Here is a 95,000-nt window from a genome sequence, read left to right on the forward strand (position 1 = left end):
TCTTGCAAGTAAAAAGCCTCATTCTTGTCGGAACACTTGAAAAATATCAGTTTTTGATCCTTATGATCCCAAAAGCCTTCTTAATTTGTGGGTAACGTTATGGCTCCCTACAGGTCGCTCGGGAAACTCAACGTCTCGCTTCTATTGGCGCTCGACGGGATTTAGGACACACTTGTAAGTATATTTTCGAATCTCAAACACAAAATTCGCGTTATTCTTTGCTTCAAACTTATTTCAAAAAATGCCAAGAAAACCACCAAAAAGAGAAACAATTGTTGCAATTGTTGTTTAAAAAAGCATTCATTGTCGATCTATGTCTTGGAAGAAATTAGCCCAATGTTTGCTTATTCTCCTGCTATGTCACAACGTGAATGCATATCAAGAAGACGGACATTTTTATACCGTCCAAACCATTTTAAATAACTTTCAGTCTTCTTCTCCTTTAACCAAAGAGGAAATCGCCCTTATCGCTTTTTGCACTCAACTTCCGGACGAAGTCCCCGAATTGGATGCGATTTCGGTGTACCAAAAGCTGGCTTTTAAATATCCTTCCGATTACATACTTTGGGTTCTTAAAAGCCAAGGTTCGCCGAAAGTTCTGGGGAGAATGGCCGAGATACAACAGTTGTTACACGGTTTAACCGGTGGAAACAGCGAACATCTTCGTAACGTAGCCGTCACAACCTTGGATCGACTGCGCACAAAACTTGCTTCCAAAAAGGAAAGACTTCCGGAAAGATTATGCGCGTTGGGTTTCGCTTTTCATTTGTTAGGAGATTCATTCGCACATCGTAAATTGTTAAATCCTAAAAAAATGTACCCTACGGGAAGAGGACACGCTTCCGATATGACCTTGCCCGACCACCCGGTTTACAACGATGATCGTGTTGTCGAATGGGAAAATTATGCGAAGAATATTCCGAATTTATTTCGTTCCGATCTGAAGGAAGTTGTAATCAAGGAAGATTTTAGAAAGATAAGAGAACTTACCGGAAATAACTATCCTTGGCATTGTATTTTTGGAACAAAATGCGAGGACAGACTTAGAAAAATCCTATTACATCGATTGAAAGAATCTGACTCTTTTCCAAAATACAATCCCTTACAGAAAGAACGTTATCCCGCTTCTAATTGTCAAGAATACGTTCAAAGGGTAGTCGAACAAAAGGACATTCCACACGTTCCGGATTGTGGTAAGTCTTGGAAAATTTACAAACAAGTTTCCCTGGAAGTTTGGAAAGATCTCGGTTATTTCCAAGATCAAAAATCTCGTAAACAAATCGAACTCTATGACGGAGACGACTTATGGCAGAATCCTTAAGGGAAGAACATCCTCGAAAAAAAAGAAAAAGAAAAGTTAAGAAGAAATCGATTTGGGGGAAATCCTTATCGTATTCGCGGGTTTTCCAATTTTAATCACCTGGATTTTTTTTCGCACATTCATATGTTGGGGCAATTTAAGTTATACTGGAGAAGTTTTTTGCACCATTTCCGGAGGAATCAATCCTCTTCTTTTGATTTTAACCTCGATTCTGATCGTATTGACTTTCGTGGATCTTCACAAATTGGGTGACGAACTTGAAGAACTGCCAAAATGGTCTTCGAAACGGATTTATAAGGGATTTCGTTCCTTGGAAAAAGGGGATAAGTTACATTTCCTGTTCTCGTTTGTTTCTTTTTTGGGAGCCCTGCTCATCGGCATCTATCTCTTAAATCGTCTTGAATTTAGTTTATTTTAATACACGAATATACTATTTGGGGTTGTAATGAAAAAATACGAAGCGGTTGTGATTGGTACCGGATTCGGTGGGGCCGTAAACGGATGCAGACTGAGCAAAAAGTGGCCGGGCCGGGTTTTGATTTTGGAACGTGGAAAACGTTATCCCAAAGGTTCCTTTCCCCGCTCTCCCCACGATATGTCTAAAAATTTTTGGAACGTTCCCGAAGAGGATAGTTCCAAAACTCGTCCAAAAAAACTTTCCAAATTGAATCAAACTGGTTTATTCGACATTCGAAACTACAAAAACATGGACGTAGTTATTTCCGCAGGACTCGGCGGCGGATCTTTGATTTACGCGAACGTTTTTCTGGAACCCCCGGATCACATCTTCGACGAACGCTGGCCTGCGAATGTGAAAAAGAAAAGCCTAATTTCATATTATAAAATCGTTAAAGAGATTTTGGGCTCCAGGCCAATTCCGACAAATAACGATCCTCGAAGAAAAATCGTTCGAACCGAACTCTATCAAAAATTTGCGAAGTCCGTCGGCCGAGAATCCAAACTCGCGGATATCAATGTGTTTTTCGGAAACGATTTTAAGAAACCGATACCGATAGGGCTTCAGGAAAAAAATCGTTACGGAGCCGTCCAAACCTCCTGTACGTATTGTGCGGAATGTGATATCGGATGTAATACACATTCCAAAAACACTTTGGATTTAAATTACCTTTTTGTGGCGGAAAATAAATACAAGGCGGACGTAAGAACCGAACATCTAGTTCAAAAGATCGTTCCTCTCGGACCGGATGGAAGCGACAATTCTTCTTATCACGGTGAAAACGGTTATCGAATTTATTTTAGGGATCTTTCCGCACATTCCAGGGATTTGATTTCCATCATCACAAAACGAGTCGTAGTTTCCGCGGGAACGTTAGGAAGTACTGAACTTCTTTTAAGATGTAAGGAGGAATTCAAAACCCTTCCCGATATATCAAATCACCTGGGAAAACAATTCTCTGGCAACGGCGACTTTTTATCCTTTGCCATTAAAGGGAAAGAACCTGCAAATCCGAACTATGGCCCGGTAATTACACAATATACGGACTATAACTTGTTCAAAAGTTATGATCCTAAAAAAGCTTTTATTCTTCAAGACGCCAGTTATCCCGTCTTTGCTTCTTACTTTGCCGAGGCGTCCGTTCCCTGGTTTTTAAGAATCGGGTTTTTCTTTCATATGCTCGGAGAGCTTTTCAAAAAATTTTTAAACGGCAAAATTTTGGGAAAGGTCGGTTACCTAATGAGCGAATTAATGAAAGGCGACCTTTCTTATACTTCGGCGGTATTGTTGTGTATGGGAATCGATCGCGCGGATGGTGAAATGATTTTGGATCGTAAAAGAGGTTTTGAGATTCAATGGCCTCAAAAGAACAGTATGTCGCTTTATGAAGCGATTCTCGGCGTGATGAAAGCCTTTGCTTCGTTTATCAAAACGGATTTTTACTTTCCGCTCCCGACCTGGTCTTGGCCGGTTCGCAATAACGTCTCCGTACATCCGTTAGGCGGCTGTATCCTCGGAAATTCGATAACTCACGCGGTAACTTCTGCGGATTCAAAAACTTTCGGGCAGGTTTTTTCCTACCAAGGGCTTTATGTGGCCGATGGAAGTCTTTCCCCGACCGCAATCGGCGCAAATCCATCTATGACGATCGCCGCTCTTGCCGAAAAAGTCGCGGAAGGAATTACGGGAATAAAACCGACGGCGAATCTCTGATAAAAAATACGTTATTGCAAGTATGAAGACGAGTTCAGTCAAAAATCTCTATCTAAACAAGCTTGCAGAATTAAACACAGGAAAATAATATTCGTTTTTAGGATTATTATGAATAGCGCAACGGAATCCATCAAAGACACATTGGAATTGATCAGACCTTATCTGCCTTCCGCAATCGTTCGGAGATTGGCAGATGCAAACGAATCCAAACTGCAAAGATCACAGTCTTTCGAGGGAGCCGTCTTATTTTTCGACGTTGTCGGATTTACTCCCACCACTTTGACGTTAGCGGCCAAAGGAACGAGAGGAATCGACGCGTTACAAATCGTTCTCTCCAATTACTATACTAGATTGCTCAAACATCTCAGCCAATGGGGGGGAGCAGTTTATCAATTTGCGGGAGATTCCGTTTTAGTCAGTTTCGAAAAACAAAAAGACGAAACCGATGCGGAAGCCGCACTTCGTGTCGTGAATTGTGCATTAGGAATTTTTAATTCGATTTCCGAATATAGCTCGAACGAACTTCTGGGTGAAACCGTAAATCTCCCGGCCCGAGTGGGATTAGCTTACGGTGTATATCAGGAATTTATACTAGGAGAACAGGATCGATTTTTAAGAGCGGTAATCGCAGGAACGCCTGTGGATCACTCCATTTCCGCTGAAAAACTCGCTTCGAGCGGAGACATCATTCTCAGTTCGGAACTCTGGAATCTACTTCCAACGTCCAAAACCGGCGAGAATATCAACTCCGATTTCCATCGTTTGATCGATTGTGAAAAATGCGAAAATATCATTCCGCTTCCTTCCCGTTCCGCGTCGGAAGAAAGAATCTCGGATGAACGTTTTTTCAAACGTTGTAAACGTTTTATAGTTCCGGAACTATATCAAAGAGTGACGAATATTCACAAAGCTTTTTCCGGAGATTACCGCGAGGTAGCTTCCGTTTTCGTTCGAATTGATTCGCCTCTGGAATCGAATGCGGATTCGAAAAACTTTAACAACTTCTTCACATACGTCCAAAGTGTTGCAACTTCCTGTTCCGGCACATTCGTGCTCACGGATTTATCTGACAAAGGTGGAGTATTCAGTGTTCTATTTGGTGCTCCTGCGGCGCTTGAAAATAAGGAAGCGTTGGCGGGTCGATTTGCAATTCGGCTCTTAGAAGGAGCTTCCAATTATCCTGCGGCAAAAAATCTACAAATCGGAATCTCGACGGGAATGGCGTATTGCGGGGATTTAGGGGCACCCTTCCGAAAGGACTTTACGGCTATCGGAGAAATGATGAATATCGCAGCGAGACTTGCGACTCTTTCCGGGTATAGCGGAGTCCTCATCGATTTCCAAACTAAAAGTAAGTTAGCGAAGAGTTTCTCCTTTCATGAAGTGGGGGACGTCGAACTCAAAGGTGTTTCAGGAGCTAAGAAGATATTTCAGCTAACGTCTGAACAGAAGAATATTCCCGGGCTTCTGATCCAATACAGAGATAAGATGATCGGAAGAAAAGAAGAGCTAGATCGCCTTCATAAGATGTTGGACACTTCCAGCGAAAAAGGCGGGGTGGTTTGTAGAATCATCGCGGATGCCGGAATCGGAAAATCCAGATTGACCAATACTTTTATCGATCAGGCTTATGATCGAAACGTCGAGATTCTCATCGGTTATTGTTATCCTTACGAAAAATTCACTCCATTCTATCCTTGGAAAGAATTGTTGAGTCTTTTTCTAGGAATTTTTGAAGACGATTCCTTGGAAACAAGAGTCTCGAAAGCGGAAAAAGCACTCTATAATTTGAATTCCTTCGACATCGCTTGGGCTAAGGCGCTCGTCGCGTTAATGGGAGTTCCCGTGCAAGAAGATCCATTGACTAGAGAAATCGACCGAAAACAAAAAAACGAAAGACTTTTCGAAATCATCCTCTGCTTGTTACAGGAACGTGCAAACGAGAAACCATTGGCGTTGGTCTTCGAAGACGTTCATTGGATCGACGAACTTTCTAGCCGCCTTTTGGAAAAACTCGCGTTCCGATTGTCTACGATGAAAGTAATGCTCATTCTCGTATCTAGACCGGAAGGACAGTTTGCAGAAGACTTCGTTTCTCCGAACGAAGAACTCATTCGTTTGAAAGAATTCAAACCGGAAGAAGCAAGGGATTTTCTCATTCACAAATTTAAATTGGACACAAGCCAAGAAGAATTTTTAGATCAAATTCTTAACAGATCCGGCGGAAATCCGTTTTTTCTCGAATCCATCGTGCATAACTTAATCGAAGAAGGAACTCTCAAAAAACTGGAAAACGGAACGTTTTCCCCATCCGACAAAAGCCGAGATATCCAGATTCCTAATACGTTAAACGACGTTCTGCTCGCTCGCGTGGATCGTCTTCAAGAAAGCGAAAAAATCGTTTTGAAAACGGCTTCCGTAATCGGTCGCTTAATCAACGTAGATACCCTCAATCATCTATTGCCGGTCGAATTTCGCTCCGAGATCCAGAATATCCTGCAAAGTTTGGAAGGTTTGGATCTAACCCCTCTTGAGGTTACGGATCCTCTTACATATATCTTCAAACATATCGTGATTCGGGATATTGTCTACAACACCCTTTTACACTCCACAAGAGAAGACCTCCACAAGAAAATCGCATCGTTTATCGAACAAGAAAACGAGGACAACGTGACAGAGATGGCGGATATTCTTGCGTTTCACTATCAGCAATGTTCGGACTTTGAAAAGGCGTATAAGTATTCTTTGATGGCCGCTCGTAAAGCCAGAAGTAAATACGCGAACAGGGACGCGATCTATCACTACAATAAGGCATTGGAGATGATCTCTCAGTTTGAAACGACAAAAGGAGAAGTCTATTACGAAATCAAACAGGAGCTCGCACATGCCCACCGTCTACTTGGAGAGTATTCGATCGCAGAAGTTCTTTTCAAGGAATGTTTGGAAAACAAATCCACGCTCAATTTGATTCGTTCTTATACGGGATTGGGTCAGGTCTATCAAGAACAGGACGATATTTCCCGTGCGATGGAAACCTTGGAAAAAGCCCTTCGTATTACGGGCATTCGTCCACCGGGCAGCAGACCGGATACGATATTCAAAATCGTATTACAACTTTCTTTTGTTCTTCGCTTTTCCATATTCGGCTCTTCTTATACGTCTTCGTACAATGCAGAACGATTGAAACTTAGATGTATCATTTTGACTACTTTAGCCAAATTATACATCATGAAAGACGTTAAAAAATTCGGTTGGTCGGTGTTTACGCAATACAACGCGACACAAAGATTCGAAGACCCGGTACGCCAATCTCTTGCGGAATGCGCGCTCGGTCAGGTTTTTGTCGGAATGAATCTTTTCGGACCCTCAAAACATTTTCTAACCAGAGGAAGAGAACTCGCCGAAAAAACGGGAGATCCTTACGCAAAAGCGATCAGCATTTTAGTACAAAGCGCTTATTACATGATGATCAACCGTTCGGATTTAGGACTTCCTTTTCTTCACGATTCGATTTCGATCTACCGCCAAGTTGGTGAAAAATGGGATCTGCTTTCGGCACTTTCTTCGGGCGGTTTTCTTTATTATCTTCAATCCGATTTTAGAACCGCAAAAAAATATTTCGACGATATCGGGGAACTCGCGAGCGATTTAGGCGCTCAGTTACAACTCCGGTGGACCCGAATCTGGTCTCCATACCTCGGATATCTTCTCGGTGAAATGGAACCTCTCGAATTAGAAAAAAAATTGTTAATCGAAGCCGAAAGAGCGGCTTTAGAAAACGACGTAATGAACGAACTTTCCACTATCAATAAATTGTTGAAACTCACAATGCTCGAAGGTTGGCCTGAAAAAGCCGCATACTGGTCTAGAAGAAGTTATGCGGGATTTTTAAAATGCGAAGTGAAATTCCCTCAACTTCAAATCGGAAACGTTTATCTCGCGGAAGCCGCTCTTTACGCAAAAAGAGAACTAGGCGATAAAAGTTTGGATAAAATCATCAATTACGGTTTAAAACACAGTTTAAAACTCGGGAAATATCTTCCTTATCTTTACGGCCCTGCTTTGATGCTTAAAGGAAAGTTGAAGTTACACGGAGGAAATCGAAAAAGTGCGGAAGCCATCTTTAAAAAAGCTGAATCCTTTTTGTCCAACACATTGAATCAATGGGAATACGCGACTGCATTGTATGAGGCCGGGCTGCTTCTGGAAGATAAAAATCGTATTTCGGTCGCAAAAGGAATTCTACAACAACTCGAAGCTAAGGCGGATTTAAAACGTTTGGAAGAAAATTCGATCGTTTGAATTTTCGCTTCAAAATCCGTTCCAAAACCTTAAAGTAAATCTGCTTCAATCATTCGTTCGCAACAATAGGTAGTAGTTTCCACGGATTATGAGATAATTTATGAGCTTTTAAACGTCTTTTTCGTTTTTAAACTTCTGCATTAGATGCTTTTGCGGCAAGTTCCAAATTCAAAAGACGATTATATAAGAATCCGTCGAGCGCCAATAGAAGCGAAACACTTTAGTTATCAGCTTGATTTTTCTGATAAAGTAGAAAACTAAAGCGCCGCTCTGAGGATCGCTTCCGCAAGTTTTGGGACGCGTTGTAAAGATGTAGTGGGTCATAAGATCTTATTTGAAATGACCTACTACATCCACAAATCAGTTACAGTGAAAAGGGCCAGCCTCCAAGTTTACGATAAATTAGATCTTTACTCCAATCTCTTTCAGGTGAGGTATTTAGTTTAACGTTAAAGAATGAATTAGGTTGGGCATTTTCATACCAAAGATAGATATAGTCTTTCCAACTTCCTCTGTCCCAAACCACAAGAAAATAATAATATTTCCCGTAAGTATCAAAATCTTTGAATACGACCGAATCGCCATCATCCAAACATCCCTGATTCGTTACTATCATTTCAAGTAGTTTAGAACCATTATTGAAGTTGGGATAGTAGGCATAGTTACCGCCTCCCCCTTGAAGCCACCAAGTCCAAAAATAATTTAAATACTGAGAGGACTCGATTCTAACACGTCCGCTTAACATACAAAAGGTATCCGAATCCGGATCGTATTCTTGCAATAAATTGAACTTTGTAAATTCCGTTCCTTTTTCTTCCACAGGTCCATCCGCTTTCAACCATCCATCCGGCCTATTATGATCCGTTTGAACCGCCTTTCCCGTATACTTGGCTATTAAGGAAACTTGATCGTATTTTCTCCTGTGGCCGGACTTTGTAGGAGTAGAAGGATCAGCATAAACAAAACCGTAAACTGGAAAATGATCGGAAAATTCGTAACTTGTATATCCATCCGCTCTTTTCCAAGTAGTCGACGAAATAGGATCATACGCTAAATTTTGCCAAACCGGGAATTGAAAATGGTCTTTGGAAACAAGTATATATTCCCCGTAGTTCGGGGTCCAGTTCCAGGAATAATAGCTATTATTATAAGCGGCGATTTTGTTCTTCTTAGGGTCCCATGTAAAAGGAATTCCAGCATAACTTGGCTCATTTGCTTCTAGTATAGTAAGCATTTTTTGATAATAAGATTTATCATTCTTATCCACATTCAAACTTCCTACGATCAACACGGTCTCCTTCTTCGGTATTTGTTTCGAACCGATAAATTTTCTGATTTCAGCAATCTGATCGGTTCTTGCGCCTACTCCCAAATCGGAACATGCAGAATCCTGCGATTGAGTATCCACTCCTAGGATATGAATTATTCGATCTTTTTTTTTAATTTTTACGTAAGCAAATCCTTTATCATAGAGTGCGTCATTACCACATCCATGATTCTTGAAGATATATTGTATTTTTTCTTGAATAGGCCATTTGCTTAAAACGACAACTCCTCCGTTGTTGACGTTTTGTCTAAAATCTCCAAGAGTTTGGTTCCAACCGTCTCGGGTTCTTCCGATTACGTCGGTTTGATCAGGATATTCCAAAGCAAGATTGTTTAGGAGTATATTTCGTGCATTCGTATCGAACGCTTCTTCAAGCACGATAACGTCCTGATTTTTCATAAATTTTGATTTTGCAAGAAGTTCCGCCCTTTCTTCCTCTTCCCAATATCCGAAATATGCGTCTTCTTTCGAATATAAGAAAAGATTGTAGCTGAGAACATTTAAATCTTCGTCAGAATCGGATATTCTCGTTGAACTGGTATTTGTAAATTCTATGTTTTGATCTTTCAGAGTGAAGAAGAAAGAAGTTAACAAACTGTTATAAGTCGGTCGCTCATCGGGAATACAGTTTAAAAAAAACAAGAAAAGGAAATAACTTACAGCGCGTCCCAAAACCCGCGGAGCAACCTTAGGAAGCGAACGCGCTAAGTTTTTCCGCTTTGTCAGAAAGACCAAGTTGCAAGAACCTGTCCAGCCCCAGTCTCTTCCGTAAGAAAAAACTGGGGCTGGACAGGTTCTTATAAAAAATCTTCCATTTTTAAATTCATTCAGCTTCTTATACATATTTTGAAAAAACTTTCGCTTTAATTTCATCAAACACCCTCTATTTACAAATTGCTTTCGATATTACTATGCACAAATTGAAAAAGACAATATTTTATGAAAAGTATTTCAAGAAGGACAAATTCAGAACACTACTCAAGCGACACATTTTGAAAATATTTTCCATTCCTCGATTTTTCAAAAATAAAAACATTAAATTATTAAAATATTCGGTTTGTCCATCGGAACCGTTATAAGGTTCGGCATCTGGAATTAAAATTAGAACTGTTGAAAAATCAATCCTTCATCCGTTTCTATCTCATGGAAACGGTCGATTAAAGCAGTTCCATTACTTTGAATTATGGAATTTCTCAACAACTCTAATTTAGAGCCGGTCTCAAAACCTGAAGAAAAATATCTCTAAACGATCCGGCAAGTTTTTAAAAAACGTGGGAGTTTCCACAGAAACCGTCGCATTGGCGGTTTTCTCCCTTCGTTTAAAATTGTAATAGTTCTTTCATTCCTAAGGTTTTGAGACGGGTTCTTATTCCAAAACCTCAGATGTCAAAACTTCTACAAAAACGAGAATTTCCACGCTCTATTACGAACTTATAAAATGATTATGCTGATTTCTTTTAAGACTTCAGGAAAAATTCTATATTTTTTTAGAGATAAATTCAAAACATAATATATAATTATATTTTCATTATAAAAACTACTTAAGACAGCCTTTCGCTATCGAAAGATAAACCATCTATAAAGCGCCCGCCGTACTTAAAAGTTTCCATACGGTCTAACATCGGCGCAAAATGAATTTCGCAAAACGCCCATTCTTACCAAATGCAAATTTGACGTAAGCAATTCCCTTCATATGTTTATTTTTCTGTAAAACAAAACGTGGAAAACCACGTTTCAAGGTCAAGACAACACTACAATTGAATATCATTGATCGCTTGAAGTGCAGTAGCTTCCACAGATTACTTCACATTACGTTCTTTTTGCATTTGAAACGATTTTCTTTGCAACGAAAATCATCATACAGTAATTAATAAACAGTGGCTCTGATTTCGTGAGAACTCCCGAACTCTTGGGACGACTTTGATTTTCTTACGCAAAACTCACGTTAGCTACTTAGCTTTTTTACCGATAAAAAACGCAATCGCACCAATCACGTAGAGTTCATACTCTTTGAAATTCTCCTTGAGAGCCGCTTCCAAATCGGGAAGAGTGTCTTCGGTATTATGAAAAACTCCTTTTCGATTTAATTTTTTCATTCCGATTTTGGATAAGAAATGAGTCTGACCTAAATCGTGTAAGCCGGTGGATCCGAAGATGACCCCGTCCGGTTTGCGGATTTTTAAAAGATTCTCGAATGCGATTGAGGCTTTTTTTCGAATGGGCCCGGGAACACAGTGAAACAAGAAATTCAATCCGATCGAATCGAATTTTTCCTTCGTATGGATCGGTTCCAATATATTGGCCCTATAAGCGTTGAACTGCCCCGCTATTTTAGAAAGCCTTCTTCTAGATTCTATCAGAGTATTTGGATTTAAATCCATTACCGAAATGATGGGTTTTTCTATCGGAAATTTCGCCTTTTGCAGAAGATAACCCGTTCCCACCCCTATATCCAGATGGTTGCCGCTTAGATTTCGACTGTATAAATCAATCATATTTTGCGGAACACAACGCCAAAACCATCTACTGATGATATGTAAAACGAAGAGGTCGTAAAGCCTTAGAAAACTAGGAGTATAAACCTGTTGTCCTTCTATAACTTCTTGGCTATACTGACTTTCAGACATACCGAGATCGACATACAGTTGATTTTGTTGCATTTTGAATCCTTTTTATATTCCGGAATTTACCGTATAAGAAACGATTTATTTTTCCTCAAATCCTTCAAGTACATTCCCAAATCACATTATTTTATTATTGTATTCAAAAAATATGGAGTTTATTTCGAATACAAGGCCCTCCGCATCGGGTCACAGTCCGGCACAAATCGAAGCTGCCGTATGTTCGGCCACCGCAGAAATCGTCATCACCGGGTGAAATCCGATCGAAGATGGGATTGTCGATCCATCGGCGATGAATAAATTTTTATAACCGAATACTTCTCCAGTTTCAGATACGACCCCTTTATCCGGATTAGAAGCTAGAATACAACCCCCAAGAGAATGTACTGAAATGATCCGATTAAACAATAAAAAGGTCGCCAACGGTCCGAATTGTCCTCCGTATGCGTCTCCAACTTGTTGCATAGAAGTGGTCATATTTTGGATAAGGGTTTTATTTTCTTTGGAATACTTCCACTTGACATCTATATTCTTACCTCGACGAACGATTTTTCCGTTCGCGTTATCCCTTCCAATCGCAAATAAGTTGGTCATATAAGTAGGATCACCCGCCCCCGGAAGTCCCGGGGACAACGGTTTTGAAAGCAGTCCCTTTTTGAATACGAGGGGAAGAATCCACTCCAAACTTTTCCAAAAAAGAGGACCGATCATTCTTAACAACCAATTCGGTTTAGAAATTCCTAATGAAGCGAGTACCGTCATCACGGGTTGGTTGAATGTGGGCGCCGCCATCGTAAATTGAAATCCTTTCGGAAAATAATTGATTACTGTCGTAACATCCGGCCCATCCCAAGGTTTAAGTTCGGTCTTACTAGATTCGATCCCTCCCAGAAAATCCCCGTTCCCGGAATATCCTTTTCCAAGTTGTTTACTAAGATTCGGTAAGGTTTTGTATTTGTCCCGACTGTTGAAAAGAATTCGATTCGTTCCCAACGTTCCCGCAGAAAGAACAACTCTTTTGGAATGTACGGATTGTTTTTCTCCGGTTTCCGTATTTTCGTAGTAAACCACATAGCCGTTTTTCGGGTCGGGAGCGATATGAGATACCAGAGAATTGATTTGAAACACGGCCCCGTTTTTTTGAGCGTCAGAAATATAATTAAAATCTAATGTGTTTTTAGCTCCGTGATTACATCCGAACTCACATTCCGCACAACGTAGACATATGGATTGCCCCGGTCTGGAAGGTTTTAGCCAGCTAGCTGCCTCATCCGGATCGAAATAAGTGTGCTGATTCAATTCCGCGGCGGCTCGAAATTTATTCCTTTTCGGAAGATCCCACTCCGGTGGAACCGGTTTTACGTCGAACTTGGTCGCGACTTTATCATAATAAGGATCCAGATAACTTCGATTAAACGGAGCGGGCCAGCGAGGATCTTCAAATACTTTATGGTCAGGACGAATATGAACGTTGGCATAAATCAGCGAGCCCCCTCCCAAACCGGAAGCCGTTACGGTTCCAAGCCCGCTGAAAAAATTAAGTTCATAGAGTCCCAAGGATTTTCTTTTTTTAGGATAACGCCAGAGGAGATTATCAGTTTGGCGCACATCCCGCGGAAAATCCCCCGGAGAGTATTTTTTTCCCCTTTCTAAAACGAGAACCTTTTGACCTTTTTCGGAAAGTCTTAAGGCACTGATAGAACCTCCGAAGCCGGAGCCGATTACGACTGCATCGTAGTATATATTGTCTCTTGACATACTTTTTTCCGCGAAATTATATTAGTAACTTATAAAATTAAAACTCTTCAATACAAATTTAAGGACTGAAGAATCAAAGGATACACGTCCTTGTGAGCGCCTTTGCCGAATATACAATCGATATGTCCGTAATCGGGAATCACATGACGTTTATATTGATTCGGATCGAATCGATCGATCAGTTTTTTGTAGGTCAACTCCGTACTCTCCGGAAGATAACAACGATTCTCTGCTCCATGAATGAAGGTGATCGGCAGATTCAGTCGATCCCAATTCGGAACATACACATCTTTTCCTTCCGAGTTCACCACCTTGTGTGCACGGATCATTTTGGACAAATGTTCAAACGCTTTTATGTTGGACACTCCGAACATCTCTCCCAAACCGTATCGATAAGTTTCTTCATTCAAATTTTCTAATCTATAAAGACTTCCATAAAGAAAAGAAATTCTTCTACTGACCGGATTTACATCGTGAGAGAAAAGAGACTGCGGCTGTAGCGCCAAAACACTATTGAAAAATTTATCCAACCATCCGTCTTTATCGCTCGTATACGCCGTCATATCTTCGATTCCAAGCGTATCCAAAATTTCCGCTGTATGAAGTCCGACCTTGATATCCATAGAAGTAGGAACTTCTACATCCGCTGAAATTTGAGAAAGGACCACGGAACGAACTCCTTCCAGACCCGCAAGCAACGCCATCGTAAACGTAGTTGCACCGAAACAATGAGCAACTACTTGGATTTTATCTACTTTGGTCAGCTCTCGAATCTTATTTACTGCGGCGGGGTAATCTTTCGTTGCGATCGCATCTCCGGTGTTAGGTAGAGGAGCCGAAGGAAGAGCGATCGAGGTTCTATAATCGAAAAGCCAAACGTCGTATCGATTTTCAAAAAGATATTCCAAAAGATTGGTATCGATCGTATCGATGCTGAAAATCAAGCTGGAAACCCCGAGACCCGGTGATAAAAGAACCGGCCCTTTGTTACCACCCCTATATCTTAAAAGTCTTAAGTCCATTCCATCCGAGGCTTTGAAAAAATGAACTTCAGGAGAAGAGACTCGAAGAGATCTTTTCGTTCTTGGCCTTGCGTCCTTGTCCCAAGGAACAATCGAACTCGCGACTCCTCCGTAAACGTCGTATAACACACCTGCAAAAAAAGAACCGAACTTCGCCAATCCTTTAACTTCGTCTATAATTGATTTCGAATTGATGACCTTCATCGTCGTCATCTGTTTTGCAAAATCTTCCGGAAGTATATGTAGAATTCCTTTTCCAAATACGGGAGAACTTTCGGTTTCACCGTCATAAATAGTCGTGTAAAGGGTGCTCGTATCCCTCCAGATGTTCGTAAGTCCGTCGTCCTGAATCAACTTAACTCCCGCAAAAAGATATTTCTTACCTTCTTCCGTGTTGAGAATCATACGATAGACCATGTTTCTGGTCTCAACCCGGTCCTCTTTGGAAATGAATAGTAAAAATTCTCCTCCTGTGACTGTGATTACATCTTTGGAAATAAAAGGCGCTTTTACGGTTCCGAATAACGTAGCTTTATGATCCGGATTGCCAACCATCTCTTCCAAATTCTCGCTTCGGATCGTAAGCAGAAATTCGATGGAAGAACCCTCGTCCTTTCCGATCTGATAACCTCGTTCCGTGTCTTCTTTAGATTGGGTGGAAAAAAAACCCTTCATACATTCCGTGAACTCGATTCCTAAGTGCGAAACACCTCCGTTTTTAGGATAAGAGGGAAGGTCGTAATTGATCTTAAGCCCCTTTTGAGCCGTGAGTTTCTCGCACGCTCTTTCCGAAATCGCGCAAATCGTAAGCAGAGGATTAACTCCCAAAGATCGAGGAATCACGGAGCCATCCATGATATACAATCCGTCATGGGCTTCGATCCCGCTTTTGCCGGAATAGACCTGACAGTTTTCATTCACTACGGAAAAAGAAGCATCCTCTCCCATCGGGCATCCTCCGAGAGGGTGCACCGAAATCAAGTCCTGATCAGTGAGACGGTTCCATACAGGATTCTTAATATATGTTCCTTGAAGAGGAATCGTAGCTTCCTTCAAAACGGTGCTGATTTTTTCAAAAATCGGTTTTTTTCCCACGTTTGGCCAGGAAATTCTCAAACGATCGTTTTGTAGAAACATCTTCCCATCGTTTCCGTCGTGAGCCATAACGAGATAAGTCTGAGTATTTCGAACCGCACCTCTATACGGCCCTAGAATAAAACTTAAGAAAATTCTAATTTTCTCAACAACCCATTGAAAGAATCCCTTTTTGGTTTTGATCCCGGTGAATTTAGAACCCAGCGCAAAAATTGCGGGTAATTGACCGGCGATCGCGCCCGGAATGGAACCTTCTTCGATGATCATTCCTTCGTTCAAAGGAACACCTTTACGAGTATCAATTACCCCGGTGATACAAGGGCCCACATTTGCGTTTCCATTCGTTTTTTTCTTTCCAAAGCCGATTCCGTTGATTTTGGTATTTCCATTATAAGAAAAACCTAACATATCTCCGTTCCCGCTGAACCGAACTCCGACTGCATCAGAAACGCTTAATCCTTTTTCTTTGGAACGAAGCAAAATCTCCGTAGAACCTAAAGAACCTGCGGCAAGAACGACCGTTTTAGCACGGATGAACAATTCGTCCTTGCTGAATTTTTCCCGGTCCACTCCAAGCGGAATAAAATGAACCAGCCAAGAATCTTCTTTTTTTTCGATATAAGTTACTTTTATTTCCGTAAAAATCTGTGCTCCAAAGTTAACCGCGTCCGGAAGATAATTCATCAGAGTCGTGTTTTTGGAAGAAACGTTACAACCCGTGACACAATCTCCGCAGTTTGTACAAGCCTCTTGGTTGACTCCGACATGATTGATTTTGGATTCGAATGTCACGTTAATCGGGGTCGGATAGAATTCCTTTTTTAAAAAAGAAGCGGAAGTTTTAAGAGCTTCGTACTTTGCAAGACTTCTATATTCGTTCGGAAGAATATTCGGTCTTAACATTTCTTCCGCGCGGGAATAATAAGGATCCATTCCGTGCTGACTTGCTTCTCTGCGGATGATTTGCGGCCAAGTCGGGTCTTGAAACACTTCGGGAACCGCCCTTAAACTTACGTTTGCATTGATAAGAGAAGTGCCCCCCAAACCGCAACCAACTAAAACGTTGATGTCTTTGTTAAAATGGAAGTCGAATAAGCCGCTTTTAGAACCGATATGTTTGTCTTCATAGTTGGCTTGAACTTCTTCAAAAGCCGAGATTTCCTTATTCGGAAATTCTCCGGGCCTAATTTCCCTGCCTCTTTCCAAAAGACAGACTTCGATTCCGGCTCTGGAAAGTCGAGATGCCGCGATTCCACCGCCGTAACCGGATCCGATCACAACTGCTTCGTATTGACTTTTTATTTTTTCGATGGGTTGAGAAATTTTCTGAATCAATGTTTTTGCCTGGGTTAAATTGGCAGAACATTTTCAAAAAAGTAAAATATTGCAAGAAAAATAACGATACAAGATGGACTTCCCCGGATATTTTGTCCGTTCTTTAGTTAACTTCGGACTTTAAGTTAGTCAGGTTTGAATCAAAATTACGCATATGATCGTTTGATTCTATTCTAAAAATTGGGACGTCCGTATCTTGATTTGAAATCGGAAGGAATCGTATGTCACAATTAAATTCAATTCTCACCTCTTATGGATGGAAACCGGAAGCGTTTCTTACAGAACCCATCGAACATTTAAAGCCTGGACGGGTTGTATCCGTCTACAGAGAATATTCAAAAATTCTAACGGAATTCGGAGAACGAAAAGGAATCCCCTCGGGAGCTTTGACGTCCTCGGGAGAATTTATCACGACAGGAGATTGGGTTTTGGTTCGAGAAATCAATGGAGAAGATCTTTGTATCGTAGAAAAAATCCTTCCTCGAAAAACGTTTTTAAGAAGAAAAAATCCCGGAAAACGAAATAACTTTCAAGTAATCGCTTCGAACATCGACCTTTTGCTCGTGATCATGGGTTTAGACGGAGACTATAGTCCGAGAAGGATAGAACGTTATTTATTCTTGGCTAAGATTAGTGGCGCGGAAACGGCGATCATTTTGAATAAAAAAGACCTTTGCGAACGATCTGAACGAAGATTTTCAGAAATTAAAACGATCGCCGGAGAAATTCCGGTCGAAATGATTTCCGCGTTGGACCCGACAAATATCCCGAAACTTCTCCGCTTTATAAAACCCGGGAAGACGATCGCGTTTTTAGGATCCTCGGGTGCGGGTAAATCCACGATCATCAATTCACTATTAGGCGTTCAAATTCAAAAAACGAACAAAGTCAAATCCTCGGATGGAACCGGAAAACATACCACAACTCACAGAGAATTATTTCTTCTCCCCTCAGGCGGAATTCTCATGGATAATCCCGGAATTAGAGAAGTTGGTCTTTTTTCAGCAAGTGGCGAAGAGGATATGGAAGAAATCTTTCCCGAAATTGCAATCGCCTCACAAGAGTGCCGTTTTAAAGATTGTTCGCATTGCGGAGAGCCGGATTGTGGAGTCGCGGCCGCTTTAGAAGCCGGTAAAATCGATGAAATACGATATTCTTCTTACTTAAAGTTAACCAAAGAATTACTGGCCTATAAAGTTTCAATCGATCCCCGAGAAACAAGGAAAAAGAAACAAAAAGACAAACAACTGTCCAAAGCATTACGCAAACGATTGAAAGACAAAGGAAAATAGTTTCCTCTATTAGATTTTTCTTGTTTTTCAAAGGGTTTCCGTAAATCCAAAAAGAACCTTCTTTGTCTACAATAGACTCCGGAGGGATAAAAAATCAATCCCCTCATCCTTGATGCTCCCTAAAAAAACGAGATCGAAAAAAACCTTTTCATTCTTGAAGTAAATGTTATAAACTAATCAAAATATCCGAGTTATTCATTTTTATGATTCGATTATTCTTAACGATCTATTTCTCGCTTAGTTTCGCAGTTCCTTTGTTCGGCGAATCTTTGCCTTTGCTTCCCGGAAAAATTTCCGGGCTCCAAAATAACTCTCCCTTTCGTTCTTTCATCCATTACTTCACCGACTCCAAAGACAAAAATTTTCGGGAAAGAATTTTCGCAAAAGATACTTCCCTCTCATTTCGAAACATTCCGGCAGAAATGTTCTCATTAGGTTTTACTGAAGATACCGCTTGGTTTTACATTCCCTTAAAGAACGATACTTCAAACGATTACCATGGAAAGTTCGAAATCTACAATCCTTATCTCGAAAAAGTGGACATCCATTATCGATACGGACATAAGGATCGGATTTATGAAATTCTTGCAGGGGCAAATCGCGCCTACGAGGCAAACTTTCCCGTTCTCGATTTTTATCTTCGCCCTGGAGAAGAAATTCAGATCGTTTGTGCGATTAAAAGCGGCACTCCTCTTCGTATTCCTTTTGTGTTGGAATCGGAAAAAAAATACAATTTTACGGAACAATTTCGTTCAATCGCAGTCGGCCTAACCCTCGGATTCGGAATTGCGATGGGTTTATACAATCTATCCCTGTATTTCTCCTTCAGAGCAAGATCCTACCTATATTATTTTATTATGATTTTATTTTCCACAGTCTATCTTACGTCTTGGGACGGCTTGACCTTACCTCTATTTAAACCGACACACGGACGACATTATCTCCCTCTCACTTTAGTTCTTATTTATACTTCCACCTTGTTCTTGTTTTTATTTTCTCTGGAATTTTTGTACCCGGAAAAAAAGGATAAGGGGGCCGAAATTATAACGGCCATCTACGTCGTCTCCAATCTTATTTTGATTCCGCTTTCAATTTTTTATCCGATCCAATTGAATCAGTTTTCATATTATCTGGGACTGATTAACAACTTAATCATCGTATATTTTTGTATCGTGAAAATCAGGGACGGTTTTAAGCCCGCGAAAAATTTTCTATTGATCCATATGGTATTTCCCATCGCCGGAGTTCTTGCAAATTTAAGCACCACGGGCACGATTTCGATCAATTATTTTTCTCTTCATCTCTTAAAGTTGGCCTTCGTTTCCCAGTCCATTCTTTTTTCCGTCATGCTCGTTCAAAGAATTAAGGAATTGGAATTCAAACTAAAGGAAGGTTTACAATCCGAGATTCATAAGAACATTATCCTTCTCAAAAAAGAAATCCAACAAAGAAGAGAAACCGAATGGGAATTGATTCAAGCGAAAGAAATCGCGGAAAAGGCCTCCAAAGTAAAAAGTAGTTTTCTTGCAAATATGAGTCACGAGATCAGGACTCCTATGAACGGAGTATTGGGAATGGTTCAGCTTTTAGGAACTACAAAACTCAACGACGAACAGAAGGAATACATTCAAATTCTTTCCATTTCCGCCAAATCATTGTTACAAATTATCAACGATATTCTCGACTTTTCCAAAATCGAAGCCGGAAAAATTTCCCTGGATAAGGAAGTGTTTTCGATTCATTCCGTTTTGGACGAGATACACGATCTTTTGTATCCTCTTGCAAAACAAAAACGAATAGGTCTTCGCCTGGAAGATAAATCTGAAATTCAAGAATATGTCTATGGAGATCAACTCAGACTTCGACAAATTTTATGGAACCTTACTGGCAACGGAATTAAATTCACCAATCACGGAGAAGTAGTTCTTAACGTGTCTCAAAAAAATATTTCGAAAGACAAGATTTCGATAAAGTTCACGGTTTCAGATTCCGGTATCGGTATTCCTTTGGAAAAACAAAAACAAGTATTCGACGCATTTTCGCAAAGCGACACATCCACTGCGAGAAAATTCGGAGGTTCCGGTTTGGGTCTCAGTATCACGAAACAACTTGTGGAACTCCAAGGTGGAACTTTGAACCTGGAGAGTAAAGAAAGTTATGGTTCCAAATTTACGTTCACAATTACTTATGATATACCTTCCGAATCGGAAATCGAAAAGATTTTGGAAGCAGAAAAAACAAAGGACTTGGAAAGCGCTTATTCAAATGCGACTTCTAAAAGTATGAAAATTTTAGTAGCAGAGGACAACGAAACCAATTGCCTTTTAATCGAAAGAGCGCTTAAAAAATTAGGTTACGATCCGGTTGTCGTTCATAACGGCAGAGAAGTGATCGAAAAAATGCAGTTGGATTTTTTCGATATGATCCTTATGGATATTCATATGCCCGAGGTGGACGGAATTGAAGCTACAAAATGGATTCGTTCACAAAAACAAAACACGGAATTTCCAATTATCATCGCCCTAACCGCAGACGTAATCGAAAGTAACAAGGAAGTGTATATTTCTAAAGGTATGAACGACTACCTAACCAAACCTTTAGATTTGCCACTTTTCAAAAAGACCTTGGATTTCTGGTCCGATCATGTAAAAATCTCTCATTGGAAACAATAAAGTTTTTGAAAAATTCCATAATTCAGATTAACAAAACTGCTTTAATCGACCGTTTTCATGAAACGGAAACAGATGAAGAATTAATTTTTCAACAACTTTAATAAAGTTTTTGAAAAAGTTCAGATTACCGAAGCTGCTTTGATCAACCGTTTTCATGAAACAGAAACGGATGGAGAATTAATTTTTCAATAATTCTAATAAAAATCTTTCTGCAAACCATAAACTATCGAGCGATTCATAAAGAGCGAGGTTGAGTTATTCGAAGACTCTTAACGTAGCTAAGACGAGCGATTTATGAGGATTTCAATATCTTTGCAAAATCGCCTATTCATTTTTGGTACCATTTTCATACGTTCGAGTAATAAACGGAAATTGAAGTACTACTTAATATGGGATCAGTAATTCGGAGTTTGTCTTAAAATCCTAAGAAATACCGCATCATAATCGTCGGGTCACTATAGCTTGTCTCAAAGATATTATAAAGATTATAATAGTCTCATAAAAAAATTATATAATGCTCTGCAAAACTTCCGCAATCAGAGATGGCACAAACATCGATGAATAACATCGATCATTTCGAGTTGGAAACCGGAAAATTTGTCATTTTGGAAAAATCGATTTTGTTTTCTTCCAAAAAAGATTCAGAATTTAATTTCCACATACTCCGAAAATCGTTGAACCGAATTCCATAACGTTTCATCGCGGAAAGGACGTAAAATGCGACCCATTGTCTAAGATAAAACGGTTGATTTACGACAAAGTGATGGATTCCATGAGTCGCTCCAAAATTAAAGCAAAAAAGATGGAACGGAAAAACCAGCCAAGAATTTAAAACTTGGGTTTGGTGATAAACATTCGGAACGTTTCCGTAGTAGTGCATATTTGAAGAAACGACTTGGAGCGAAGTTTGACGAATCCAATTCGGGATCAGATAAACGACGGCGGCCGAGTTCAAAATCGATCTGTTCGTTTCCAAAAACGAAGGCTCCGAAATCGGATTTCCGAATACCACATTCAAAATATAGAATGCGTTTATAGATAAAAAAGAATACCAGAGTAGAAAGAAAATTTCCCGATACAGTCCTACGGTTCTCGGCACCTTGATTTTTCTAAGCTGAAGATACGCGTCTTTCGCAACTTTCCTTCCCTGTAAAATCAATGCCAAGTTTCCGTCAATCATGATTAAAACTCTTTTTAAACCGAAAGGTACTCCATTACCGATCATCCTTTCTTCCACGTCCTCTTTATTTCCAGACAGTTTATGATGTAGAAGGTGAATTTCTCTTCGAAACCAAGGATTAACCGTGTTGGCTCTAAAAAGCCAAACCACCCAGAGCATAAAATTCTGAACTTTTACTCTTCCCTTGTAGTAAAGATTATGAATGAGATCGTGTTCTATCTCGTGCAAAAAAGATGCAAAAATCGTGTTGAGTACAATACAAAACCAAAAAGGAATTAGATTCGTTATATAAAGTACAGCGAAAAGAATCATACCGGATGCGGAACCGATCATGATACCGAAGCCGATTTGATCCTGATATTTTGATAAGTATGGAAATCGATTCCGAATTCGATCATCCCAAAATCGAATCCACTGAATGATTTTTCTCGTTTTTTCCTTTTCCGAAAAAACTTTGTAGGGTTTGTTTCGAGTTTTCCATTGTGAATTCATGAGTTAGTTTACATCATTCTATAATTTCGGGTTTACCTTGACTTGCCTCAAAGTCAACCGCTTCGGTTTAAAGATCGGGTTCTTCCTAAGTAAAATTCTATCCTAGTTTCCAAAAATCAGAAACCTTTTTCCATATCATACCAGTGAGATCCGATCCACTAACTCATTAATATTCGAACCAAAACAACGCTATATTTCTTTTTAAAACCGGATTCTGAACAGTTTTACAAATTCCTGATAACACGCTCCGAAAAAGGAAAAACAATCAGTAACAAATTGAATCTCTCCGTTTTAATACGAACTCGGACTCAGTTCGGAATTCGTATTATACAAAGGCAAAAACTGATTTAAATCTTGCAGATCGATTTTTCCGCCGGAAAGGGTACAAATCCCGTCTAAGCCGGAAAAAACTTTTTCAAAAATTTCGTAACGGAATTTTTCCAAAAGTATCCAATCCTGGCTTGTGGAAGCGTATAATTTTTTCTCATCGAGTAACTTTTCGAAAAGCCTCACTCCGACCAAGGATCTTATTCCGCATTTTTCTAATATTCTCAAAGCCTCATTTAAGGAAACTATATTTCCTTCGGAAATGGAAACACCTTTCAGAAAATTCAGAATGCGAGTAACGATAAAAAGGGAGTAAATATCCTCTCTTTCAAAATGTTCGGAAAGAATCGCCATCGAAGTTAATCTGGAAAGAAAAATGTCGGATTCGCTTCTTTCCGGGAAATCCGAAGCAATCGGAGAATTCGGAGTAAGATAAAAAAGCGAGGCGCCCATCAAAACGGGTTGGGCCGCGTTAAATCGAAGCGTTTGAATCATAGACTCCAAAGTTTCCATCGGAAGTCCGAGGATTTGATACGAAGTGATTTGAAACCCGAGTTCGAAACCCTCCCGAACGATTTGAAGGTATTTTTCGATCGTATGCGGTCTTTTCGTTGTTTCTCTGACGAGTTTATCGGAACTAACCAAAGCAAGGTTCAGATTCGTAAATCCCGCATCCCTCATCAAACGAAGAAGCTCACTATCCAAACTGATATAAGAGATTCCGTTCATTGCGACAAATCGAACGTCTTTTTTAGGAAAGGCTTGGATCAATTCTTCACAGAGTTTTTTCATTTCGGGACGGAAGAAAGTCAAATTGTCGTCCTCAAAATCGAATACCCGATAACCAAGTTCATAAGATTCTTTGATTTCGCTTAACACATTCGCAACCGTATTTCTTCTATACTTAGTTCCGAAGGTAGTGTGAACTGAACAAAAACTGCAACGATGAGGACAACTTCTCGAGGTGATAACAAAACGCATCGGCTTTCCTTCGAAAAGATAGTGTTCCTTCGATAAGGAAGATACGTCGGGAGCCGGAAGTTCTTGAATCGGAAAATTATCTCCGATCGGATTTAAACGAAGACTTCCATTTTCTTTCCATCCGAGAGAATCAACGATCGCATAACGTTTACGTGTTTGAAATTCCGTCAAAAAATCGCAGATCGGTTTCTCACCTTCTCCTCGAATGATAAAATCCACATTCGGATTCGAGAGTATGAGTTCCGGACAAGCGGATACATGAGAGCCTCCCATTAAAACGGGAACGTCTAATACTTTTTTTACGGTTTCCGCCGTTTTCAAAGCCTCTCTGTAATAAGGAGAAAACAAAGAGGAAATGCCCACAAGATCGGGGGCCAGAGATTTTACTTCGTTTGCTATATCTTCGTAAGGCGCTCCGAAATGAAAGTATTCAAAAAACGTGGAGAATGGACTTTTATCAGGAACCGGATAGTATTCCTTTAAGTATTTGAGCTCGCTCGGAATCGGAACCGTTCTTCTTCCAGCAAGTTTGTCTCCCATCCCTCTATGAAAATCGCGGATGATGACTTCTATGTTTGGCAAAAATTTTTGCACAGCTCCTTTGAGATAACAAAGCCCGATCGGTTGCAATCGAATATCGGTATCGTAAAAATCCTGCACCGGCGGTTGAATGAGCAGAAGACGCATGTCACCATAGAAACAAAAAGAATCACAAGATCAAGCCTCTTCGATCCTATCGAAAACGGACGAATCGAATTTTATCCGTTGACCCTAAAAGATTTCCGAGTTATACTTCGCAGGCAATAAAAGGAGTCGTTTCAGCATGCCTTATAAACCCACACAACCGGGTTTGGATTTGAGTAAATCTCTAGTTCAGTTCGCAAAAGATACTTCGGTAGGGACTTTAGAAAGCGTTCGTTCGATACTTACCCAATCCTTCGATTGGTCATCCAAACAGTTGTCTCAACTTTCCGGAATTCCTTTGGTTCAGAATACGAGTCTTTCGGAATTTTTTTCCAAATCCGGGGAATCTCTCAAAAACGCAAGTGAAAAAACGGAACAAGGACTGACACGGGCTTTAAGTTCCACGGCAAAAGCGATGCATGAAACGTTAGACGCTCTTGAAAAAGCGGACCTAGTCGTTAAACGAATTTTTTTCGAAAACATTCCCGTTTCCAGTATAGTAGGAGAATCCTTCGCGGGACTCGTGACCACTTCCCATATTCAGGCATCTTTTCGGCTTGAGGGAAAGGACGTGGAAATTCAAGAAATCCTAATGGATTGGAAAAAGTCGAAACTCCCGCGTTTGATCCTTTGTATTCCCGGACTTTTTTGCGACGAAGGACTTTGGAACGCAAAAGGGGAACTCCCTCTTTCCGATACGATGAAAGAATGCGGTTATTACCCGATCTATCTTCGTTTCAATCCAGGGATTCATCTTTCCACGAACGCAAAACTCATGTTAAATCTTATCGAGGCGCTTTTGAATTCCCCCGAAATAAAAGGAGGAACGTTAGACGTTATATCTTACAGTCAGGGCGGTTTGATTTTCAGAAGCGCCTTGTATCAAGCTAAACAAAAAAATTCACCCTTTTCAGACAGGATTCGCCATGCGCTCGTGATCAATTCTCCTGACGGAGGATCATATATCGAAAAAATCGGCTTTTGGCTCGGGCTTGGAGCGGAGTCGTTACCGATTCTTCCGATTAATATCCTAGGTTTTATCGGAAATCAAAGAAGTGATGCAATCAAAGATCTTTCTCACGGAATTATTCGAGAAGAGGATTGGATCCAAAATGATCAAATCAAGAGGTACGTGAACGATTTGTATTTCAAAGAGTTGGACGAAGTGAATGCGACTCAGATATACAGTTTAGTAACAAAAGAAGAATCCAAATGGTCCTCATGGATCGGCGACGGAATCGTTGAAAAGCCGAGTCTTACTTTGTTAAGCGACAGGGTATATCGAAAAAAATCCGATCCTGAATCCCGGGTTAATTGTCTGCTCGAGACTTCCCATTATCAGGTGATAACACATCCGGAAACTCACAAAATTCTCCGTAGAGTTTTGACCAGCCCATTTTAAATTAAAATAGGAAGAGATGCGGTTTTAGCTCGGGAAGCATTTTACCTGAGTTCATTTAACGCGCTTTTACTTCTATTCTTACTGAAATTATATTTGGATAAAAAGGAAAAAACACGGAGGACAAAATACTTTCCGGCCGCGTTTTGCTCTTACTCGGAGTTTTTGTCGAAGCGATCACTTCTTTTTCCGGTTTAGGCTCGTCCTCATTTCAATTTATTAAAATTGAATATTAAAAAAGGCGCATTTATTTTCATGGGAGTCGTTCCTTTTTTGGCGGTCAGCGTTTGTATCGGCTATATACTCGAAACACCAGCACTTCCGTATTCGAGTGCGTTTCAAATCGGTTATGTGGGTTTCTTGTTTTCGATTTCTCTCTTTATTGGAACCTACATGCGATCCTTCGTCGGAGTCAAGGCGGCACAAAAAGTCGAAGCGAAAACGATCCGTTATACATTAGAGTTGTTGAAAAATTAATTCTTCATCTGTTTCCGTTTCATGAAAACGATCGATTAAAGCAGTTTTGTTAATCTGAATTATGGAATTTTTCAACAACTCTATTTATTACGATCCTTCTGATTTTATTTGCAAAAATGACTTACGAACTCGAACCTTCCGGACCGGATTCGGTAAAATTGACGGTAAAACGACTACTTTTTTCGGAGTTTCACAAGGATGGCCTAGACATCTCAGCAACTTGAAAACATATCTCGAAACCGGAAAAGGTATGAACCTACCTTCAATGCATTGATATAAAAAAATGAACTGGGAGAAAAGTTATGATCCATTATGGAAAAATCAATGTGATAGCGGGCTTCACTGCAATGTTACTCGCCGCGATGGGAGGATTTGCGCTCGGAGCCACGTTCGACACGAACGTTGTCAAAGATGGACAATACATTCTGAGTATCGTGCGTTTTTATCTGAGAGAAGGGCATTCCCATGAAATGCCGATTGCGATGTACAATATGATCGTAGGCCTTTGGATCGATAAGGTCGCACTTTCGAATCGTTCAAAACTGATCGCTTCTTGGGCAGCTGTCTGCGGACTTCTATTACCTGCCGGACTCGCGTTAAAAGGAGCCGCGGGCGCACCTGCAAACTTTCCTCCGGTAGGACTTCCAGGAATCTTAGGAATGTTCACTTCGATCATTCTTCTTTTGATCGGAGCGATTCGCATTCAAAGAAACGCATAAAAGAATTCTTCCTAATGTGCGCATAAGAAATTTTGCGCGCGTTCGTTTCGGCTCACTGTCGTTTTAAAAAATTTTTCGAATAGAACGGGAACCTCGGAAGGTTTTCTTTATCAGAAATACTTTTTGCAAGTAAAAAGCCTCATTCTTGTCGGAACACTTGAAAAAACGTGCGCTGGGATCCTTATTCAACGTGAGTTCGGCATAACAAATGCCAAAGTGATATTATGTTGCGATCCGTAGAAAGCAGCACTTTAGTTTCAGCTCGCGAGTCATTTTTGCTATAAAATTTGCGAACACTCGATTGAACTTTCTTATATCGAATTCACATTATTTATCGCAGTATTCTTTTTAACTTGTGGATAAAAGTACGGCAAAGACTTTTAAAAATAGTTCTATTCAGAAAATCGAAAATACAAATTAGAGAAGCTTCCATTCAAGACTTGCAGGAGACCGCAAAATTGTTTGACAAATATCATCTCTTTTATTGGTTATAGAATCCATTTAAATTTCTGAATGTATGTCTGAGGCAAAAACTTTAAAATCCGGAATCGTTCAAAAGACCTGTCAGCGTTGCGGAAAAATCTTTGATTGCGGGGCAACGGTAAATTCCTGCGAATGTTTCTCGGTGAACTTACCTCCCGAAATCGTAAAACAACTCCAAACAAATTACGGCGATTGTCTTTGTGTTTCCTGTTTAAAAGATTTGAATGGAAAACGAAGACCGAAAAATTTTCGACGGAAATCAAATCGTTTCCGAAGAACGGATTTTCCGCCCGTCCTCCGAAACGTCTAACTTGAATTAAGCAAGAACGGCTTGTTTGGAAGCCCTTTCCAACTTGATCAAATTGGCACTTGCAGTTGCGACGCTATCCAAATGGTAGGCTTGCGTGACCGCTTTTCGTTTTTGAAGTTCCTTTCCGCTCAATACCTTGAGTGACCTTTCCAGAAGCATTCCACAAAGAAAACGAGCGGCGATTTCCACCACCTCAAATGCCAAAGAATCTTTCACATTTCCGTCATGAATCGATTTATAAAGTCCTACACTCGTATTGAGGTCGCTCCAAACTTTTTTGAGATCTTCGGAAGGGGAGAATTTAGAAAGTTCCTCCTCCGCGTATTGTCTGAGTTGTCCGGTTGGAGACATCCCCGATACTACGCCGCCGATCGCAGCCACGATCTGCAATTGGGTTGTTCCTTCGTAAATCGTAGTGATTCTACTATCTCTATAGATTCGAGCTACGTCGTAGTCTTCGGTGTAACCACTTCCTCCGTGAATCTGCAACGCGTCCGATGCAATTGCCACACACCCTTCGGATGCGTAATACTTACTAAGCGGTGTGAATAAATCCGCAAGTTTTTCCCAACGACGAATCGTTTCGTCCTGACTCACATCTCTTTCAGATTTGCCTTCGGCTTTGATAAGGTGCTCTTTCGGCCAATGGTAAAGATCAATCGCCTTTCCGGTTTCAACGATAAGAACTCTGGTAGCTAAAATTTCTCTTTCCATACGATCCAAAATTTTTCTGACCGCAGGAATTTGTTCGATCGGTTTGCCGAATTGAATTCTTTCCGAAGCGTACTTTTTTCCTTCGTAATAAGCGGCAGTCGCAATCCCTAAAGATTGAGTCGCAATCGTAAGTCTCGCAGCGTTCATCATTCCCATAGAATACTTCACAAGACCGTATCCGGTTTTTCCAATCAATTCTCCGGGAGAATTATCGAAAACAACTTCACAAGTCGGAGAACAATGAAGCCCCATCTTATGTTCTACTCCGGCGATATGAACATCGTTCCCTTTTACGAGAAAGAAAGATAATCCTCTCGCGCCGCTTTCAGGTGATCCGGTTCTCGCCAACGTAAGAATTACGGAAGGTGCATCGATGTAACCGCAGGCGTGTGTGATAAAACGTTTTGCTCCATTCACTCTCCAGACTCCATTCGTATCTTGAGTCGCTCTTGTTTGAACGTTCGGGAGATCCGATCCGTAGTTCGGTTCGGTAAGCGCCATTGCCGCACTGTATTTTCCTGCGGAAATTTCAGGAAGCCATTTCTCGCACATTTCGGAAGAAGCGTATCTTTCCATAATCTCCACAATGTTTATATTTCCGTATGCAAGACAAAACGCCGCATCAGCCCTCGCCGCAATTTCCATCATCAAAGACTGAACAGTTGCAGGTAGTCCCATTCCGCCGTATTTCCTGCTGATCGAAATCGGCATGAGTCCTGCGTCTCGGAGAGTATTGTAACATTCTTCCTGAGCCGTCGGAAACGTTACCTTTCCATTCGCATACTTGAGCCCGATTTGATCCATTTCCTTACTTCGGGGAGCCACAAATTCCCCCATAATTTCACCTAAAGATTCCAATACGGATTTATAGTATTCTTTAGCCTCCTCCACATTTGAAGGAGCATAAGCCAATCTTTCATTACCGGTCTTTTTATATTCTTCCGCATCTTCGAAAGCATGTTCGTAAGCGTGAATAATCTTTTCCCAATCGATCAACTCGTCGAAAACGAGTTTAAGATCCTCGTTATCCTGAAAATAATTACTGATAATCATGAGATTTCGTACCTCTCAACTATGCCCAATAGTTAAAACCATCTCGAAGATATGTCAAGCACACAAAGAAAACTAATCCTTAACCTTATCTTCTTCTTTCAATTTTTTTAATTTTGGTAGTTCCCCAGTTGCAACGGAATACCAAATCGTATTCAAAGAATGTTGATAAAACACCTTTCTATACGCGATTTCAGAATCCAGAAAAGAAATTTCCGATGTAAGAAGTTCGAGGCGGGAAACTGTTTTGAAACTAAAACCCCTTCTTTGACTACTCAGATTGGATTCTACGGAATTAAGAGCTTTTAAATATAAGGACAATAATCGAGCAGAATTCCGGGAACTTTCGTATGCTTTTCGAATTTCATCCGTTGCGATCCGTTTTGCTTGCGATAATTGTAATTCCGCCTGTCTAACGGCTGATTCCGCTTGTTTGACTCCCGCCGTGATCGTTCCGGCGGACAACAAAGGAACGTTAATCGATAGCTGCATCGTTATATCCTTGTTCGGCGTCGTATTATGTTCGGGGATCGTATAATAGTTGTTTAACGTTACGGAAGGTAAATGTCCGCCCCAAGCCTTTTTCAGATTGAGCTCCGCCATCTTAAGATTTTCTTTTGCCGCAATCACATCGTATCGTTTTGCTATCTTTTCTTCGGGCAATAGGTTTTGAGGAATGGAAATCACTCCCTTAGGAATCGACAATCGAAGTCCCCCTTCTCCCACTCCTACGAGACTCTCCAAGGCCATTTCGGCCTGTTTTAATTGGTATTTAAAATCCTCGAGATTCGCTTCGGATCTGGAAAAGTCCGCTTCGGCCCCGCTCAAGTCGGCTCTGGTGATTTTTCCTAAAGAAAAAAGCCTTCGTCTTTCCAAAATCATTTTACGAACAAGATCTATTTTCTTCTCCTCCAACAAAATGACCTCTTTTAACTGTAGAACATTATAATATGCTTGTGCAATTTCCAGATAGAGGCGTCCTGACTCGTATTTAGCTTCGTTCATTCTCACGTTGGTGAGAGCGCCTGCGGCTTTATAAGTCGTATATTGGTTTACTCCATTTAGGATGGGGATACTCAAAAGTAATCTCGTTCCGGGACCGACGGTCGGAGGCAGACTACTCGTAGAAGATCCTCCCGTAAGAGGATTCGGTTCCGTATAAAACGGGTTAAAGTGAGAATTCGGTCCGGGAATCCTATAAAATTTATTATAAACCAAAGACAAAGACGGAAAGAAGGAAGCGAACGCCGCCGCCTTTTGAGAATCGGCTTGCTGAATCGCTTCTTCCTTAAGTGCAATTCTTTCCGTTCTTTCCACCGCGTATGAGTAAAGTTCGTCGATGCTCAACTCTTGCTCGGGAGAAATATTCCGAATTTTTTCGGTAGTAACTCCGGTGACTTTTTCTAGACCGGATTCGACGACTCCATCGCCCGTTCGGATCTTCGAATCATCGATGCAACCGAAGCCAAACGCCAAAGTCGCAAAAGAAAGAAAAAATAAATTCATTTTTTTGAATGTGTTTTTAAAATCGAGCCTTGACCATATACTCCGACACAATAGAATCTGCCTTTTGACTTGCGGTGAAGACGGATTTACAAATTCTATTTTTATAATATTTTTTCGATTCATCATTTGTTTCTACGATTTGTCTAAAATCCAAAATCTAAATTACAAAGAATCCTATTTTTAGTTTCTATTCCGTCGCTTCTTGCAATATCATTTTACAGATATCAGTCTATGGAAAGACATCTATTTAACTTTGGCGCCTATCAGAACTTGTCCCAAAATTGTCTTCTGTGGAAGCGGCGTTGCCGCGACACTGTCTTCAGCCTTCTGAATGTAGGAGTTCCCTACAGATCCGTGCTGCGATTGCGATCGTTTGAAAAAACTCATCGTTTTTCCTTTTCTCCAAGATAATATGCCGCGGGAACGACCAAAAGTGTAATTAAGGTGGAAAGAGTCATTCCTCCCAAAATCGTCACCGCCATTGGGATTCTCGTTTCCGCCCCCGGGCCGAGAGCCAAGGCGGGAGGAATCGCAGCCGCAATCGAGCTGAAGGAAGTCATAAGCACCGGTCTCAAACGGATCGGACAGCCCTCCTTGACGGATTCTCGAACATTTTTTCCGGTCGACCGAACGTGATTTACAAACTCCACAAGAAGAATCGAATTCTTTTTTACCAAACCCAAAAGGAGAATGAGCCCGATAAAGCTGTACATATTGAACGACTGGCCAAACAGATAAAGAGAGACTAACGCTCCCGTAAAACTAAAAGGCATTGCAAGAAGAATATAAAGCGGTTGTTTTAAACTGTTGAACTGACTAGCAAGAATCATATAAGAAAGAAGAATTCCGAACGTCAAAGCAAGTGTAAGGCTTTCGCCGGATTCCTTAGCGGTTTTAGCCGAACCAGTAATTGAAACGGAATAACCGTCTGGAAGAATTTCTCTGGCAATCTCAAGCGCTCTCTCCGTTGATACGGTCTGCCCTAAAGCGGGAGCCGGATTTCCAAAAACTCGGATCGCTCTTTCCCGATTGATCCGAGTGATCGTTTTAAGCGCTTCCTTTTCTTGAATGCTCACAACTTCTTTGAGTTTGACGAATTCACCGAAAGTATTTCGAACACCAATGTCCGGAATGATCGCTATCGTTTCTCCCTGATCCTTTCGTATTTTTACTCTTACGTCGTAACTTCTTCCGTTTTCCGTAAAACGACTAACGTTCTTTCCGCCCATTAATGTTCCGACCGTGTTTCCAACGTTCGCCATACTCACTCCTCTGAGTGCTGCGGCTTCTCGATCGGTAATCAGTCTGAGTTCCTTTTGTCCGGCGACGTAATCAGTATCCACGTCCAAAACGACCTTACTTTCCTTGAGTTTATCCAAGATCCGAATCGAAAGAGCGGATAATGTTTTCCAATCAGGACCAGTTAACACGAGTTCAACGGGATAACCTCTCCCTGCGGAGAATCCCCTCTGGGAGAGATCCTGCATAGAAAACGTCGCCTCGGGCACGAGTTCCTTTAAATCCTTTCGTAAAATTCCGAAAAGAGCCGCCTGCGTGATTTCCCTTCCGGTCTTAGGATTTTTCGGTCTGTGTCCCATCTCCTTCATCGTGATAAAAAACATCCCCGTGTTCGCTTCGGTTCCTCCGAACCCTCCCACGTTGGAAATATACTTTTCGATTTCCTTTCTTTGGATAAGATATTGTTCCACCTTCTTCATCGCTTCGTCCGTTCTTTGTAGAGAAGAACCCAAAGGTAAACGCGCGCGTACTATAAAACGCCCCATGTCCTGCGGAGGAATAAATTCTTTCTTTAAGAGAAAGAAAAACCCGAGCGATACGAGAAACAAGGCAGTGGTTCCGTATAATATCGATTTAGGATATTTTAATACGAAATCGATCGAACGAGCGTATAAGTTCGTGCTGTAATCGAGAAATCGTTCGATTATCGGGTCCATCCTTTTAAAAACGGAAATTCTCGAAATCCAACGATTCCAAGATTCAAGCACATCGGCTGAAAACACCGAGGAAAGATAGGGTTTTTTCTTATTGTCCTTTTTGTCTTCGCTGTACAAAGAAGAACGCATCGGCGTAAAACTCAGCGCCTCAAATAACGACAGTAAAACGGCGACGGAAATGGTAACTCCGAACTCCAAAAAGTATCTTCCGATGATTCCTTTCATAAAGGCTACCGGAAGAAAAATCGCAACTACGGCTAACGTAGCCGCTAAAGCCGCAAATCGAATTTCCAAAGCTCCTTCCAATGCGGCTTTAAACCAGGATTTTCCCATCTCATGATGTCTCGTAATATTTTCCAGAACCATGATGGCGTCATCTACGACAATCCCAGTCGCAAGAGATAAACCTAACATCGTAAAGGTGTTGACCGTAAAACCCGCAAAATACAAAAATAAAAACGTTCCGATCACCGAAGTCGGAATTGCTAGAAGAACATTTCCGGTACTCTTCCAATTCCCCAAAAACAACCTACACACAAAGCCGGTGAGAATTGCGGAAAAGATCAGAGTGAATTCAAGCTCGTTTACGCTGTCTCGGATATAACCCGTGTTATCGTTCGAAACCGTAAGGTCGTAACCTTTCGGAAGTTTCGGTTTTAATTCTTGGACCTTGGCTTTGACAAGATCTCCGACTTGAACCGCGTTAGCTCCTTTGAGTTTTTTGATTCCGATCGCAACGGCGGAAACTCCGTTAAATCGGGAAATTCTTCTGATCTCACCTAATCCGTCTTCGACGGTTGCGATATCTTTAAGTCGAATCGATCTAAAAAGAGGAGAACCACTTCTTGAATTTAAAAATATGTTTCCAAATTGTTCCGCAGTGGGAACCTCCCCCACCGCTCGAAGACTGATTTCATTCGTCCTGTTTTCCAATCTTCCCGAAGGAACTTCCAAGTTCTGTTCCTTCAATGTATTGACAATATCATCTACGGCGATTTCGTTTTTGGAAAGTCTGAGTGGATCCAAATAGACATTGATCGTCCGATCGACGTAACCTCCGAGAATGATTTCACCCACTCCCGAAATTTCCTGAAACTTATCTTTCAGAAAATCCTTTACAAAAAGCATCTTTTCCTTTTCGGTCTTATCGACCGCAGTTACGGAAACCCAGATGATTGGAACGTCGTCCGGATTGGATTTCGTAATCACCGCCGGGTCCAATTCTTCCGGAAGTTTATTGGAAACCTGAGCCAGTTTTGTTTGAATCTCTTGAACGGCAACATCCACGTTCCGACTGAGTTCCAACTCTACGGTTATAGTTGCGGAACCGTCCGAAGAAATTGAACGGACCTCGGTAACTCCTTCGACAGCCATTAGGGCTTCTTCAATCGGATCGACTACGTCGGTTTCCATAACTTGGGCATTTGCACCGACGAGTGTGAGCGAAACGTTGACTACCGGAAAGTCAACGTCGGGCATTTGAGAGACACCCATTCTGGAGAATCCGACCGATCCGAAAATAATAATCGCGGCCATCATCATCCAAGAGAAGATCGGGTTTTGTATCGATATGGTGGAAAGCAAGAAAAACCTCTTCAGAATTTAACAAAAAACAAAAGTTCTAAAGCGAACTTTGAGTATCAATTCGACCTAATTTTTCGACCTCGGATCCCATTTTTATCCCGCGAATCTATTATAATTCATTCTCAACTCCCTTGACAGGAAAAACAACACGGTTTCATCCTGGGAAGATATGGAACGACTCAGCTCCAGAGAACGATTGATACAGACCACAGCGCAACTTTTGCAAGAGAAAGGTTATTACGGAACCGGATTGAAGGACATTCTTAAATTAAGTGGAACTCCGAGCGGTTCGCTTTATCATTATTTTCCCGATGGAAAGGAAGAATTAACCGCAGCTGCAATTCGAAGCGCGGGAGAACGTCTCGAAAAACAAATCGAAACTACCATTGAAAATCATCCCGATCTTTATAGGGCTTTGCAAGAAATTACGAGTCACCTTTCTCAGGAGCTAATCGACTCCGACTTCCAAAAAGGTTGTCCCATTGCAACTGTGGTTTTGGAAATCGCAGCCGAAAGCGATCGAATCCAAAAAGTTTGTTCGAGCATATATCTCAAATGGCAAAATTTATTGGGCACTTTTTTGCAAAGATCAGAAATGAAAGAAGATCAGGTGAAACCCGTCTCGATTCTTCTTTTGGCAGTGATAGAAGGGGCTTTGGTATTATGTCGTGCTCACCGTAGCATAGAACCCTTGGAAATTGTTAGCAAACAACTGGAAAATATTTTGAACATTCTAACTTAAGAGAATGTAATTGACCACTTTTATTTTCCAATAAAATCAGTAGATCCATCCATTTCTAGGGAGCGAAGAATGAATCTTTTTATCACAGGAGCTTCCGGCTTTGTAGGAGAAGCGGCGACTCGAATTTTATCTAAAAAACATATTGTTAAAGCAATGTCCCGGTCGGAAAAAGCAGACGCCGTCATTTCCATGGTAGGAGGAAAACCTGTTCGCTGTGAACTCAATTCCGTGGATTCAAATTTTTTGAAAGGAATCGACGTCGTCATTCACAGTGCTGCTTATGTGGAACAATGGGGATCGCTTCAGGATTTTTGGAAGGTCAACGTGGACGGAACCGCTCAACTTCTGGAGGCGTCTCGCAAAGCAGGAGTCAAACGATTCATCTTTATCGGAACCGAAGCCGCTCTCTTTTACGGACAACCGATGATCGACATTGACGAATCGTATCCTTATCCGAAAAATTCTCCCTTTCCTTATTCAAAGACCAAAGCCGAAGCGGAGAAACTCGTATTAAAGGCGAATTCCTCTGAAATGCAAACTATTTCCATCCGTCCTCGTTTGATTTGGGGGCCCGGTGATAAAACGGTTCTCCCAGTTCTTTTAAAGATGATCTCAGATGGGAATTTTTCTTGGATCGACGGCGGCAGGGCCCTTACTAGTACGACTCACATTTACAATCTAATTCATTCAATTGAACTCGCCCTTACAAAAGGCCAAGGCGGTAAGGCTTATTTTGTCACCGACGATGAAGTATTCAATTTTCGTAATTTTCTTGAATCTCTTCTCGAAACTCAGAAAGTGGTAGCTCCGAATCGTTCCATCCCGGGTTGGCTTGCTCGTTTTTTAGCGAGAATTTTAGAAAGAGTTTGGAAACTTTTTAGAATCAAAAACGAACCTCCTCTAACTCGCTTTAGCGCGAGTATCATGTCTCGAGATTGTACAATCAAAATCGATAATGCCAAAAAAGATTTGGATTATTCTCCCCTGCTGACGGTTCGCCAAGGTCTTGCAGAAATGCCGGTTCTTGGTTCTTAAATGTCGGAATTTTTCCGTTTTCGATAGGATGTAGGAACTTCTATAAAAATTGAATAACGAAAAAACTGCTCGAAAACCCATAAGTTCTATCTCAGGGAAAATAATTTGTGAAAGCTCCTTCAAAGGAGTTCCCACAAAATTCCGACCAAAATAGAATTTTTCTTGTACTTTTTTGATTCTCTCAAAACCTGCATTTTACAAGGCATAGAAAAAGGTCTTTACGAGATAGAATTCAAATACAAAATGCGACATAATAAAATTATAAGAGCCCAAGTTGGATATGAGTAGCATCGAAACTGAAATTTCGGAAAAAAATCTTAAAAAAAAGACGGAAATCGAATTTCACAAACCTACTCTATCCAGGGAGGATTTGAAAACTGTTCTCGAATGCTTAGTTGAAGACCACCTCACAACCGGAAATGTGACAATACGTTTCGAAAAAGCATTCGCTTCCACCTTTCGTTATAAACAGGTCATTTCCAGCAACAACCTCACCTCTGCATATCACCTTATCCTTCTCGCACTTGATATCCAAGCAGGTGACAAAGTGGCCCTCTCCACCTTCGCGCCTGTTTCTGCACTAGATGCGGTTTTTCTTTTAAAAGCAATTCCAGTCGTAATCGATTTGGATAAAAATTCTTTTCATTTGAGTCCAGAAGGGCTTACAAAAGCACTCCAAGACTCTTCCGTGAAAGCGATTCTTTTGGATCATTCTTTCGGGTCCATTGCAGACGCAAAACGTTACGACTTTCAGGAAATTCCAGTCATCGAAGATATTTCCGAAGTTTTAGGCGCTCAAAGCGCGACATTCACTCCGGGAAAACAAGGCAATATCGCTGTTTGTGGACTTTCCGTAGACCAGATGATTACAACCGGAAACGGTGCGATGATCATTACCGATCAAGAATCTTTGGCTAAAAAAATCCGCACCATGAAAGCCGGTAAAGAACCTTACCAAAGAAAAGAAGGACAACCTAAATTAGATTACAATCTCATCGACTACCAAGCCGCCCTCGGAATCGAACAACTTTCCAAAATCGGAATCATCTTAGAAAGAAAAAGAAAGATCGCACAAGTTTATCTTCAGTCTATCTCGGGAAGTTCGGTAAAAACTTGGTATGGTGATCCGAATCTGGATACGTTTAACCGTTTTATTATTCTTGCACCGGGAAGTTACGAACAGGTTGAAAGATACTTTCGTTCCTTACAGATCGGAACCCAAAAAGTAGCGGAAGAACCGATTCATCATATTTTAGAACTTCCAAATTCAGACTTCCCGAATGGAGAAAAACTCTTTCAAAGAGGTCATTGTATTCCGATTTATCCCAACCTGACAAAAGATAATATCCAAAGAATTTCTCAGGCAATCCGTAGAATTTATTAAGACCTTGTCTGTTCAGAGGACTGGGGACTGACAAACTCGCATTCAGAGGACAGAAGACTGACGAACTCGCTTCGCTCGTTCTGGACAGAGGACAGAAACGGAGGAGATAATACATCACGAATTTAAAATGCAGCTTGCGGAGACAAAAAAGAGAACAAAAGCAAACTGCACTAGAAAAGCCTTCAGTCGTCTGTCTTCTGAACGGACAGTTCTAACGATTACCCGAACGCGTAAACATAGAAGAACGAGGTGCCCATTCATTATTTTCAAGAGATGTTAAAATTTCCCTACGGAAATTTGATATTGATTTCTTTTTTAAGAAGCTCGACGCCAAGTGGTAAGTTATACTGAGGTAGTCCATGAATATCGCCCAGCTTTCGATCAAACGACCTATTTTTATTTGTAGTATCGTTCTTCTGATGCTTCTCACTGGTTGGGTGGCTCTGGGAAGAATGGGAGTGGATCTCTTTCCGGACGTAAACATCCCGATTGTTTCCGTTACCACAATTTATCCAGGAGCGGGTCCCGAAGAAATAGAAGAACTCGTTTCCAAACCTCTAGAGGAAGAACTCTCCTCTATTGCCGGTCTGAAAAAAATTTCTTCCAGAAATCAGGAAGGTGTTTCGGTCGTATTCGGTGAGTTTACACTTGCAACGGACATCAAATACGCCGAACAACAATTTAGAGATAAAGTCGGACTCGTAAAACCCAAACTTCCAACCGGAATCAAAGAACCGAAGGTGGTCCGTTTCGATCCAGCGGATCAACCGATCGTTCGACTCGCACTTTTCGCGGAACTAGACCAAGCAAAACTCTACGACATCGCTAAAGAAACCGTAAAATCTAAATTAGAACAAGTTGCAGGCGTCGGTTCAGTCAAGATCGTCGGCGGAACTCGAAGAGAAATCCAAATTGAATTAGATAGGAACAAACTAACTTCTTATCAAATGCCCGCAGTTGTAATTGCAAACCGCCTGAAAACCGCAGGTTTAAACGTTCCAGTCGGAAAATTTGAAGCAGGTGTTAAAGAAACTTCTTACAGAACCCTGGGAAGGTACGAATCCTTATCTCAAATTGAAAATACAATCGTTTCCTTCAGCGGTGAAGTTGGAAATGCGGTTCTCATCAAACAACTGGGAATCGTTCGGGACGGAACGGAAGACGAAGAAACGATCGGTTATCTTTGGGCCTCGAAGGAAGGAGCCGTCGAGGAAAAAGTCTCGTTCTTCACAAAGATCGGAAATTTCTTTAAAGGGAAGAAAGAAAATATCGCCGTTGCGAAAGAAACAAAGCCCGCTCTGTTCATCGACGTTTACAAACAATCAGGAGCCAATACGGTCGCGGTTGCAGACGAAGTTCTAAAACGAATCGTTAAACTCAACGAAGGAATTCAAAACTTAGACGGAAAACCAAGGATCCGTTTGATTCGCGACGGATCCAGATGGATTCGTTACAACGTCGAGGACGTAACCGAAGCGATCATAATCGGGATTCTTCTCGCCGTCATTACGGTTTATTTCTTTTTAGGAAATTTCCGTTCTACGATCATTACGGGACTTGCTCTTCCGAACTCCATGCTCGGCGCATTCGTTTTAATGTGGGCGATGGGTTTTACCATCAACGTGATGACTCTTTTAGCTCTTTCTTTGGCGGTAGGTCTTCTCATAGACGACGCAATTGTAGTTCGAGAGAATATCTTCCGAAAACTGGAGGAAGGAAAGGGTGTAATGGAAGCGGCCGAAACGGGAACCACGGAGGTAACGTTAGCCGTTATTGGGACGTCTTTAACGGTGATCGCCGTATTTTTACCCGTAGGGTTTCTTTCCGGCATTGTAGGTCAGTTTTTCAAACAGTTCGGTTTAACTGTAGTCTTTGCAATGCTCATTTCTCTCTTCGACGGACTTGCAGTGGCGCCGATGCTTTCTGCCTATTTCGCCGGTAAGATCGATCACCACGCAAAACCAAATAAAGCCGTGGAATTTTTCAATAAATTCCAAACCTGGCTTGAAAGACAGTATGGAAAAGTAATGAAAGTTGCCCTCAAAAGACCAGGAATGGTGCTTTTGGCTTCTCTTGGAATTTTCATTCTCTCAATCTTATCTCTGAAACTCGTAAAGAGTACGTTTTTACCCGCAAACGATCAGGGAGAATTCCTAGTTACCTTGGATCTTCCTCCCGGAACGAGTCTTCAAGGAACCAAACAAGTCGCGGATCAAGTTCTTGAAATTTTGAAGAAAATTCCCGAAATGGATATGATCGCGATTACGATCGGTAAACCGGACGGAGGAGAACCGAACGCAGGAACCCTTGCAGTTGCATTAGTACATTCTAAAAAACGAAAACGTACTACGACTCAAGTCAAGGATGATATCCGTGAACTTTTAAAACCGTTCGCATATGCTAGACCGGCGGTATCCGATTATAGCGCGGTCGGAGGCGGAATTCAGTATCCCTATCAGCTTGTAATCAAAGGGGAAAATTTAGCCGAGATGGACGCGTATTCCAAAAAGGTAGTAGCAAGATTAAAATCTCTTTCCGATCTAGCAGATATCGACACCGACTACAGAGCGGGAAAACCGGAGTATCAAATTCACTTGGACAATCTGAAAATGCAACTTGTTGGGGTACTTCCCGGGGTTGCAGGTTCAGAACTTCGTTATCAGATTGCGGGGGATCAAGTCAGTAAATTTTATGATAATGGAATCGAATACGAAGTGAAGATGAGACTTCGCCCCGACCAAAGAAACCTAAAAATGGCCTACGGACAAACCAAAGTGCCGAATATCGCCAATAAACTCATTCCACTTTCCGCAATCAGCGTTGGAAAGGAAGCGGCAGGCCCTTCTCGAATCAATCGGATTGACAGAGCGAGAACGATCGTTATCAATGCGAACTTAGCGCCGGGAGGAGCGGTTCAGGATGCGACCAAAATCACCGATGAAATTCTAAAGAAAGAACTCCCTCCACCTCCTGGAATTCGATATAATTTCCAAGGTCAATCGGAAGACTTCAAAGAACTTTTGGCAAACATCGTACTCGCGTTCGGATTGGCGCTCGTATTTATCTATCTAGTGCTTGCCTCTTTATACGAATCGTTTATCACCCCGATCACGATTCTATTTGCAATTCCTCCGGCAATTTCCGGAGCATTCTTCGCACTCGCATTGACAAACGAAATGCTCAACCTTTTTTCAATGATCGGTTTGATCCTTCTCATGGGACTTGTGGCAAAAAATTCGATTCTTCTAGTGGATTATGCGATGCAAGCAATGAGAGAAGGAGGAAAGTCTCGAAACGACGCGATTTACGAAGCGGGGCTCGTTCGACTCAGGCCGATTTTAATGACTTCCATCGCAATGATTATGGGAACGGTTCCAATCGCCCTTGGATTCGGAGAAGCGGCAAAATCCAGAACCGCTATGGGAATTGCGATCATCGGAGGATTAATCCTTTCAACCATCGTAACGCTCGTGGTCGTACCTTCGATCTTCGGATTCATTGATCGATTTAGAGAATGGATCGAAAGTAAATTTCGACCGGAGTACGATATGAACGCTTCGTTGACCCAACATGAACATTCCTCCAACGGACAAGAATTCTACAAAAAAGAATGGGCTGTCACTCCGGAGGTAAAAGTGGAACTTCCTAAAAAATCAGTTTCCAAAAGATCTAAAAAATAATATTCAAATTTTTGAATGGAGAATCCGTTTGAAGCGGGTTCTCCTCCGAATTTTTGGCCACTTACAAACAAACCTAATTGAATACGATATCGAAATCTCATTTCTTTCCGAAAATTTTAACTCAAATTCCCGTTTAGATTAAGGGTAACTTGTCACTAAGACAAAATGGCGCCCTTCTCCGGGCTTGAAAAACGAGGGTTAGATGCGAGCATGAACCACAAAAGAGCTGTTGAAAAATTAACTCTCGATCCGTTTCTTTTCTCCTGCATCGAAATGAGCGTTTGAAGCGGCTTTTGTTAATCTGAATCATGAAATTTTTCAACAACTCTAAAACAACAGAAGGAACTAAAAGCCCGTCACAAAACTGTCTTCCATAGGAGCGGCATTATCGCGACACTGTCATTAGTTTTCTGAATGTGGAAATTCTCGCAGATTGGTGATTTATGAATTTTCTAACAGATTTTATCGTTAGAACACTTTCGTAGAAGTTCCTACATTTGAGTTTTTGAGACGAAATCTAAGTTAACGTGAATTCAATATAAGGTTCTGTCCCAGTTTTGGGACGCACTGTAAGAAAGTTTGAGCAAGTCCACCTTGCAAGCAAAGGTTATACCGCGTTGAAACTAAAGTGCTGCTCGCTATGGATCGCAGCATAATAATCGCTTTCGCATTTGTCACACCGAATTCACCTGAGTCATCAGAAGTATCACATAAGATCTTTCCAAAAACGGAAAGAAAAACCAAAGTTGATTTTGAAAAAACAACATTCGCTATAGCTATTCTCCTAAATGAACAACATTGTCGAATCTCTTTCGAACTCCGTAAAAAAGAATTAGTGTACGAACCATTCGACAAATCGTGTAGGGTTCATTTAAAAAATGGAATAAAAGAATTCAATTTTGAAATAAGTCATAATTTGGAATCAAGTATGTCAGACTTCGGAAAGATATGTTGCTTCCTTACGGAACATTTAAACATCTGAATCAGATTTCCGAAGATCGTCTCGTTCCTGTTCGTCCAATGAAAAAAGTATTTCAAAGAAAAAATTAAAATTTAAATCCTAAAATTTCAGTTATCATAGAAAAGAATGCTTTTTACCAAATAACTTTTCCATATTGATTTGTGAATTTTTGAGATATATTTTATTAAATAAAATCATTTAAAATTTTCATAAAATAGAAGGCCTTAAGGAGTGCATTACTTTTTTCGGAGACAATCAAAGAGTTTCAAAATTGTAAAATTGATATCGACTTCGGATCAACAAACCGATTTCAGCAACTTTTGGGACGATAGGAGTAGAGTTACAAATAAGCATAATGTTGTTATTTTAAAATAAGAATACGGGTTCATTTGAATCCGACCAAAAAATAAAAAGATCACCGGAATCTTCGTACTTTCAAAACATCTGTATGCAAATCGAGTTATCCAAATAGCGGGGAAATCCAAAGGTACTGATGGAAAATACGCAAGACGCGATCTTGTCCGTGGACAAAGATTACAAAATTCTAATAATGAATCACCTCTTTCAAGAATTCATATTCAATATATATAAAATAGATCTGAAAATAGGAAATTACGCCTTAGAACGGTTCAGACTCGATACCTCCGCCACTTGGAAGGATATTTACGATTCCACTTTCGACGGTATTCCGGTTCGAAAAGAGTGGAAGATTTCGAACCAAGAGGGAAATTCAAATTATTATGAAATTCTAACTTCTCCCATTTACAGTTCGACTGAAAACACTCGAATTTCGTATCCGAAAGATCAGGCGTCTTTTTCGGGTACTCTATGCAACGAAGAATCAAAAAGCGAGAGAGAAATTCTAGGAGCGACGCTTTATATTCGAGACATCACCGAAAAAAAGCTATTGGAACAAAAAACCGGCAGCCTTATCAAAAGTAAGAACCGGTTGTTGACGACGGTGATGCATGATCTTAAAAATCCGATTAACGGAATTCTGGGCCTAATTGAACTTTTAAAAGAACAAACCGATAATCAAAACAGAACGGAACTTCTTAATATGATGTTTCGAGCGGCGGATAAATCCTTAAATATCATCCAAGATCTGTTGCAGATTGCGGAAATGGAAAATGAAAACTTCAAACTCAAAACGGAAAAAACGAATTTAAACTATCTTATTGAATCGCTCGTAAAACAAAATTACCCTGAAGCTCAAAATAAAAAGATCAAACTTTACACAATACAGGAAATCGATCCACTTCCGGTAAAGATAGAGTTGTTGAAATTCCAAAGAGTTTTGGAAAACCTAATTTCCAATTCATTAAAGTTCACGAAAGAAGGCGGAGAAATCCTCATTCATTCTTACGCTCAAAATAAAAAAGCGATGATGATAGTGAAAGACACCGGGATCGGAATTCCTTACGGCCTTCAGCCCTCGATTTTCGATCAGTTCACAAAAGCCAGAAGACAAGGACTAAAAGGGGAAGAAACTACAGGGCTCGGAATGTTCATCGTAAAAGTTATCGTGGAACTTCACAAAGGAAAAATTAGTTTAGAAAGTAAAGAAGGGCTCGGAACTAAATTCATTGTAGAAATTCCATTGGATGCTTGAATCAATAGTTTAAAGACAAAACCATTTATTTCTTTTTGCAGAAAGAATTAAATTTGATCTAAAAATATCAAACATCAATTTTGGAAATCAAGAAAACCAACGGATTCCAAAATCCGGGAAATCGAGGGGAATCATATGAAACTTGCAAAGGAAGTGATTACTTCTAAGGATTCAAAAATTGGAGTGATGAAGTTAATCCCGGAAGGATCGATGACGCTCACGCTTCCGTTGATACACGAGATGGGTGATATTCTAAGAGAATTCACCATGGATCAGGAGATCCGAGCAGGAATCATTTCCGGACCGGATGGAGACTTTTGTCTTGGACTCGATCCAGACACAATCCTCAATTCTTCCACAGACGAAATTTCTAAGATAATGGCCGGAATTTTTGAAATGTTCGGATCACTCATTAGCTTTCCAAAACCTTTGATTGCGGAAGTCGGTGGAAACGCTGTCGGAGGTGGAGCAATTATCGTGTACACATGTGATTACAGATACATGGTGGACGGAAAAGGAAGAATCGGATTCGCGGAACCTCTGGTCGGCTTGCCGATTACAAAAACGTTGGTCCTTAGGATGAGGCAGGTTATGGTACCTTCCTTCGTATCCGAAGCAGCAATGGAAGGCGCGCTTTACAAACCGGCGGATGCGGTTCAAAACGGATTGTTAAGCGAAGTAGGCGTTTCTCTGGAAGAACTAAGAAAAAAATCGTTGAGTAAAATCAACGTCCTCAACCGAATTCCCGCGTCCGCAATGGTCGAAACAAAAAAAGCTTTGAATAAAGAAACCTTAGAAGCGGCAAAAGCCGCGCCGCAAGAACTCTCAGAACTTTTTAGAAAACAACCAACAATGATCAAAAACCTTCTGGAAGCGATGAAGGCGAGCAAAGAAAAAAGAAGACCTTCGATGACCCACGAAGCAAATTACGTGTAAGTCGATCATAAAATTGAAAACTGGTCTCCAGCAATTCCCGTTTTAATTTCTTCGGATTGAATATTCGAAGAAAAAACGCAGGGCTGGAATTGCGTCACAAACTGATTCGTCTCTCGCGGATTTTACAGAAATCGAAAAGATAAGGAAAACACTCAAAGATAACGTTACGTACCTTTTACATCCATACTATGATCTGAAAAACAATTCTATTGTCTCAAACGAATCGCGGTTTCAAAATTCAAAATATTACTTTTTTCTTCTATAAAACTTCAATCCGGACCAAATATCCGAAACGGCGCATACTTTTACGTCAACGATTCCCAATTCCAATCCGATATTACGAACGATATTTTCATTAATATCGGTCGAGACCTTCGAAGAACCCTTGGGCCAGGAAATCCAAATCATCCCCTTTTCACTCAAATGTTCAACCAGTTTCGGAAATCGCTTCCGGAGTTTTCCGGATTCTTTTACAAATACATGCAAATAATCTAATGAATCTTTCAAAATTTTGAATGATTCCACATCTGTAAGATGATCCTTAAGTTCTTTTCGAACGTCCTCCGGCAGATCTTCGAAAAAAACCTTCATACCAGCCTTGAGCCCGAGTTTATCTCCTAAGGATTTGCCTGAATATCCCGCCATCTTTTTTCCATTCGATCACTGATGAATATAACCCCAACTTTCCAAAATCTTACGCACCTCTTGTCCCATAGCAACCTCTTCTTCGGTCTCTTTTCCCCCGGAAAATCCTACGTGATAGTATAAAAACGGAGCTTCAGAAGAAGTATATCGATATGGATTCCTTCCGAGAGAAACATAATCCGGTTCGATCAAAAGAATTTCTGTCGCGGCATCGGAACGAATCCCCCATTTGCCGACACGATAACCCTCCGGTTTTCCGTTTTTCAAGATTTGAAGTTTGAAATTCGGGGAAGGATCCACCGTTTTGACGGTAAGTATTTGATCGGAACGACTTGATTCATTTAAAATCTTTAAAGTAATATTTTTCGAATCCTCCCGTAAGACGTTCAAACTTCCCGTAAAATCATAACGATAGATTCCTCCTTTGGTAAAAAGTTGAATCTCTCTTTCACAGATCTTTTCACATTTCGGAAGCCTCAAAAAGAAGGCGTTTTTATTAAGTTGGTTTTCTTTTAAGATAGATCTTGCTTCGCTTAACAATTGAAAATCAACAGCAGAGACATTTTGCAATTCTTCGGGATCTTTTTTGAGATCGTAGAGTTCTTCGGGCATTTTGTGTGGGATTCCTTCTTTCGTCCTACGAACAAGATCATAACCCGGATATCTTCGTATGTATTTAAAGTCTTTTGTCCGAACGGATTCCGAGAATCTCCCTTCGGTATAAATTACCGGCTCAAATTCCGGCCCTTTTTCACCGAAGATCGCATTGGAATAGTCGTTTCCTTTTAGTTTTCCCTGCGGATAGGGAATTTGATTCAAGCCTAACAAAGTAGGCATTAAAGAAAGGAGAGAAACCTGATCTTTGAATTCTTTTTTTTGAATTCGACTCAGAAACGACTTCGGTGGACGAATAATCCAAGGAACTCGAATTTCCTTTTCGTAGTGCGTTTCTCCGTGAGCGTAAACGGTTTCGGTGATAAAATGATGGTGATAATAATGCGACTTCTCAAGTAATTCTCCGTGATCACTCGTAATTACGATCCAAGAATCTTCGAAAAGTCCCTGTCTTTTTAGCTCTTCGAAAATTTTTCCTAAAAGAGCATCCGTATAACGAACCTCTCCCAGATATTTTTGTTGGTATTCATCCAGTCCTTTCCAAAGTAAGGAATCGGATCGATCTTTTAATTCTTGCAAATATTTTGCGGGAGGCCGGTAACCCCAATGCGGAGTATTCAAATTTAGATGCAAAAAAAACAGATCCTCTTTGTGTTCCTGGAAGAATGTTCTTGCTCTGGAAACCAATTCCTCTGTATCCAAAGTATCTTTGCCGACCTGTTGAATTTTATGAAATCCCAAATCAACTCCCACCGAAGTATAGTCCATTAAAAAAACGTTATTCATTATGCTTTCCGTGAAATACCCTTCCGCCCGAAATGCGTTCGGCAGTGTTAGGGGTTTTTTGGAATAGAAAAGTTTTCTTTGTTGGCCGGAAGTGTAAAACCAAGCGTTTCCAAGTCCGAGATTAGACGCGATTTCCGAGGTAAAAAAGGAAATCATGGACGGTTTAGTCCAATTTCCGTTTGCAATCGTTTTTTTAAAGACGATCGATTCCTTCGATAAGGAATCAAGAATCGGAGTCGTAGGGAACGGAGAACCGCCCGAAGACAAAGAATCCTGCCTAAGTGCGTCGATCACGATCAGAATCACGTTCTTTTTTTTAATATTCCGTTTTTCTAATATAATAGGTGAGCCTAAAAATAATCCGGAGCCGAAGTCAGAATCCCATCGAATTTTAAGAAAAGATTTCGATCCACATTCCTTTTTTTCCTGTTCATCTTTTCTTTCGAAAAGTTTCCAACTTTTCGGATTTGATTTTTGACTCTTTCCTAAGCCGTTATCATTCGGATATTTCAAAGGAATGGAATAATAAATCCAATTTTCTTTTTGCGACTTTAAGTTTTGCTCGAAGATTTTGGAGTTATCCAGAAAAAAACGCAAATTTCCTTGACCGAAAAATTCACTTGCTCCGTTCGAAAGCAACCCGGCATAAAATTGAAAAAGGTTTCCACAAACATCCGAAGGCAAATTTTCCAATTTCAGAACACATTCTCCTCCGGATGGAATGAACAGGGAATCTTGTGATTCGTTGATATAGAGAGATTCGTCCGTATAAAAAGTCATCTGAACGTTCTTCCAGCGGTTTTGAGGATTCAAATTAGAATATCTTCCCGGATTTTTTTTCCAATGATAACGGAATTTTTCGATTTCACGATTCGTATCCCCCTTGCAGATAAAATCGCCGCCTTTCAACATACGGGTCAAATCCCCTTTCACAACGTTTTTGCTCGAACTTGGAATTTGATTACATCCTTCAAAAATCGGAACCGAAAGTGTAAAAATCAAAAACATTCCGCAATGGAAGAATGTTCCGTAGGAAGACATGAGTCCAGGAAAATCGTTTCGTTTTGTGAGACAACAGAAAAGAATCTTCTTATTGGAATGAATTTTTTCCAAATGAAATTTTTTTCTCTTTTCAAAGGATCGTTTGTTTTTATAACACGTCTCGCTATGTCATGGATTAATTCTTACAATCTAGAAGACGATATCTTTGTGGGAAGTAAAGGAACCAAGATTTTCTATCGAACCTACCAACCCAAGGAAGGTAGGAAAGGGAACCGGGTACTCGTGGTACAACACGGGATAGGAGAGCACAGCGGACGCTATGAATTCTTAGTAGAAGCTTTCGCTGGAACCGGAACAGCGTTTTATCTTATCGACTCTCACGGACACGGACGTTCTGAAGGAAAACGAGGCGCAGTGGATTCTTTTTCGGATTATCTTTCCGACTTGGATAAACTCATTGAAATCGCAAAGAAGAAAGAAAAAGTTTCCAAAGTTACTCTTCTGGGTCATTCGATGGGGGCCGCCATTTCCACTTTCTATGCAGAGGAAGGAACAAATCAAGGTAACTTGAATGCGCTGATTATTTCCGCCCTTCCTATAAAAGTAAAATTGGACCTCGTGATGAAACTCAAAAAAGGAATCGCGCCTTTTATGGCCGACATCCTTCCGAATCTGACTCTTCCGACTGGTTTGAATGTAAATCACTTAAGTCACGATAAGGCAGTAGTCGACGCTTATGTGAAGGACCCTTTAGTTCATGGAATGGCTTCGACCTATCTCGGAAACATGCTTCTAAATAGCGAAGAACCGATTCTCGCCAACGCAGGAAAAATCAAAATTCCAATTTATATTTTTCACGGAAAAGAAGACCAAATAGCCGATTCCGCCGGAAGTGAGGTCTTTTTTGAAGTTGTAGGCTCTTCCGATAAAACCCTCAAAATTTACGAAGGACTTTATCACGAAACAATGAACGAACGTATAGAAGACAGAACCAAGGTTTTAACCGATTTAAAGAAATGGTTTGAATCTCACGTAAACTGACAGACAGAACGTTTGTTCTGTTTTTCTCTAAAAAAATCATCGACCGGGACCTCCCCTTTAGTAGGATTGAATTCGGTCAAAAGCCTTTTTTAAAAATAAAATTCAGGAATTTTATATGTCAGCAAAAGGAATATCCAAAGACCTGATCGGGACCAAGTTGGATCGCTACGAATTCGACGTAGAAAGAGGAAAGATTCGCGAGTTCTGCCAGGCGATCGGGGAAACAAATCCGATTTACTTCGATGTAGAGGCCGCTAAAAAAGCGGGTTACGAAGACACTCCCGCTCCTCCAACGTATCCGACCGTAATTCAATTTTGGGGTTATCCTAAAATTTGGCAGGATATGGAAAATATGGGAGTAGACACTTCTAGAATCCTTCACTTAAAAGAAAAATACACATATCTAAAACCGATCTATCCGGGAAGAGTATCTTCTCAAGGAGAATGTATCAACGTTACAGTCGGCAAAATGGATACGATGACGTTTAAAACCACTGTCAAAAACACAAAAGGTGAAACAATCGTAGAACAAGAGATGTCCATCTTTATCAGAAAACCGGAGGTATGATTATGAGTAAGATTGATTTTGATAAAATCGAGGTTGGACAGGAACTTCCTCCTTTAAAAACGGACGTAATCACTCATGCGAATTTAGTGCGTTATGCGGGTGCATCCGGAGATTTTAATCCGATTCATAATGATCCTGATTTCGCTCGTAAAACGGGACTGGATGGGACCATCGCACACGGTATGTATGTGATGGCTCAACTCGGAAGACTTTGCACTTCTTGGGCGGATCAAAAACAAATCAAAGAGTTCGGAGTTACATTTAAGAACATGACCAAACCAGGCCAGAAACTTACCTGTATCGGAAAAGTAAAACGTAAGAAAGAAGAAAATGGCGAGAAACTAATTACGGTTGCCGTAGAGGCCGCCGATGATTCCGGAGAAATAAAATGCTCCGGCGAGATGGTGGTAGTCGCTTAACAAACATTACAATTCTTCGAAATCGGAAAAAATTCGGAACCGGTTTCGAGGATGCGTTTTTCATTACTCGATTTACCACTTCAAAAACGAAATAACGTTCATTCGTTTTGATTCAGATCGATCGGCTACAATCCCTTCTTTTATCCATCAAAAAAAAGTTGACTTCTTCGTTTCAAGGGATGTTAATACCTCATGTTTCTACCCTATCGTCTTATTCTCCCGATCGTTTTGTTCTTGGTCCAATGTTCCGCACATCGTCTAGCAAATGCGGAAGGAGCGGCAATCGGAACTCAAAACGAACCGAACGTGATCGACGAACGGAAGATTTCCTATACCGCCTACGTCACGTTAAACGTCGGTAACCTGGAAGAATCCAGAAACAAAATCAAATCCCTAATCAAAAATTATAAAGGTTTTATAACCCGAATCAGTCAAAAGAGCGCCCTCGTTCGTGTGCCTTCCGGAAGTTTCGAAGTATTTCTTTCCGAATTGAAACAACTCGGCGACATGGAAAACGAAGAGGTGATCGGTTTGGATATCACCGATTCGTATCGGGACAATCTGATAAAATTGGAAAGTCTTAAAAGAATAAAAATAAAGTACGAGGACCTGATCGCAAAGGCCGTCAACGTCAAGGATATGCTAGCTATAGAAAAGGAATTGGAACGCATCAACGTTGAAATAGAAACGTTGGAAGGAAGCAAACGAGCTTCGGACATGATGGTTCAATATTCGAGTATAAACATCGATTTAAACACGAAAAAACCCGGACCCGGACCGCTCGGTTGGATATTTTATCTCGGATACAAGGCGATCAAATGGCTTTTTATTTGGGAATGATACAGGACAAATTCGAACGGGAGTGCTTCCGGCAAAGCAGGACTGGATTGGGATGCTGTTCGAATGGAATCTTTGATCCTTACGGCAATTTAGGCGCAGCATTTCACCTAACTTCTTTCAACCGTATAAGATTCCACGACTATGAGGGTGATATCGTCGTAGCGTGGATTTTCCCCCCGCGTTAATTCTTCTATTTTAATGAGTTCTTGAATCAAGACATTCAGCTCGCTTTTTTTTCCTTCGTGAAGAGCCTTTGTGATCAGTTCCATATTATGTTGTTTTGTATTTAAGGAATCCTTCATACGATTTTCGATAAGCCCGTCCGAAAATAATAAAAGCCTCGATCCTGTCGGAAACAGAACGGTCTTAGAAACGATTTCGAGAGATTCGAACAAGCCGAGGATCGGACCGGTCTTTTGAAGTAAGGAAGGAAACTCTCCGGGCGCTTGAAGAATCTGATCAGGGTGCCCGGCGGATGCGTAGGTAAACTCCTCTTTTTTTGTATCTATATCACCGATCATACAAGGGAATATACTTTCCAACGAATCGAATTTTTTTAAGAATCTGGAATTCAATTCTTTAAGAATCTGAGCCGGGTTCTCCAGATTTTTCAATTCTTCATACTCCGTTTTCAAAGCCATGGTCATCAAGGAAGCTTGTACTCCATGACCGACCGCATCAGCGATCAACACTCTTACTTTTCCTGGAAGAATTTCGGATATGTCCAAAAAGTCGCCTCCCACCTTTTCAAGCGGCATATATTCGTAATAAAACCGTATTCCGGAAATATTTCGATCCAAGGGAGTCAAAATCTTTCTCTGGACGTTCTGCGCGATTTCTAATTCCCTATTGATCTGAACAATGTTATCGTTTAAAACGCGGGTTCGATCCTCGATTTTTTGAACCAATTGTTCCTTCATCTCGAAAAGCTCCAGATTCGAAGTTCTGAGATTAAGAGCCAACTCTCTCGTTTCGGCGAACTTTCTCGATCTTTCAGAAGCGAGAAGAAGCGATTGCAGAAATACGAAAAGTACGAGAGCATAATGCGAGGTTTGAATACTTCCCGTTTTTAAAACTCTCACGTAAAAAAGATCCACAAGAACCGCGATAAAAAGAATTCCGGAGCCGTAAAGAATATACGCGTAATTCCTTTCCTTATCAAAATCGATCTTCAGAATTGCGTAGAACAAATAACAAATCGTAATAAGAATAAAATAATGATAGATTGAAATATTTTGATTATTGAATTGCATGTTACCGAACAAGGTAACGACAGAAAATAAAATCGAAAAGACTACTCCCGCATTGATGAACTTCCGGTTCACATATGGAGCAAATAACGAACTGAAAAACAAAAGAAAAAATGGAACACCCATCGACAAAGTCAGATGATTGAGTTTATTGACCCAAGGCCAAGGAATTTGAGGAAAGAATAACATTAAAATTTTAGAATTTATTAAAGAAGATCTGAGACAGATCACAAGGCTATACATTCCGAAATAAAGAGGAGACACACTACTTCTTAAATAAAGATACTGGAATATATGATAAATTCCCATGATAAGGAGGCTGCTAAAGGAGAATATATCAAAAAACAGAGTGATCGCTTTCGAAACTCCCGCGGAATCGGAAGGTCCTATGGAAATCGGAAGTAAAACTCCGGGTATCGTGGAGCTGTAGTTCGCTGCGAAAATTTCAATTTGTATTTCGTTTTGGTCCGCAAAAAATAAAAATTCTTTCGGCTCAACCCTTGAAATCGTAGAATCGGCGTCGATACCAGGTACTCCGCATTCTCCGATGATCTGGTCGTTGATTTTAACTCGATACGCTGAAGCAATCGCCCCTAAGGATATGGAAAGAATTCTCTTTTTCCAAACTTCCGGAAGAAAAACCTTAAGTCCATACGTAGCATAACCGAATTTCGGATAAGCTCGATAATTTTTGAATTCGTTGGTCCAAGAACCGGGAACTTCAATAAATCCTTTGGAATGATTTTCATCCGACTCTTTAAGCCAATTAAATTCCCACTCTCCGTTGAGTTTTGTCATGCCGGCGGGGTTTGGTATTCCTCTAAGATCGATTTTACCTTGATAGGCTTTGAGCCCATCTCCCGTCCGCCAAGGAGAAGAAATCATGACAAGAATAATAAGTGCAAACGGACCAACTAAGAAAAAAAATATTTTTGAAAATTGCATTTCGAATTTAAATCCGCTCTGAATTAAAATTGAAATTCAAATCAGGCGCGTCAATTGCATATAACAACTGACGTAAGATTAAAGTTAAAAAAAATATAGGATGCATAAGTCTTTTTTGTTTTTTTGAACTAAATTATGAAAAAATAAACATTATATTGTCAAAATATTGAAATTATTTTCATACCAAACAAAAGCTAAAGAAATTTACCCTTCTTTGAAATAAGTGAACCGGCTTTTACATCGTCGGGATCACAACAAAAAGCAAAATCAGTTTTTAGAAGAAACTCTTGAAAGGGTATTACATACCGGTATGATCCGATGTGAGACTTATAAATATCTCAACTCGAATTTCTAATAGAAATATGAAGCGACTATTACAAAATACCAATGACAATCAAACTTAACTGGGGTTCCCCGGAAACCCGCATTTTGGTTTCTCTTCCAAGAATTTTTTTTGTAAAAAAGGAAAACTTTGGTTTGTAGGCGCGAGTTTTGCAAACGTGGCTTTCATTTCGCATTGTGAAAGGATAGAATTCTCATTGATTGAATTGGAATCCTTTTTCAAAAGAATCTGCCAAGATTTTATGTCCAAGCCAATCACTATAACTTATTCCTGTTCCGTTAATCGTCTTTAATAAAAACAAAGGATGAAAAATTAGAATGTTTAAAGTCGTGTTCGAAAAGACTTAAAACTTGTCCCAAAACCTCGGAATGTAGGAACTCCAACAAGAACTTAACAATTATAAAATCCGTTTAAACTATCAAAGGAATGCAATCTATAAGAACTCCTATACTCAGAAGACTGATGACAATGTTGCGGCAATACCACTCCTACAGAATACAGTTTTGGGACAAGCTCTTATGTTATATAAATCTTAATCACTAGTAACGAAATCGCCGGGGCTATCGATCTAAAATCCCGAAAGATATATCCAGCGGAATTTTCTAGCGCTAAAGGAAGGAACCAAAATAGGAAAAGACCTGCCGAACCGGTCATTGAATTCCTGAAGCATCCATATAAATTCTTTTTTCCGATTGCGTTTATCAAAATGATCTTGGATTCTTTCTGAGCGGGGAAAATAGATCATCAATCTCCGCAAAATTTTAAATGTACAATTAAAAAGATAGGATTTGAAATAAAACATGAACAGATTCAATCTCCTCCGCTTAAGGATTTTTTTGAATATTTTCTTTGTCACGATTGAATTATTTTTTTCGATCGTAAACTGCAACAAAAAAGAACCAATCCCCATATTGGAAATTCGGGATCTTACCGAAAAAGAAAATCTCGTGGAAGCTCTTCAAAAAGCGGAAGAAAATCTGAAACTCAAAGGTGATACCGCCGAGTTACTTTACATTCGCGGCTGGATTCGTTATCTTCAAAAGAATCAAATCGCGGCAATGAACGATTTCAAAAAATGTATTGCTCTCGATCCGAAATCCCTGGATTGTAAAAGAGGGCTCGGTCTTATATACGAATCCAACAAAGAATATAAAGAAGCTGCAACCACTTATCAAGAAGCCCTCATACTCGCAAAGAAAAAAGGACCGGACTTTGAGGCGCTTATTCATGAGAATATCGGAAGCCTTTACCTCAGACAGAATTTGAGAAAAGAAAGTTTAAGCGAATTTCAAAACGCGATTTCCCTTTCCGATAAAGGAGATGCGTACTACGGCTTTAGTTTGTGTTTGATCATGGAAGGACACTGGGAAGAAGCAAGTTCTTATTTGAAAAAAGGGGTTTCCAAATCGTTTCGCACCAAGGCGTTTCAATCCGAATCTCATTTCCTATTATCGAAGTTCTACTTCGAAAAGAAAAAAGATCCTGTAAAAGCGGAAATAGAAATCAAAAAAGCGATCGAGATTTTCCCTCTTCATAAGGAATACTTGGATGCATTACAAACTTATATAGGGGAAAGAATTAAATCCGATCTTTGATTTCAAATATGATAAAAGTAGTATATAGACCCATTCATAAACAAATCATAGCTCCGTTTTTTATATGCCGATCTCGACCGCCATGATCTGGATCACAAACCTAATTACTTTTCCTTTTTTCTATTACATCTTTTACATCGCAGGAGCTGCCCAACACGTTAGGTTTGAAATATTGGAATGCATTTTTAATAAACGATACGGGGCCGCTTATGTTTTTGGGGCGGTTTTTTAATTGGAGTTCCATCTGCGATCGCCGGTTATCCGTTTACGAAAGATTCTCAATCCATTTCGTAAGAAATAGGCGCAAAAGAGAGAATCAGCCCGAAAGAATGGGAAGAAAAATACATGTTAAAATAGGCAAACAAAATGCATCGATTTAGAATATTCTAAAAACTTAATTTAATTTGATCTTTAGTTTTTCGGCTAAATCTTCCGGGCCCAGATTTAAAATTTCAGGATTCGATTCCGCTTCTTTAATCAACCTTACAATTTCCCGGTTTAACGGAGCTGGATGTCCCATTATGTCCGCGAGTTTCACCACTTCCCCGTTTAAAAAATCGATTTCAGTCGATCTGTTTTGAATCAGATCTTCCCACATAGAAGATCGTGCCTCCGGATCGATTTTTACCATGCTCGAGGCGATTTTGAAAAACAGAAAGTCCGGGAGATTCAAAATGGTCGGAGCCAAATTTGGAATCATCCTCCCGGAACGAATCGGTCTAATTTCAGCAAGTTTTAGAATATCAAGGGACTCTTTCATCAATTTAGAAAGAATTTTTCGATAACCCAGTTTTGATATTTGGGTTTTTAAAGTGAGTCCCGAAAGTGCATTCAAGGAATTATTCAAATTGAAGATAAGTTTGCCCCAAAGAATTCCGCCTATGCTTTTATGAGTGTTGGTCGGAAGTCCAGCACGATTAAAAATCCTCTTCAGAGAACGAGAAGATTTGGAATGTTCGATCACGAGATTCCCGCTCGTACCTCTGTGAAAATGACCGTTCCCTTTGGAAACAACATTGAAAGGAACCATTCCCGCTAAAACTTCCACAGGAATACCTTCGAGGCCTTTCTTTAAAATTTCAGCGTTTCGAACTCCGTTTTGAAAACTGACTACAATCGGAATTGAATACGAAACGGAATGTTTACTTTGCCTTTTTTCAAGAATTCCTTTGAGTTCCCCGACAAGGTCTTTGGTGTCCTTGGATTTTACGGTAACTAAAAAAACGTCTGCGTCTGAGACGCTCGAAAGGGAAGTGGAAAAAGAGATCGAACCGGGAGAAAGAAAAATCTCTTTATCAGTATAATCGGTGATTTTTGCACCGAAAGTTTCCAGTTCATTCCCAATTCTTTCCCTACCGTAAAGCGTCACTGTATTCCCTGCCGCCGACAATCTACAACCAATATATGTCCCGATACTTCCGGAACCTAAAACTGCAAAAGAAAAATTCATGGGAATACGCATCAAATCAGAATTTAAGATTTAATTCTACAACTATTGTAGTTAATCAGGAAAAAAATAAACGTTCACACCTTTCATAAATTTTAAATTCCTCATTCGCTTCAAGATTCCAATTTTTTATTTCTTTAAAATATACTTTATTTTTCTCCCTCATAATATTTAACGTGAATTTAACTTTGTTCACGTCCTAACTTTCCGCAAATCATCCACGGGAAACTCCCATGTTTCAAAAGTCAAGACAACATTACGGTTACAATTCATTCCAATCTTAACCCCTCACAAAGCACAGTTCCCAAATTCCGAGATTTTAGAACAAGTTTTTAATTTATTTCTTATATACTTTTAACATTCTTCTAAACTACTTCAATCGCCTTGAAACTGCGGATATTTTTCATCGAAAGCATTTACGACAAAACTTTGAAAATAATCGCTTATAACCTTACACAGTGCGTCCCAAAACCCGCGGAGCGAGATAGCTTGAGTTTTTCGCTTTGTCAGAAAGATCAAGCTGGTAACTAAAGCGTCTCGCTTCTATTGGCGCTCGACGGGTTCTTATATGAAACTTCGATACAAACTCTTCTCGATGGAATGTTCTCGGATCTGGAACTATTCCTTAACAATCGAATCGGTCAAATAAACATACAAATTTGCAGGAAATCGATCTCCAAAAATTGCAACCACAAAACGATGACATAACAGAGGGAATTGTATCGTTTAGATAAATTTATAGCTACTCTATATTCAAAAAAAGGAAAGTTTATTATAAACTCTACCGATCCGGAATCGAAGAATCCAATTGAATCCTTATCTTCTTCGCATTAGAATTGTTCGGATCCAATCGATCTACTTTTTCCAACAACTTAACGGTCGCTTCCCTTTTTTCGACTAAAAGATAAGATTCCGCAAGATGTACAATGTTATCCAAAAATTCCGGTTCTCTTAATAAAACTCTCTCACCTAACTCAATCGCCTGATGAAAATGTTTAAATCTTTTGTGAATCAAAGAAGCGTTAAATATCATCTCCACATCCTCCGGAAACTCCGAAATCAACTCTTCAAACAAAGATAAAGCTTCTCTATACTTTCCAGCTTTATAATATACCTTAGCCAGTTCTTTTTTGAAAATGGGAGGCATTGTTTCTCTAGAAATCTTATTTGTTAGATTCTCGAGGTGATAAATCGTATCTTCCAAGTTTTCGGACCGAAGATGTTTGAAATATGTTTCGCCTGGAAATTTAAAAGAAAGATCATTATCGGAAACAGACTTCAAACGAACGGGCTCTTTAAGATAGGATAATTTGACGATACTTAAATCATCCGTTAGTTCTCCGTAATTTTGGATTCCCTTAACCAGCAAATCAAGATCACCTTCGGATTCTTCCACCCTTTTTAAGAATTGAAGTTCGTCTTCGTTGATCACAGGAACCCCTCCCTGATCAACTCCTAATAAAAGATCGTCTCTTCCGTCCGAACCTACAAAAATAGAATCTCCTTTTTCGAGAAAAAAGGTCTTTACTTTCATTTTACTTTCCAAGCCGGTAATCCCTATTTTACGAAGTTCTAATTTATCCTCGATGAAGGAAGCGATGCCGTTTCTGTAAAGAACCGTCGGAGGATGCTCTGCATTTAGAAAAAACAAGATGCCGGACTTTAAATCCACTAAACCCAATACAACAGAAACTAACATCGAGCCGTCAAAAGCTTCGAAAATATTCTGAAGCTCCAAAAAACATTCATTGAGCCATAGCTCGGGAGGTTGGGAATAGTAAGAAGAAACGGTTTTCGTTCTAGACACGAAAGAACGAAATACAACTCCTAAAACTAAGGCGCCGCTAGCTCCTTGAATGGATTTTCCCATAGCATCGCCGTTTACAAAAACGAGATACTTTCTATCTTTTAAAACAATCTCATCGGCGATAACGATGTCTCCGCCGATTTCTTTCTTCCATTGTTTAAATTCGAATCTTTTTTTTTGGCGACTGAAACCTTCCACCGCAATGAAATCATTTCGAACATTATATCGATTTAAAGGATCCAGGATAAGAGAGGTTAAAAAATAATCCCCGTCCTGGTGAATCTTAAGTTCCCGAATTTGATTTAACGTATCTTGCAATCGGCTTGTTCTTTCTTTCACTTTTCGGTCCAGATTTAAATTCAATTCCTCCACCTGATTATGAACTTTCAAAAACCGATTCGCCAAAATGAACACAATTCCGAGTTCGAATACAAAAAAACCATACTTTAGAAGTCCATAATTTTCTAAACCGGAAAACAACTGCATCGAACCTAAGAGGTCAGCAATCCCCGAAGCCAAAAGAATGATAAAACCCACAATCAAACGAATGGCATCCCGATTCTTCCGAATCAAAGCCCGTACCATAATGAAGAGAGAATACAGAGCAAATACAAAAACGGAAAATTGCCAGATCTGTAAAAGAAATAAACAAACGGCCCTACTTGAAAAAGGGATTAAAGACGTAAGTATAAGCGCAAAAAACTGATAGAATCGAGAGACCAAACTTATCTTCGATTCAAAAAACGTATCTAGAAACAAAAGAAAGAAAGCCGTTATGTTGAAAATGACCATATATTCCAACTTCATCTGCAAAAGCGGATCTAAACCGAGCTCGTAAACAGCGTTACTTCTAAGGTAAATATAAACCGAAAAGAACATCGAAAATAATCCGAAAAACAAATCGTACCTTTGTTTGGGACGTTTAAAATAAAACAAGAAGTGGTAAAATCCAACGAATAGATATAGGAACGACAGTATTAATCTAGGACGTTCGGACAAAATTGATAGGTTCCGAGATTGCAAATCCACGACAAGAGGCGCGGAATTAAAACTCGCATATACATCCAATTCCTCGCCAGGATTCCATGATAAGATTACTCTGATTTCATTGGTACCAATCTTTACTTTATTCTCAGGAATCGGAAGAATTATGTGCCTCTTAAATCCATTCCTAACGATTTTTCCATTTAAAATGGAACCTCCCTCTCCGATTTTTTCTCCGTTAAAGAAAACTTCGTAGACATTCGACAATAAAGGGAAATGAACCGAAAGTCCGTCCAAAGCAAGCTCTTGAACTTCCTGTACGGAAATTTCAAAAGTTTTCAATAAAGTTAAAGTATAAATCGTATCTTTCGGCAAAGAGAACGATGGAATCGCCTCTTTTGGAATCGGAAGGGATTTTAATTCTTTCCAGGAAATATCTTCGACCGAAATATCTAAATTTCTTCCCGAAACGAGCTTCCAATTTTCCGTGAGATCAATCGGAAATGCAAAAACCGGAGTAGATATAAACAATATAACAAGCCAAAGAAATTGATCGTAAAAAAAAATTCCATTCGGTTTCATGGCGTTATTCCGCATTTCCCTTTAAAAAATAAACGATAGCATAACGTATTATTCTTATTTTGCAAGGATTAATAAACGTATTTTAAAATAAGAAAACCGCTCCAAAAATACCGGATAACTTCCGTTCCCACACTCGAATCCAACGTCCTCAAAAAATCCATACAGTGAGACGTTACTTGAGTTTTATCACTCGATAATTACAATATTCTCGAAAGCGAAATCACTTCTTCTCGAGTATAAGCATCAGGTTTTTTTAAGATTTGAATCAATGCTTTAAATTGATTTGTGTCTAAATCAACCGGCTTTTTTTTAAAATAATATCGAGATGCCCGATTCAAACCGTTCATTCCTCTACCCCAATAAACACAATTGAGATAATATTCCAGAATCATATTTTTTCCGAGTTCATCTTCCAACGCGGAAGCAATCTGAATTTCCTTCCATTTCCTAGATAAGGATTTTTCCCTAGATAAAAAAAGCGTTCGGGCCAATTGCTGGGTGATCGTGCTCGCTCCTCTCATCTTTCGAAAAAATAAGACGGAAGAAATAAACGCAGAATGAATATCCGAAATGGAATACCCTTTGTGGAAATAGAACCTTTTGTCTTCTACCTGAACGGTATATAAAATCCATTCTTTGGGAATCTCCGAAAGTCGAATCCATTCCGATTCGAGTGGAACCGATTCTTTTTGATCAGGCAAATAGACCAACCGATCCTGCTGCATCAAAATTTTTCTTTCCGGAAAGAATTGCTCATAAATCAAAACAGATACAAAAAAAATCGGGAGAATTTTCGAAAAAAAAGCGTAAAATAATTCCTTTTGTCCCATAAACTCAGAGCTCAATTTTAGAACTTCTAGGATTTTTGATATATTAGAAAAATTTCATTTTCTAATGCTTCCGAAGAAATTAGATCCCATTTTTTTCGATCAAAGTTCAAATATTCCTTAGGTCCGCCGGCAATCGAAGGAAGATCCTTTTGCCCGATTAAAAAAGGAACGATTGTGAGATAAATTCTTGAGATGAGATCCGATCGAAAAAAGGAATCGTTAAGAGAAGGCCCACCTTCCAAAAGAATCTCTCGATAACCCATTTCAGAGAGAATTTTAAGAACCTCCAAAGGACTCAAATCGTTCCCAGGAAGGGAGATGATTTCCGCAACAGAACAAAGATTATCCAGAACGGAAGAATAATTTTCGTTCAGACAAAAAATCAACGGAGGTTGTTTAGAAAAACGGAATACTTTTTTATCTTTCGGAAGAGTTCCAGATCTGAGAAGAATCACTGGACGCGGATCTTTAATGTCTCTAACGTAACGAAGATGAATGACTGGATCATCGTTAAGAATAGAATTTTTCCCAAGAATTAAAACATCCGCCTTGGAGCGAATTTCATCCATTCTCTTTTTATCGTTTCTGGAAGAAAGTCCGTACCACCTTTTATCCGGACGAGAAACTTTCCCGTCAAGGGTCATCGCCATATTGATTGATACGTTAGGAAGTGAAGTCATATCCTCGGAACGTTCAGTTCTCGAGCTAAAATTTTACGGATCGAATTTATACAAGTCCCACAACCGGTGGAAGCGCCGGTATCGTCCATAAGTTTTTGCAAGGTATCGTTTCCATTTCGAATCGACATTAAAATTTCTTCCTCGGATACTTGATTGCATACACAAACTTTACGGGGACGCATGAGTTGACACAGGTCTACTTGACTAAAAAAAGAGGAATCCATATTCTTATATTTAATTGGACATCAAAAAGTGATTTCTCATTCAGATTAGAGACTCTAAAAATCTTATGCAAGAGAAATTTTTTAAAGTTTTCATTTGACACTCGGTTTTCGAAAAAATATCTTTCGAAATTTCCAGTTAGAAACAAAAAGGCAAGCTATGCAGAATACCAAAAGAGCCCCATTTCGAGAAATCCTCGGCTGGTGCATGTTCGATTTTGCGAACTCATCTTATACGACCGTTATTATCAGCGTAACATACGGAATCATTTTCAGTCAATTGGTAGTTCCTTCCTCCTCAAACCAAGAAAACCCGTTTGAATACGGAAATCTCCTTTGGTCGATCGCTCTCGCAATTTCTTATCTTCTTGTGGTCATAACGGGGCCTATTTTTGGTGCAATTACCGATTATTCCGCACGTAAAAAGCAGTTCCTATTTTACAGCTATATCTTTTGCATTATTTCAACGGGCGCACTCTGGTTTGTAATTGCTCCTGGGCAATATCTATTGGCTTTTATTCTCATCATCTTTTCCAATTTCTTTTTTGCCTCCGGAGAAAACTTTGCTTCCAGCTTTCTTCCCTACTTAGGGCCAAAAGAAGACTTGGGCAAAATCTCAGGTTACGCTTGGGGAATCGGATACTTCGGCGGAATCGCTGCCGTAGCGTTAGTCAATACTTTGGGGCCTAAGACCATAGCAAACTTCAATAGCCTCCGTTTGGTCGGTCCTTATACCGCATTTTTCTTCTTGTTTGCTGGAATTCCCACCTTCCTTCTTTTGAGAGAATACACCGCAGGAAAAGAAAAACCAGAAGGACTTTCCTATCTCAAAATCGGAATCGACAGAGTAATTTCCACAATGAAAGAAATTCACAAGTTCCGTGATATGGCTTTTTATCTCGTGTCTCTGTTTTTTACGATGGCTGCACTTGGAATCGTAATCAGTTTCGCTTTTATTTACGGCGCACAGGAGATCAAAACGGAAGAAAAGCACGAAATCGCAATGTTTTTATTGATCCAACTTTTTGCTGCAATCGGAGCGATTGTATTCGGTTATATTCAAGATAAAATCGGTGCGAAGAAAACATTTAATATTACACTTTTATTATGGATCATCTGTTTGTTATTAATCTATTGGGTGAAAGACCTAACCACGTTTTTGGTCGAAATTGGGATTCCGACAACACAACAATGGGTGTTCGTAGGAACGACCGTATTTGCTGGAACCGGACTCGGGGCCACACAATCCGCAAGCCGTGCGATCATAGGTCTTTTTGCCCCGGAACCCAAATCGGGAGAATTTTTCGGGCTTTGGGGCTTATCCGGAAAAATAGCCGGGGCATTTGGTCTCATTGCAGTCGGGGGATTGCAGGTTCTCTTCGATTTAAGAAATTCCTTCTTGGTAGTTTCCGTCTTTTTCGTCGTTTCTCTTCTCATTAATTTCCTCGTAGATGAGAAAAGAGGAATTCAAGCCGCCATCGATTATCGGGAGACTTAACCGTATTGCAAGTCGAGTTCGATTAAAAAATTGAAATTTGTACCAAAAGCCGGTTCTAAACCTTAGCCAGAACTCCACTACAATTGCATTTGCATTTGTTAACTCATGTCAAAGTAGAATGGCTTGCTTTTTTTCGGAGTTACGCTATCCTTTCATAAGGGCAAAGGATCAGAATGACCTTTCAAATCGAAGACGAATTCGAATCACATCAAAGTCAGCGTAAATTAGCTTTATCTACGATCGACGAGTTGACTCAGACGAAATTGGATCTGTTGGAAGCCGGAAAAGAAATTCCAAGGTTTATCAACCTCGCAATTTCCTATCTCAACAAGAAATATCTTACCGAAGAGAAAGTCATCAGTGACTTTCTAATCAAAAAGTAGTTCTTCCCGATTATCCTTATTCTTGAATTAACAACTCACTTAAAAACGTCAATTTAACTTCAATACTATTTCGACGCGTCTACAAAGCAAGGTCCCTTTTTTAGACAAATAGTTTATTTTATTTGTGGGAACTACTACATTTTGTCTAAATCCTTTCATTTCAAAGAAAAAGATAAATTAGCATTTTTTAATAAATAGATTCCAAATAGAAAAACGAAAATCAATGAAACTCGAGCATTTTGGAAATCATGATTTTTTGATCTAACTCCATCGCGTGGAGTTTAAGAGCCACCATCTTATCCACTTTTCTCAAATATCTTTTGTATTGAAGAATGATTTGTCTTTGTTTATTATAAGGAAGCGGATTTGTAGCATCGTGCAACTTTGTGACCACACTTGCCGGAACGGGTTGAATCGGATTATCGGGCCAAAGAAAATCCGTGTCATGACTCGAAAAAAACTCCAAAAGAATTTCACTGTTATTGTTCGGAGTTCTTTTCCCATCCCCTAAAAAAGTTGGTCCTTTGGGAGAATTATTAATGAGACGTCTCATTTCTCGTATGAAAACTTCCCCTTTTGCGTTCGTTCTTTTAAACTGAAGAATGATTTTGTCTAAAGATTGTCCGTCCGTTCCAGGATAAATATAAATTTTGGATTGATAGAGATATGTTTTAGGATAATCGGCAAATGATTGACCTAGACCTAAATCAAGCTCAAGATATTGTTTATTCTCTTTATCCTGGAATAAAAACTTTACGGCTTCACGAGGTTCGTCTTCGATATAACGAAGGGCCTTTTTATAAGTTTCGTTTCCAAGAAGATTATTGATTCTTAGAATATTCCCGGCAATCGACGCGTGAAGATTATCCACTTCGATATCCGTAAAACCGCCTTTACGCACGGTTTCGATCTGTTTTAATTCTTCTTTTTCTTCTAGAGTTAGTACCTTATTTGGCGCGGCTCCCAAACCTGCGATGGAAAGAATTATCAGAAATGATAAAATACGGATGTTCATAGGTTTACTCTTATCCAAATTATCGAAATTCTGATCCCCCATTCTTGATTTTACAAACCAAAAAATTTCAGGATATTATGACTCGTTATTGCAGATTCAACGGATTTTTTGAGGAAGAATTAAGGTCCGAAAATGTCGCTCCGGAAAAACTGGATTTAAAGAACCGGTCCTTGGAAAATCTATTTTTTCTCTTCCAATCGATGTATGATCCATCAACAACATTTCTTTTAAGTGAACCTCCCGATCCCAATTGGACTCGGTTTTGGGAAAGAAGAGGAATCCGATTTTGCAAGTTTCAACTCTTAAAAAGGAACTCCGACAAGAATCTTCAATCTTTACCGATCGATTCGATCCGAAGTTGGGAAGAATGGGGTTCGATTTCCGATCTGAATGATTCGGGTGAAATTCTTTATTCTCCTCAAAAAGCGAAACTTTCTAAGAGAATAAACTCCAAAATCCTTTTGACCCGTTGGAAATCGGAACGAGGTTTTCAAGATATCCCCGCCATGATTTTGGAAAAACCTCCTTACCTTTCCACGTTAGTCTCGGAACTACGACCGGACAAAATTGTTCTCAAACCGGAGTTTAGTTTTTCAGGGAGACATAAAATTATTACATTCTCTTCCATTGCTTTGGAGAATTGGGAAGAGCTTGATTCAAAGAAAGTTTTTTCTTGGTTTCCCTGCGTTGCAGAACCTTGGGTTCTAAGAACGTATGACTTTTCAGGTCTCTATGATTTTTCCCACGGAGTTCCCATCTTCTGCGGAAGTACGATCCAAATCTGCGACGAAAAAGGAAAATACAACGGCGCTTATCTTCCTTCCAAAAAAGAATCCGAACTTGTCTTTTCTCTTCTTGAGCCAGTCGCAAAAGAACTATCCAAAAGTTTTTCTCCCGAATATGAAGGCCCGGTTGCACTCGACGGCTTTGAGTTCTATTCTCAGAATACGAAAAAAATACAAAGAATCAGCGAAACGAACCACAGATGGTCTATGGGAAGAATTTTACTCGAACTTTCAAAATCCCCTATCCTTAAAGAAAGAAGGAAGGACTTTGGTAAGAACCTTTCTATTCTTCCTTTACAACTAAAAGATACAATTCCGGAATATTCGGAATGGATTTCACACTGGGGTAAAACAAAAGGAATTGAGATCCTTCCTTTAACTCCGGATCGATTCGCATCCGGAAAACCTTATGGAATTTCCTGGATTCTTTTGAGCTTTTTAGAAAATTCTCAAGAAACGATGCAAAGGAAAATTGAAAAATTTTATTATGAGTGGAGGAAACGAATTCTCCACTGAAATGTACTTGAGGCTTTTTTAGACCTTGCCAGGATGTCCTTTAAGGTTGCGGTTTACCGCCCGGAAACCACCCGCAATTTCTGCGGTTCACATTCAGGATAAAAAATGGAACTGTTTTTAAACTACGCTCTTTACATAATCGTTAGCATCGGGTTTCTGATTCCCTTTACCGGGTTTGTAATCGGAGCCGGAGCAATCGTCAACGCGACTCTCGCGGGGTTTGCTATTAATTTCCTTTCTCAAGTTTTAGAAGAAAATAAGCTCCAAGATTTTATCACAAGAAATAAAGATAATAAATTTGGAAAAGCTCTTCAAGACGCAATTTTAAAAGGTCAGGAAAAGTTAAAAGGTACTCCTCCTCTCGTGGAAGAAAGTCACGGTTCGCACCACGTTATTTCGGTAAAAACCTATTCTATAATTTTTGCCACTTTGATTTTCTTTACTTTCGTTACCGTGTGGGTAGCCGGAATCGACTTCGGAGCGATGAACGTAATTATTGCCATGGCTGTAGCAACCGCAAAAGCTTCTTTGGTGCTCGGTTATTTTATGCATCTTAAATACGATACAATCATGAACCGAGTCATTTTCGGTTCCGGTTTTTTCTTTCTTCTCCTCCTCTTCGGATTTTCCGCTGCGGATATCTTTACAAGGTTTAAGGTGTTACTTTCTTTCGCGTTTTAATCGATAAACCGATTCACCTTTGAAAAGCTGATCTGTTAAGGTCGGCTTTTTTATTCCTCCAAATATGTTTCAAAATTCAAAGGATAACATCGGCAAAGTTCCTCATCTTATTTCAGTAAATCGGAATAAGGTTCTGTCCGGCTTGATTTTTCTGATAAAATGAAAAACTCAAGCCGCGTTCGCTTCTATTGGCGCTCGGGTAACTCAGTGTCTCGCTTCTATTGGCGCTCGACAGGTTTTGGGACACGCTGTAAATTGATTGACTCGCTATTCTCTTCGAAGAAGTTTTTCTTTCTATTTCCTAGGAGCGTTTATCGTATGGATCAAAATTTAATCCGAATTCTTCCGCTATCTTTCTTTTTAGCACTTACTATCCTTACTTGCAAAAAAGAACATGTACAAAATCCCGATGCAAAAATAGTCCAGATTCCATCTCTTGGGCTCGGACTGGATTATGAAGATTGGAATTTTAGCGACGATCCAAAACTTTTAACTCAAACCGAACAAATGGCGTCAAACTCAGGCTCAATTAAAAAAGCCCTAGAAGTTGTGGGGATTAACTTTTTTCTTTTTGAATATCCCCCTTCGGAAGCGAAAACATTCAATACAAATATCAATTATACGATGGAAGATCTCTCCAAACAATCGAGAGAGTTTACGTTAGACGATTACATTGCCGCAATCACAGGTCTTTATCCTTCCGTGTTTCAAAAATACGAAATGACCAATCCTCCGAAAAAATCAAAAATTCACGGTATAGAAAGCGCGCTTTTAGAAAGCAGATTCGAACAATCGGTCGACGGCAAAAATCTGAAACTTCACAATTATCAAAGAATTTTTATCGTGAATCAAAAAGCTCATGTCTTTACTGGTACTTTTTTAGAAGCAGACATACAATCCAAAGGACCAAAAGTCCGTGAAACTTTAGGAAAATTCGTGAAATTGTAAGTTAAAAGGATATTCTTAAATAAGAATAAGAGCGGGACTTAAGAATGATATTTTTTCAATCCTATCGAATTCCACTAGAAGCCTATCTCAAAAATATCTCAGAATGATTGGAATCGGCGTTTTAAGCAAAGACAAAATATTTTTGAGATAACTTCTACCTCTTATGGATATTTCTTCTGTCTCCATTTTCAAAGGATAAGTACGAAGTCATGATCTTACACTTCCGAATTTATGTCTTTGTTCAAAATTTCATTGAATGGAAAAGGTCACAAAAAACTTCCATTCCAAATCAGAAAACCAAACAAAGTAGAATATTTTCGAGCATTGATTTTTCAATTCAAGAAGGAGACACATATCGAAATGAATATATCGACTGCCATATTACGGTTATAAGAAAAAAGTAAATATTCTCAGTCCGAAAAATGTGACTCTATTTCGCCGAAATTTTTTGGAATTCGGGTTTAGGGAAAAAGATGAATCCAAAATTTGAAGACACAGCCAAAATCTTAAAAAATGAGAATTCGACGTAACTTAGAACTTGGCCCTAAACTTAAGTAAAAATATCATCATGAATTTTTCACAAAACGAAGGAGTTCCCACATTTTATGTCGCCTTGACAATTTTTCCTGTCGTTTAAAATTGTAGTAGCCCTGCATTTCTGTTAAACTCAACATCTCGCTCCCTATGGGTCGGATCTTAACCTTTGAAAGGAATCCCCATTCCATTTAAAATTTTTTTTGCCTTGTCCTGAAATTCAATTTCTTCTTCCGGAGTGAAAGGACCGAAAATTCCTTTTTTAAATCGATCAGAAAGAACGATGTATTCCAAACATCCGGCTACGCTCAAAACGGGTTTTGCTTTTCCTTCAAAAATTTTTAGCTCTCCGTTCTTTTGTATGACCATCGCTCCCGGAGGAATTTTTTTCCCACCTCGAACTGTACAACCGGCCATCACCATTGCGCCATCTCCAATTTCTGCCTCGTCTAAAACGATACTCCCAATACCGATCAGACAACCTCTTCCGACTTTACAACCATGCAACATTGTATTATGGCCGACTAATGTATAATCTCCAACCGTAATTCCTCGACTCGAATCCGTATGTAGAGTAGAATTATCTTGGATGTTCACTCCTTCCCCTAAAACGATCCGATTCATATCTGCACGGACGACCGTTCCCGGCCAAAGGGAAGAATACCGCCCCATTTCCACAAGGCCTATTACGGTCGCTTGAGGATGAATAAATGCAGTTTCATGAATATTCATATTTTTTTATACTTCTCCCGAAACCAGATATTTCACGCTCGAAAAGACGGAATACGTTCAAAAATTAATCTCGAAACTCAACGAGTCAAAATCAGGAAAAAACTCTTCACTGACACTAAAAAACAAAACTTTTCGAATTTTATCTCGGAAGAATTGGATTACCGCTTCGAGCAATTTTTCAGAGCGACAATCTGTTGAAATAGGTAAAATAAATTTTCATTTAAACAAAAGCGAAATTTTAAAAAATCTCTTTTTTGAATAAAGACTACCTTAAAACGAACCCGTTTTTGCCGGCAAGAGCAACTAAATGATCAGAAATTTCCTTGATTCTTTCCTGAGTGAAAGTCTTTTCATAATTCACCAATCGAAAACGATAACTCACGGATCTCTTTCCAACCGGAACGCTACCGCCTGCAAATTGGGAATATACCCAACCTTCCTGAAGTTCCGGAATTTTTTCTCTTCTTACGAGATCGGTAAACAAGTTGGTGTTTTCCTTTTCTCCTATCAAAATCGAAATATCAATTTCGGCTTCCGGAAATTGAGAAGGAACGTTAAATCGGGAAATGTTGCGATTAGTATTCCAAATTTCCACAAGCTTTTCGAATTCTAAAGAACCGTAGATCACCCTCTTTTTGAGTTCGAAAGAATCCAAAACCGCGGGATGAACATATCCTAAATTTCCGATCTGTTTGGAATCCACGATCAAAGACAAACTCGCTCCGGGATGAAAGAATATTTCCGGTTTGATATCCCAGAAATATTCAAAAATACGAATATATTTCAAAAAAGATTCGATTTCCTTTCTCACTTTCAGGAAGTCATCCTCCAAAAGTCCCAGATCCGACTCTGAACTTTTTCTATCAAAGGAGACCGCAAAAGAAAAAAACTTTTTTTCGTTATCCGGTTCGGGTATATTAAAATAAGCGCGACCGAATTCAAAAATTTTGATTTCTGAAAATCGGTCTTGGTTGGTGCAGATATTTTTTAACAAAGAAGATATAAGAGAATTTCGAAGTACAGATTGTTCTTCCGGCATTTCATTCCTAATCTTTACGGAAAGTTCCACATCCCCGTCGAGTTCGTTCTCTTTTAAAGCCTGAAAAGAATAGTTATAAACTTCGTGATAACCTAGGCCGACCGAAAAGAAAGTTTTACATTTTCTTTCTAATTCTCTGCTTAAATTTCTAATCGGAGTTTTAATTTCCGCCAAAAGCGGCGTCACTTGAATCGTATCGTAACCTCGAGTTCTTCCGATTTCCTCCACAAGATCCTCCGGGATAGTCACGTCGTAGTTATGGCGAAATTTTGGAACCAACGCCTCAAGACGATCTCCCTTCCAAGAAACCATAAAATGCAATCTTTCTAATATATCCGTTATATCCCCTTGAGACAAGGTAATTCCTAACTTTGTATTGATAAAATGAATATCCGTGTGAATACGAACTTCCTTATGAGGAGTATGTAAAAATCCGACAGGCTCGGAAGCCTTCAAAGATGGACAACCGTTTTCTTTTAAAAGATTGAGAGCGCGGCGAATTACAGGAAGAGTCGTAGTAGCTTCGAGTCCCTTTTCGTAACGAACGGAAGAATCGGAACGAATCCCAGTGGAACGAATGGATTTACGAATTTTTTCCCTTGCAAACACGGCGGACTCCATCACGATTTCCGTCGTATTATTTTGAACGGCGGACTCCTTTCCGCCCATGACACCGGCAACCGCAACCGGCTTTCCTTGATTACGAATGAGAAGAATTTCTTCCTCTAAAGAAGGTGATGTTTCGTCTAAAAGCGCGAAACTTTCTCCTTTTTTCGCGTAGGAAACTTCAAGAGAGACCCCACCTTGACTTTCCAAAAACCTCTTATCAAAAAAATGAGTCGGCTGACCCATCTCTAACATCACGTAATTGGAAACGTCTACAACATTGTTGATGACTCGAATCCCGCATTTCTGCAATCGAGATTGAAATTTTCTTTTGGAAGGAATTACGAAAACCTCGCAAATCGAAGACGCATAGTAGGAGTGCGCATTCTGATTTTCTAATACTCTTGGAAGTTTCACCGAAAGATCAAAGTTCCAAAGGGATTCGAACGGATTAAAGGTAATAGGCAATCGAAGTTGAGAAGCGAGTTCTCTCGCAAAACCGAAATGACTCCAAAGATCAGGTCTATGTGTGATAGATTTATTATCTATTTCAAATATAATATCTTCATAATATAAAAACGAACGAATCGTTTTGCCGATCTCCGCACCCTCGATTCCGTTCAAAATCCAAACTCCACTACTTTCTTCCGACAAGGAAAGTTCCTTTTCCGAACAGAACATTCCCGAACTTTTGACCCCTCTGAGTTCCGATTCTAAAATTTCCCTATCTCCCAGTTTCGCTCCCGGAATCGCAAGAGGAACCAAATCCCCCACTTTTACATTAGTCGCTCCAGTTACGATTTGAGATTTAGAACTTCCGTCGAACACTTCCGCAATCTGAAGTTTATCCGCAGAAGGATGTTTGTCCAAAGATTCTATTCTTACAATTTTTACAAAGTCCAGCTCGGGACGAAACGGTACGACGCCGTCAATCTCACAAACGGAAACTGCGATCTTTTTTAAAATCACATCGAGCCCCACCTCCTTCAAAGGTGTAAAATCATTCATCCAATCTAAAGAAAGTTTCACGTCGCCGACTCCGTTCCAATTACTAAGGTCCAGAAACTTCGATCAAAATCGGATGTCGAGCAGGAAAACTTTTCTAGACTCGGTTCGGAAGGTACACTTGAAAGAGTTGAAAACGATGCTGAATGGTTTTACCGTTTCTCACCTTACGAAGCTCAAAATCAAAATCTTCTTTTACCTTTTGAATTTCGTTTCGAGTTCGATTCATTGCCGATTTTTTTTCGGGCTTTCCTTCCCATTTGAAAGCGGCTTCTTGACGCATCAATTTTTCTTCGAGCTGTCGGAGCGTATTTTGATTGCTCGTTCTGATTTTGAATTCTTCCTTTTGGAAAAGATCCAAAGTTTGATCCCCTAGTTCCTTTTTTCTAAATTCAACAATTTCATCCAAAACCAAAAAAGTCCGAATTAAACTCTCTTCTAAATTAGTAGGAAGTTCGACATGAGAAGATTCAGAGGCAGAAGATTTTGAGAGAGAATGAGATTTTCTAAGTTCTGCGGGTAGTCCTTCAATTTGTCTCACCGAACCCGTTTCGGGATTCGTCTCGAAATAGAAAAGCTCCGTTCGATTGAGGATAAATTGAAACTCCACAAGAAAAACATAATATTCTTTATTGGAAACAGAATGAAAAGAAACACCCCACCCTTTTTGATTTTGAATCAGATACGAAACGGTTCTGTCGATCAACAAGTGCCCGAAGGCCAAAAATTCCAAACTATCGTTCTGAAGCGCAAGTTCAGAATCGAAGGTTCCATATTTCCCTTTATATTGCGAAGAATCGATTTCATAAATCTGAGATTTTTTCCGAATCAGTTTAAAACCCGCTTCTTCCGGAAAGATCTTGGTAAAACGAGAAATAAATTCTTCCAAGTGAGTATTATTAAACGAACGTTCTTCGAGTGTATGATTGTAATAATCCAAAAGATTGAAGTCTATCAGCTTCGGAGTTACAAGAGCGCCTAACTTTTCAAAACCTTTCTTGGCAATTTTGATACGGTTATCGATCTCTTCCTCCATTTCCGTCCTGGATTTATTGCCGGTGACAAATTTCATAAAGGAAGAATTAAAATCCAACTCGTCCTCGATTGCACCGAGCAGTTCATCTGAAGATCCGATCGATTCTTCAAAAAGCCGGATTTTATTCGTGAGTACTTCCAAAATTCTTTCTGCAACCGTATCTTTACTGGCAAAGTTGAAGATAAACACGTTGTCCTTCTGACCAAACCTATGAATCCTCCCGATTCTTTGTTCTATTTTAAGCGGACTCCAGGGCAGATCGTAGTTGAATAGAACGTTCGCAAATTGAAGATTTCTTCCCTCTCCGCCCGCCTCCGTACAGATCAGAATTTCAGTTTTCGTTTTAAATTCCACGATAGCGTTTTCCTTTGCATCCGCTCCGAGAGAACCGTGAAACAAAGTGACTTGAAAATCGGAAAGAACAGAAGCCAAAAAATCCTGAGTCGTCCTAAATTGGGTAAATATAATGAATTTCGAATGTCCTTCTTTTCGAAGTTTGAGAATCGTTTCTTTTAACTTGATAGACTTTTTATCTTCTTTGATTTTTTTCCCCAAAAGAATCAGTCGATTCAAAGAAAGAAGCTCTCTTTTTAAACTTTGAAGATCGAGTTGTACTGATTCGTCCAAACCGGAAACGAATTCTTCCACGTCCTCGGTTTCGTCCAAATCCCATTCTTCCAACTTACATTCCTTTTGTTGAATATGATGAAGTCGATTCTCCAAAAGGAACTTCCTTTTGGTGAGGGCGGAAATAAGTGCAAACACGGAAGAATCCAATAACTTTTGGAATACGATCATTACGAACCCGATCGCCCGGTTTTGTGTTCTCATAGCAAGATTGTATTCTCGTCTAACGTAGTTCGTAGTCTCTTCGTAAAATTCCCTTTCAACGGTAGAAAGCTCGATTTTTACGGTTTTAGCGAATCTTTTCGTAAACCCGCCCACTTCTATCTTCCTTCTCCTTAAAAGAACCTTGGAGATTTTATCTTTGAGGTCGGTTTTGTTTCCTAGAATATAATCGTTTACGAATGTATGATACGGACCCAAAATATTCGGATCGATCAAATGCATAAGATAATAAAGCTCTTCGAGTTTTCCTCGAAACGGAGTCGCAGTCAAGAGAAGAAGACATTCGCACTTCTTGGAGATTTTTTCCGCAAAAAGATAAGAGCGAGTAATTTTATGATAATCCCTTCTAAGTCTATGGGCCTCGTCGAAGATAACAATATCCCACTTCGTTTTAAGAATCTCCTCCGCGTACTTCGGATTTTTGATGAAGTCTACGGAAGTGATGATGTGTTGAAAATTTTTCCAGTTCTTGTCGCCGTCGGTGCTAAAATTCCTTCGCTTAACAATTTCAAAATCTTCGTTGAACTTATTCTTCAACTCTTGCTGCCACTGAACCAAAAGCGGAGAAGGTGTTACAATCAAAACTTTTTTGTAACCTCTTCGAAAGATCAGCTCCTTCATCACAAGAGCGGCTTCGATCGTTTTTCCGAGACCAACTTCGTCCGCGAGAATAAAACGAGGACGAAGACTATTGACTACTATGTAAGTCGACTCGATCTGATGCGGAAGAAGCCTAGTTCTCGAATTGGAAAGTGCGGAAAGTTTATCGAATGCATGGGTCAGCTTTAACTCATACGCGGTCAGAGCGAGATCCATCAATTCTCCCTGTTCACCTACGTTTCTCAAAGGAGAGGGATAATCCGAAAGAATTTTTAAATACGGGGAATCTTCCGCAACCGTCTTTTTAGAAGAAACCGCCGCAAACTCAATCGTAACCTTCCCATCAATCGAAGAGACGATCTTACCAATTCCAGACTCCGGAGAATCGGTAAGATAACAAAAATCCCCTCTATATCCCGAACGCGATTTGGATTCAAAATCGAGACTGAGTTGTAAAGCGCCTTCCAACTAAATTCCCCTCTTATCGCCCCAAATGTATTTATGAGTTTGAAGAGAAAGGCGAAGCCTCGAACCCAAAGAGGATTTCAGCCATTCCGAAAGAATTTCGGGAGACAATTCTCCTTGTACCGGAGAGGCCAGAAGATTACCGGATAATTCGTGAACTTTGATCACTTCGAGGCATCTTTCGAAATCGTTTCTATCACGAATCACAAACTTAATCTCATCCAATTCGTTCTTTCGTTTATTATAAATTTCTAAATTTTCTAAATTCATCCGATTTTCCATTCCCGAACCTGGAAGCTTATAATCCAAAGTAAAAACGAATTGATCCAATCCCTCAATCGATTCCGCCCCGTTGGTTTCTACTCTCGCCCTCGGATATGAATTGGAGAATTTTCTAGTTCTAAAAATTTCGTTACCTAAAGCGAGACTGAAATCTCGATTCCTTCCTTCGAGAGGCTCTCCTCCGGTTAGAAGAACTTGTGTATATATCGGACTCAATTCCTGAATTCGATTCAAAACCCGTTTTAAGTCCATTTCCTCACCGGCGCTCGGAGATAAAGCATACGGTGTATCGCACCATAATTTTTTTCCGATCGCCATTCCGCACCGAAGAGAACATCCCGCCATACGTACGAATACTGTCGGGATACCCGTCGAAATTCCTTCTCCGGAAAGAGAAAGATAAATTTCATGTACGGAAGTTTTCAAATTGTCCATGGGTTCTTTCAAGTACAAGGTTTTTCTTTGAGCAAACAATAAGACCGTAAAAAAATAAAAAGGCAAATTCCAGAATTTCCGACCCACCCTTTAAGGTCAACTCCCGGAGCTTTCATTTTCAAAACGTGGATTTTTTTCCTTAGAGTCTGTAAAGTCCTAAATCTGTCGAGCGACCATAGGAGCGAGACGCCTTGAGTTTAACAAAAATGTAGGAACTACTACGAGAATGTTTTAACGATAAAGCTTGTTAGAAAGTCCATCAATCACCCAATTTGTAGGAATTTCTACATACTAGTATAAACTTGTGGAATGATTGGAACCGATTTTTTTCAGGTTTTGGGACAAACTCTTAGACAAATGGCACCTTCTGAATATGAAAAACGTGGGTTTAAATCAAAGAAAAATATTAACTACAAGACAAGAAAACCAACAGAAGATACTGGGATGAAAAGAAAAAATGCAGGAATGAATGTCTTTGCTTGAAATGCATTGTCCTACGTTGCGACCCATATCGGGAACAATGTAACTTGAATTTTTCTTTTTGGCTTAATAAAAAAGAAACTACTTTTCTACAAATAGCGGGAACTAGATGATTTATCGTAAATCCAAATTCACCTTATACCACAGAATTTTTTGTAGAAAAGTCAAATGACGAAATCACTTCTTCTATCTTCTAAACAGTCGATCTTTTGCTTGTCAATCCAGACAGTAATCGTTCCTTTTGTATTAAAAGAATGATCTCGGAGTCCTCTTGATTCGTTATATACCGTCATTTATCTTTGTTTATTTATTCTATCTTCCGTTTCGAATCCTACCATATCGTTTTTGTCTTTTCTATGGAAGGTTCCTAGTTTTTCTTCTTTATCCGTTTGCAAAAAAACACAGAAAGATCGCCTACGAAAATATTACTCACGCGTTCCCCGAATATACGGAAACACAAAAGAAAGAACTCGTTTGGAAGAGCATTCTTCACATTGGAAATCTTGTCGCGGGCACTTTGTTCGCTCCTCGTTTGAATCAAAAATGGATGGATCGTTATCTCGTTTATGATCCCGAATCTTTAGCGATCGAAAAGAAAACGAACGAAGAAGGCATCGGAGTCGTTTTGATCTCGGGTCATTTCGGAACTTGGGAAATTTTAGTTCAATTTATGGGAATTCGTATGAAAGGCGGAGGGATTTATAAAAAAGTAAGAAATCCGTTCGTGGATAAATTGATCTACAAACTCAGAACGAAAAACGGAATCAAACTCGTTTCTACGGAAGAATCCAGTCAAGTAACCAAGATGCTAAAGCAAGGTTATTGGGTAGGATTCGGTTCAGACCAAAACGCCGGCAAAGTCGGTATTTTTGTCAACTTTTTCAATCGTCCCGCATCCACTTATCAAGGTCCCGCTTTGATGGCTTATCTCACAGGAGCAAAAATGCTTTTGTATTCGGTTCTCTGTGGTGAGAATGGAAAGGTAATTGTTCGAGTCAAAGACTTAGGTTGCGTGGACAAAAAAGCGTTTCCGGATCGTGAAACGGCCGTTCGTCATTACACAGAGGTCTGGACAAAAGCCTTAGAAGAAGAAGTAAAGCTTTATCCTGAACAATACTTCTGGGTCCATCGGCGCTGGAGAACGAAACCGGGAGATTTCCCGGGTCAAATTTGAGCTATCATAGTTAGCAATGCACTGCCTCAAATACTAACATAACGTGAGTTCGATAAGTTTGTAATAAAAAAATCAAACCGTCGATTGCGAGAAGGTTCAGCGAACCGCGACAAATCGTCTCAGACATAGAAAACAAAGTGACGACAATCGCAGAGGTGAGCCGAGAATATTCCGTAACAAGAAATTCGACTTACAAGCAGACTATTCGTATTTTTTCTTTCACGCCTCTCTATGGATCGACGTGAACTCAGCAAACTTTTAATGATAAGGCTCATTTTTAAAATTACTCAAAATAAAAAATATCGAGCTAAATTTCACAAAGTACAACAAGAAACACTTTTATTATAGAGTTTGCAACCGCTCCCCACCTTTTTTACGGCGAGCTCGAACACTTTTAAGACGAACTCTTAGAACTATTCGATTACTTTTTTGGAAAAGTTTTTTTATACAATTCTAAAGAATCTAAAACGATCTTACGAGCAAGAACTGCATTTTGAAATTCTTCAATAACGACAGTTTTATTTTCCAGTTTTTTATAATCTTCAAAGAAATGTTTCAATTCTAATGTGAAATGAGGAGGAAGTTCCGAAATGTCGCTAATATGGTTGATTGACATATCGTTTGCGGCAACCGCAATGATCTTATCGTCTTCTTCTCCCGAATCTAACATCCTCATTACACCGATTACTTTAGCTTTCACTAAACAAAGGGGTTCCAATTCCACCTGGGAAAGAACTAAAATGTCCAAAGGATCGTGGTCTCCACAATAAGACTGAGGAATAAATCCGTAATTTGCAGGATAATAAAAGGAAGAATATAAAACCCGATCCAGTTTCAAAATTCCGTATTCTTTATCAACCTCATATTTAGCCCGACTACCACGTTTGATTTCAATAACGCCGTTTACAAATTCCGGAATTTGATCTCCCGGAGAAATATCATGCCAAGGATGTACCATATCAGAAAACTATTTAAACGTTCCGATGAAAGGCAAGTTTAAAATATGATCTATTCCAATAGAAGAACGGCTCTTCCATAATATGTCGAAATCAATCATAAATATCATAAATGTAGGATTTAAAACCGAATTAAGCCTTGGGTTTCCAACTCCAAGTAACAGCTAGCAAAGCGAGAGCAATTAAAGTTGCACCTATGATAAGATATAAGGATTGTTCCCAATGAAATCCTGGTTGTTTACTCAGCCACCCCACTACTTTTGAAAGAGCAGTTCTTCCCAAATATCCGAACAAACCGATAAAACCCGCCGCAGTTCCAACCGCTTTCTTCGAAGTAAAATCAAGTCCAGCAACACCTAACAACATAACAGGCGGATAGACAAAAAAACCGATGATACCGAACAAAGTAAGATCCAGCCAAAGAAAACCGGGGGGCGTAAATAACAACGCGACAAGAGCCGATAGAACCGGGAGTATACACAAGAAGCTCACCATCCCCCTTTTTCCGCCCAGTTTATCCGAACCCCAACCGACAAGAAGAGTAGAACCGATTCCGGCAAATTCGTAGATGAAGGTGCTAATTCCTCCTTTTTCCAAGGAAGCTCCTTTGGCGAATTTTAAGTAAGTTGGACCGATATCCGTTAAGCTATAACGAACCACATAAACAAAAAAGTTTGCAAAAGCGAAAGTCCAAACATAATAATTTTTTAATACTAGTTGAAAAATGATTTCCCGAAAGGATAATTCTTTCTCTTGTTCTTCGGAGGAAAGTCTAGATTCTTTTTCAGGATCTTCCTGATATTCTTCAATAGGAGGAAGACCCACCGACTGAGGAGTATCCACTAATCGAAATAGAAGGTAAATTGCAGTTACGATCGCCATCAAGGCCGGAATGTAAAATGCATTCCTCCATCCCCACCAAGAAGCGCTATAAGCGGCGACAACCCCTACTAAACCGCCACCTATATTATGAGCTATATTCCAAATTGCGAATTTAGCCCCTCTTTCCGATACCCCGAACCAATGACCCAGAGAACGCCCGCAAGGAGGCCATCCCATTCCTTGAAACAATCCGTTCAAAGCCCAAAGATAAAAATGAACTTCATAATTACTCGAAGCTCCGAACAACAAATTACATATCGCAGTTAAAATCAAACCCAATGGCATGAAGTATTTTGGATTACTTTGATCGGATAAGGCTCCCATGACAAATTTTCCGATTCCATAAGTAATCGCAGTCACCGCTAGAATATTCGTGATTTGTTCTTGGTCATAGTGTAGAACTTCTCCCATTTCCTTGGAAATAACCGGAAAATTATTCCTTACGAGATAAAATACGGCATACCCGATAAAGGTCGCCTCTAAAACCCTCCATCTAAAACGAGGATAAGATCGATCGATCATTTCTTTCGGTAAGAGAGGTTTTGGTTTTGCAGGAAGTATCCAACGGAACGGTGAAATCATTAGGCCAATCTCAAAGATATAGAATCTCTTACAAGGTCATTTTCACCGATGAATGACCGTTTCAGTGTCCATAAGTTAAAAAAGACCGTTAGAATTTTACGAAATTTGTAAATCATACAATGGAAAATTCTCCGAGATTTTAGAAAGTTTTAGTAAGAAAAACTCATTAAGTCGATTTGCGGCTCGTTTTATAGAAATCAAATTTATATTTGCATTTTTTAAAAATCTACATTTCCTTGCGCCTTATGATAGATTTGAATCCGGACTTAATCAAAAAGATGAAATTCAAGGAAGGAAACAGACTGATTGTTATCAATAAAGAAAAAGTACATAAGCCCTCTTTTATAGAAGGAATTATAACTACAAATAAAATTTCCGAAGCGGACAAAATTCTACTTTTTGCGGATTCGATTTCGTCTCTGCGATCTTCTTTTCTAAAAATTCTTAAATCGATTGGCAAGGAAACCATTCTATGGATTGCATATCCTAAAAAATCTTCCCGAATCAAGACAGACTTAGATAGGGATCACGGTTGGGAAATCCTTTCCAAAAACGGATACGAAGGCGTTGCATTGATTTCTTTAGATGACACTTGGTCCGCGGTTCGGTTCAAAAAAGCTAACGAAGTCAAAAAAGGAGGTTCCAAAGCGGAAAAACAAAAACGTCCGGAGCTATCCAAATACATCAACTACGAAATGAAAATCGTAAAACTTCCGGAAGATGTAAGCAAAATTCTTTCCAAAGATAAGAATGCGAAAAAAATTTTCGAATCCTTATCTTGGTCTCACAAAAGAGAATACATCGAAGCAATTTTAGATGCAAAATCATCAGAAACCAGATTAAAACGGATTCAAAAGTTAGCTCAAGCAATGAGTTCTCAAAAAGATCAAAAGAAGAAATAAAAGTTAAAAAATACAAAACCTGCCAAAGAAAGAGATTTTGAGTTTATAAAAATACAGGGCATCTCCTTTCAATCTAGGATCGAAAAAATTACTCTTCCGCAACTTAGAACCGGTATCACTCTCCACTGTCGTTCGATAGTACTTCGTTTCGGTCATTGCTTGACCACACTTCGGTCGCTAGCGCGAAAACTGTTATAAGAAGAATTCAGTAATCAGTTATAGAAGTATTTTGCTGAATTTCCATAGTCTGTAGCGCTCATTCAGAACAACATCTTTTTCTACGGATCAATTTCAGCTCAACGTTTGATAATAAATCTATGTTTTCCAACTGCGATCCTCACCAATATACACTTCAAAGCATCAAAAAAACCAGGCCATCCGACATAATCTATAAAAATTTCATCGTTCTATTCGTCCATTATTCATAATACTGCATATTCGATTTTAATTTTTGTATATATTTATTTTTTATAATATGATAAATAAATACTATATTTTTGAAAAAGCTAATGTTAACAAAATGCTTCAATTTATTTTTTTACGAAACAAAAGCGGAGAGAATTAATTTTCAAAACTCTATTATAAATATTTGGATTAGCTCAATAGTTGACAAACACCAGTTTATAAAGTTACTCTTATATAATCCCCTTCAACCACACCAAAAAGGAAATAAAACTAAGAGAGGTTTGAATGAAAACTTACAAATTAAGCATCATCCAACTTTTGCTCATTTTTATTGTTTTCTTATTTTCGGAGATTGATGCAAAAAAAACGAGAAGAGCTAAACGCCCGAAAGTTCGCAATACTGCAACACAAAGAATCCAACAACCGATCGAAGTTCAAAAACAGAAAGCGGATACTCAAATTGTCCCAATCGAAACCGAAATTAAAGAACCTAAAAAAGACACTCCCTGGTACGAATCGGTTAAACTTGGCGGCTTGATTCGAATCCGCCCGGAAGCGCGATACAATTACGATTTTGATAAATTCAAAAATGATAATATTTCTTTCGTTGGAGCTAAAGCGCAAATTTGGATCGAAAAAGAATTTACCCAAAATATGAAAGCAAGAATCGTCTTACAAGACTCCGCACTTTGGGGAGGGGAAAAAGGTTCTATCATTGGAATCGATACCGCAAACGACAATACAAGACAATCTGTAGGAATTCGAGAGGCTTGGGTTGAATCCAAAGAATTAATCGGCCCCGTTACATTACAAGTGGGAAGACAAATTCTAAAATACGGAGACGAAAGACTGGTAGGTGCATTAGAATGGAACAACGTAGGAAGAAGTTTTAACGGTTTTCGTTTGAAAATCGACAAAGAACTTTTTTCCACTCATGCTTGGATCATGATCGTCGGAGAGCAGGATTCGGACGTAGCGGGCAATTCCACAAATTTAGGAAAAAGAAACTCATTCCCGATTCAATACAATTGTCCCCCCAATTCTTTTTCGTCTTCAACTTGTACATTGACTACTGAACTTTCAAAACAACAGCAAGGAGATGCAACCTTCACCGGTTTTTATAATACATTTAAACCTTCCGACTTACTTCACATAGACGCCTATTACATCGGATTGTACAAGAAATGGCTTCCTCAGAACAACTCTACAATTTTGCTTCTTCCTAATCCAGAGACGATTCCAAGAGATTCAAGGTACGACCAATTACATACATTCGGATTCAGACTTTCCAATAAAACAACTCCCGATAAAAAAGCAAAAATACCATTCGATTTTTCGATCGAATATGCAATACAGAACGGAAAAAACGGACTGAACGTCACGCCAAATTGGGACATCTTAAACACAAACGTTTCCACCGTCGACCCACTTACCGGCAAGACTGTAACCAATAGTATTTATAAAGAAAAACAAAGTTACGATGCTTATGCGTTCGCATTCGACATCGGTTATACAATCGGACCTTTTCGATTTGGAGGAATTTACGACATCGGTAGCGGAGATCCAAATCGAAAAGACGGAAAAGTTGCAACCTTCTCAAATTTATTCCATTCTAATCACGGATTCTTTGGAGAAGCGGATCAAGTAAGTTGGGTCAACATGGTCGGTAAATCCGTAAATTTTACATGGGACGGTGGGAAATTTGGTAAATTAAAGATCGCATACTGGATCATTGATAAGCAAAAAAGACAGGACGGTTGGTATGATGTCACTGGAAACCTCAAAGAAGGAGCCAGTACAGAATCAGCCACAAATGAACGTTTTAAAGATCCTTATGTTCAAAGTGAAAAAGGCGCTCTAGATCAAAGAGGAGTCATAACTCTAGGAAAAAATCTATTTAGAGAAATCGATATGATTTATTCGTTCGAATATAATCATATTCTTTGGTCGTTTGGTGGAAGTTGGATTTTTGCAGGTGATGCGGTTCGGCGTAAACTCAATGACGACTCGATTTATCCAGAATTCAGAAAAACCAACTTTCTTCCACAAGCGCAGTTCGGTTACTTGATGATGACGGTTCAATTTTAAATCGCGACAAAAATAACTTTAATAATTTTGAATATACTTAACGAATCTGAAGGTGAAATTTTGTATAACATCCAAACGTACGAAAATGGCACCAAAAATTAACGACTGGATTTTCGTAAAGATATGGAAGTCCTCATAAAATCGCGTTTAATCCGGAATTGTTAGCTTTTTTTGAAGAAGATTTAGGATTTGTCCCAAAACGTAGGAACAATTGTAACGATCCACGGAGATTCTGATAAGATCGAATGGTTTTGGGACACGCTCTTAACATTCTAACTTTTGAAATAAGTTCATCATAGAATTATTTTCACGTGTTCGAATCGTAATTTAAGGATAACGATTTTAAAATCGAATTCCCGCGTGAAATCTCGGTCCTGGGACCATTATCAAACGAAAAACTTATTTCATAGTAACGATCTATAGTTTCATTTCTAAATGGAATCCATCTTAGATTGGCAAATTTCGTTTTGAAATTTAACCATTTATAGATTCGAATTTATTTTTGAAATCGATTGCACAAATTCTCTCGAAATCATTAGATACAGATCGTTTTACTCTTTTATCCTTGTGTAAATAAACGATCCTAAAATCGTAGTAAAAATAAACGTCTCATTAACGAGGACGTAGAATTTTTCCTGGTTCCAATTTTCCTCTCTTCGATCCGCTTTTTAATCTTCCGGATAGTTCATCTTGAAAATTCAAAGTATTAGAGGTTCCCGGAAGCGGGCAATTCATCGTTTTAAAAGGAACATCTCTATGAAAAAACTCAAGTTTAGCGAACTAAACTTATCCGCCGAAATTCAAAACGCGATTCTGGAAATGGGCTTTGAAGAAGCCTCTCCCATTCAATCGGAAGCGATTCCAGTCATATTAAAAGGAAAAGATATCATCGGACACGCTCAAACCGGTACCGGTAAAACGGCCGCATTTGCAATTCCCGCGATTGAACTTCTCGAGGTGGAAAGTAAACATTTACAAGCTTTAATTCTTTGTCCGACTAGAGAGTTAGTCATCCAAGTCAGTGAACAATTTCGTAAACTGATGAAATACAAAGGAAACTTCGAAGTCGTCCCTGTTTATGGTGGTCAAGAAATAGAAAGACAACTCAAGGCACTTCGTAAAAATCCCCAGATCGTAATTGCAACTCCCGGAAGAATGATGGACCACATGAGAAGAGGCTCTATCCGTCTCAACGACATTAAGATCGTGGTCCTGGACGAAGCCGACGAAATGCTGGATATGGGTTTCCGCGAAGACATGGAATTCATTCTAAAAGATACCCCCATAGATCGCCAGACGATCATGTTTTCCGCTACGATGACGGACGATATTCTGACATTGATGAAAAGATTTCAAAAGCATCCTCAAATCATCGACGTAACTCATCAGAAATTGAGCGCACCAAAAATCGAACAAATCTACTACGAAATTCAAGAGAACGCCAAAGGAGAAGCTCTCGCGAGATTGATCGAATACAGAAACGTAAAACTCGCATTAGTATTTTGTAATACAAAAGCGCAAGTGGATACCGTCGTAGAATTGTTGAAATCGAGGGGGTACTTTGCGGAAGCACTTCACGGAGATCTGAATCAGAAACAAAGGGACAAAGTGATGAACGGATTTCGAAACGGAAATATCGAAATCTTAGTCGCGACCGACGTGGCCGGAAGGGGAATCGACGTCAACAATGTAGAGGCGGTATTCAACTACGATCTTCCAAGAGACGGGGAAGACTACGTCCACAGAATCGGAAGAACGGGAAGAGCCGGAAAAAAAGGGATTGCGTTTTCTTTTATCGTCGGAAAACAGATCTACAATCTTAAAAAAATAGAACGGATCAACGGAATCAAAATCGAGGCAGGAAAAATTCCTACATTAGACGATCTCGAAGAAACCAAAATCCATTCTTACACTTCCAAAGTCAGGTCCATCGTGGATGCGGGCCATATCGGCAAGTATGTAAATCAAGTGGAAAAATTAATGGGAGACGATTATACTGCATTGGATATCGCCGCCGCTTTGTTTAAAATGACTATTCTTAGGGATAGCGTTACTTTCGATGACTCTGTACAATTCGAATCAAATTTTAAATACGAAGAAAGAAATTCCTTTAAAAAGAAACCCGGAAAATACAGAGATCGGAATTTTGGAAGATCCGGTTCGGGAGCGAGAACCAAATCAAATCCGGGTTCACATTCCGGCAACAGTTCCGGTAACGGATCTCATTCTAAATTCTCTAAAGGAGATAAAAATCAAAAATCAGGCGGATCATCTTCTTTCAAAAAAAAGAAGAAATAAGATTCGATTTCAAGGAAAGAATCCTCTTAAAATTCTTTTTTAAACCGGAAATTTATGCCGAAATTAAAAATAGAAATCGTCCTCTGTCGAAAGGGCGATCGGGCATTATGATCTTCAACTTTATTCTTAAACTCAAACGACTGATTATAATTCTTTCCATTTTTTCCTTAGGATCGTTCACACAAGCTCAAGAAAAAGGAGAATCTTCTCTTAATACGAGAATGGTTCCCCTTTGGAAAGGAGAAGTTGAAGCAGTTTATAGCGGAAAAGGTAAAGTGAAAATTCGAATTCGAAAGGGTTCCATATTTTACGGAAAGGAAGAAGAGGAAATCAAAGCCATCCTCGAGAAAAAAAATCAATACACCGTTTTACAAAAAAATCCCGAAAAAGAAATCGGCTCTTTTTACATTCGTCAAATCTCCATTTCCTATCAAACGAATTTAGAAGGAAAGAAAGCCTCGGAAATCGAACTCTACGGTTCATTTACCGCAAACTCGGGAATGCCAGAACATCTTCTCACAGCCGGAACCTTCATTCAAGACTACAAACAAGAAGTAGTTTACGTAGAGCCCGGAGCATTTTTCACGGAAGACAGAAGAAGAACAAGACCCGCCAAACAATTTAGACATCCAAAAGACGGCAAAGAAATGGTTTTCGTATCCGGAGGATACGAGCAAAATGGAGAATTATTTTACGAGTCGATGGGATTTTTCCTTCACGGACAAGGAAACGAACCCTCGGAAGATAACTACAATCCGTTTTACTTTAAACCAGAACGAGGCAACCTCCAAGATATCTCCTCTTTTTACATTGATAAATACGAGGTTACAAATCAGGAATATTCAAAATTTCTAAAAGAAACAAACACTCCTCCGCCGCCTCATTGGAAAGGAGGAAAATACCCGACCGGAAAAGAACATCATCCCGTAAACGGAATCACGTATAGAGAAGCGGAAGCATACGCACGTTGGTCTGGTAAACGACTTCCGACCGAGATGGAATGGGAAAAAGCCGCCCGTGGAACCGGAATGACTTGGAAAATCAATCGAGACGAATCTTATTCCTTTTTTCCGAATACATTGGAATATCCTTTCGGAAACGATTTCGATTCTTCCTTATGCAATACTCTCGAAAGCAAAAATATGGATACAATTTCCGTTTACGAATTAGCAAAAAGATCAGCAAGTCCCTACGGAGCAATTGGAATGTGCGGGAACGTAGCCGAATGGACAAGTTCCGACTATCTGCCGTATCAAGGACATTCACTTAAAAAAAACGCATTCGGAAAAATGCATAAAGTCATCCGGGGCGGATCGTTCTCATCCACAAAAGAAGAATCCACGACATATTTCAGATCCTTCGGAGGAATTCCAAATTTAAAAACGGATCGCCGAGCCGGAATTCGCCTCGTTTGGGATCTTCCTGGAAAATAAAAATAGAACCACAAATTAAGACAAAATGGTGCCCCTTCTCTTCTGGGCTTGAAAACCGTGGGTTAGATACAAGGTATTTACCATAAAACAAGAAAACTAACAGAAGGAATTAAGGGCTTGTCCATTCAGAAGACAGAAGACTGACGAACTCGTTTCGCTCGTTCTAGACAGAGGACAGAAACGGAGGAGTTATTACATCACGGATTTAGAATGCAGTTTACGAAGATAAAAAGCGAACAAAAGCAAACTGCATTAGCAAAGCCCACTGCCATCAGTCTTCTGAATGTGGGAACTTCTAGATTTTTGTGAAAAGTTCACGATTATATTTCTACCTAAATTTTGGGACAAGTCCTAAGTAACTCTCGCTCTTTTCAAAAGTTTATCCAAAAGCGAAGGTGAGAATCGACTGATCCAATACGCTAATATCTCTCTAAATTGAGAAGGATATACATCCCTTTTTTTGATTCGATCGCTTTTAAAATGATAGAAGCCACTTTATCCGTAGGCAGTCCGTTTTTAATTCCTTCATCCATGATTCCGTAGGTGGACCCGTCACCGGATAAAGCCTTAACAGAAATGTCGGTTTTCACATAACCTGGAGAAACCGTCATAACGTGCATTCCGCTTTCGGATGTTTCCAATCGAATACTATCCATAAACGCTTGTACCGCGTGTTTACTCGCCGCATAACCCGAACGGTACTGAGTGGCAAATCGTCCCTGTAAAGAGGAAACCACAATGAAATGGCCTTGGTTCTGTCTAAGCTCCGACTCCAAAAATCTAAACAGATGAATCAAAGGGTAGAAATTTATATTCATTAGACTTTCGTAAACTTTAATATCCGTCTCTCTCGCAAGACCACGCATGCTGATCCCGGCGCTATGAATCATTCCATCAATACGTCGAACTTTCCTTCTAAACTCTTCCGTAATTTTCTTGAGTTGAATAGGATCCGAAACGTCTCCTGGAAGAGATATCACCTTTTCCGGAAATTGGACTTCGTTTTTTAATTCTTTTAATAACTCTTTCCTTCGAGCAACCGCACCGACCACGGCTCCGTTCCGGTTCAGTTCTAAGACGAGGGCCTTTCCGATCCCGGAGCTTGCACCAGTAACCAAAAATGATTTTTCTAAAAAAAATGAAGTTATCATAAAATCGAACTGAAAGTACCAAAAGGTCGCAAAAAAGCAAATGAAAATAAGCAGAAAAATCTTTTAGCGAATCCGGTCTTATTAAAAGATGCCCCAAAAGAATCCGAAAATGTTTTGTTTAAAAATGTTCCTTCGGAATAAGAGGTTTTAATGAATACGTTGCAGGAACTCAAAGAGCGAATTCGTTTTCGGAACACGAACTTTCAAAGAAATTATGAAAGCAGATACTATTGGTTTCCGGAAGAATCCCCTCCATTTTGCATCATCGAAGTCAATCAATACGATCCCTATCACGATATCACTTTGTATCTCGAAGTCGATTTAACCACGATGAAAATTGTAAAATCGGGAGTAGAAGAAAAAAGGGTTCCATACGAAACCTGTCCCGCTGCAATTAAAACATATGATTATTTGGTGGGAGAGGATATGTCTTATGTAAAACTTATGAATCGTTTTCCCACAGATAAAACGTTAGGCTGTCTTCATATCAACGAATTGATCCAAAATGCGGCTATGAATTTTCATTCTGCATATGCTTTTTATCTCAAAGAAAGAAATTTTCCGGCTCGATTAGACGAATATAAAATGTACGAGGGGAACCTTCCTGCTCAAGAAAGAAGAGAAATCGGAAGGCATTGGTGGATGAAAGACAGAGGAGTCAGAAATTCTTGCTATTCTTTTTCAGGACGTCACGAAAAACCAGAACTCAAGGATCAGGTGAAACATCTTGACAGTATCACGGCAATGATGGTAAAAGAATTCAAGAAGTCGAAGAAAGATGGCTCCTAAATTATTTCCGTCGTTCTTGTTTTACAACCGATCTATACTTAGGTAGGATTTTCATGAGCACGATTGATGATACTGTAGTTTTCTAAAGCAAACTCCTGTTTTACAAAAACTACGGTAAGGTTCTTCTTACTTCGAAATGCCCGCTTAGCTCAGGGGTAGAGCATTTCCCTCGTAATGAAAAGGTCGCCGGTTCAATTCCGGCAGCGGGCTAATCCTAAATCTCTTGCCCTATCGCGTCTACCGTAAACTCTGTACATGTGTCTCATCTAATACTCATTCCGGTTTGTATCGTAGGAGGTTGGATACTCAAACGAGGAAAAATTTTTCCGGAAAATACGGGATTCGTACTCGGAAATTTCGTAGTTTATATTTCCCTTCCTTCTCTTATTTTAGCCAGCGTCCCAACAATGAAACTGGAAACCTCTCTGATTTATTTGGCCTCTATGCCATGGATTCTTTTCGGGCTTTCAGTCGTATTTTTTTATATAATCGGAAAATTCTTCCATTGGAATTCGGAAACAAGAATCGTAACGACACTCTGTTGTGGATTGGGAAACACGTCTTTTTTAGGACTTCCCATTTTAAGGGTGTTCTACGGAGAAGGAATCACTAATTCGGTGTTAATCATCGATCAATTCGGAACTTTCCTCTGCCTTGCAATTCCGGGATTTATCCTTTCTCTGAGTTTCTTATCCCAAAACGATCAAGAGAGAAGCGGAAATCCGGTCGGATCTATTTTGAAAAAGCTCTTTACTTTTCCTCCTTTTCTTGCTTTACTTTTTTCGTTTTTACTCAGATTTTTCATCATTTCGGAATTGATCCATTCCGTACTCAAAATTTTGGGAGAAACATTAGTGCCAATCGCTTTATTTACCGTTGGATTTCAAATGGAATTCCCTACGTTAGATTCTAAATCCGAAAAATCAGAAAATTTTATACAACCTTTATTTATCGGCCTTATTTATAAATTGCTTCTTGCTCCAATCTTGATATTTCTAACCTATCGTTTTCTAAACGTAAACCTAAATCATCTGCGAGTAGCTGTCTTAGAAGCGGCAATGGCGCCTATGATTACTGCGTCTATCGTTTCTATTCAAATGGGTTTCAGACCCGCTCTTTCGGCAGTTTTCCCAGGGATTGGTATCTTAATTTCGATTCCGACTTTATTTTTATTTTATATATTTTTGGAGAATTTTTTCTGACTGATTTTTCCGAATCACTAATCGACCTATTTTCCGCAGTCAAAACCGGAAAAATGGATGAAATTCAAAGACTCCTCACTTCCATGGAAGGAGAAGAAATCCTCGTCGATTGGCTGAAAAACTATAGAGATAATTACGGATCAGGGGTTTTATTCTGGGCCGTAAAAAATTCGGATCCGGAAGCGATTCAACTCCTACTCAAGGCCGGGGCTGAACCCGACGAAACAAACACAAGGGGAGAAACTCCCCTCTTAATCTCTTTGGATCAGGGTAATGAAGATTTAATTCGAATCTTTTTAGAAGCGGGCGCAGACACCGAGAAAAAGGATTTCGCCGGAAATACCCCGCTCACAAAAGCGGTGAGCACCGGAAACGTTCAGATCGTAGAAATGCTTTTCGCAAACGATCACCCAACTCCGGACTTGGAAGAAAGAAACGGAGAAGGATATACTCCGCTTCTCTTAGCAGTGGATCTAGGGCACTTAGAAATCGTGGAATATCTTCTCGACAAAGGCGCCGACTTTTTAAAAAAGAACTCAGAAGGAAGAACCATTCTCCATTTAACGGCTCTCCATAACGATTTCGAAATACTGGATTTATTTTTAGAAAAAGAAGAAACGAAAACGATTCTAGAAGATAGAGACGCGGACGGAAATACCGCACTTCTTCTCGCTGCCTCACACGATAGTGTGGAATGTTTAGAAAAACTTCTTAAAATCGAAGCAAACTTTTTACAAGTAAATGCATCCGGAAAGACCGGATTAGAAGAAGCAGAAAGACAGAAATACCATCACGTTTCTAAAATCCTTAGGAAAGTTCTTACCGAAAAATTATTTTTTGCCGCCAAACATGGAGAAGACGAATTATGCCGAACTATTCTTAAGCTTAGAATTTCCCCAAACCCGATCGATCAGGACGGAAACACTCCTCTTCACATCGCCGTTATTCATGATCGGATTTCCACGGCTCAATTACTGTTGGATTTACACGCTTCTCAATTTTTAAAAAACCTGGAAGGAAAATCCGCTTTAGACATCGCTAAGGAAAAAAAGAAGGAAGAATTGATTCAACTTCTGGAGCCGGAAAAAGAATAGAGTCCGTCCTAAATCCCATCGGGCGACCCGTTGGAAGCGAGATGTTGAGTTTCACAAAAACGTATTGTTATGATTCGACACAAACCCTTTCAAACAAAACGCCGATGTAATAGATCGAGTAATTCTTCTGGATTTTGCGAAACAATCAGGCCGTTTTTAGTCTCCGGATCCAAAAAACCGTCCTCTACCATTCTTTCCAATTGCTTGAGCAAATAGTCAAAATAACCGTTTACATTCAGTAAGCCCAAAGGTTTCGAAATTAACTTCAACTGATTCCAAGTCGTAATTTCCACAAGTTCGTCCAAAGTCCCAATTCCACCAGGCAATGCAATAAAACCGGAAGACTTTTCATACATCCTAAATTTTCTTTCATGCATGGAAGAAACGATCATAAGATCTTTGACTCGATCATGTTTAACTTCCTTGATAGAAAGAAAATCGGGAATGATTCCAGACACTCCCCCACCCTTTTCCATCACAGCATCCGCGATCGTTCCCATGATACCGCAAGAAGCGCCTCCAAATACCAAATCGAGATTTTTTTCGACGAGCAATCGACCTAAATCTTTGGCCGCCTCGGTATACACAGGATTGGTTCCCGAACGAGAACCGCAAAAAACACAAACCGCCAACTTGGTCACATTCATAATCTCTCTTTCTAGTTCCATTTTGCGTAATTTTATCGAAACGTAGGTCTTCTATAAAATCGTTCTATTTCGTTGTTTTCACCAAAGAAAATTTGTAACATTTTTCTTTTTCTATGTTCGGGAAAAAATGTTTCAATTCCTTCGTCCTATGTAATTCTCACTCCTTAGAAACTATGAAAAAACAAATTGAAAAATTCCTTGTTACGATACTTTTTCTCCTAATTCAAACGAACGCAATAGGACAAAACAATTTATCCCAATCCGACCCGGATATTTTAGAAAAAGAAGCCAATGAACTCGAAATGAAAGCTGGTAAAGCACAAGATCCAGTCACGAGGCAGCGCATGATTTTCGAAATTCGGAAAAAAAGAAAAGAAGCCTCGGAACTCAGAGATAAACTTCACGAACAGGAAATTTCCAAAACACCGAAAGGTGCCACTTTTGAAATCGCGATTTTATTGAACCAAACGAGTTGGATTCCGGAATCCTTAGCGAGAAAACAAAACGTATCCATCAATGAAACAAACACTTTTCTTTACACAAACGGGCTTTACCAGAATATCAATGTGATCGCGGGAAACGACCCGCATATCATCAACAACACTGGAAGTTTTTATTCGAACCCGCAAGGAAACACAAAGACTGCCTACCCGATTCGATTGTTATTCTTAACCGAATCAAAAAAATACGGAGTGGAAGCAACATTTCTAGATTTTAGGATTCGTCCTTCTTATTCTTCCGTAAATGTCAATCCAACTTTAGGAAACTTAAATCAAACCTATAGTTTGTACGGCCCGCAACTTAGAAGAACGGATATTCAATTGAACTTTCTTTACTTTTTTGAAACAGGATCTGGAACCAGAATCGGACCTTCCCTAGGAATCCGGAACCTGGACACGTATTCTAAAGAATACGGAAACTTACCCGGAGGATTAGGTTTCGGAACTATGGAAGAAAAAGCGGGCGGTTTGGGTCCTCAAATCGGATTTAGGATCGTTAAAAAACTGAACAACTTTTTCCAATTCCACACAAGCGCAGATTATTTTAGAACATTAGGAAAATATTATCTAAAGACGAACGGAACCACAATCCATAACGGCACTCAAAACTTTCTAGTTACGGAAACTTCAGGTTCAACGGGTGATAACCTCGTCAAAAGAAGAGGTTATCAAATCGATGCCGGACTTTCTTTTTTCAGAACAAACTGGCTCAAATTTACATTCGGTTTTCAATATACAGAAATGAGATCTTTCGTAACCGGATACAACTACGACATCAACCTACTGCTTCCCGACGTAATCAGTTTGACCGTCCTGAACACAATTACAAAAACGGCGGATCTAACTACGACAAGGCCTGCTCTTCAAAAGGAAGTGATCGATACATACTACGGATTCTATTTAGGAGTCTCTATTACTCTGTAAGAATGAAATCGGCTTTTTGAAAAAAATCAATTGCGGTGGTCTTAGAGCCGCCTCAAAACCTGAAGAAAAATATCTCTAAATATTCTATTGTTTTTTGATTTTATAGAGGCGCCCTTTACTTGATAGGAATCGGAGAGAGTTTTATCCAACCTATTTTTTCAATCAGGGCAAATCCGCCAAAAAGAACGGTTGTATAAAACATATCACCCAGAAGAGAATTCTGAAAAAAAGGAATCGCCAAAATATAACACTGAACGAGTCCATTTAGGTCATACGAATAGTAACCCGCAAGCCATACGTAAAAGTTTGTAACGATAAAGAAAACTGCAGAACCACCCAACGACCAAAATGCAATCCTAACGGCGGAAGAAGACGCCCTTAACTGCCATCCCGCTACAACGAGAAGCAAGACCATTCCGTAAACCGGCAACATCTGATCGTGCAATCCGATCAATAAATCGCTTATAAAAAGGGCACATACGGGAACTAACAGAGACAGTTTTTTAGAAACAAAATGGGCTCCCGCAAAAAGAGAAATCGCAAGAATCGGCGTAAAATTAGCCGGATGTGGAAAATAACGACTCGCGACCGCAATCAGAATGAGTGAAAGAACAATAAGACTTTTTGAACGTATCATAAAGGGCCTATAAAGTATTTTTTGAACTATACTTCAACTTTACGGCTCCCGTCAATCCAATCCCGATTTCAAAACAATTGAAAAAGAGTGCAGATTCAGCTTGGAAATTAAAAGTTGGAACAAATCTCCCGTCGTTTTTGGAGGGAACTCATATGCAGGCAAAATCACTCGCAGAGGAAATTGGTAAACTTCAAGAAATCACAGCCACTCTTCGAGGAGAAAACGGATGTCCTTGGGATAAGGAACAGGATCATCAAACTTTGATTCCTTATCTCATTGAAGAATCCCAAGAAGTCATCGAAGCAATCTTAAAAAACGACGATGAACTTCTCAAAGAAGAATTAGGTGATCTATTATTTCAAGTTGTCTTTCATGCAAGACTTGCTGAAGAAAGACATTCATTCAATTTGGGAGACGTTGCAAAAAGCGTTTCCGATAAACTTATCTTCAGACATCCTCATGTTTTTAGACCGGAGGAACTCACTTTTTCTTCTTCTCAGGAAGTTTTGGAAAATTGGGAGAAAATCAAGGATAAAGAAAAGAAAAAATCAAACGATTCATCCATTTTTTCGAACATCCCGGAGAATTTCTCTTCCCTTTTAAAAGCGGAAAAATATCAAAAGAAAGCCGCTAAAGTCGGATTCGATTGGGAGAACATTTCAGATGTGCAAGGAAAAGTTAAAGAAGAAATGGAAGAGTTCTTAATCGAATTCGGTCGTGTCAAAGCGAACGGAAGCAATCAGGTCCGTATCGAAGAAGAATTCGGAGATTTATTATTCAGTTTAGTAAATCTAGGAAGGCATCTTGGAATTTCCTCCGAATCCGCACTCACAAGGACGAATGCGAAATTTAAGAAAAGATTTCAATACATAGAACAAACCTTAAAAAACCGAAATAAAACCCCGAAAGAATCCAATTTAAAAGAAATGGATCAGCTTTGGAATGAGGCAAAGCAATCGGAAACATGAACGGACCGAATTCACTCGAAAAAAGAATCGAACGAACCGAAACTTTGATTTCTATCCTCTCCAAAGAGTTTTTTTTGAAGTTAAAATCGGATTTGGAAGAATGGCCGCGAACGTACGAATTTACTCATTTGGAAAAAAACTATAAAGCGATGTTTTCCGTTTTCGGTTCCTTTACTTTGAGCGATCTAAAACAAACAGTCGGCTTTTCTCCAATTTATTACCTTAGTTTATGCAATAATGGTTACCAACAACTTGTTTGGACTAAACCGGACGGAGAAATCATGGACGACCCAAAACAAATCTTTGATGAATTGAGAAAACATATTCAAATTTTCGAGACTTCGATTTCAAAAACCCATCTGAGAGAAAAACAAGCTTGAAGCTACTCATTTTAGATTCCGGTACAACCTTCAGAAAGATCATATCGTCTTTTTTTCCCGCGGAAGACTTTCAAATCGTCGAAGCGGGTTCGGCAAAAGAAGGATTAGATCTTACGTTTCGGGAAAATTTCGATTTAATTACGATCGGAATGATTCTTCCGGACTCGGACGGATTTACGATCTGTAAAACCATACGAAACGACTTACGGGAAAATAAATATAATGCATGCAAAAATTCTAAAATATATCTCGTTACTTCCGGAGATGTCGAATCAAACCGTACAAAATCTATGGAATTCGGATTTGACGGAATTTTTCCGAAGCCATCGGGAATCGAAGAATTGAAATTAGTAATTAAGGAAATTATAAAATT

The 95,000-nt window shown here is 39.7% G+C and carries 64 protein-coding genes, 1 tRNA gene and 5 pseudogenes (1 of these 70 running past the window's edge); 43 read left to right on the forward strand and 27 right to left on the reverse strand.

From position 1 onward, the window contains the following. Nucleotides 1-367: 367 nt before the first annotated feature. The 4 genes and pseudogenes from CLV95_RS03950 to CLV95_RS03965 all read left to right on the forward strand — a co-directional run bounded on the left by CLV95_RS03950 (nucleotide 368) and on the right by CLV95_RS03965 (nucleotide 7,793). Complete coding sequence (locus CLV95_RS03950) at nucleotides 368-1,321, forward strand: hypothetical protein (RefSeq protein WP_002732507.1); 954 nt, start codon at nucleotides 368-370, stop codon at nucleotides 1,319-1,321. Continuing rightward, a pseudogene (locus CLV95_RS03955) lies at nucleotides 1,306-1,739 on the forward strand (hypothetical protein). Before CLV95_RS03950 ends, CLV95_RS03955 begins: the two are co-directional and overlap by 16 nt. 27 nt (nucleotides 1,740-1,766) lie before the next feature. Continuing rightward, nucleotides 1,767-3,491 carry a GMC oxidoreductase gene (locus CLV95_RS03960; RefSeq protein WP_002732565.1) on the forward strand — a complete coding sequence of 575 codons (1,725 nt, stop codon included), beginning with the start codon at nucleotides 1,767-1,769 and terminating at the stop codon, nucleotides 3,489-3,491. Between the two features lie 108 nt (nucleotides 3,492-3,599). Continuing rightward, nucleotides 3,600-7,793, forward strand: coding sequence for an adenylate/guanylate cyclase domain-containing protein (locus CLV95_RS03965; protein ID WP_002732741.1), 4,194 nt, complete (start codon nucleotides 3,600-3,602; stop codon nucleotides 7,791-7,793). A 364-nt stretch (nucleotides 7,794-8,157) separates the two neighbouring features. On the opposite strand, the gene sph is transcribed toward CLV95_RS03965, so the two are convergent. The 4 genes from sph to CLV95_RS03990 form a co-directional block, all read right to left on the reverse strand. Beyond that, nucleotides 8,158-9,993 (reverse strand): sphingomyelin phosphodiesterase, encoded by a 1,836-nt coding sequence (gene sph / locus CLV95_RS03970; RefSeq protein ID WP_002728198.1) that lies wholly within the window; start codon nucleotides 9,991-9,993, stop codon nucleotides 8,158-8,160. 1,076 nt (nucleotides 9,994-11,069) lie between these two features. Then, nucleotides 11,070-11,780, reverse strand: coding sequence for a class I SAM-dependent methyltransferase (locus tag CLV95_RS03980; protein WP_002732659.1), 711 nt, complete (start codon nucleotides 11,778-11,780; stop codon nucleotides 11,070-11,072). 150 nt (nucleotides 11,781-11,930) lie between these two features. Then, entirely contained in the window at nucleotides 11,931-13,499 is a 1,569-nt protein-coding gene (locus tag CLV95_RS03985; RefSeq protein WP_002732693.1) for a GMC oxidoreductase, read from the reverse strand. 47 nt (nucleotides 13,500-13,546) lie between these two features. Next, nucleotides 13,547-16,951 carry an alpha/beta fold hydrolase gene (locus CLV95_RS03990; RefSeq protein ID WP_002732343.1) on the reverse strand — a complete coding sequence of 1,135 codons (3,405 nt, stop codon included), beginning with the start codon at nucleotides 16,949-16,951 and terminating at the stop codon, nucleotides 13,547-13,549. Between the two features lie 221 nt (nucleotides 16,952-17,172). On the opposite strand from CLV95_RS03990, the gene rsgA reads away from it, so the two are divergent. Continuing rightward, nucleotides 17,173-18,243: a ribosome small subunit-dependent GTPase A gene (rsgA, locus tag CLV95_RS03995; protein ID WP_002732535.1), complete on the forward strand. Its 1,071-nt coding sequence runs from the start codon at nucleotides 17,173-17,175 to the stop codon at nucleotides 18,241-18,243. A gap of 203 nt (nucleotides 18,244-18,446) precedes the next feature. Further along, nucleotides 18,447-20,915, forward strand: a complete 2,469-nt coding sequence (locus CLV95_RS04000; RefSeq protein ID WP_002732271.1) for a hybrid sensor histidine kinase/response regulator — start codon at nucleotides 18,447-18,449, stop codon at nucleotides 20,913-20,915. Nucleotides 20,916-21,486: 571 nt separating this feature from the next. Here the strand turns inward: CLV95_RS04000 and CLV95_RS04005 are convergent. Together CLV95_RS04005 and CLV95_RS04010 are read right to left on the reverse strand one after the other, a co-directional pair. Beyond that, nucleotides 21,487-22,587, reverse strand: a complete 1,101-nt coding sequence (locus tag CLV95_RS04005) for a fatty acid desaturase (RefSeq protein WP_002732616.1) — start codon at nucleotides 22,585-22,587, stop codon at nucleotides 21,487-21,489. Nucleotides 22,588-22,878: 291 nt separating this feature from the next. Next, nucleotides 22,879-24,582 (reverse strand): B12-binding domain-containing radical SAM protein, encoded by a 1,704-nt coding sequence (locus tag CLV95_RS04010; RefSeq protein ID WP_002732498.1) that lies wholly within the window; start codon nucleotides 24,580-24,582, stop codon nucleotides 22,879-22,881. Nucleotides 24,583-24,718: 136 nt separating this feature from the next. Here CLV95_RS04010 and CLV95_RS04015 point away from each other — a divergent pair, with 136 nt between their 5' ends. From CLV95_RS04015 to CLV95_RS04040, 5 genes and pseudogenes are all read left to right on the forward strand, one after another. Further along, on the forward strand, nucleotides 24,719-25,981 hold the full coding sequence (locus CLV95_RS04015; protein WP_002732499.1) for an esterase/lipase family protein: 1,263 nt from the start codon (nucleotides 24,719-24,721) through the stop codon (nucleotides 25,979-25,981). A gap of 252 nt (nucleotides 25,982-26,233) precedes the next feature. Further along, complete coding sequence (locus CLV95_RS04020; protein ID WP_002724643.1) at nucleotides 26,234-26,455, forward strand: hypothetical protein; 222 nt, start codon at nucleotides 26,234-26,236, stop codon at nucleotides 26,453-26,455. A gap of 110 nt (nucleotides 26,456-26,565) precedes the next feature. Then, nucleotides 26,566-26,729: pseudogene (locus CLV95_RS19725) on the forward strand (ArsR family transcriptional regulator); the annotation flags it as partial. 28 nt (nucleotides 26,730-26,757) lie between these two features. Beyond that, a complete protein-coding gene (locus CLV95_RS04030; protein ID WP_002737402.1) occupies nucleotides 26,758-27,174 on the forward strand; it encodes a hypothetical protein in 417 nt (138 codons plus the stop codon). 517 nt (nucleotides 27,175-27,691) lie between these two features. Further along, the gene (locus CLV95_RS04040; protein WP_002724639.1) at nucleotides 27,692-27,967 is read left to right on the forward strand and encodes a cysteine-rich CWC family protein; all 276 of its coding nucleotides are present in this window, start codon (nucleotides 27,692-27,694) and stop codon (nucleotides 27,965-27,967) included. Nucleotides 27,968-27,973: 6 nt separating this feature from the next. Here the strand turns inward: CLV95_RS04040 and CLV95_RS04045 are convergent, their stop codons facing one another. From CLV95_RS04045 to CLV95_RS04055, 3 genes are all read right to left on the reverse strand, one after another. Further along, nucleotides 27,974-29,734 (reverse strand): acyl-CoA dehydrogenase family protein, encoded by a 1,761-nt coding sequence (locus CLV95_RS04045; RefSeq protein WP_002759376.1) that lies wholly within the window; start codon nucleotides 29,732-29,734, stop codon nucleotides 27,974-27,976. A gap of 72 nt (nucleotides 29,735-29,806) precedes the next feature. Further along, nucleotides 29,807-31,360 (reverse strand): TolC family protein, encoded by a 1,554-nt coding sequence (locus tag CLV95_RS04050; RefSeq protein WP_002759443.1) that lies wholly within the window; start codon nucleotides 31,358-31,360, stop codon nucleotides 29,807-29,809. A 260-nt stretch (nucleotides 31,361-31,620) separates the two neighbouring features. Continuing rightward, a complete protein-coding gene (locus CLV95_RS04055; protein ID WP_002729580.1) occupies nucleotides 31,621-34,776 on the reverse strand; it encodes an efflux RND transporter permease subunit in 3,156 nt (1,051 codons plus the stop codon). A gap of 169 nt (nucleotides 34,777-34,945) precedes the next feature. On the opposite strand from CLV95_RS04055, the gene CLV95_RS04060 reads away from it, so the two are divergent. The 6 genes from CLV95_RS04060 (at nucleotide 34,946) to CLV95_RS04090 (ending at nucleotide 45,126) form a co-directional block, all read left to right on the forward strand. Further along, nucleotides 34,946-35,518, forward strand: a complete 573-nt coding sequence (locus CLV95_RS04060) for a TetR/AcrR family transcriptional regulator (protein WP_002729545.1) — start codon at nucleotides 34,946-34,948, stop codon at nucleotides 35,516-35,518. Nucleotides 35,519-35,587: 69 nt separating this feature from the next. After that, complete coding sequence (locus CLV95_RS04065) at nucleotides 35,588-36,553, forward strand: NAD-dependent epimerase/dehydratase family protein (protein WP_002732331.1); 966 nt, start codon at nucleotides 35,588-35,590, stop codon at nucleotides 36,551-36,553. Between the two features lie 280 nt (nucleotides 36,554-36,833). Then, complete coding sequence (locus tag CLV95_RS04075) at nucleotides 36,834-37,937, forward strand: DegT/DnrJ/EryC1/StrS family aminotransferase (protein ID WP_002724641.1); 1,104 nt, start codon at nucleotides 36,834-36,836, stop codon at nucleotides 37,935-37,937. Between the two features lie 359 nt (nucleotides 37,938-38,296). Then, nucleotides 38,297-41,617, forward strand: coding sequence for an efflux RND transporter permease subunit (locus CLV95_RS04080; protein WP_002732241.1), 3,321 nt, complete (start codon nucleotides 38,297-38,299; stop codon nucleotides 41,615-41,617). A 1,454-nt stretch (nucleotides 41,618-43,071) separates the two neighbouring features. After that, nucleotides 43,072-44,190, forward strand: coding sequence for a sensor histidine kinase (locus CLV95_RS04085; protein ID WP_002732723.1), 1,119 nt, complete (start codon nucleotides 43,072-43,074; stop codon nucleotides 44,188-44,190). Between the two features lie 135 nt (nucleotides 44,191-44,325). Beyond that, complete coding sequence (locus CLV95_RS04090; protein ID WP_002732325.1) at nucleotides 44,326-45,126, forward strand: enoyl-CoA hydratase/isomerase family protein; 801 nt, start codon at nucleotides 44,326-44,328, stop codon at nucleotides 45,124-45,126. Nucleotides 45,127-45,372: 246 nt separating this feature from the next. On the opposite strand, the gene CLV95_RS04095 is transcribed toward CLV95_RS04090, so the two are convergent. Both CLV95_RS04095 and CLV95_RS04100 read right to left on the reverse strand, forming a co-directional pair. Beyond that, nucleotides 45,373-45,771: a DUF3052 family protein gene (locus CLV95_RS04095; protein WP_002728606.1), complete on the reverse strand. Its 399-nt coding sequence runs from the start codon at nucleotides 45,769-45,771 to the stop codon at nucleotides 45,373-45,375. 15 nt (nucleotides 45,772-45,786) lie between these two features. Further along, a complete protein-coding gene (locus CLV95_RS04100; protein ID WP_017853529.1) occupies nucleotides 45,787-48,180 on the reverse strand; it encodes a sulfatase family protein in 2,394 nt (797 codons plus the stop codon). A gap of 90 nt (nucleotides 48,181-48,270) precedes the next feature. Here CLV95_RS04100 and CLV95_RS04105 point away from each other — a divergent pair, with 90 nt between their 5' ends. The 4 genes from CLV95_RS04105 to CLV95_RS04120 all read left to right on the forward strand — a co-directional run bounded on the left by CLV95_RS04105 (nucleotide 48,271) and on the right by CLV95_RS04120 (nucleotide 51,042). After that, nucleotides 48,271-49,215: an alpha/beta hydrolase gene (locus tag CLV95_RS04105; RefSeq protein WP_026053941.1), complete on the forward strand. Its 945-nt coding sequence runs from the start codon at nucleotides 48,271-48,273 to the stop codon at nucleotides 49,213-49,215. Nucleotides 49,216-49,330: 115 nt separating this feature from the next. Further along, nucleotides 49,331-49,783 (forward strand): FAS1-like dehydratase domain-containing protein, encoded by a 453-nt coding sequence (locus CLV95_RS04110; RefSeq protein ID WP_002728597.1) that lies wholly within the window; start codon nucleotides 49,331-49,333, stop codon nucleotides 49,781-49,783. Between the two features lie 2 nt (nucleotides 49,784-49,785). After that, nucleotides 49,786-50,202 carry a MaoC family dehydratase gene (locus CLV95_RS04115; RefSeq protein ID WP_002737383.1) on the forward strand — a complete coding sequence of 139 codons (417 nt, stop codon included), beginning with the start codon at nucleotides 49,786-49,788 and terminating at the stop codon, nucleotides 50,200-50,202. Nucleotides 50,203-50,394: 192 nt separating this feature from the next. Then, nucleotides 50,395-51,042 (forward strand): DUF4349 domain-containing protein, encoded by a 648-nt coding sequence (locus CLV95_RS04120; RefSeq protein ID WP_002728590.1) that lies wholly within the window; start codon nucleotides 50,395-50,397, stop codon nucleotides 51,040-51,042. 107 nt (nucleotides 51,043-51,149) lie between these two features. Here CLV95_RS04120 and CLV95_RS04125 read toward each other — a convergent pair whose 3' ends face one another. Continuing rightward, nucleotides 51,150-53,237 (reverse strand): SpoIIE family protein phosphatase, encoded by a 2,088-nt coding sequence (locus CLV95_RS04125; protein ID WP_002728593.1) that lies wholly within the window; start codon nucleotides 53,235-53,237, stop codon nucleotides 51,150-51,152. A gap of 1,143 nt (nucleotides 53,238-54,380) precedes the next feature. Between CLV95_RS04125 and CLV95_RS04140 the strand changes: the two genes are divergently transcribed. Both CLV95_RS04140 and CLV95_RS20020 read left to right on the forward strand, forming a co-directional pair. Then, nucleotides 54,381-55,175: a tetratricopeptide repeat protein gene (locus CLV95_RS04140; RefSeq protein WP_016561350.1), complete on the forward strand. Its 795-nt coding sequence runs from the start codon at nucleotides 54,381-54,383 to the stop codon at nucleotides 55,173-55,175. 58 nt (nucleotides 55,176-55,233) lie between these two features. Continuing rightward, a pseudogene (locus CLV95_RS20020) lies at nucleotides 55,234-55,532 on the forward strand (DUF2062 domain-containing protein); the annotation flags it as partial. A 37-nt stretch (nucleotides 55,533-55,569) separates the two neighbouring features. On the opposite strand, the gene CLV95_RS04145 reads toward CLV95_RS20020, so the two are convergent. From CLV95_RS04145 to CLV95_RS04165, 5 genes are all read right to left on the reverse strand, one after another. Continuing rightward, nucleotides 55,570-56,625, reverse strand: a complete 1,056-nt coding sequence (locus CLV95_RS04145; protein ID WP_002728604.1) for a 2-dehydropantoate 2-reductase — start codon at nucleotides 56,623-56,625, stop codon at nucleotides 55,570-55,572. 778 nt (nucleotides 56,626-57,403) lie between these two features. Continuing rightward, entirely contained in the window at nucleotides 57,404-59,995 is a 2,592-nt protein-coding gene (locus tag CLV95_RS04150; protein ID WP_002728595.1) for a SpoIIE family protein phosphatase, read from the reverse strand. 197 nt (nucleotides 59,996-60,192) lie between these two features. Then, nucleotides 60,193-60,825 (reverse strand): biosynthetic peptidoglycan transglycosylase, encoded by a 633-nt coding sequence (locus tag CLV95_RS04155; protein WP_016749389.1) that lies wholly within the window; start codon nucleotides 60,823-60,825, stop codon nucleotides 60,193-60,195. A 26-nt stretch (nucleotides 60,826-60,851) separates the two neighbouring features. Next, complete coding sequence (locus CLV95_RS04160) at nucleotides 60,852-61,505, reverse strand: RibD family protein (RefSeq protein ID WP_002728580.1); 654 nt, start codon at nucleotides 61,503-61,505, stop codon at nucleotides 60,852-60,854. Beyond that, entirely contained in the window at nucleotides 61,502-61,729 is a 228-nt protein-coding gene (locus CLV95_RS04165) for a (2Fe-2S)-binding protein (RefSeq protein WP_016749388.1), read from the reverse strand. Before CLV95_RS04165 ends, CLV95_RS04160 begins: the two co-directional genes overlap by 4 nt. Before the next feature lie 94 nt (nucleotides 61,730-61,823). On the opposite strand from CLV95_RS04165, the gene CLV95_RS04170 reads away from it, so the two are divergent. Beyond that, nucleotides 61,824-63,224 carry an MFS transporter gene (locus CLV95_RS04170; protein ID WP_002732279.1) on the forward strand — a complete coding sequence of 467 codons (1,401 nt, stop codon included), beginning with the start codon at nucleotides 61,824-61,826 and terminating at the stop codon, nucleotides 63,222-63,224. Nucleotides 63,225-63,397: 173 nt separating this feature from the next. Next, on the forward strand, nucleotides 63,398-63,607 hold the full coding sequence (locus CLV95_RS04175; protein WP_002723573.1) for a hypothetical protein: 210 nt from the start codon (nucleotides 63,398-63,400) through the stop codon (nucleotides 63,605-63,607). 220 nt (nucleotides 63,608-63,827) lie between these two features. On the opposite strand, the gene CLV95_RS04180 is transcribed toward CLV95_RS04175, so the two are convergent. After that, complete coding sequence (locus CLV95_RS04180) at nucleotides 63,828-64,622, reverse strand: LIC13212 family protein (RefSeq protein WP_002741141.1); 795 nt, start codon at nucleotides 64,620-64,622, stop codon at nucleotides 63,828-63,830. A 44-nt stretch (nucleotides 64,623-64,666) separates the two neighbouring features. On the opposite strand from CLV95_RS04180, the gene CLV95_RS04185 reads away from it, so the two are divergent. From CLV95_RS04185 to CLV95_RS19240, 4 genes and pseudogenes are all read left to right on the forward strand, one after another. Continuing rightward, a complete protein-coding gene (locus CLV95_RS04185; protein ID WP_002732745.1) occupies nucleotides 64,667-65,923 on the forward strand; it encodes a hypothetical protein in 1,257 nt (418 codons plus the stop codon). A gap of 105 nt (nucleotides 65,924-66,028) precedes the next feature. Next, nucleotides 66,029-66,604, forward strand: coding sequence for a cytochrome C oxidase subunit IV family protein (locus CLV95_RS04190; RefSeq protein ID WP_002723561.1), 576 nt, complete (start codon nucleotides 66,029-66,031; stop codon nucleotides 66,602-66,604). 318 nt (nucleotides 66,605-66,922) lie between these two features. Further along, nucleotides 66,923-67,552 carry an LIC_13215 family putative lipoprotein gene (locus CLV95_RS04195; protein WP_002723574.1) on the forward strand — a complete coding sequence of 210 codons (630 nt, stop codon included), beginning with the start codon at nucleotides 66,923-66,925 and terminating at the stop codon, nucleotides 67,550-67,552. Between the two features lie 216 nt (nucleotides 67,553-67,768). Then, nucleotides 67,769-68,042 (forward strand): annotated as a pseudogene (locus CLV95_RS19240) (hypothetical protein); the annotation flags it as partial. A 206-nt stretch (nucleotides 68,043-68,248) separates the two neighbouring features. On the opposite strand, the gene CLV95_RS04205 reads toward CLV95_RS19240, so the two are convergent. The 4 genes from CLV95_RS04205 to CLV95_RS04220 form a co-directional block, all read right to left on the reverse strand. After that, nucleotides 68,249-68,818: a gamma carbonic anhydrase family protein gene (locus CLV95_RS04205; RefSeq protein WP_002723576.1), complete on the reverse strand. Its 570-nt coding sequence runs from the start codon at nucleotides 68,816-68,818 to the stop codon at nucleotides 68,249-68,251. Nucleotides 68,819-69,083: 265 nt separating this feature from the next. Then, nucleotides 69,084-71,492: a phenylalanine--tRNA ligase subunit beta gene (gene pheT, locus CLV95_RS04210; protein WP_002732655.1), complete on the reverse strand. Its 2,409-nt coding sequence runs from the start codon at nucleotides 71,490-71,492 to the stop codon at nucleotides 69,084-69,086. A gap of 73 nt (nucleotides 71,493-71,565) precedes the next feature. Next, a complete protein-coding gene (locus CLV95_RS04215) occupies nucleotides 71,566-74,421 on the reverse strand; it encodes a DEAD/DEAH box helicase (RefSeq protein WP_002732262.1) in 2,856 nt (951 codons plus the stop codon). After that, nucleotides 74,422-75,147 (reverse strand): 7-carboxy-7-deazaguanine synthase QueE, encoded by a 726-nt coding sequence (locus CLV95_RS04220; RefSeq protein ID WP_002732357.1) that lies wholly within the window; start codon nucleotides 75,145-75,147, stop codon nucleotides 74,422-74,424. It abuts the gene before it with no gap. A 297-nt stretch (nucleotides 75,148-75,444) separates the two neighbouring features. On the opposite strand from CLV95_RS04220, the gene CLV95_RS18740 reads away from it, so the two are divergent. Together CLV95_RS18740 and CLV95_RS04225 are read left to right on the forward strand one after the other, a co-directional pair. After that, nucleotides 75,445-75,618, forward strand: a complete 174-nt coding sequence (locus CLV95_RS18740) for a hypothetical protein (protein ID WP_016749384.1) — start codon at nucleotides 75,445-75,447, stop codon at nucleotides 75,616-75,618. Nucleotides 75,619-75,886: 268 nt separating this feature from the next. Next, nucleotides 75,887-76,789 carry a lysophospholipid acyltransferase family protein gene (locus CLV95_RS04225; protein WP_002732590.1) on the forward strand — a complete coding sequence of 301 codons (903 nt, stop codon included), beginning with the start codon at nucleotides 75,887-75,889 and terminating at the stop codon, nucleotides 76,787-76,789. Between the two features lie 421 nt (nucleotides 76,790-77,210). On the opposite strand, the gene CLV95_RS04230 is transcribed toward CLV95_RS04225, so the two are convergent. Both CLV95_RS04230 and CLV95_RS04235 read right to left on the reverse strand, forming a co-directional pair. Continuing rightward, nucleotides 77,211-77,747, reverse strand: a complete 537-nt coding sequence (locus CLV95_RS04230; protein WP_002732661.1) for an inorganic diphosphatase — start codon at nucleotides 77,745-77,747, stop codon at nucleotides 77,211-77,213. 130 nt (nucleotides 77,748-77,877) lie between these two features. Next, nucleotides 77,878-79,209 (reverse strand): MFS transporter, encoded by a 1,332-nt coding sequence (locus CLV95_RS04235; RefSeq protein WP_002732649.1) that lies wholly within the window; start codon nucleotides 79,207-79,209, stop codon nucleotides 77,878-77,880. 245 nt (nucleotides 79,210-79,454) lie between these two features. Between CLV95_RS04235 and CLV95_RS04240 the strand changes: the two genes are divergently transcribed. From CLV95_RS04240 to CLV95_RS04255, 4 genes are all read left to right on the forward strand, one after another. After that, entirely contained in the window at nucleotides 79,455-80,111 is a 657-nt protein-coding gene (locus CLV95_RS04240; protein WP_026053940.1) for a YdeI/OmpD-associated family protein, read from the forward strand. A 690-nt stretch (nucleotides 80,112-80,801) separates the two neighbouring features. Next, nucleotides 80,802-82,604, forward strand: a complete 1,803-nt coding sequence (locus tag CLV95_RS04245; RefSeq protein ID WP_002732634.1) for an alginate export family protein — start codon at nucleotides 80,802-80,804, stop codon at nucleotides 82,602-82,604. A 756-nt stretch (nucleotides 82,605-83,360) separates the two neighbouring features. Beyond that, entirely contained in the window at nucleotides 83,361-84,902 is a 1,542-nt protein-coding gene (locus CLV95_RS04250) for a DEAD/DEAH box helicase (RefSeq protein WP_002732750.1), read from the forward strand. A 107-nt stretch (nucleotides 84,903-85,009) separates the two neighbouring features. Beyond that, nucleotides 85,010-86,335: a formylglycine-generating enzyme family protein gene (locus CLV95_RS04255; protein WP_002732667.1), complete on the forward strand. Its 1,326-nt coding sequence runs from the start codon at nucleotides 85,010-85,012 to the stop codon at nucleotides 86,333-86,335. A gap of 351 nt (nucleotides 86,336-86,686) precedes the next feature. On the opposite strand, the pseudogene CLV95_RS04265 reads toward CLV95_RS04255, so the two are convergent. Next, nucleotides 86,687-87,486: pseudogene (locus CLV95_RS04265) on the reverse strand (SDR family NAD(P)-dependent oxidoreductase). Between the two features lie 150 nt (nucleotides 87,487-87,636). On the opposite strand from CLV95_RS04265, the gene CLV95_RS04270 reads away from it, so the two are divergent. The 4 genes from CLV95_RS04270 to CLV95_RS04285 all read left to right on the forward strand — a co-directional run bounded on the left by CLV95_RS04270 (nucleotide 87,637) and on the right by CLV95_RS04285 (nucleotide 90,571). Next, a complete protein-coding gene (locus CLV95_RS04270; protein WP_002721376.1) occupies nucleotides 87,637-88,275 on the forward strand; it encodes a DUF2889 domain-containing protein in 639 nt (212 codons plus the stop codon). A gap of 138 nt (nucleotides 88,276-88,413) precedes the next feature. Next, nucleotides 88,414-88,485, forward strand: a tRNA-Thr gene (locus CLV95_RS04275). 47 nt (nucleotides 88,486-88,532) lie between these two features. Beyond that, nucleotides 88,533-89,477 carry an AEC family transporter gene (locus tag CLV95_RS04280; RefSeq protein WP_002732670.1) on the forward strand — a complete coding sequence of 315 codons (945 nt, stop codon included), beginning with the start codon at nucleotides 88,533-88,535 and terminating at the stop codon, nucleotides 89,475-89,477. Nucleotides 89,478-89,560: 83 nt separating this feature from the next. Next, entirely contained in the window at nucleotides 89,561-90,571 is a 1,011-nt protein-coding gene (locus tag CLV95_RS04285) for an ankyrin repeat domain-containing protein (protein ID WP_032850840.1), read from the forward strand. Nucleotides 90,572-90,660: 89 nt separating this feature from the next. On the opposite strand, the gene CLV95_RS04290 is transcribed toward CLV95_RS04285, so the two are convergent. Then, nucleotides 90,661-91,218 (reverse strand): LOG family protein, encoded by a 558-nt coding sequence (locus CLV95_RS04290; protein ID WP_011671105.1) that lies wholly within the window; start codon nucleotides 91,216-91,218, stop codon nucleotides 90,661-90,663. A gap of 173 nt (nucleotides 91,219-91,391) precedes the next feature. Here CLV95_RS04290 and CLV95_RS04295 point away from each other — a divergent pair, with 173 nt between their 5' ends. Further along, entirely contained in the window at nucleotides 91,392-92,642 is a 1,251-nt protein-coding gene (locus CLV95_RS04295; RefSeq protein WP_002721417.1) for an LA_2444/LA_4059 family outer membrane protein, read from the forward strand. A 115-nt stretch (nucleotides 92,643-92,757) separates the two neighbouring features. Here the strand turns inward: CLV95_RS04295 and CLV95_RS04300 are convergent, their stop codons facing one another. Then, nucleotides 92,758-93,279, reverse strand: a complete 522-nt coding sequence (locus CLV95_RS04300) for a DUF6580 family putative transport protein (protein WP_002721374.1) — start codon at nucleotides 93,277-93,279, stop codon at nucleotides 92,758-92,760. 152 nt (nucleotides 93,280-93,431) lie between these two features. On the opposite strand from CLV95_RS04300, the gene mazG reads away from it, so the two are divergent. The 3 genes in view from mazG to CLV95_RS04315 are tightly spaced (each overlapping or abutting the next) and all read left to right on the forward strand, a layout consistent with a single transcriptional unit that may run on beyond the window. After that, nucleotides 93,432-94,247 (forward strand): nucleoside triphosphate pyrophosphohydrolase, encoded by an 816-nt coding sequence (gene mazG / locus CLV95_RS04305; protein WP_002732366.1) that lies wholly within the window; start codon nucleotides 93,432-93,434, stop codon nucleotides 94,245-94,247. Further along, nucleotides 94,244-94,627: an LIC_13241 domain-containing protein gene (locus tag CLV95_RS04310; protein ID WP_002721422.1), complete on the forward strand. Its 384-nt coding sequence runs from the start codon at nucleotides 94,244-94,246 to the stop codon at nucleotides 94,625-94,627. Before mazG ends, CLV95_RS04310 begins: the two co-directional genes overlap by 4 nt. Beyond that, nucleotides 94,624-95,000, forward strand: the beginning of a protein-coding gene (locus CLV95_RS04315) for a response regulator (protein ID WP_002732701.1). Its footprint extends 397 nt past the window's final position; the window shows 377 of its 774 coding nt (coding positions 1-377); the start codon lies at nucleotides 94,624-94,626; its stop codon lies off the right edge, out of view. Before CLV95_RS04310 ends, CLV95_RS04315 begins: the two co-directional genes overlap by 4 nt.

Origin of the sequence: Leptospira borgpetersenii serovar Javanica, from assembly GCF_003046425.1 — a bacterium.
GTDB classification, from domain to species: Bacteria; Spirochaetota; Leptospiria; order Leptospirales; family Leptospiraceae; genus Leptospira; species Leptospira borgpetersenii.

What these genes read in the sequence shown, in the direction of transcription:
- CLV95_RS03960 (WP_002732565.1), top strand. Translation starts at nt 1,767, where the DNA reads ATGAAAAAATACGAAGCGGTTGTGATTGGTACCGGATTCGGTGGGGCC.
- CLV95_RS03965 (WP_002732741.1), top strand. Translation starts at nt 3,600, where the DNA reads ATGAATAGCGCAACGGAATCCATCAAAGACACATTGGAATTGATCAGA.
- sph (WP_002728198.1), bottom strand. Translation starts at nt 9,993, where the DNA reads ATGAAATTAAAGCGAAAGTTTTTTCAAAATATGTATAAGAAGCTGAAT.
- CLV95_RS03980 (WP_002732659.1), bottom strand. Translation starts at nt 11,780, where the DNA reads ATGCAACAAAATCAACTGTATGTCGATCTCGGTATGTCTGAAAGTCAG.
- CLV95_RS03985 (WP_002732693.1), bottom strand. Translation starts at nt 13,499, where the DNA reads ATGTCAAGAGACAATATATACTACGATGCAGTCGTAATCGGCTCCGGC.
- rsgA (WP_002732535.1), top strand. Translation starts at nt 17,173, where the DNA reads ATGTCACAATTAAATTCAATTCTCACCTCTTATGGATGGAAACCGGAA.
- CLV95_RS04000 (WP_002732271.1), top strand. Translation starts at nt 18,447, where the DNA reads ATGATTCGATTATTCTTAACGATCTATTTCTCGCTTAGTTTCGCAGTT.
- CLV95_RS04005 (WP_002732616.1), bottom strand. Translation starts at nt 22,587, where the DNA reads ATGAATTCACAATGGAAAACTCGAAACAAACCCTACAAAGTTTTTTCG.
- CLV95_RS04010 (WP_002732498.1), bottom strand. Translation starts at nt 24,582, where the DNA reads ATGCGTCTTCTGCTCATTCAACCGCCGGTGCAGGATTTTTACGATACC.
- CLV95_RS04015 (WP_002732499.1), top strand. Translation starts at nt 24,719, where the DNA reads ATGCCTTATAAACCCACACAACCGGGTTTGGATTTGAGTAAATCTCTA.
- CLV95_RS04020 (WP_002724643.1), top strand. Translation starts at nt 26,234, where the DNA reads ATGGGAGTCGTTCCTTTTTTGGCGGTCAGCGTTTGTATCGGCTATATA.
- CLV95_RS04030 (WP_002737402.1), top strand. Translation starts at nt 26,758, where the DNA reads ATGATCCATTATGGAAAAATCAATGTGATAGCGGGCTTCACTGCAATG.
- CLV95_RS04040 (WP_002724639.1), top strand. Translation starts at nt 27,692, where the DNA reads ATGTCTGAGGCAAAAACTTTAAAATCCGGAATCGTTCAAAAGACCTGT.
- CLV95_RS04045 (WP_002759376.1), bottom strand. Translation starts at nt 29,734, where the DNA reads ATGATTATCAGTAATTATTTTCAGGATAACGAGGATCTTAAACTCGTT.
- CLV95_RS04050 (WP_002759443.1), bottom strand. Translation starts at nt 31,360, where the DNA reads ATGAATCGAAAAAATATTATAAAAATAGAATTTGTAAATCCGTCTTCA.
- CLV95_RS04060 (WP_002729545.1), top strand. Translation starts at nt 34,946, where the DNA reads ATGGAACGACTCAGCTCCAGAGAACGATTGATACAGACCACAGCGCAA.
- CLV95_RS04065 (WP_002732331.1), top strand. Translation starts at nt 35,588, where the DNA reads ATGAATCTTTTTATCACAGGAGCTTCCGGCTTTGTAGGAGAAGCGGCG.
- CLV95_RS04075 (WP_002724641.1), top strand. Translation starts at nt 36,834, where the DNA reads ATGAGTAGCATCGAAACTGAAATTTCGGAAAAAAATCTTAAAAAAAAG.
- CLV95_RS04080 (WP_002732241.1), top strand. Translation starts at nt 38,297, where the DNA reads ATGAATATCGCCCAGCTTTCGATCAAACGACCTATTTTTATTTGTAGT.
- CLV95_RS04085 (WP_002732723.1), top strand. Translation starts at nt 43,072, where the DNA reads ATGGAAAATACGCAAGACGCGATCTTGTCCGTGGACAAAGATTACAAA.
- CLV95_RS04090 (WP_002732325.1), top strand. Translation starts at nt 44,326, where the DNA reads ATGAAACTTGCAAAGGAAGTGATTACTTCTAAGGATTCAAAAATTGGA.
- CLV95_RS04095 (WP_002728606.1), bottom strand. Translation starts at nt 45,771, where the DNA reads ATGGCGGGATATTCAGGCAAATCCTTAGGAGATAAACTCGGGCTCAAG.
- CLV95_RS04100 (WP_017853529.1), bottom strand. Translation starts at nt 48,180, where the DNA reads ATGTTTTTGATTTTTACACTTTCGGTTCCGATTTTTGAAGGATGTAAT.
- CLV95_RS04105 (WP_026053941.1), top strand. Translation starts at nt 48,271, where the DNA reads ATGAATTTTTTCCAAATGAAATTTTTTTCTCTTTTCAAAGGATCGTTT.
- CLV95_RS04110 (WP_002728597.1), top strand. Translation starts at nt 49,331, where the DNA reads ATGTCAGCAAAAGGAATATCCAAAGACCTGATCGGGACCAAGTTGGAT.
- CLV95_RS04115 (WP_002737383.1), top strand. Translation starts at nt 49,786, where the DNA reads ATGAGTAAGATTGATTTTGATAAAATCGAGGTTGGACAGGAACTTCCT.
- CLV95_RS04120 (WP_002728590.1), top strand. Translation starts at nt 50,395, where the DNA reads ATGTTTCTACCCTATCGTCTTATTCTCCCGATCGTTTTGTTCTTGGTC.
- CLV95_RS04125 (WP_002728593.1), bottom strand. Translation starts at nt 53,237, where the DNA reads ATGCAATTTTCAAAAATATTTTTTTTCTTAGTTGGTCCGTTTGCACTT.
- CLV95_RS04140 (WP_016561350.1), top strand. Translation starts at nt 54,381, where the DNA reads ATGAACAGATTCAATCTCCTCCGCTTAAGGATTTTTTTGAATATTTTC.
- CLV95_RS04145 (WP_002728604.1), bottom strand. Translation starts at nt 56,625, where the DNA reads ATGAATTTTTCTTTTGCAGTTTTAGGTTCCGGAAGTATCGGGACATAT.
- CLV95_RS04150 (WP_002728595.1), bottom strand. Translation starts at nt 59,995, where the DNA reads ATGAAACCGAATGGAATTTTTTTTTACGATCAATTTCTTTGGCTTGTT.
- CLV95_RS04155 (WP_016749389.1), bottom strand. Translation starts at nt 60,825, where the DNA reads ATGGGACAAAAGGAATTATTTTACGCTTTTTTTTCGAAAATTCTCCCG.
- CLV95_RS04160 (WP_002728580.1), bottom strand. Translation starts at nt 61,505, where the DNA reads ATGACTTCACTTCCTAACGTATCAATCAATATGGCGATGACCCTTGAC.
- CLV95_RS04165 (WP_016749388.1), bottom strand. Translation starts at nt 61,729, where the DNA reads ATGGATTCCTCTTTTTTTAGTCAAGTAGACCTGTGTCAACTCATGCGT.
- CLV95_RS04175 (WP_002723573.1), top strand. Translation starts at nt 63,398, where the DNA reads ATGACCTTTCAAATCGAAGACGAATTCGAATCACATCAAAGTCAGCGT.
- CLV95_RS04180 (WP_002741141.1), bottom strand. Translation starts at nt 64,622, where the DNA reads ATGAACATCCGTATTTTATCATTTCTGATAATTCTTTCCATCGCAGGT.
- CLV95_RS04190 (WP_002723561.1), top strand. Translation starts at nt 66,029, where the DNA reads ATGGAACTGTTTTTAAACTACGCTCTTTACATAATCGTTAGCATCGGG.
- CLV95_RS04195 (WP_002723574.1), top strand. Translation starts at nt 66,923, where the DNA reads ATGGATCAAAATTTAATCCGAATTCTTCCGCTATCTTTCTTTTTAGCA.
- CLV95_RS04205 (WP_002723576.1), bottom strand. Translation starts at nt 68,818, where the DNA reads ATGAATATTCATGAAACTGCATTTATTCATCCTCAAGCGACCGTAATA.
- CLV95_RS18740 (WP_016749384.1), top strand. Translation starts at nt 75,445, where the DNA reads ATGATTGGAACCGATTTTTTTCAGGTTTTGGGACAAACTCTTAGACAA.
- CLV95_RS04230 (WP_002732661.1), bottom strand. Translation starts at nt 77,747, where the DNA reads ATGGTACATCCTTGGCATGATATTTCTCCGGGAGATCAAATTCCGGAA.
- CLV95_RS04235 (WP_002732649.1), bottom strand. Translation starts at nt 79,209, where the DNA reads ATGATTTCACCGTTCCGTTGGATACTTCCTGCAAAACCAAAACCTCTC.
- CLV95_RS04240 (WP_026053940.1), top strand. Translation starts at nt 79,455, where the DNA reads ATGATAGATTTGAATCCGGACTTAATCAAAAAGATGAAATTCAAGGAA.
- CLV95_RS04245 (WP_002732634.1), top strand. Translation starts at nt 80,802, where the DNA reads ATGAAAACTTACAAATTAAGCATCATCCAACTTTTGCTCATTTTTATT.
- CLV95_RS04250 (WP_002732750.1), top strand. Translation starts at nt 83,361, where the DNA reads ATGAAAAAACTCAAGTTTAGCGAACTAAACTTATCCGCCGAAATTCAA.
- CLV95_RS04255 (WP_002732667.1), top strand. Translation starts at nt 85,010, where the DNA reads ATGATCTTCAACTTTATTCTTAAACTCAAACGACTGATTATAATTCTT.
- CLV95_RS04270 (WP_002721376.1), top strand. Translation starts at nt 87,637, where the DNA reads ATGAATACGTTGCAGGAACTCAAAGAGCGAATTCGTTTTCGGAACACG.
- CLV95_RS04285 (WP_032850840.1), top strand. Translation starts at nt 89,561, where the DNA reads ATGGAAGGAGAAGAAATCCTCGTCGATTGGCTGAAAAACTATAGAGAT.
- CLV95_RS04290 (WP_011671105.1), bottom strand. Translation starts at nt 91,218, where the DNA reads ATGAATGTGACCAAGTTGGCGGTTTGTGTTTTTTGCGGTTCTCGTTCG.
- CLV95_RS04295 (WP_002721417.1), top strand. Translation starts at nt 91,392, where the DNA reads ATGAAAAAACAAATTGAAAAATTCCTTGTTACGATACTTTTTCTCCTA.
- CLV95_RS04300 (WP_002721374.1), bottom strand. Translation starts at nt 93,279, where the DNA reads ATGATACGTTCAAAAAGTCTTATTGTTCTTTCACTCATTCTGATTGCG.
- mazG (WP_002732366.1), top strand. Translation starts at nt 93,432, where the DNA reads ATGCAGGCAAAATCACTCGCAGAGGAAATTGGTAAACTTCAAGAAATC.
- CLV95_RS04310 (WP_002721422.1), top strand. Translation starts at nt 94,244, where the DNA reads ATGAACGGACCGAATTCACTCGAAAAAAGAATCGAACGAACCGAAACT.